Below are 115,343 nucleotides of genomic sequence, written 5' to 3' on the forward strand. Positions count from 1 at the left end.
TGTACAAATTATATTGAGCTAGCCTAATTTAGAAGTTTCTTTTTTTTGATATAGTAGGTTTTGCCTTTTTAGTCTAAGTATTTCGTAAATAATAAAGCTAAAAATTGCAATATACTCAATAGTTAAAATTCCTAAATGCTCTTTAAAGTCCGGATTTGAATATGCCCAATAACTTAAAAAAACAGCGGCAGACCATAAAATAGCATATCTAAACTTGGTAAAAATACTTAATAAAACTAAAAAAATAATGTACCAAGGATGTATGGTTGTAGATATAAAATAATAAATGGTTAAAACCCATAACATACTGGTAAATAAGTTGGTAATGGTTTTGTTGTTTCTTAAAAAAGAGAAAAGTAATACCATAGCAATAGTTACATAAGGAGATATTTTGCCAAATGCTTTTATGGTTTCCCAATCTCTACTACCATTAGCTTCTGCTACCTTTTTAATTATGTTGTAAATGCTAGCGTTAAATTCAAAATTATTAAACCAAAGTCCTATTGTAGTAGCGTAATTATTTATAAATTCTGGTGAATAAAAAGGGAATAAGAGAACTAGAATAGTGGTGCCTATAATTACGTAAAAAGGAACAGCCTTTTTTATGCCTAAATGTCTAATAAATAGAGGTAAAAACATAAGCGGAACCAGTTTTACTGCTATAGATAATGCTAATATTGGAGCTGCAAGCAGGTATTTTTTTTGAGAAAGTAAATACATACTCCAAATAAAAAAGAAAAGCATTACACCTTCAAAATGAAGGTTTCCAGTTAATTCTATAACAACTAAAGGATTTAAAAAATACCAAAAGACTAAGTGTGATGATAAATTAAGGTGTGTTAATAATTTTCTGCCAAAGTATACAACACCAATATCTGCTAGGAGTATAATTATGCGCATTGTAATAATGCCACCAACCATACTTTTGCCAGAGAAAAATGCAGCTAAAGCAAATATAAGCTGATTTAAAGGAGGGTAATTGCTAAAGTTCTTTGCGCTAATTTCTCCCATACTAGCGTATAAGTGAGCAGCATTATTGATACTAATTTTGCCTAGTTCTACAATAGTATCTGGTGTTTGTAGGTATGGGTTTAACCCTTGTAAAACCAATTCTCCGTCCCAAATAAACCTATTAAAATCCTGCGAGAGCATTGGCTCTACACATAAAAAAACAAGTCTAAATAGTATACCAGCAGTAAGTAAAAATTTAAAGTTCCATTTTTCAAACTGTATAAGTTTATAGCATATAAAAAATAGAGCAGTGGCTAAAGTAATAAGCTTAACAAAATCTGTGCGTACCAAATGGTAAGCAAAGGTGTAGTAAAAAAGTATGCTTGCAAGTGCTAATAATATAGGTATTTTGTGTAACCTATAATATGATAAAATTTTTACTTGCATTACAAAAATTATAATTTACATTAACTGCTCTAAAGTACTAAAAATTATACAATTCTTTTTTTCTAATTATTGGTGTTAGAAATATGATGTATAAAAACAATAGTCACAAAAACTAGCGTTTCCTAACAAAAAGTTAGTATAAATGTAAATTGAAAATACAGTGTTAGCTGTGTGCTAATTTATACTTTAGCTGTAAGCGAGTTAAAGAAAACGTATCCAAAGCCTAAAAATAGCATAAAATGGAACGGAAACAATCCAAAATCGTTTAAGGGAATTGCAGAGTACATACCAAACAAGAAATATAACATTAGGCCAAATTCCAGTATCATATTAGGAGATAGCTTTTTAGTAAGGTATTTATTTCCTTTCCAGCTATCAGAAATATTATTTATATTAAATTTTGGAGTACGTACAAATTCACTTCTTTTACCTCTGTGACCTTCTAAAACAGCAAGTGTGTTGTGTAAAGAAAAACCAAGAGCTACAGAAAAGAATGTAAAAAAGAGTCTTACATAGTCTATAAACTTACTAAAACTGCTGCCTTGTATACTTTTAAATGTAAACCAGTAGCAAATAAATAGTATAACTGTACTTAAAATAAAAAAGCTTGTTACTTCAAAAACCCAACCTAAAGATTCGTTTCTGTTTTTAATATAAAGCATTGGTATACTTAAAAGAGCAACCAAAAACACACATAAAAACATTGAGCTGTTTAGCAAGTGCATTACACCGTGAAACTTAGTTTTAAAAGAGATGTTTTTAGCCGTAACAACGCTAACTACAGATTTTCTAAAGTTTTCTGCACCACCTTTGTTCCATCTAAATTGTTGAGAACGAGCAGCAGAAATAACAACAGGTAATTCTGCAGGTGTTTCTACATCTTCTAAGTATTTAAATTTCCAGTTTTTTAACTGCGCACGGTAGCTTAAATCTAAATCTTCAGTTAATGTATCACCTTCCCAGTTACCAGCATCAATAATGCAAGTTTTTCGCCAGATACCAGCCGTACCATTAAAGTTTATAAAGTGTCCTTTTGCATTACGGCCAACTTGTTCTAATGTAAAGTGTGCATCTAAAGCAAAGGCTTGTATTCTTGTTAAAACAGAATAATCTCTGTTAATATGTCCCCATCTGGTTTGTACAACACCTATTTCTTCATCTTTAAAGTAAATAACGGTTTTCTTTAACCAGTCTGAGTCTGGTAGAAAATCGGCATCAAAAATGGCAATAAAATCTCCTTTTGCAGATGTTAACCCTTCTTTTAAAGCACCGGCTTTGTATCCTTGTCTGTTAGTTCTTCTAATGTGTTGTATGTCTAAACCAGTTTCTTGTAAGGCCTTTATTTGTCTTTCTGTTTCTATAACAGAGTCATCTGTAGAGTCATCTAAAACCTGAATTTCTAATTTGTTGCTAGGGTATTCTATTTTAGCAATGTTTTCTAAAAGTCTTTCTACAACATATTCTTCATTGTAAATAGGAAGTTGTATGGTTACATAAGGTACTTCTTTAGCATCTAAAAGATTGTATTTAGGAGCTTCTTTATTTCTTCTTCTGTACCCTAAATAATTAACAAGTAAGTTAAGTTGAGCTAAACTGTAGAAAAATATCAACAATAAAGCTAAACTGTATATACCTATAATTATGTATGTAATTGCAATTTCCATATTTACTTAAAACTGTATTTAAATATCCAACCAAGGATCTTTACACCGGCAAATATAGTACCTTTTACTGTGCCTGAGACCTTTGATACGCCAATTCTTTTTTTATAACGTACAGGAACCTCTAAATATTTTAACTTTTTCTTTAGAATTTTAAGTTGCATTTCAACAGTCCAACCATAGGTTTTGTCTTGCATATCTAGGTTTAGGAGCGTTTTGTACTTAATTGCTCTAAAAGGGCCTAGGTCTGTAAACTTAGCATTAAAAAAAATTTTCATTAATACCGTTGCGAGCCAGTTTCCAAACACCTGTTGGGGCGTCATACTACCTTTTTCTCTTCCTTTTTTTGTTCTGGCACCTACAACAAAGTCTACTTTGTTTTGCATAATTGGCGCAACAATTTTTGTTAATTCCTCTGGATAGTCAGAGTAATCTCCGTCTAGAAATACGATAATATCTGGTTTGTTGGATTTTTTAGAAATGTAATCCATACCTTTTAAACAGGCATAACCATATCCTTTTCTGTTTTCAGTAAGCACAGTAGCTCCTGCTTTTTCTGCATTGCCAACTGTATTATCTGTAGAGTTATTATTTACAACAATAATTTCGGAAACAATTGATGGTATATCTTTTATAACCTTGCCTATAGAATTAGCTTCATTATAAGCCGGAATAATTACGTTTATTTTTGTCATTACCTTAAATCGGATAAATTGTTTTCCTTTTTAAAACCTGCAAAACTAAACCATTCTTTAATTTTTTTGCCATTTTTATATTTTTCAGCAGATGAGAGCTTTTCATTTTTATATTTAAGACAGTAGCCATTTTTTACATCGTGGTCTAATTGGCATTTGTGATTTATTTTTCCATCACTGGTATAAAATAACCACCAACCTGTTTTGCTATTATTTTTATAATGGCCTTCTTTTTCTATTTTGCCATTGGCGCTGTAAATGTACCAATAGTTTTCTTTTTTATTATTGGTATAATGTCCTTGTTTAGCTAAAGTTTTATTCTCATTGTAAAATTTCCAAAAGCCATTTTTACTTCCATTTTTAAGCCAGCCTTCTGCTTTTAAAACACCAGAGGCATAATACTGTTTGCTATATTCTTTAGAGTCTGTATTGTTTGCACTAATAAATAATGCAATAGAAATAAGAAGTAAACGTAAATGCATCATTTATTTTTTATTTACTAATTCCATTAAATCTACATCATTACCCAATAAAACTTCAGTTGGGTTAATACGGCCTTCTTCTGGTCCGTTTTCTAGTTTTAAAACACCACGTGGACAAACAGCAGAACAGACACCACAACCAACACAGCTAGAGCGTACAATATTTTCTCCTTTTTGAGCATATGCGCGTACATCTATACCTTGCTCACAATATGTAGAACAGTTACCACAAGAAATACATTGTCCACCATTAGTTGTAATTCTAAATCTAGATTTAAAACGTTGTACAAAGCCTAAATATGCAGCTAATGGGCAACCAAACCTACACCAAACTCTGTTGCCAAAAATTGGGTAAAAACCAGTGCCAATAACACCGGCAAAAATAGCTCCTATTAAAAGGCTGTATACATTTTGTACACTTTGTGTTTTTATGCCTAAAACAGTACTAGATTCGCTAAAAAAGCTATAAAGAGTCATAAGCGTCATACCAACAGCAAAAACCAATACGCCGTGTATTAACCAGCGCTCTACTTTCCAAGAAAATAAAGATTTACTAGAGTGTTGCCTGTATGGGTCTCCTAATGTTTCTGCTAAACCACCACAACCACATACCCAAGAGCAATACCATCTTTTACCAAAGAAATAAACCATAATAGGTACAATTACTAAGGTTAACACAATACCCCATACAAGAATAAAAATACCAATACCACCGTTAGCAATAAGATCTTTTAAATTCCATTGAAAAAAGAAATCATAATCTAACGGAAATGCATTTTTAAAGTCGTAATAAGGCATTTGCAAGCGCACCATAATTTCTGGTATTAAGAATGCAAATACTATTTGAAAAAATAATACAGATGTTGTGCGGAATATTTGGTACATATTATGTCTGTATTTTATGTACATACGTACAGCCATAACTGTCATAACCACACAATACATAAAACCATACACAAACCAATGTCCTGCAGCATTTCCGCTAAGGGCTTCACTAATAGGGTCTACTAAAAATGTCCAGTTTACTGCGTACTCAGAATAAAAATAAAGTATAATGTAAAAACTTACTAAAAAGAAGAAGACCAACCAAGCAATAAGTCCGCGGTTTGTAGCGCTTTTTAAATAAATACCATCATTTTTTATTCCTTTTTTGCCTAATAAAACTACATTAGGTAGTATAAACATTAGAGCGCCAATAATACCAAGTCCAAAGGTTAAAAACCACATTGTACCTTTGTTTTCTGGTATGAAACCATAGCTAGATGATTTACGAATTGCTGCGGCCATATTGTCTCCGCTTGCGTATACTTTTTTACCCCATTCTTTATTTTTTATGTGCGTGGCATTTGCTTTGTCAATAGCATTGTTAAGTACAGGAGCTAAAAATGTAGCACTAGAAAAATCTTTGTCTATTAATTTGGTGCTAAGATCTTCAATTAATAGTTCACTTTTAATGCGTTGGCTACTAATTAACTCATCAAAACCTTTTTGGTCTAGTTTAAAATTTCCTAAAAACGGAGTTACAGTAAAAATGCCTAATCCTATTAAAAAGATAACAAGGCCTAAATATTTAATTGTTTTCATTTTTTTATAATTTAAGCTATGTTGAAAATTCTTTTTAAACTTTTCTTTTTTGCTGATAAATTTGAGTTGAATTCAGCATTGTACTTTGCTATAATTTCAGCTTCATACTGTTTGTAAAACTCTGGGTCAAAATTGGCATCTTTTAAATGTTGAAGCACAAATTCTATATCCTTTTTTTGAGTAAGCCATTTGTTAAAAACCTCGTGACGCATACGTATGCCAAATGTATTTATACCTAAAAATTCCTTTGTGTCTTTATGGTAGGCAACTGTAATGCAAATATTTTCTGTAGCGTGTCTCCAATGAAAATGCGCTTCATAATCTTGCTTATTACGCTCGCTAAAAACCCAGCCGTATGTTTGGTATTCTACATCTAAAAACTTTGCAGAATTAAACCAGTGTCCGGGTTTGTATTCTATTCTGTTGCCACAAATAGTTTGCGCAAGTGTTTCTCCCATCATTCTTCCGGTATACCACACAGCTTCAATAGGTCTTCTGTTTCCTATGCCCTTGTGCTGTTCTGCACAATCTCCAATGGCATAAATATCTTTAATGTTTGTTTCTAAATAACGATTAACTTTTACACCGCGACCTAATTCTATACCAGATTCTTTTAAAAAATCTACATTAGGAGATACACCTGCTGTTAAACCAACAACAGTACACTCTATAGTTTCTCCTTTGTCTGTAGTAATAGCTTTAGCACGTCCATTTTCATCGGCAATAATTTCTGCTAAATTGGTGTTTAGGCGTAAATCTATATGATGGTCTAAAATATGTTCGTTAATAAGTTCAGATTCTCCTTTTGGTAAAACGCCATTCCAAAAACTAGTTTCTCTAACTAAAAAGGTAACCGGAATTTTACGTGTGCGCAGCATTTCAGCCATTTCTATACCAATTAATCCGCCACCAACTATTACAGCTCTTTTACACGTTTTATTATCCGGAGCATTTTTTTGTAGCTGTTCTAAATCTTGTTTAGAGTATAAACCTTGCACACCTTTTAAGTCTTGTCCTGGCCAACCAAATTTGTTGGGTTTAGAACCGGTTGCAATAATTAACTTATCATAAGAGATAGATGAATTTTCTAAATCTACCTTTTTGTTAGCGTGGTCTACATTGTTAACATATCCGTTTACAAGATCTATTCTGTTTTTTTTCCAAAACCAGTTTTCATAAGGCTGTGTATGTTCAAACTTCATATGACCCATATACACATACATAAGTGCAGTTCTAGAAAAGAAATACTCAGATTCGGCAGAAATGATCGTAATTTTTTTGTCGGATAATTTTCTAATATGCCTTGCAGCAGTTACGCCTGCAATACCATTACCAATAATAACAATGTGTTCCATAGATTTTAAAAATATTAAAGTTTCTGTCGGTGTATAAAAGCTAAACTTAACTGTTGGGTATTTATTTATATGGTTTCTAAATAAGAATAAACTTGATTTTCTTTTGTTATCAAAATGTGATATTTAACAAGTTACTTTGCTTAAAATTAATTTAATAGCGCTGTGTAGGTTTTAATATTAAATGTCGACACACCTATTAAATAACACCAAAAATTATGAAAACTATAACAAAAGCAACCGTAATACTGTTTCTTTTAGGTATTACCACGGTACAGGCACAAGCTACAGAAATCTTTTTTACTAAAGCTAATACTTTTTTTAATTCTTATGTGAGCAACGGTAAGGTAGCTTACCAAGAAATAAAAAAACAACCAAAACATTTAAATGAGCTGGTGGCTTTATTAAAAACAACCAATGTTACCGCAGATAACGTTAAAAACTATCAAGCATTTTGGATTAATGCATACAATATTAGTGTTATAAAAAATGTGGTAGAAAATTATCCGTTAAAAACCCCGTTAGATAAGGCTGGTTTTTTTGATAAAATAAAGCACAATGTAGCCGGTAAGGAACTTACGTTAAATGATATGGAGCATAAAATGTTACGCGCTGTTTTTCCTAAAGAAGCACGTTTCCATTTTGTATTGGTTTGCGCAGGACTTGGTTGCCCACCAATTATTAATAAAGCGTATATGCCAAGTATGTTAGAAGACCAGTTGCAGAAGCAAACTGAGATAGCTATTAATAATCCAAATTTTATAATGGTAAATAAAAATAAAGTTAAGCTTTCTCAAATTTTTGAATGGTATAAGGGAGATTTTACACAGGGCGGTAAATCGTTAATAGACTTTGTGAACCTATACAGAAAGGAAAAGATAAACGCTAAAGCAAAAGTATCTTTTTACCCATACGATTGGACACTAAACAGGCAATAAAAACAAATAAGTAAAACAACAATCAACAACTAAAAATATGAAAAAAATTAAAAAAATAGCCCTAGCATTAGGGTTACTAACAGTATTTGCAGGGTATTCTCAGGAAAATGATGATGTGCAAAAGAGTAATATACAACAATACACACCATCTAAATTAATAGGTAAGGGTAAGTTTGATATTAAATGGTTTAATAATATTTATACAGAAACTAAAAGTACATTTACAAGTGGTGAACAGCCTAGGCAAACCTTTTTTACATCTACCTTAGAAGGATATACAGGGGTAGGAGAAAATAATAGGTGGAATGTAGGTGTAATATTAAAAATACGCTCTAATACAATTGGTGGAACCAAAACTTTAGATGCTTTAAAATTTAAGAATAAAGACGGGGTTGCTAGAGCTGGTTTAACATCATTTGCCCCATCTGTAAAGTTTGTGCCTTTTGAGTCTGTTGGTAATTTTTCTATTCAGAGTTCTTTGTATATACCTTTAGTAGATAACGAAACTGAGAATGGTGTTTTTCTAGATCAAAACGGATTTATTTGGCAAAACAGATTTTTTTATGATTATACTTTTCCAGGAGATAAGTGGCAACTATTTACAGAGTTAAATACAGAGCTTAATTTTGGCGACAAAGAAAAAAGTTTTGCAAATAACAGTTTAGGGTTAACTCCGGGTGTTTTTTTAAGTTATTTTCCTACTAGTAAGTTTACAGTATTGGCATTAGCACAACACTCACAACGTTTAGACTTAGGAAACAATTTTAGTCAGAATTACACAGCATTAGGTGGAGGTACAAAATACCAGCTAACAAATGCGCTAAACTTAGAGTTGTTGTACACAAATTTTGTTGGAGGAGATAATACAGGCTTAGGAGAAACATTTAACTTGGGTTTAAGAGCAATTTTTTAAGTCTAAAATTAAATAGTGTAATTTAGGAGACTTAAAAATATGGTTTGTGAAAAAAATTGGTCTACTATTATTATGTTGTTTGCAGTTTTCTTGCAATAGTCAGGTTTCAAAAAAAATAAACGGAGTAAGTTTTGTGTCTTCTAGAGATAAGGTAACACAAAAAAATATTACTCCTATATTAACTATAAACGCCAATGCGGCATCTGTTATGCCATTTGGTTTTATAAGAGATATTAATGATCCGCAGTTAATTTTTAATTCGGATAGGCAGTGGTTTGGAGAGCGTAAAGATGGTATAAAACATTACACAGATATTCTGCATAAAAACGGAATAGGTGTAATGTTAAAACCGCAAATATGGATTAGGGACGGAAAATTTACTGGTACTTTAGAAATGGATTCTGAAGAACATTGGTTAACGTTAGAAAAATCTTATTTAAACTTTATACTTACCTATGCTACGCTGGCACAAGAGGTTAATGTAGATGTTTTTTGCATTGGTACCGAGCTAGAAAAATTTTTACTACAAAGGCCAGAGTTTTGGAGCAAGCTTATTGTAGAGGTAAAAAAAGTATATAAAGGTAAATTAACCTATGCAGCCAATTGGGATGAGTATCCTAAAGTGCCATTTTGGAGTAAATTAGACTATGTAGGTGTAGATGCATATTTTCCGCTGTCTAAAGAAAAGCATCCAACTGTAGCGCAGTTAAAACAAGGATGGCAGCCACATAAAAAGGCGTTAAAACAAATGTCGAGCTCTGTAAATAAGCCAATTTTATTTACAGAATATGGTTATAGAAGTATGGATTATACAGGCGAAAAACCTTGGCTGGTAGACCGTAACAAAACAAACGTAAACCTAGAGGCACAGTCTAATGCTACTAAAGCTATTTTAGAAATGTTTTGGACAGAAGATTGGTTTGCTGGTGGCTATGTTTGGAAATGGTTTATAGATCATGACAATGTAGGTGGCGAAGATGATAATAGGTTTACACCGCAAAATAAACCAGCGGAATTGGTTTTAAAACAATATTATGGATTTAAGTAAATTAAACTTTTTTCTTCTTTTTTTAATTTTGATAACCTGTGGTTGTTCTAAAGATAAACTAACCAATTTATCTACTTTGCAAACAGTTTTAGATGAAGAAACTGTTGTTATAGATAATGTTATTGCATGCGCAGCCAGTGCAGATAAAGCACATACCGTAAATGTGTTTTTTTATCCTAGAGAGGGTGCTACTAATTTTAGGTATTTTGAGACAGAATCAATTAACGTAGATAAAAATAATTTTGAGTCTTACACAGAAAAAACACCTGAAATATTAGATGTTTTTAATGGTAAAATAAAACGATTTTTAGTCAATCCTATTCAAGAAAAATGGGTGATAGTTAGTTTTGTTGAGGATGGTAAAATGCATATTTGTAATCCAATTTATTTAAAACACATTAGCAAACCAACAGAAAAAATTAACACGTTAACTATAGATAACAGTACATCTACAATGCCAATTTTTTCTTGGAAAGACGGTGTGTATACAGATTCTGCTATTTATTTTCAGGTAGTAACAGACAATGAAAACAATTTTTTGTCGGGCACATATACCTATGACAAAATGTTTAGGTATTATAAACTAGACAATGTAGTGCTAAACATCACAACTAAACAACCACCAACTTTAAATAAATCACTAACCTATGGTTTTACTTTAATGGCAGTTAGCCAAGATAATTGGGTAAACTTACTTACAGAAACCAGCTTTTCACCTTAAAAAACTATGAAAAAACTAGTCTCGTTACTTTGTTTGCTTTTTTGTACTATGGTTTATTCTCAAAATATAACTATAGCAGATGTTAGTTTTATTGGCGCTAAAAAAACTAAAATATCGTTCTTAAAAAAAGTGGTGCCAATTGTTGCTGGCTCTGTTACAGATTCTACAGCAATTTTAGAAACAGTTAATCAGTTAAAAAGGTTGCCATCTATAGCAAATGCTTCATTTAAATTACACAAGAATACAGTAGTTAGTAGTTATAATTTGGTTTATATGGTAGAGGAAAATTTTACCATAATACCATTTGCTAATTTATACACGTCTTCTAATGACGATTTTGCGTTTAGGGTTGGTGTGCAAGAGTTTAATTTTAGAGGACGCAATATTACTATAGGTGGTTTTTATCAGAAAGATATATTTAACTCTTATGGCTTGTTGTTTAGAGCTCCTTATTTATTTAGTGCAAATGCAGGTTTAGCTGTAAGCTATAACAATTTAAAAACACAAGAACCTATTTTTTTTGATGATACAACGGCAGATTATAAGTACCATAATGAAGCTATAGAAGTTTTAGGATTGTATCAATTTAACCAGCGACATAGTGTAGATTTAGGAATTAATTTTTTCACAGAAAAATATAACTACATACGTGGCGCAACTAATGAAAATGTGCCACAGGCATTAGATGTTAACAAATTCTCATACAAGGCTATATATAAATACAGTAATATAAAATACCATTACCAATATTTAGAAGGGTTTAAAAGTACTTTAAACTCTCAGTACGTGCATAGCTCTACAAAAGAGTTAGATAATTTTTTGGTAGCTTTTAATGATTTTGTGTATTACAAAAGAGTAGGTGAGCGTGGCAATTGGGCTAACAGGTTAAGAGTTGGTTTGGCTACAAATGATGAAACACCTTTTGCGCCTTTTTCTGTAGATAATAATATAAACCTAAGAGGTGTTGGTAATATTATTGATAGAGGTACGGGGTCTATAGTTTTAAATACGGAGTATAGGTATACATTAATAGATGAAAATTGGTTTGTATTGCAAGGAAATACATTTGTAGATGCTGGTACATGGCGTAACCCTGGAGGAGAGTTAAAAGACTTTGTAAATTCTGATAATTTAAGGGTGTATCCAGGTTTGGGTGTGCGTTTTATTCATAAAAAGATTTTTAATGCCATTTTTAGGATAGATTATGGTTACGGAGTAACAAAAAATGCTTCAAAAGGGCTGGTTTTTGGAATTGGGCAGTATTTTTGATAATATTTGCTTAAAAGACCATTAAATGATATTGAAAAAAATACTTGTTTTAGTTGTAATGCTAGTTTTTAGTAGTGTTCAGCTATATTCTCAAGATAAAGAAAAAACGGTTGTGGCTCAAAAAGGAGAGGGTATTTATACTTTACTTCGTAAGTTTAATATGAGTCCGTCTAAATATTATTCAGATTTTATTGCTTTAAATAAAGATAATTTAAGAAACGGTAAGCATTTGTATGAGGGCAAAACATATATTATACCAGATAGACTAATAAAAGTAGATGGAAAGGAAGAGTTGCCAGCCATAGTAAACGGGTATCCTATTTTTGGAAAAAAACACGCTACAGTACAACGCAAAAGTAACAAGCTTAAAGGTGCTGTTTATTATTTAATTTCTGGGCACGGTGGGCCAGATCCTGGTGCTGTTACTAAATACGGAAAAAAACTAATTTCTGAAGACGAGTATGCTTATGATATAACATTACGTTTAGGTAGAGAACTAATTTCTCACGGAGCGTTGGTTTATATTATAATTAGAGATGAAAATGATGGTATTAGAGATGGTAAAATACTACCTGTAGATTATGATGAGGTTTGTTACCCAAATAAAACAATACCTTTAAACCAAGTGGCTCGTTTAAAACAACGTGTAGATGCGGTAAATGATTTGTACATAAAAAACAAAGGTAAATACCAAAGGTTAATTGTTACGCATATAGATAGTAGAAGTGTAGGGCAAAATATTGATGTTTTCTTTTACCATCATGAAAAAAGTAGTAACGGAAAAAGGTTGGCAGAGAGCATACATAAAACTTTTGACTCTAAATACAGAGAATACCAGCCAAACAGAGATTATACAGGTACTTTTTTAGATAGGAGCGGATTGTATTTGGTTAAAAACACAATACCTGCAATGGCTTATATAGAAATAGGAAATATTAAAAACAAAAAAGACCAAAAAAGAATATTAGTTGCAGAAAACAGACAAGCACTTGCAAAGTGGATTAGCGAGGGTGTTTTGTTAGATCATTCTAGAAACAACTAATTAGCTATGTTTTTTTTGTAATAATTGTGTAATTCTTGCGGAGTTTTACCTAATATTTTTTTAAGGTGAATAACACCAAAATGATACTGTAATTTTACCATTCCTTTTTGTTGGTATTTACGTGCAGATGTAGTTACCTTGTCTTGTATTACACTAAAATTTGTGGCTTTATATAAACGCTCTATAAACTCGCCATCTTCATAAATAATATATTCTTCATTAAAACCATTTAGTTTAAAAAATAAATCCTTGGTAATAAATAAAGATTGATCACCGCCTCTGCAAATTTTATGGTTAATACGAGTAAACCAAGCAAAAAATTTCAGAAAAAAACTGTCACTGTCAAACTGCATTCTAAAGCTGCCAGCAACGTTGTTTTTGCTAATAGAGTCTAATATTTTACAATCAAAATTATAAGGAGGAATAGTGTCTGCGTGTAAAAAATAAAGAATATCTCCGTTAGCCGCTTTTGCACCAGTATTCATTTGCTTGGCACGCCCTTTGTTTGAAGAAATTACAGTAACATTTAAACTAGTTGCAATAGTGGTAGTATTATCTGTACTACCACCATCTACTACTATTATTTCGTCTATTTGCTTAAATGTGCTACGTGTGTTAATTTCTTTAATTAGTTTAGCAATAGATGCCTCTTCATTTAAAACGGGTATTATAATGCTTAGCTTACTTTGCTTCATTTAAGCTCCAATTATAATCTATATACTTAACCTTGGCACCATCTTTTACTTGTGTTGCAGAGTATTTGTTTATAAAACCAATTAAGGTTGTGTTCTCTGTAAAATCACTCTTAAACCATTTAAAAATTTCAGACAATTCTACTTTATTAGGGGTGATAACATTGCGTTTTTTATCAGCAATAAAATCTATAGCCGCACTTTTTAACTGTGCGTCCATACTATCTGCTAAAAAGGCCTTGTTAACTAATTTAGGGCAAGAGTAAGATGCGCAGTTAATGGCAAAATGTATGCGAGGTTCATTCATTTTACGTAACACTTTGTGTTCTACATATCCTAAAGAATACATTTTGTCGCCAATGGCAACTACCTCTTTATCCCAAGGAGACTTAATGTCTTTAATGCTTTTAACAGGGTAGTTGTCTACTATTAGTTTAACAGTGCCAGCATTATAAAGGTTTATGTAATAAGCAAGCTTATCGTTTTTAGACCAATTTTTGGCAGGAGAATTATCTTGCAATAGTTTAAGATAGGCCTCTAATTCTGCTTTGTTTTTTACAAAAGCTTTGTAATTAACGTCTCCGTTAGTATTTACATTTTTTTGTAATAAAGCATTCCACTTTTGGTGACTAGGAACTTTGTTAAAAGCTTTTTCAGTAATTTTTGGAGTTGAGTCAAAATAAAAGAAACCAACTAGTGTTAAAAGTATTGCTACTGCAGATATTTTATAAGCCATGTTAAAAGGTATTTTTTAATTTGTCTTTTTTAGGTTTTAAAACTTACAACGTTTTAAGTAATTCTCTAAAAAGCTTAATCATTTTAGGCTCAGTTTCACTTGCTATTTTGATGATTTCTTTAATGTCTGCAGTCTCTAAATTATCTGGGTCGCACTCATCTGTTAAGACAGAAACGGCTACTATAGGTAATTTTAAGTGGTTTGCCACAATTACTTCTGGTACTGTACTCATACCTACGGCATCTGCACCAATAATTTTTAACATTCTGTATTCTGCTTTAGTTTCTAGTTGAGGTCCTAGTACAGCTGCGTAAACACCAGAGTGCATAGTTATATTCTCTTTTTTAGCAATGTTTTTTATAGCATTGCTCATTTCAGTGTCATACGGGTTTCCCATATCAACAAAACGCTCACCAAATTGAGAAACACCTTTAAAAGCTAGCGGAGAACCCCCTAAAAGATTTATGTGATCTTCTAATAACATTATGTCTCCTTTTTTAAAGTTTAGGTTAATAGCTCCGGCAGCATTAGAAATAAATAATTTTTTTATACCAAGCTTGTGCATTACGCGTATTGGATAGGTAACATCTTGCAGGTCATAACCCTCATACATATGAAAACGCCCTTGCATAACAACAACTGTTTTACCTTCTAGTGTGCCATAAATTAATTTTCCTGAGTGAAATTCTACAGTTGCTAAAGGAAAAAAAGGAATATGATTGTAATGTGCCTCAATAGGATTTTCTATTTCATTTGCTAAATTTCCTAATCCAGTACCTAAAACTATTCCAATTTCGGGAGCGTTAAAGCCTTTATTTTGTAAATACGCTACAGAATCTTCAATTTCTTGTTTAATCATTTTTTATGTTTTTTAAAAAAGGTTTAAAAGCATCAATGTCTTTTATATCTTCATAATAATCAACATCGTTTTTTGCTTCAAGTAACTTTATTTTTTCGTCTTTTAAGTTATTTAGTGTGTCTTTAAGCACAGTATTGGTTCCCCAATCTTTATTTTTAAAAACCGAACTATTAAGTTTTTTCATTCCTAATAAATAATAACCGCCATCAGTTGCTGGACCTACAACAAAATCATTTTTAAGTAAATGGTCAAAAGCATTTTCTAGATCTGTTGTGGTTATATCAAATAAATCGCTTCCAATAATAATAATATTTTTGTAACCATCTGCAAAACCTTGCTTAAAAGCATTCATCATACGGCTACCAAGATCTTTGCCATTTTGTAATTTTTTATGATAAATATTATTGCTCCAAATGTCATTATCTCTAATAGCTACAGAGTAGTGTACTTGTTTGTCTGCATTTAAATTTTGAGTAATAGCAACAGTGTGGTTCAATAAAAATTTGTAAATATCTAAAGCAATTTTGTCTCCGGTTTTAGCTGCTAAACGTGTTTTGCATTTTCCTAGTTCTGGGTTTCTTGTAAAAATTAACAGTAAGTTTTTATTCAATTTGTTCAAAATATAATTAATAAATTTTCTCGGCATTTGTCACTAATTTAGACCAATACTTACTGTGTGTATGTAATTTATTTGTTAACGAGTTGTTATTGTTGTAAATGGGATTATTGTTGTTTTTCCACATAAAAATGCCTCCGTATAGGTTTTTTACATTGGTATAGCCAGCTGCAATTAGTTTTTCTCCAATATCTTCAGAGCGTATGCCAATAGAGCAATATACTATAATCTCGGTGTCTTTATTTTGTATTTCAGATGTTACTTTGTTGATGTCAAAAAAATCATAGCCAACACAAATTGCATTTTTAATATGACTAATATTAAATTCAATTTCTTCTCTTGTATCTAATAAAACTACATTTTTTTTAGTTAAAAGTGAGTCTACAGAAATGTATGTGACACTCTCTGTATTATTTTTTTTAAGTAGTTTTTTTATTGTTGGTTGTGCAGATCCTAAAAATGACATCAGTAAAAAAAGAACAATGTATAATGTAGGTTTTTTTATCACAAGTAAATGTATTTTAGGTAAAGATAAGTTTTTGTCTTTTGTTATAAAACCATTAAAAAATAAAATAATGCTTGGTTTAAGAAAAAAATAAAGGGGCAGTGTATTTTTTAACCTATTTTTAAGCTTAGAAGTTTCTCCAATATAGAATCTATCAATAGATTTACTGTAAAGAAAATAGATAAAGAGCTGTTGCATAGGGTAAAGAAAAGAAAAAACCCGAACATTTCTGATCGGGTTTTTAAAGTGGTGCCTCCAGGAATCGAACCAGGGACACATGGATTTTCAGTCCATTGCTCTACCAACTGAGCTAAGGCACCATGCCGTTAAGCGGGTGCAAATATAATTTCTATTTTCGTATATCCAAACAAAAATTGAAAAAAAGATTAAACTTTTTTTAATATTTATAATATTTGTAAAATGAATTTAATTGTTGATGCAGGGAATACCTCAGTAAAACTAGCGGTTTACAAAGGAAAACAACTTGTTTTTTCTGATGCCGTAGTGCTTAAAAATTTTTTAGATTTAGTAAAAGAAACTTTTTTGGCCTATCCAGATATTAAAGATGCTATTGTTTCATCTGTTGGTTTTTTAGGTGAAGAAGAGATTACTAAGCTTGCCGTGTACTGTAATGTGCACACTTTAAGTGCGCTAACCAAAATACCTTTTAAAAACTTATATAGTACCCCAAAGACATTAGGAGTAGACCGTATTGCACTTGCTACAGCAGCGTTTTATAATAATGCAAGTGAGAATACTTTGGTTATAGATGCAGGTACTTGTGTTACGTATGATTTTATAGATAAAAACGGCGCTTATTTAGGAGGAGCTATATCACCTGGTGTAGCAATGAGATTTAAAGCTATGCATAATCAAACGGCTAAATTGCCATTATTAGATAAAAATGGTGAAATTGAGTTAATTGGGAATTCTACAACATCTTGCATGAAAAGTGGTGTAATTAATGGAATTTGTTTAGAAATTGATGGTGTAATTAAAGAATATAAGGTTAGATTTGCAGATTTAACAGTTATTTTAACAGGCGGCGACGCTCATTTTTTGTCAAAACGATTAAAAAATACCATATTTGCGCATTCCAATTTTCTCCTTGACGGACTTAATTATTTGCTGGAATACAACAAAGACTAAATGATAAGAAAAATAATTATTGCAATAGTATGCTGTATGGCAGGTACTATTTACGCTCAAAACGGCACAGTTTCTCCATACTCTTATTTTGGAATTGGAGATTTAAGATCTATAGGTTCAGTAGAAAATCAAATGATGGGTGGTATTAGTATGTATGCAGATAGTATACATATAAACCTAAATAACCCAGCGGCTTATGCTAGGTTAAGACAAACTACGTACACTGCTTCTTTATCTAGAAAAGATATAAACTTTAAAGGGCAAAATTTATCAGATAACTCATCAGTAACTAATTTAGATTATTTAGCAATTGGTTTTCCAATTATTGATGACAGGTTGGGTGTAGGTTTTGGTATAAAGCCATTTACTTCTTCTGGTTACGAAATAGAGGAAAGCTTTACAAGCGCAGACAACGGAGAAATTACAAACGTTTTTTCTGGAGATGGCGGTGTAAATTCGGTTTTTTTCTCGGCAGGAGTTAAAGTAATAGAAGATTTTACAGTTGGTGTTACTGCTAATTATTATTTTGGTGTTGTAGACAGTAGAAGAGTGCAAGACGTGGAAGATGTACAATATGGTACTTTTGACTTTAGAAACTCTAGAGTAAACGGAGCAAACTTTAAAATATCTGCTAATTACACTCCAATGCTTACAGATAAAATAAGAATGAATACTTATTTTGGTGTAGAAACACAGAATAACCTATCTTCAGAGAACACAAAAACTATTGGTTCTTTTTCATCTAGTACAGGACAAGAAATAGAAACTATAGAAGTAGACTTAGATAATGCAGGTTTAGCTAACAGAGGTGTTACAATACCAACAACAACTACAGTTGGTTTAGGATTTGGTCAAGATAGAAAATGGTTTATTGGTACAGAATATAGTGCGCAAAACTTAGAAGATTACAGAGCCCCATTTTTTACAGTAAGTAATTTAACGTACAAAAATGCTTCTAAAATTGCTTTTGGTGGTTTTTATATACCAGATTATACTTCTTTTACAAGTTACTATAAAAGAATAACATACAGAGCAGGTGCAAGATTTGAGAACACCGGTATGGTTGTAAATAATGAAGATATTAAAGACTTTGGCATAACTTTTGGATTAGGACTACCATTGAATGCAGTTAACGATCCTTTTTCTAATATTAACATAGGTTTTGAAATAGGAAAAAGAGGAACAACAAATGCAGACCTTATTCAGGAAAACTATTTTAAAGTTAACCTAGGAATATCTCTAAACTCTAAGTGGTTTAGAAAAAGAACAATAAATTAAAAAAGTTTATAACCATTAATAATAAAAACCAATTAAGATGAAAAAGAAACTTTACTTTATAGCGATTGCTTTTATAAGCGTTATGGGTGTAAGCTATGCTCAGGAAACAGCTGCTGCTACAGTTGATAAGTCGGAATGCTCAAATAACTTTCAATTATATGCACAGGATGCAAAAGTTAAAAATTATGATGCTGCATACGGACCTTGGAAAAAAGTTTATGATGTATGTCCAGATTGGCATCAAGCAAATTTTCAGTACGGAGAGCGTATTTTAAAGCATAAAATAAAAAATACTACAGGCGCAGAAAAAACTGAGTTTATAAATATGTTATTAGGCTTGTATGATAATTACATTAAATACTATCCTACAAAAACATCTAAGGCAGAAATAATCATAGACAAGCAATTGTTAAAGTATGATAACAAAATGTCTACTGATGAAGAAGATTATGCTGCGTTAAAAACAGCTTTTACAGAAGATAGAGCTCACTTTAAAAGTGTAAAAGCATTATACTTATATTTTTCTAGCCTTGTAGACCTGCATAAAGCTGGTAAAGAGGAGTTACAAACTGTTTTTGATGTATATGATGATGTAACAGAAAAAATTGAAGAAGATAACAAAGCTTTAACTGCTAAAATTAGTACATTGTTAGCTAAGGAAGATGCGGGTACAATTACTAAAAAAGAAGCTAATAACTTAAGAGTTTACAGTGCAAACTCTGGTAACTATGGTAAAGTATCTGCTAGTATAGACTCTAAATTAGGAGATTTAGCTAATTGTGAAAACTTAATACCATTATATGAGAAAAACTTTGAGGCCAAGCAAAATGACCTTAAATGGGTAAAAAGAGCAGTAGGAAGAATGTATTCTAAAGATTGTTTAGATTCTCCAATGTTTAAAAAATTATTTGAAAAGCAATTGGCAATGGAGCCATCTGCAAGTGCATACTTATACTCAGCTTCTTTAAAATTAAAAGCAGGTGATAGTAAAGGTGCATTAAGTGATTTTACACAAGCTAGTGAGTTAGAGACTGATCCTTACAAAAAGGCAGATATTCTATACAAAATTGCAGCTAGGTATAGCAGAATTAGCAAGTCTACATCTTACAAATATGCTAACAAGTCATTACAAGCAAACCCATCTAACGGAAAAGCTTACTTATTAATGGCGAGCTTAGTGTCTAGTAGTGCTAACGATTGTGGTTCTACTAAGTTTGAAAAATTAGCTGTAAACTGGAAAGCTGCAGAATTAGCAAGAAAAGCAGGTAGAGTAGACCCATCATTAGGTTCTACTGCAAAATCTGCTGCTAGTAGATACTTGCAAAGAGCGCCTACTAAAACAGATATTTTTTCTAACAATATGCAAGGCAAAACAGTTAGCTTTAAATGTTGGGTTGGTGGTAGTGTAAAGGTGCCTAACCTATAAGATGATCACAAGAAAAACATATAAATTTTTAAAGAGCATTGCCATAATTTGTTTTATGGCAATGCTTTTTTCGTGTAAAGATAGCTACAAACGTGTAGGAGTAGAGGCAACTAAATTGGTGTATCCGCAAGGTGTTGCTAATGATTTAGTTTTTACGTACACAGAAACCAAAGACCCTGTTAAAAATAAAGAAGAGGTAACCTCTAAAGTTTTAGCAGTGTTAACAGCACCTGTTAGAGAAGATTTTAATAACTTAACATTTCCTAAAGAGGTATTTCCTAAGGGGCTGCAGGTAGAGTTTTTTGATGATAAAAACCAAAAAAGTATTATAACAGCAGATTATGGTATTAGTTATTCTTCTACAAAATTAATAAGTTTACGAGGTAATGTTGTTATACACACACATGATGGTAAACAGTTTAAAACACCACAGCTGTTTTATGATCAGGTTAATAAATGGATTTTTACACAAGAAAAATTTGAATTTATAAACCCAGAAGATGAATCTGTAATGTATGGTGAGGGTTTTGATTCTGATAAAGATTTAAAACAAGTTAATGCACATAAAACAACAGGCTTAAAAACAATAAAAGACGAGGAAATATGATGAAAATTTTAAGGTATACAGAGGTTTTGTATTTGGTAGTAGCTATACTGGCAACTTATAAAATGTATACACTTTGGAGAGCTAATGAGGACTATTTTTTATTTGCTTTTTTTGCAGTTATTTCTGTTGGTATGTTCTTTTTTAGAAGACACTACCGTAAAAAGTTTGAAAAAAGAAAACAAGATAACAACTCGTAACCTTGGTAACATCAATCATTATTATTGTTGTATCATTATTACTTTCTGCATTTTTTTCAGGAATGGAGATTGCTTTTATATCTGCTAATAGAATACATTTAGAAATAGAAAAAAAACAAGAAGGTTTTTTGCCTACTGTTTTATCTAAATTAACAGCAAAACCATCTAAGTTTATAGCTACAATGCTTATAGGCAACAATATTGCCTTGGTGGTATATGGTATGTATATGGGAGACTTACTTATGAGTTGGTTTGTAAGCATGTTACCTACAAGTAGTAGCTTTTTAGATTTGTTGCTTACAGATTTTGGACTCCTATCACAAACTGTAATTTCTACATTAGTGATCTTAATTACGGCAGAGTTTTTGCCAAAAGTATTTTTTCAAATTTATGCCAATTCATTTTTAAAAGTATTGGCAATACCTGCATATTTTTTCTACGGATTATTCTCTTGGATATCCAATTTTGTAATTAGTGTGTCAGATTTTATCTTAAAAACTTTTTTTAAAACAGATGGTGATCATAGTCAGCTTGCGTTTAGTAAAGTAGAGCTAGGAGATTACATTACAGAGCAGCTAGAGACTGTTAATACTGAAGACGAGGTAGATTCTGAGATTCAAATTTTTCAGAATGCATTAGAATTTGCAGCTGTAAAAGCAAGAGAAGTTATGGTGCCACGTACAGAAATAGTAGCAGTAGAGCTTCATGATACTCCTAAAAATTTAACCAAATTATTTACAGAAACAGGTTTTTCTAAAATAATGGTTTATAAAGAAACTATAGATAATATAATAGGTTACGTGCATTCTTTTGAGCTTTTTAAAAAACCTAAAACCATAAAAAGTATTTTACTGCCTATAGAATTTGTGCCCGAAACTATGTTGGTAAGCGATATTTTAGATTCGCTTACAAAAAAGAGAAAAAGTGTTGCTGTAGTGTTAGATGAGTATGGTGGTACAGCAGGTATAATGACGGTAGAGGATATAGTAGAAGAATTATTTGGAGAAATAGAAGATGAGCATGACTCTACAGATTTGGTAGAAGAGCAGTTGTCTGAAGATACATATAAGTTTTCTGCAAGGCTAGATGTAGATTATATAAATGAAAATTATAAGTTAGAACTTCCAGAGAGTGATGAGTATGAAACTCTAGGAGGTTTAATAGTAAACGAAACAGGAGAAATACCCGAAAAAGATTCGGAAATTAAAATTGAAAACTTCAATTTTAAAATAATAGAAGTGTCAAATACTAAGATAGATTTGGTAACCCTGCATATACTTGAAAAAGAGTAGGTTTTTAGTGTTAAAAATTTGATAAAAATTAAATTTTAAAACCCAAAAAGAAATGGTATTTTTGCCCACTGATTTTAAACATTTTATAAAATGGCGATTTTAGAGAACATAAGAAAGAGAACAACTGTATTAATCCTAATTATAGGTTTAGCCTTATTTGCATTTGTAATCTCTGGTATTTTTAGTGCAGATGGTATGTCTGGTGTAAAAACAGGTACTACCGTTGCAGAAATTAACGGAAAAGATATTTCTATAGACAAATTTAGAAGAGAGGTTGAGGCTGCTTCTAATCGTTTTGGAGCTGGCGCAACTTCTATGCAGGTTGTAAACAGTGTATGGGATCAAGAAGTGAAAAACGCTATTTTAAGTGATGAGTTTGATGATTTAGGGATTTCTATAGAGCAAGACCAAATTATTAACTTTATAGCATCTAACCCAGGATTTTCTCAAAACCCACAGTACCAAAATGAGAACGGTGTTTTTGATGAGTATATTTTTAAAGAGTTTATTTCTACTTTAAAAACAGAAAACCCTGCACAATATGCACTATGGCTTCAGCAAGAGCAAGCTATTATGCAAGCAGCTAAAGAGCAAACTTACTTTAACTTGGTTAAAGCTGGTTTAGGCGCTACATTAAAAGAAGGTGAGTTAGATTATAAATTAGCTAATGATAAAATTGATATTAAGTATGTAAGAGTACCTTATACTTCTATTGCAGATAGTTCTGTAGCGGTAAGTAAAGATGAAATTGCAGCTTATATAAAAGATCACGAAGAAGATTTTAAGCAAGAAAAGGCAAGAGATTTTCAGTTTGTATACTTTGAAGAGAAGCCATCTTTAGAAGATGAAAAAGCTGTTGAAGCTAAAGTAGTTTCTTTACTAAATGATAAAGTAGAGTATAACGATACTATTTTAGGTTTTAGAAATACAAAAAATATTGAAGAGTTTTTAGATCGTAATTCAGATTTAAAGTATGATACTATCTACAAAACTAAAAACGTATTATCTCCAAAATTTGCAGACACTTTAATGGCATTAAATATTGGTGATATCTATGGTCCTTATCGTGATGGTAACTATTTTAAAGTTACTAAAATGATGGATAAGAAAAAAGATGGTAACGTTAAGGCTAGTCATATACTTGTTGCTTGGGAAGGTGCAGAAAGAGCAAACCCTGAGGTAAAAAGAACAAAAGAAGAAGCTAAAAAAAGAGCAGAAGAGTTATTAAAAGATGCTAAAAAAGGAGATGTAGAATTTTCTGTTTTAGCTCGTGATAATTCAGATGGTCCTTCTGCATCAAGAGGTGGAGATTTAGGATATAGTCAACAAGGTAGAATGACTCCTAAGTTTGATGAATTTATGTTTAGTAACAATGTAGGTACTATAGGTATGGTAGAAACAGAATTTGGTTTCCACATTGTTAAAATTGATGATAAGCAAGATTTAGTTCGTGTTGCTACTTTAGCAAGAGCTATAGAGGCGTCTGAAGCTACAATAAACTCTTTGTTTACAGAAGCTACTCAGTTTGAAAGTGACGCAAAAGATTCTGACAAAACATTTTTAGAATTATCTAAAGAGAAAAAATACGTTGCAAGACCAGTAAATAAAATTAAGGCTATGGATGAAAACCTTCCTGGCTTAGCTGCACAAAGAGCAATTGTACAATGGGCTTTTAATGATGATTCTGAAGTAGGAGATATTAAACGTTTTCCTGTAAACAACGGTTACGCTGTAGTACAATTAACAGGTAAGTATAAAGAAGGCTTAATGTCTGTAGAAGATGCTTCATTTATGGTGTTACCTAAATTAAGAAAAGAGAAAAAAGCAGCACAAATTATTGCTGCTAATAAAGGTAAAAGTATAGATGCTATAGCTAAAGATAATAATGTATCTGCTTCTACTGCATCTGCATTAACTATGAAATCACCAACAATACCAGGTGCAGGTAGAGAACCATTTGTTGTAGGTAGTGCTTTTGGACTTAACCAAGGAGACACTTCTGGTTTACTAGAAGGAGAAACAGGAGTATTTATGTTAACTGTAACTAAAAAAGAGGAAGCTCCTAAATTAGATAATTACAGTACTTATGCAAATATGGTGCAAACAACAGCTATGCAAAGAGCAAATTCTGCTGTATTAAATGCATTAAAGAAATCTGCTGAAATTGAAGATAACAGAGCAATGTTCTACTAGTAGAAATTGTTTAATAATCATATTTAAAAAAAGCCTCCAATTTGGAGGCTTTTTTATTTTATTAGATCGGTATATCTAAAAATAGTATTGTACCCTTTTTGCTTAAAGTAGTTGGGAGTAGTTTTATTACCTGTGGCTAATATAAAATCTCCACCCCAAGCACCTAAGCTTTTTATAGCGCCTGTAAAGTCTTTAAATAGTAAGTCTTTAACTGTTTTTGTTTTTAAGGCTGTAGATAGTAGTTCTTCGTGTTTAGTAATAAGTGCTTCAAAAGAAGATAAAGAACTTGTATTAGCTATGTTTTTGCTTATTTCAGTAATGTTTTTAACTAGTTCATCTTTATTAAATGAACATTTTTTATATGCAGCAATAGCTTCTCTACTGTTCTGCTTTTTGTTTAAATGAATAAAGTATAAATTGTCAACAAAAAGAGGATTAAAATTTATGGTAGTAGTGGTGGGTATTTTGTTTATTTTCTGATAAAAAATTGGTGTATTGTTTTGTGCGCAAGCAATATCATACCCACTGCCACCCATTGTATTTTCTAATAACTTAAAAGCATCTACATTTGCCCATTTTGCAATGTTGTTTATTAGAGTAGATGAAGACCCAAGTCCCCAGTCTCTGTTGAAATCTAATTTTGTTTCTACAGCTAAACCTTTCGTGTTTTTTAAAAAGTTAGGATTTAGTAATTGTGCTTCTTTTAAAATTTGTTGTAAAGTTTTTGCTGTATTAATCCAAGCTTCATCGTTTAGTTTATCATTTAAAACAGTAAAAGTATCGCTGTTAAAAGTTGCGTTAAACCAAGTGTTATTAGCTACGTCTATACTGCTCCAAGTAATGCTATTGCTATTAGTTTGTGTTACTCTTAAATTTTGACCATAAATTGTTGGTACTGCTAAGCTAAGTGCGCCATCTAAAACAACATACTCTCCTGTGAGTAGTAATTTTCCGTTGCTGTAAAATTCTTTAGTCATTTTTTAAATTGTTGTATGCAGTAACTACAGCGCTATGCGTAACAGTATTGGTTTTAAAGTGTGCTGTTAGTGTCTTTTTTTCACTATCTGTGGCGCCAAGTTGATTTAAAATGTTTAGTAAGTGCATTTTCATATGTCCTTCTTGTATACCAGTTGTTACCAAAGAGCGTACAGCAGCAAAGTTTTGAGCCAATCCGGTGGCAGCTACAATTTGCATTAATTCTGTTGCAGAAGGTTTTTGTAAAATTTCTAAAGCAGTTTTTACTAGTGGATGTAAGTTTGTTAAGCCGCCTACAGTACCTAAAGCTAAAGGTACATCTAACCAAAACTTAAACACACCATTATCTACGCTAGCATTAGTTAGGCTACTGTATTTTCCGTTTCTACTAGCGTATGCGTGTACACTAGCTTCTATAGCTCTAAAATCATTTCCAGTAGCTAAAATCACAGCGTCTATTCCGTTCATAATTCCTTTATTATGTGTAACAGCTCTGTAAGGTTCTATTTTGGCAATGTTAACGGCCTGTACTATTTTTTCAGCTAAATGTTGTGCATCTTCAGTATTTCCTTCGCTAAGCTCTTCAACTGTACAGCTAACTTCTGCTCTAACAACACAATTAGGTACATAGTTAGATAAAATACTCATTACAACTTCTATATTTTTTTCTTCATCAGAAAAATCAGTATAAGCCAATGCTTCTCTTTTTAGTGTTTTTGCAAATTGCTCTAAGCAAGAGTTTATAAAGTTGGCACCCATTGCATCTAGTGTTTCAAAAGTGCAGTGTAACTGGTAGTAGTGTTCTAAATCTTCAGTTTTATTACGTAGCTCAATATTTGTAATTCCTCCACCACGTTTTTTCATACTGGTGGTAATACTATCAGAATCATTAAAAAGTACAGGTTTAATAGCCGTAAAAAATGATTCTAACTTTTTTTCATCACCCTTAAAAATAAAATGCACCTGTCCTACTTTTTCAGTTCCTAAAATAGTGGTTTTAAATCCGCCACGTGTTAACCAAAATTTAGCAGCCTTACTAGCGGCAGCAACCACAGAGCTTTCTTCTATAGCCATTGGTACAGCATAAAGCTTGTTATTAATTAAAAAGTTTGGAGCAATACCTAAAGGCAGGTAATAATTTGTTATCGTATTTTCTATAAACTCGTCATGCAGTTTTTGCAGTTTAGCATCAGAATTCCAATACACTTTTAATACCTCTTTTGTTTGTTGGGTATTGTGTGTGTAATTGCTAGCAATCCAGTTTATTTTTTCGTCTTTACTTAGTTTAGAAAATCCTTGAATAGGGGTAATCATAGTTGGTTTTTTACAAGTGCCAAAGATAAACATAATGTGGCAACTTTTTTTGACTGATATATCTGTGAGTTTTGCCTTTATAATTGCAATATTTAAGATAAAAAGTTTACTATTTATTAAAATAATTAGTAAACTTGGTCTTTCTTAAAAGCATTTTGTGAATTTAATAATTTAGGGCAAAGTATTCATATTTCTTAATTGATGAAAATATGCTTTAAATCTGTTATTTTTGATGAAATCAAATTTATAAACTAACTAATTATATATGGAATTTAAATACGGAGGATCTGAGACTAATCAGAAAACAGTATTAGGACACCCATCTGGGCTTTTTGTGCTGTTTTTTACTGAAATGTGGGAGCGTTTTAGTTACTATGGAATGCGTGCATTGTTGGTGCTTTTTTTAACATCATCTTTACTAAATGAAGGTTGGGGCTGGGAAAGAGCAGATGCTACAATTTTATATGGTTGGTATATAGGTCTAGTGTATTTAACACCAATTATTGGTGGTTACATTGCAGATAAATTTTTAGGATTTAGAAATGCCGTAATTTTAGGAGCGTTTATTATGACGCTTGGTCACGCATCTATGGCATTAGAAGGTACTACACACTGGTTTTTTTATGCAGGTTTAACATTATTAATTATTGGTAACGGTTTGTTTAAGCCAAATATTTCTTCAATTGTTGGTCAATTATATAAAACACAAGGTGAAGAAAAAGACGCAGGTTATACCATTTTTTATATGGGTATTAATGCGGGTTCTTTTTTAGGTATTCTTTTATGTGGGTATTTAGGTGAAAAAATAGGCTGGCATTATGGTTTTGGTTTAGCAGGTGTTTTTATGTTTATAGGAATGGTACAATTCTATTTAGCGCAAAAAATATTTGGAAAAATAGGATTAAAACCAAATACAAATAAAAGTATAGAGAAAACTATTGAGGATGATGCAGAGAAATTAGAAGATAACGTAGAAGAACTTGTAGAAGGAGTTTCTAAATCTAGAGTAATATCAGATAGAATGATTGTTATTGGTATTTTTGCTTTGTTTACAACATTCTTTTGGTGGGCTTTTGAGCAAGCAGGTGGTTCTATGACTATTTTTGCTGGCGATTATACACAAAGAGTTTTAGAAGGCTCTTCTGCTACTGCTTTTAAAATAATAAATAGTGTTATAGTAATTATTCCTTTAGGTATTATTACATATGTACTAAGCTTGTTATTTAAAAAGACATTTTCTAAATATTCTACAGCTAATATTGTACTAGCATCTAGTTTTGTTATTGTTTGGGCTTTGGTTATTTGGATGTTGCAGAACGATTATAAAACTACTTCTTATGCGGTAGCTTATTCTGATGTGAATAACGTAGAAAAGGTAAAAGAAATTAGAACTAGTGACCCTTTAACAGTAGGCGATGTTATAAATGTAAAAGTGAATAACAAATATGAGTTTTACAACCCTGCAGACAGCTTAAACCTTGCAAATACAGTTAAAGATGGTAACTTGCTTAATGAAGATAAAAATGCTATTGGTTACTTTTTTAACGCTAAAATAACAGATTTAAAAGAAGAGTCTGCAAAAGGGCTATTTTGGAAAGATAATACATATGCTTCTTTAGCTTTTGAAAATCAAAAAAATGAAGTTTTAAAGCAAAAATTAGCATTGTCTAGAGATACTACTTTTACAGCTGGATCTGTAGTACAATTAAAGCTTACACAAAATTTAGGTTATGTTGCTGAAGCGTCTGAGGATACAGTAACAGCTAAAGTAACAGAGGTGAAAAGCTCACAAGTAGAGGTTTCTGCTTCTTGGTTTTCTGTGCTTAACTCTTTATTTATTATAGTGTTTGCCTCTTTGTTTTCTAAAATATGGCAGTCTAAATACAACCCTTCTGGACCTGTTAAGTTTGCTTTAGGTTTAATTTTAGTTGGTGTAGGTTTTGCAGCATTGGCTTATGGCTCTTCTGGTATTCCTGAAGGAGCTAAAACGGCATCTGTAAGTATGGTTTGGCTGGTATTGGCGTATTTATTCCATACATTAGGAGAGCTATGTGTGTCTCCTGTAGGTTTATCTTATGTTAGTAAATTGGCGCCAGTTAAATTTGTAGGTATTATGTTCGGTATTTGGTTTATAGCTAATTTCTTGGCAGGTGTAATTGGTGGTTGGACAGCTAGTTATATAGATCCAATTTCTGAGAAATACGGTTTATCAACCTTCTTTTTAATATTCACATTAATTCCTGCAGGAGCCGGAGTAATTATGCTATTATTAAATGGTAAAATAAAGAAAATGATGCACGGTATAAAATAAAAAGTATACTTGGTAATACATATGAAAAATCCCTTTTTACAATCTGTAAAAAGGGATTTTTAGTTTAAATAACCTTATTTAGTTAGCTTAAAGCAAGCATTAGAAAAGCCGCTAGTGAAGCACCTAAAATAGGGCCTACCACAGGTATCCAAGCATAGCTCCAATCACTTTTAGCTTTATTTTTAATAGGAAGTAAAGCGTGTATAATTCTAGGTCCCAAATCTCTAGCAGGGTTAATAGCATAACCTGTAGTACCGCCTAAAGAGAGCCCAATTGCCCAGACTAAAAATGCTACGGGTATAGCGCCAACCGAGCCTAGTCCAATTATAGTATTAGGTTCTGTTAGTGTAGCATCTGTAAAATAGAAAATAGTAAGTAACAGCACAAAAGTGCCTATGGCCTCACTAAATAAGTTGCTAAATGTATTTTTAATGGCAGGAGCAGTGCAAAAAACAGCCTTTTTAGCATCTTTATCTTCTGTTTCATTAAAATGATGTTTGTATGTAAGCCAAACAAAAGTAGCGCCAACCATAGTACCAATAAATTGCGCAAGTACATACATAGGTACTTTATACCATTCAAATTTGTTTGCAATAGCCAAACCAATACTAACAGCAGGGTTTAGATGAGCACCACTATAAGGCCCAGCTATAACCACACCTACATAAACAGCAAGTGCCCAGCCAGTGGTAATCACAATCCAGCCACTGTTATTACCGTTAGTTTTATTTAATACAACATTTGCAACTACGCCACCACCAAGTAAAATTAGAATGGCACTACCAATAATTTCTGCAATAAAAGGAGTCATTTTTTTAGTTTAAGGTTGTCCAATATTCAAGTGCTTTAATGGCCTTGTACCAACCTTTAATGCCTTCTAAAATTTCTTCATTTTCTATAACTGGTTCAAAACGTTTATCTGTTTGCCAAATTTCTTCAATTTCTTTTGGACTATCCCAGTAGCCTACAGCTAGGCCTGCTAAAAAAGCAGCTCCCATAGCAGTGGTCTCTACCACTTTAGGTCTTATAGTAGTAGTTTGTAAAACATTTGCCTGAAACTGCATTAGTAAATTATTTACAGTAGCTCCACCATCTACTCGTAACTCTTTAATTAAAATGCCAGAATCTGCCTCCATAGCTTTTAAAATATCCATTGTTTGGTATGCAATAGACTCTAAAGCTGCTCTTGCAATATGTGCATCTGTGCTGCCTCTTGTTAATCCAAAAATAGTACCTTGTGCTTGTTGGTTCCAATGAGGAGCCCCCAAACCAGCAAAAGAAGGAACAAAGTAAACCCCTTCTGAGCTTGTAATGCTGTTAGCTAACGTTTCTGCCTCTGAAGATGTTCTAATAATTTTTAAAGAATCTCTAAGCCATTGTACAACAGCTCCTCCTATAAAAATACTGCCTTCTAATGCATAATGAGTTTCTCCGTTAATTTTCCAACCTATAGTGGTGAGTAAGTTATTTTTAGATAATGTTGGTTTTTTACCAATATTCATAAGCATAAAACAACCTGTGCCGTATGTGTTTTTTACCATTCCGGGCTTGGTACACATTTGTCCAAATAATGCAGCTTGCTGATCTCCTGCAATACCAGAAATAGGAATTTTAGAATCATAAAAAACAGATTGTGTATGACCGTAGATCTCGCTAGATTCTTTTACCTCTGGTAACATACTTTTAGGAATGGTAAGTAGCTCTAACAGCTCATCATCCCATTCTAAAGTATTAATGTTAAATAGTAACGTTCTAGACGCATTACTAACATCTGTAACGTGTTTGTTTCCTTTTGTAAAGTTCCAAATAAGCCAAGAGTCTATAGTGCCCATTAATAGATCACCAGCCTCTGCACGTTCTCTAGCGCCTTCTACGTTATCTAAAATCCATTTTATTTTAGTTCCAGAAAAGTAAGAGTCTATTACAAGGCCTGTTTTTTGTTTAATAAGATCTGTGTGTCCTGCTTTTTTTAATTCATCACAATATGCAGCAGTTCTTTTGTCTTGCCAAACAATAGCGTTATAAACAGGTTTACCTGTTTTTTTATCCCAAACAACTACAGTTTCTCTTTGGTTTGTAATGCCAATTGCAGCAATATTTTTTACATCTAGTCCTTTTTTTGTAATAGCTTCTGTAGCAACACCAGCTTGTGTAGACCAAATTTCGTCAGGGTCATGTTCTACCCAGCCTGGTTTGGGAAAGTACTGTGTAAACTCTTTTTGAGCAACAGATATAATGTTTCCCATTTTATTAAATACAATAGCTCTAGAGCTTGTTGTGCCTTGGTCTAATGCTAATATATATTTCTCCATGTTTTGTGTGTAAGGTTGTTTGGTTTTAAGTGAAATCTTAATGTTTTAAAACATAAACTTCAGCAACTTTTGTAAAGTTTTCAATTTGATTTTGTTTCCAGGCATTATCTTTATTTAGTTCCTTAGCTATAATATCTGCAACTAATGGTGCTATTTCTATTGCGGCTTTGGCGTCTAAAAATAATACTCGTACACGCCTAGCTAAAATATCTTCAATGGTTCTTGCCATTTCATTTTTTACTGCCCAAACTACTTCGGCTTTTACAAACTCTAAATTAGGATGCAATTTTTCACCTAAACTTGAGTCATGTTGTACCATTTCTAAAATACTGGCTTCATCAGACCCATAAAAGGATAAATGATTAATTATATCATTGTTGGCAACCGCGCCATGCAATTGAAGATCTTCTGTAACACATTCCTTTTTGGCAAGCTGTCCTACTTCTATAGCTTTGTTTATGGTGTCTTGTGCCATTCTTCTATAGGTTGTCCATTTACCGCCAGTAATTGTAATTAATTTAGAGTTAGAAACTAAAACTTTATGACTTCTAGATATTTCTTTTGTTTTTTCAGATTTATCTTTTGGTGCAGCTAAAGGACGTAATCCAGAGTACATACTTAATACGTCTTTACGACTAACATTTTTGTTTAAATACTCGTTGGCATTTGCTAGTATAAAATCTATTTCTTCTTCTAAAGGTTTAGGCTCTAAACTATGGCTGTCTATAAGGGTGTCTGTTGTTCCTAAAATTACTCTGTTGTGCCAAGGCACTAAAAATAATACCCTACCATCTGTAGTTTTTGGTATCATTATGGCTTCATTACCTGGTAAAAATGACCTGTCTACAACTAAGTGAATACCTTGACTTGGACGTACAAGGTTTTTGGAAGCAGCATCGTCCATTTTTAATATTTCATCAGTAAAAACACCTGTAGCATTTATTATTGTTTTAGCAAAAACAGTATACTCTGTATTTGTTTCTGTATCTAAAACTACCACACCATTGGTATTGCCATTAGTGTCTTTTGTAAGCTTTATAACTTTAAAATAATTTAAAAGTGTTGCGCCTTTTTCAATAGCTGTTTGTGCTATATTAACAGCAAGTCTAGAATCGTCAAACTGACCATCATGGTATAAAACACCACCTTTTAGTCCGTCTGTCTTTATTGTTTTTAATTTCTGAATAGTTTTTTTTCTAGAAAGTGAAAACGATTTTCCAAAACTTAGTCTACCAGATAAAATATCATACACTTTTAAGCCAATGGTGTAAAACGGAGTTCCCCACCATTTGTAATTTGGAATTATAAATGAGAGGTTGCTAACCAAATGTGGTGCATTTTTAGCTAATAATCCTCTTTCATGCAAAGCTTCTCTTACCAAATCTACATTGCCCTGAGCCAAATAACGTACCCCACCGTGTACTAGTTTTGTACTACGGCTACTAGTTCCTTTTGCATAATCTATTTGTTCAAACAATACTGTTTTGTACCCTCTAGTAGCACTATCTAGTGCAGCTCCCAAACCAGAAGCACCACCGCCAATAATTAATACATCCCAGTTTTTTTCCTGTTGTAATTGTGCTATTAATGCTTCTCTGTTAAATATGTTTTTTGTCACTTTCTTTTGATTTTGATCAAAACTAATAAATTTTTAAAACAAAACGAAAGTAAACGAAACTAAATTATGTTATTTTTTTTTCATTTTTTAACTATATTTGATCATTCTATGAAAAGACATCAGATTATATTAGATATTCTTGCAAGAGAAAAACATGTGGAAGTTGTAGATTTATGTGAGCAACTTAATGTTTCTGCGGTAACAATTAGGAAAGATTTACGCCTGCTTGAAGAAAAGGGGTTGCTTTTTAGAACTCACGGCGGAGCATCATTAGAAAATCCGTATATAAATGAAAGAGCAGTTGGCGAAAAAGAAAAAATTTCTGTTGAAGAAAAAAAAGGAATAGCGCAAACCGCATCTACATTAATAGACGAAAATGATTCTATAATGATTGCATCTGGTACTACAGTGCAAGCATTGGCTAAGTTTATAGAACCTAAAAAGAAACTAACCGTAATTACTTCATCTTTACATGTTGTTTTGCATTTAATACATAATAAAGACATACAAATTTTGCAACTTGGAGGGTATGTTAGGCATAGTTCTGCTTCTGTTATTGGTAATTATGCAGTACAAATATTAGATAACATTTCATGTAGTAAGTTTTTTTTGGGAGTAGATGGTATAGATTTAGAGTATGGTTTATCTACCTCTAGCTTAGAAGAAGCTCAGCTTAATAAAAAAATGTTGGGTGCCGCGCAAAAAATAATTGTTTTAGCAGATTCATCTAAGTTTGGTAAAAAAAGCTTTGCTAAAATTTGTAATCTAGATCAAATTGATGAAATTATTACGGATAGCGGAATAGCTCCTAATATGGTAAAAAATCTGGAAAATAAAGGTATAAAAGTTAGTGTTTGTAATTAATGAAAGGTATAATAGCCATTTTCTCCTGTATAGTAAAAAGGAATTTTTCTTTTTAAGCAAGTAGCTTTCCAAAGGGCAACTGTGGTTTTGTAATTGCTACCGTCGGCAATTATTTGTTTTGGATGTATGTCTGTAATTAAACGATCTAAATTTAGCTTAGCAGACTGTGTGAGTAGTACAATGCTGTTTTTATTTTTAGGGTAAACTACTAAACTATCTACAATAATTAGTAGCTTGTTTTTATAACTGTAGTTATTTTTTAGTTTTTGGTTAGATATTGAATTTACACGTTCTGCAATTGCAATATTTTGTATGGATTGCTGATTTATGTGGCTATTATTAGTGTAAACTTTTAATTCTTTTCCTGTTTGGTGGGTTAGTACCGTATGTTTACTTTGGTGTAATATGTGTAATTCTTCTTTTTGTAATGCTTTGTAATTATAGTAAATTATGCATGACTGAAAAACTAGAACACTAGCCAGTAACCAAGCTGTTCTTTTAAAGGTTTTTTTGGTCATATATAAAAGCAATATTAGCAGAATAAGGTAGCTAAGTATTATTTGTACCTTGTTAAATGAAATGGCTTTAATTAAAAAAACTTCCTGTGTAGCAACCCATTTTACAACACTGTTCATACTAAAAATGATACCGTTGTAAAGTGTAACTAAAAAATTTGGTAAAGCATTAAAAAGCGCTAAAATTACAACCACAATACCTACACTTAAAATAACTCCTAAAAACGGAATAATAGCTAAGTTGGTAATAAAAAACAAACTAGGAAACTGATGAAAATAATATAGGCTAATAGGTAAAACTCCAAGTTGCGCAGCTAAACTAACAGTTAATAATTGCCATATTTTATTAGTAAGGTAATATTTAGGTTCCCATAATTTTTTAAAAATAGGATTAAATAGTACAATAGAAAATACAGCGGCATAGCTCATTTGTAAGCCTACGGAAAATAATAAGTTAGGCTTGCATAAGAGTATAAAAAATAACGATAATGCTAAAATGTTAAAAGAACTCGTTGGCCTGTTTAAAAACATAGCATAGGCAACAAATGTAAACATAGTTACTGCTCTTATTAATGAGCTAGATAAGCCTGCAATGAAAGCAAAACTCCAAAGAAATAAGACTATAATAATAAGTTTAATTGTTTTGCCTTTTGGTAAATACTCTAAAGGAGAAAGTAAAAATTGTAAGACCAATAAAAGTATTCCAATATGTAAACCAGAAAGTGCTAAAATGTGTATAGCGCCAGCATTTTTGTATGCGTCTAAGGTTTTTGTTTGTACGGTATTACGTTCCCCCAGTAATAATGCTTTTATAATGCTTAATTCTTCTGGGTTAAAACCCGCACCATTAAGTTTGTTAATAATATTATTTCTAATAATTGCAGCTGTACCAATTAGGGTTTTATTGTTTAATAAAAGTAGTTTGTAATTGTCTTTAGCTTCTATTTTATGGTAAATGCCTAAATCTTTTAAGTATAAAGCATAGTTAAATTGATGCGGGTTTAAAGGGGAGTTAACAGGAGAAAGCTTTGTGTATACAACAAGTTCATCATCAACATTAAAAATTGTTTTAGCACTATTTATTGGTGTCTCTAATAAAAATTTTCCTGTAGCATTTTGGTTGTCCAGAGTAACAAGGGTTGCTACATACTTATGGTTGTAAGTGTTAGATTTTAAAACCTCGTGTATTTTTAAATGCCATAAATGTGTATTGGTGATAGTTTTATTACTGTAGTGTAATGTGTTATTTTTTGGTGTGGCAAAATTTGCAGTAGTTACCCCCAACAATATGCTTGCAAAAGCAGCTACAATGCCAAAAACTAATGCTCTTTTTTTAGATATTTTTAATAGTATACCAAGAATTATTAGTGATGTAATAAGTGCGTATAAACAATAAAAAGGAGAAAAATTAAAAGCAGTTTGTATCAGTATTCCAGTAATTAAACATAGTGTAAGTTTTACTGAAATAAACTGAAACGGTTTCATAAATTACAGTACTCTAGTAGCTTTTACAAAAGCATAATTCCAATAGCCTTCTCTTAAAGAAGAAACAATTACACCTCTAGAGGTGCTAGCGTGTACAAACTTAATTTCGTTATTATCTGTTGCAACTACCAAACCAACATGGTTTATACGTTTTCTTTTTTTTGAGGTTCTAAAAAAAAGTAAATCTCCTTTTTCTACATCTTTAACTCGTATTTCTTTGCCTTCATTAGCCATATTGTAAGACACTCTAGGAAGAGTGATGTTATGTTCAGAAAAAGCAACATAGAGTAGTCCAGAGCAATCCATTCCTCTTTTTGTGGTTCCACCAAACTTATACGGCGTGCCAGAAAAAGCCAAGGCAGAATTTATAATTTTGTCTGCTTTACGCTCAACAGCAATTTCTTTTGCTTTTCTTTTGGCTTTAGAAGAGGTTCCTTTTTTTATGATTACTTTAGATGGTGCTACGCTTACTTTGCGATCTTTGCTGTAGGTGGTTTTCTTTTTAGAGACACAGCTGCCAAGAGAAAGAATTATTAGAAAAAAAGTTACTTTACGGATCATTCCAAGAAAAATTTAGGACACTTGGTTACCAAATTTAGTAAATTTTATTGGTTTTTATGTTTTAGCTTTTGTATTAGAAACAATTAATTCTGCCGCTTTTTTACTAGCACCTACTCCTCCTAGTTTTTTTTCAAGTTGGTAATATTCCTCAAAAACTTTTGTTCTGGTGTCTTTAGATAATATTTTATTCAGTTCTAAAGTAAGGTTGTTTGTATTTAAATCGTCTTGTATTAATTCTTTAATTACTTCTTTGTCCATTATTAAGTTCACTAATGAAATGTATTTAAGAGTAATTATTTTTTTTGCAATGTAGTAAGACAGCCAATGAGCTTTATAGCAAACCACTTGTGGTACTTTAAACAATGCAGTTTCTAATGTTGCTGTACCACTTGTAACCAAAGCAGCAGTAGACAACGCTAATAAACTATATGTTTGGTTGGCTACAAAGCCTACTTGAGGATTTTTTAAATAGGGCTTGTAAAAGTCTAAATCTAAACTTGGTGCACCAGCTATAACAAATTGGTAGTTTGTAAAGGATTTTGTTACAGATAACATTACGTTTAGCATTTTTTGAACCTCTTGCTTTCTACTACCAGGTAATAAAGCAATAATTTGTTTTTTAGGATCTAAATTATTGTTGGTTCTAAAATTTGCCTCATTAGGAAGTGGTTGCTTGTTAATGGCATCTAACAAGGGATGGCCAACAAAATGTACTGGATAATTGTGTTTTTTTTCGTAAAAATCTTTTTCAAACGGAAGAATAACGTGCATAGCATCTATATCTCGTTTAATTTTAGAAATTCTACCTTCTCTTGAGGCCCAAATTTGTGGAGATATATAATAGTTGGTACGGTAATTATTTTCTTTAGCCCATTTTGCAATACGCAAATTAAATCCAGAATAGTCTATAAAAACAATAGCATCTGGTTTAAAAGCATCAATATCTTCTTTACAAAATTTTAAGTTTTTAGATATTTTATTAATATTACTTATAACCTCAATAAAGCCCATAAAAGCCATACTCTTGTAATGTTTTACAAGATCTCCACCAGCTTGTTGCATAAGGTCTCCACCCCAACACCTAATATTTGCGTTAGTGTCTGCAACTTTAATAGCTTTTATAAGGTTAGAGCCGTGTAAGTCTCCAGAAGCTTCACCGGCAATAATGTAATATTTCATGTAGTATGTAACTTATTTAAAAAACCTTGTAATATAAAATAACAAGAGCAGTTAATAATGTAGCTATTAATACACCTCTGGCTCTATAATCTCTTTTAATTTTTAAAAAAAGAAAAAAAGCAATTAAATTTAATATAGCTCCAAGTGCTAGTAGACTGCCAATATGGTCACTTTCTACAGCTGCTTTGTATGTTTCTACAATACTTAAATCAGAAAAAAGTAAAATATATGCTAATGTACCAATAGTATTAGCAATTATACCTACAAGAAATCCAATTATAACTTCTTTTTTAGTGTTCATTTAAATTCCAATTGTTTAGTTGTTGTATGGTGTGGTGCGCTGTTAAGTCAAACTGAGTTGGCACTACAGAAATATAATTATTAGCAAGTGCAAATTCATCTGTGTCCTCGCCTTTATCAAGCAATTCAAATTTACCAGTTAACCAATAATAATCTTTTCCCATTGGGTTGGTTCGTTTATCAAATTTTTCTTTCCAGTTGGCACGTGCCTGCCTACAAATTTTAATCCCTTTTATTTTTTCATTTTCAATAACAGGTATGTTTACATTTAAAACAACTCCTTTAGGGATACCGTTTGCAAGTGCTTGTTTTACAATTTTTTGTACAAAAGGTTTGGCTTCTTCAAAATCTGCATCCCATGAAAAGTCACACAAAGAAAAACCAATAGCAGGTATGCCTTCAATTCCGGCTTCAATAGCAGCACTCATTGTACCAGAGTAAATTACATTTATAGAGGAGTTAGACCCGTGATTAATACCACTAACACATAAGTCTGGTTTTCGGTCTAAAAGCTCCTGAAGTCCCATTTTTACGCAATCTGCCGGTGTTCCGCTACAGCTATACTCTTGTTCTGCACCATCAATATCATCTACAGTTACTAAGTTAGCATGTAAAGTGTTGTTAATAGTAATTGCGTGTCCCATACCAGACTGCGGACTATCTGGTGCTACAACAACAACATCACCTATCTCTTTCATAAATTTTACCAAAGATCTTAATCCCGGAGCTGTAATTCCGTCATCATTGGTAACTAATATTAATGGTTTTTGCATCTAACATATAATTTATACCGTAAAAATACGTTTTTATAATGTTTACAAGAATGCTTTTTAAAAATCTATCTTATAATTATCATAAAAAGGTTAAAAAACTACTGCTAACTTATAATGTGGCATAGTTTTTTCAGTATCTTGGTAAAATAATTAAGATTTACATTGTTTAATGTAATTTTAAGAGTCCAAATTCTACTAAAGTTAAAATAATAATAGATGAAAAAGAATTTAATTGTTATGTTATTGGGGATGCTATTTGCAGTGGCGTCTTGCAGTTTCACAAATAAATCTTTAGACACTGTTAATGACGGTGATAAAGATAAATTACTGATAGAGATAATTGCATATATGTTAGAAAAGGGGCATTATGAACCTAAAGATATTAATGACGATTTTTCAGTGTCAGTTTTTGAAGAGTTTATAGATGTCTTAGATCCAACAAAAAGATATTTTTTAGAAAGTGATATAAAAGAATTTGAAAAGTATAAGTTTCAGATAGATGATCAAATAAAAAATACTGACATTAGTTTTTTTGATTTGGTACACAAAAGATTGATGAAGCGTATGGATGAAGCTTCAGACATTTACAAAGATATTTTAAGTAAGCCTTTTAATTTTGATACTGCAGAGAAAATAGATATCAATTATGAAGATCAGACTTTTGTTTCGTCAAAAAAGGAATTAAGAGAAAGGTGGAGAAAACAATTAAAGTATGCTACAATTAGCACTTTTGATGATAAACTTACAGATAAAGAAAAGCCATTATCTAAAACTGAAGCAGAAAAAGCTGCTAGAGAGTTAACAAAATCTACGTTAGATGACTTTTTTGATTTTGTGAATAATGAGTACGACCGTGAAGATTGGTTTGGACAATACATTAACACAATTGTAGAAGGGTTTGACCCACATACATACTACTTTGCGCCAGAAGACAAAGATAAGTTTGATGTGAGTATGTCTGGTAAATTTGAAGGAATTGGAGCTAGATTACAGAAAAAGAAAGACCAAATAAAAATTGTAGAAGTAATTTCTGGAGGTCCTATTTGGAGAGATCAAACTATTGAAGTTGGTGATGAAATTATAAAAGTTGGTCAAAAACCAGATGAAGAACCTGTAGACGTTACAGGAATGCAATTAAATGACGCAATTAAATTAATGAAAGGTCCTAAGGGAACTAATGTTTATTTAACTGTTAAAAAGGTAGACGGTTCTACACAAGTTGTAAAAATTACTAGAGATTTAGTAGAGATGGAAGAATCTTATGCTAAGTCTGCTACAGTAAAAAAAGAAGATCATACCTACGGAATAATTAACCTACCTAAGTTTTATGTAGATTTTAAAGATTATAGTAACCGTAATGCTGCTTCTGATGTAGCAAAGGAAATTGAAAGATTAAAGCAAGCCGGTATGGAAGGTTTAGTTTTAGACCTTAGAGATAACGGAGGAGGGTCTTTGCGTACCGTTGTAGAAATGGCAGGTTTATTTATTAAAGATGGTCCTGTGGTACAGGTAAAATCTTCAGGCAGTACAGAAGAAAAAGTAGTACATGAAGATAAAGATGAGCGTATACAATGGGATGGTCCTTTAGTGTTATTGGTAAATGAATTGTCTGCTTCTGCTTCAGAAATTTTAGCAGCTGCAATGCAAGATTATAAAAGAGGTGTTGTAATTGGTAGTAAGCAAACTTTTGGTAAAGGAACGGTTCAAAACTTATGGTCTTTATCTGATATTGTCCGTAATAATGAACACGGAGATTTAGGAGCTTTAAAAGTAACTACGCAAAAGTTTTACAGAATTAACGGTGGATCTACTCAGTTAGAAGGTGTTAAGAGTGATGTAGTAGTTCCAGACAAATATAGCTATATAGATTTAGGTGAAAGAGATCAGCAAAATCCATTAGCTTGGGATAAAATTAGTCCTGCAAATTATAAGACTTGGGATGGTTATATAGATTACAAGCAAACTATAGCAAATAGTGCTAAGCGTATGGCAGCAAACTCTCAATTAAAATTAATTGAAGAAAATGCAAAATGGTTAAAAGAGCAGCAAGATGAAAATGTGGTATCTTTAAGCTATAGCGATTATAAAAAAGAAAAGGAAAAGCTTTTAGAAAAATCTAAACACTTTAAAGGTATTTATGATTACAAAACAGGTTTAACTTTTGAGTCGTTAAAGTATGAAAAAGATTTATTTGTAAAAGACACTATTTTAAAAGAAAAAAGAGAAAGATGGCATAAAGATTTAGCTAGAGACGTTTACGTAGAAGAAGCTATTAGTGTGCTTAAAGATTTAAAAATTAATAATATTAAAAATAACAACAAACTAGCCGCAATTAAAGGGTAAGTTTTTGTTACAGTATTTTTTAAGCCTAGTTTTTTAACTAGGCTTTTTTTATGCATTATACTATTGTAAAAATAAACACGTTAAAAAAGTATAATTAACCTAAACCATAATTTATTTTGAAAAAACTATTACTTATTTTATTTGCCGTTGTATTAACAACAAGTTGTTCTAAAAATGAATCTTCTGCCATAGTTGGTACTTGGTCAAGTGATTTTTCTGTTTCTTTTGAGGGGCAAGAAGAACAAAGTTCTAAAGATGAATGGAAATTTGACTCAGATAAAATGGGGACTTTTAAAAAGTTCACAAACGGAGACTTAAAATCTAGCACAACATTTACTTGGTCACAAAGCGGAGAAAAGTATACTGTAGAGTATGTAGAGGGGAGATCTAATGATGTTTTTAAAATTGTAAAAGTAGCAGGTTATACAACCTTAGAAGATTCTAACGGATATACAGCAGCTATTAAAGAGTAGCTATGCTATATAAACAAGAATAGTGAAGCTTTCAGATTTTTTTTCTGGAAGCTTTATTTTTTATTTAAATTGGATGTAAATAATTAGAATTTTAAAAATGACTAAAAAAACAACATACTTAATTTTAATGGTAATTTGTACAGTAGGTTTTTGGCTGTTTAATAATTTTTATACGCCAGATACTTATACAGATGCCAGTGTAGTAAAAGATAATAAGCAAGTTAAATTAGAGAACTATTTGCAACCATCATCTACTACAGGAGTTGTTGTTAAACACAATTATTTTACCTTGTCATATAATGAAAAATATGAGCAAGCAGAGTGGGTTGCTTATCTGTTAAACAAACAACATTTAACTTATGAGGATAGAAAAAGACCTTATTTTATTGAAGACCCAAAAGTTAAAACAAAATCTGCAGATTGGCGTAATTATAAACGCTCTGGTTATGATAGGGGGCATCTTTGTCCTGCCGGTGATCGTAGGTTTGCATTACAAGCGTATAATGAAACATTTTACACAAGTAATATAACCCCTCAAAAAAACGATTTTAATGCTGGTGTATGGAATCGTTTAGAGAAAAAAGTAAGACAATGGGTAAAGACAGATAAAGAGCTGTATGTTGTAACAGGAGGTGTTTTAAAAGGGCATATGGATGAGATAGGAGATGAAGATGTAGCTGTTCCAAATTACTTTTACAAAATTGTAGCTAAAGGAAAAGGAGATAACTTAAATGTAATAGCTTTTTTGTTTCCGCATAAAGAGAGTAAAAAAGAGCTGAGTTCTTTTGTGGTTTCTGTTGATAAGATAGAAAAAGAAACTGGGATAGATTTTTTTGAAGCATTACCAAAACAGACTCAAGATAAGCTAGAGGCTAAAGTAAATGTTACAAATTGGGCTCTTTAGCCCCATTCTTTTAAACGGTTTGCATCTAACTTTAAAAAGATAAAAAGCAACAATGTAAAACCAAGTAAGCCAGAGCCTCCGTAACTCATAAATGGTAACGGAATACCAATTGTGGGTACTAAGCCAATAACCATTCCTATGTTTATTAAATAATGTATAAATAAAATAGATATTACACCGTAGCCATATATTCTACTAAAGGCATTTTTTTGACGCTCTGCTATGTATACCAGTCGTAGTAGTAATACAGAAAATAATAAAACAACAGTGGCGGTTCCTAAAAAGCCCCATTCTTCTCCTACAGTTGTAAAAATGTAATCTGAATGTTGTTCTGGTACAAAGTCACCCTTTGTTCTTGTTCCTTGTAAAAAACCTTTTCCAGTAAAACCACCAGATTCAATTGCTTTTTCAGACTGGTATGTGTTATAACCTATGGTTTTTCTAATGTCTTCTAATTTTTTTGGATCTTTTTCTAGACGCAACCAAAGATTAAATCTGTCTCTATGATGTTGTTTTAAAACCGAATCAAAAACAAACCTTACAGATAAAGAAATGGTTACAGATGCTATAAAGAACAGTATAATTGGTAATGGAGATATTTTTACTCTTTCTTTTTTTGTTAAATAAAATAAAGCAATTAAAATACTAACAGCTATAACTACCCAAATAGTACCAAATTTAAGCGTAGCTACAAAAATAAGAAGCATTACTAAACCAATAGCTAAGTAGTACAATGGCAAACCTTCTCTAAACAAAACAAATGTTAAGGCTAAAAATACAACGCCACTACCAGGATCTGGTTGTAGTACAATTAATATTGCAGGTATTATTAAAATACCAAAAGCATACAACTTATCTTTTTGTTTTTTAAGGTCTGTTTGTATATCACTTAAGTATTTAGCTAAAGCAAGTGTTGTGGCAACCTTTGCTATTTCTGATGGTTGTAAATTAAAAAAACCTAAATTATACCATGATGTTGCTCCGGCAATAGTTTTACCAAACGGAAATAACCCAACTAGTAAAACAATGCTACATGCGTAAATAATGCCAGAAAACCGTTCAAAAAGATTAGCCTCTGTAGCAAAAATAAAAACCACAGTTAATATACTAACTCCAATAAAAAAAGCCTGTTTACCGTAAAAGGTTCCAAAATCTAATATAGATGGGTTACTCTCTGAAAATGTACTAGAATATATGCTTACCCAACCAATAATGGTTAGCGCTAAGTAAATAAAGATACTAAGCCAATCTATTCTTTTTAAAAAAGTGTTTCCAGACATAAAGGAGTTTTTCTTGTTTTTTTGCTTTTTAAAAAGTTACCAAACTCTTTCGTTAATAGGAAAAGGCTCGCCACTATATGGCTTTGCATATTCTTTTTCTAAAGTTTTTTCAAGCATTTTCTTTTCTAAGTCTTTACGAGTAATTTCTCCTTTTAAATATTTTTCAATCATTAACGAAGCTATATGTCCGGCATATCTTCCTCCAAAATAACCGTGCTCTATAAAAATAGCTAAAGCAATTTTTGGGTTTTCTACAGGAGCAAAAGCAACAAAAATAGAGTGGTCTGTAAGTTGTGTTCTAACGCCATTAATTCTGGTAAAGTTTTCTACAGTACCAGTTTTTCCGGCAATGTTAATACCAGGAACTTGTAGCCAATGTGCAGTGCCACCTGGGGTTTTGTACACAGCTTCCATACCTTTAATAACTGGCTCAAAATTTTCTTTATCTATAGTAGTATATTTTCTTTGGGTGTATTTTGGGTCTGTAATTGGTTTGCCTTCTACCTTTTTTAAAATATGTGGGGTATAATAATAGCCTTTGTTAGCAATAGCAGCGGTCATATTAGCTAATTGTATAGGTGTAACAGCAACTTCACCCTGTCCAAATGATATAGAAACAATATAAGACCACGTCCATCTATTATCTCCATAAACCCTGTCGTAATATTCTTTTCCAGGAATTCGTCCTCTGCTTCCAGTAGGTAAATCGGTTCCTAAATATTCTCCAAGTCCAAAACTTTTAACGTGTTTTTGCCACACATCCATAGCTTCATCTGTAGTTTCAAACTTGTCAAAAATTTGTTTAAAAGTCCCAGCAAAATAAGCGTTACATGATTTGTAAATTCCGCTATACATATCTCTTAGACCTCCACCGCAATGGCATCCTCTTTTGGTTCTGTTTTTTCCAACGTAAAAACCATTATAGCAACGTATTTTATCTTCTGGTGTCATAACATCTTCTTGTAAAGCTACAAGTGCGTTAATTACTTTAAAAGGAGAACCTGGAGATTCTTGGGCAAGTAAACTTCTATCCCAAGTTGGTTTGGCAATACTATCATAATACAGTTTGCTGTAATTGGCAGAACGTTTTCTGCCTACCAATAAGGCTGGGTCATAAGTGGGGCCAGAAATTAATGATAATATTTCACCAGAATTAGGATCTAGCGCAACTATACCTCCATGTTTACCAACCATTAATTTTTCTCCGTATTCTTGCAGTTCCTTATCTATGGTTAATTGTATTTCTTTGCCAGGCTCTGGTAAAGTATCTAGTGCGCCGTTTTTATAAGGGCCAATATCTCTGTTAAATCTATCTTTTTGTATATATTTTACGCCCTTTCTTCCTCGTAATATATCTTCATATTGTTTTTCTACTCCGGTTTTTCCTTTTAATTCACCCTGACTGTAATATGGAAACTTTTTTAAGTCGCCAGGTGTTACTTGGCTAATATATCCTAAAGCATTTGCAGCACTTTTGGTATCATAATAACGCTGAGAACGTTTTTGAATATAAAACCCCTCATACTTTCGCATTTTTTCTTGTAGCTTGGCATAATCTTCTTTAGATAATTGTGAAACCATTACGTATGGCAACCTAGGGGAATGTTTGCGTGCATTTTTAAGGTTCTTTATAAATGTACTTTTATCAATGCCAATTAAATTACAAAACTCCAGAGTGTCTAACGGTTTAACCTCTCTTGGTATAACCATAACATCATAAGCAGCTTGGTTAGCCACAAGCAATTTTCCGTTACGGTCATAAATGTAACCGCGTTCAGGAAAATCATACAAAGTTTTTATTGCAGGGTCTTCTAATATTTGATTAGGAGAAAAGCTAAAAATTTGTAAATAGGATAACCTTCCTAAAAAGGATAGTCCTATTAAGATGATGAAAGATGAAAGTAGGAATTTTTTCATTTTTTCTGGGTACTAAACAATGATTTTATTAATAGGCAAAGAAGTAAGGTTGCACTACCAACAATTAAAACTTTCTTTAAAATTAGCAACAAATTACTGAAACTAAAAATTTCTAGCGAAAAGAAAATTAAATGATGAAATAAAATTAATAAAGCTAAAAAAGTAACCTGCTGTAATGTTGTTGTAGAGGTCATTTTAAAGTTTTGAAAATCATAGTTTACGCCAAAACAAAAGCGCATAATGCCAGACCTTAGATATGCAATTGTTAAGCATGCTGCTGTGTGTATTGCCATTGTGTCTGAGAAAAAATCTATTGTTAATCCAAAGAAAAAACTAACAATAAGCAAAATAGATTTATTTTCTTTTACAGGATACCAATAAAAAAATAACACATAAACCATAGGGTTTACAAAACCTAAAAAGTTGATGTTATTAAAAATTAATACTTGTGCAAGAACAAGAAAGAAAAACCTAATAATATGTATTGTAATTTTATTATTTAGCATTATTTAATTTTCTTTTCTAATTCTTTAATCTCTGCAATATCTTTGTTTTTAATAATGTATACATTTTTAATGTTAGCCATATCCTGAAAAAGGCTAATGTTAATGTGGTATACATTTTCAGATTTTTTTAAACTGTAATCTTTTATAACACCAATAGGAATATCTTTTGGGAAAATACTAGAACTTGCACCAGTAACTATAGTATCTCCTATGTTTAATTTAACTAGCCTAGGAATATCTGTTAGCTGTGCAGTGTTAAAATCTTTGGTATCCCATACTAAAGAACCAAAATATTCTTCGTTTTTAAGTTTGGCATTAATTGTAGACTTTGTATTTAGTATACTTTGTACTAGTGAGAAATTGTTAGATGTATGATCTATAATGCCTAAAATACCATTAGACGTTATAACACCCATATCTTCTTTTACGTTTTGATTTTTACCAGCGTTAATAGTAATGTAATTTTTAGATAGTGAATAACTATTTTTAATAACGTTGGCAGTTACTATGTTGTAGGTAGAAGAGGAGTCTGTTTTAATACTATCTGGAGCAACAATGTTTTTATTAAAAAGTAAGTTGCGTAGCCTTTTGTTTTCTTCTACCAGTATATTATTTTCATTTTGTAATGAAAAATAGGTAGATATATTGGTAGATGTTTGGTAAATATTACCAGTAAGCCAACTGGAAGAATTTAAAAATTTAGATTGATGATAAGAGTTTGCTTGTACCGTAAATCCCAACGCAATTAGTAATAAAAAAACATACAATAGCCCGTTTTTGTTTCTTATTAAAAAGTTGATAATTTGTTGCATTCATTTTACATATTTGGCGGTATAAACTTAAGCCTATACTTATGTCATAAAAACATCCTAACTAATTATTTAATTAGGATATTTTTATAACGTTCTAAGTTTTTAAGAGCAATACCTGTTCCTCTAACAACTGCGCGTAGAGGATCTTCTGCTATATATACGGGTAAATCTGTCTTTTGGGATAACCTACGGTCTAATCCTCTTAGCATAGATCCTCCGCCAGCAAGGTAAATACCTGTGTTATAGATGTCTGCAGCTAATTCTGGTGGAGTTTGAGATAAAGTTTCCATCACAGCATCTTCAATTCTTAAGATAGACTTGTCTAAAGCCTTAGCTATTTCTCTATATGAGATAGATACTTGCTTAGGCTTACCTGTTAGTAAATCTCTACCTTGTACAGACATTTCTTCTGGTGGTTCTTGTAAATCTTCTGTAGCAGAACCTATTGTTATTTTTATATTTTCGGCAGTACTTTCACCTACATAAAGGTTGTGTTGTGTACGCATATAGTATATAATATCATTTGTAAATACATCACCTGCAATTTTCACAGACTTATCACAAACAATACCACCTAATGCAATAACAGCAATTTCTGTAGTACCACCACCTATATCTACAATCATATTACCTTTAGGTTGCATAATATCTAAACCAATACCAATAGCTGCTGCCATAGGTTCATGAATTAAATAAACCTCTTTACCGTTTACACGTTCACAAGATTCTTTTACTGCTCGCATTTCTACTTCTGTAATACCTGAAGGAATACAAACAACCATACGCAATGCAGGCGGAAACCATTTCTTTTTTAATGCAGGTATGTTTTTAATAAACATATTTATCATCTTTTCAGATGCATCAAAATCTGCAATTACACCATCTTTAAGAGGTCTAATTGTTTTTATATTTTCATGGGTTTTACCTTGCATCATATTGGCATCTTTACCAACTGCAATTATTTTTCCGCTAATTCTATCTCTTGCAACAATAGAAGGGCTATCTACAACAACTTTGTCTAAATGTATTATTAGCGTATTGGCTGTTCCAAGATCTATAGCTATCTCTTCTGTAAAAAAATCAAAAAATCCCATGTATTATAAATTGGTTTCTGGACTAAAAGTAAGTTTAATCGACGAATGTAACAAAATTAATGTTTAAAATGACGTGTGCCAGTCATTACCATAGAAATTTTGTTTTCGTTGCAATAATCTATGCTTAATTGGTCTTTTATAGATCCGCCAGGTTGTATTACACTTGTAATGCCATTAGTACCTGCTATTTCTACACAGTCTGGGAATGGGAAAAAAGCATCACTAGCCATTACCGCTCCGTTTAAATCAAAATTAAAAGACTTAGCTTTATGTATAGCTTGGTTTAAAGCATCTACTCTAGAGGTTTGTCCTGTTCCGCTAGCACATAATTGTTTTCCTTTAGCAAGTACAATTGTGTTAGATTTTGTGTGTTTGCATAATTTAGAGGCAAATATTAAATCTTCAATTTCTTCTGCTGTAGGTTTTGTGTCTGTAGCATTTTGTAAATCTGCAACAGTATCTGTTTTATGGTCTTTATCTTGTACTAGTACACCATTTAAACAAGTTCTTACCAATGTTTCTGGTAAGGCTACATCATTCTGCACTAAAATAATTCTGTTCTTTTTACCTTTTAATACTTCTAAAGCATCTGCTGCATAGCTAGGAGCTATAACAACCTCACAAAATAATTTGTGTATTTCTTCTGCTGTTGCAAGGTCTATTTCTTTGTTTGCAATTAATACACCACCAAAAGCAGAAACAGGATCGCCAGCTAAGGCATCTACATATGCTTGGTGTAAAGTACTTCTAGAGGCTAAGCCACAAGCATTATTATGTTTTAAAATAGCAAACGTAGGTTCATCATTTTTAAATTCACCCATTAAGTTTACAGCAGCATCTACATCTAGCAAGTTGTTGTAACTTAATTCTTTACCGTGTAATTTGTTAAACATTGCTTCAAAATCTCCAAAGAAGAATCCTTTTTGGTGTGGGTTTTCTCCGTAGCGTAAAACTTTACCATTAGTTTCGCTAATTTTTAAAACAGTTTCTTCTTTTTCTTTATTAAAGTAGTTAAAAATGGCAGTATCGTAATGAGAAGATACATTAAAAGATTTAGCAGCAAAACGCTTACGGTCTTCTAATGTTGTTGTTCCATTACCAGTAGTAATAATATCTAAAACTTCACTGTAATCTTCCATAGAAGAAACACAAAGTACATCTTTAAAATTTTTGGCAGCGGCTCTAATTAAAGAAATACCACCTATATCAATTTTTTCAATAATATCTTGTTCTGGAGCGCCACTTGCAACTGTTTTTTCAAAAGGGTATAAGTCTACAATTACAATATCTAACTGAGGAATATCAAACTCAGCTAACTGTGCTTGGTCGTTCTCGTTTTCTTGTCTGTTTAAAATACCACCAAAAACTTTAGGGTGTAAGGTTTTTACACGTCCTCCTAAAATAGATGGGTAGCTAGTTACATCTTCTACAGGTATAACATCAATTCCTAATTCTTTAATAAATTTTTCTGTGCCTCCAGTAGAGTAAATTGTTATTCCAAGTTCGTTAAACTTTTTTACTAAAGGTTCTAAACCGTCTTTGTGAAAAACAGAAATTAATGCTGATGTAGCTTTTTTTGTGGTACTCATTTTATGTGCTTATTGTTAAAAGATTGAATAAGGACACAAAAGTAATTTTTTTGCGATTAAGAACAGCAATGGTTTATTAACAAAAACACAAAGTTTTAAAGAATTTTAGCAACTTCTGCACATACAAACTCTAAAAAGTCTTCATCTTCTTTAGAAAAAGGGTCAGGAGTGTTAGAGTCTATGTCTATTTGCCCAATGTTTTCTCCATTTACAAAAATAGGAATTACTATTTCTGCTTTTACAGTTATGCTGCAAGCAATGTAATTGTCTTGTGCTTGTACATCTGGTACAACAAAATTTTCATTAGACACTGCAACTTGCCCACATATGCCTTTGCCAAACGGTATAATTACATGATCTGTAGGTTCACCTACATAAGGACCTAATTTTAATTCATTTTTATCACCATTTTTAAAATAAAAACCAACCCAATTATAGTAAGGCACGTTTTCTTCTAATAATTCGCAAATTGCTAAAAGACTTTGGTCTCTATTGCCTTTGTTTTCTTCTATGATGTTTAAAACTGATGATTTTAGATCTTGTAACATTTTTGTAAACTAAAAATTTTATGCAAAAATATGCCTTAATTTTTAATTCTACATTATTATTTTTTTTGAATAAAACCAATTGTTAAATAACAAAACTAGAAGAGCCTACCACATTTAACGTTGGTTTGGCAACCAAATCTGTGTAAATAAGAGTTTTTTATTTACTTTTGTGCTTATAATGAAACAACTACTACATAAAATAACAACTATTGCACTTGCATTGTTAGTGCTGCTTTCTACAGTTTCTTTTGCTGTAGAAAAACATTTTTGTTGTGGAGAGTTAGTTTCAGTTTCTGTATATCCAGAAGATTTTGGCTGCGGAGAAAGCGCTTTTGTGCAAACATCTAACACTTCAGAAGACAATTGTTGTAAAGGTATTCTAGAAGCTGTAAAAGGTCAGGATAGATTAACAGTAGCATCAGACCAAAAAGAAAAAGTAATTACGCAATATGTTGTTACTTCAATTTTAAGCTTAACTGCTAGTGATTTATATGTTTTAGAGCAAAAAACTAGCGAAAAAAAATATGCGCCACCACTTCTGGTGCAAAACTTACAAGTATCCCATCAGGTTTTTATAATTTGATTTTTTTATTGGTTTATGTTTTACAATACAATTTGCTTTAACGGCAACTGTGTTGAGAGTTTATGTTGTGTAAACTTTTAAAAAATAGGTTTCAATAGTTAAAAAATCAATTTAAAAAAATGCAAAAAATAGTTTTTATTCTTCTTGTATTTCCGTTGTTTATATTTTCGCAAGAACGTGTAATGGGTACAATATTTGAAGAAACAGCTAAAGGAGAAACAGTGCCTTTAACAGGTGCAAATGTATATTGGCATAATACCAGTGTAGGTGTTATTACAGATATAGATGGTAGTTTTTCTGTTCCATATAAAAAAGAATATTCTAAACTAATAATTAGTTATGTTGGGTTTAAGACAGATACACTTACCATAACTAAACCAGGAAAAATTACCCATAATTTACAATCTACAAGTACTTTAGATGAAGTTACAATTACTGCAAAAAAAGAAGCTACAACCAAACTGTATTTAAAAGCAGAAAATACAATGGTTGTAAGTAGTGATGAGTTGCTTAAAGCTGCTTGTTGTAATTTGTCTGAAAGTTTTGAAACCAACCCATCTATAGATGTTAACTTTGCAGATGCTGTGTCTGGAACAAGGCAAATAAAAATGTTAGGCTTAACAAGTCCTTATATTTTAATAGCTACAGAGAACATACCATCTGTACGTGGTGCATCACAAGCGTATGGGTTAAGTTTTATACCTGGTACTTGGGTAGAGAGCATACAAATTACCAAAGGTATGGGAAGCGTAATAAATGGATATGAGAGTATAGCGGGGCAAATAAATGCAGAGCTTAAAAAACCTATTTCAGATGATGCTTTATTTGTGAATTTATATGCAGCAAGTAGTGAGCGTTTAGAGCTAAATACCCATTTTAATACTAAGGTAAGTGACAAATGGAGTACAGGCTTGTATATACACGGTAATAAGCATAATAAAAAGCATGATGTTAATAATGATGGCTTTATGGATATGCCAATATACAACCAAATTAATATCATGAACAGGTGGCAGTATATAGATATGGAAAAAGGAATTGGATCCTTTTTTAATATTAGGTATCTAAATGATGATAAACAAACTGGGCAGTTAAATTTTGATCCAGATACAGATAAATTAACAACCAATGCTTGGGGCAGTGAAATTAATACAGAGCGTATAGATTTTTCTGCAAAGTTTGGTTATGTTAATCCAGAATTGCCTTGGCAGGTTTTAGGTGCACAGTTTGCAGTAAGCAACCATAAGCAAGATTCATATTTTGGCTTAAATGTATATGATATAGAGCATAGCAGTGTATACTCAAACATTAATTACAACTCTATAATAGGAGACTCTAGACATAAGGTTAAAACCGGAATTAATTTTACGTATGATAAGTATGATGAATTAGTACTTACAGATAATTATGCGCGTATAGATAACTCTATAGGAGGTTATTTTGAGTATGGTTATGATAATTTAGAGAAGTTAAATATTACAGCAGGTGTACGTGTAGACAACCATAATAGACTTGGCTTTTTTGTAACTCCTAGGTTTCATTTGCGTTATTCTCCATGGGAGAAATCTGCTCTTAGAGCTTCATTTGGTAGAGGTAAACGTACAGCTAATATTTTTGCAGAAAACCAACGTATGTTTGCAAGTGGTAGAGTTATAAATATTGATGATGATGGCGGTAATATTTACGGTTTAGATCCAGAAATTGCTTGGAATTATGGCGTGTCTTATTTGCAAGGATTTAATTTATTTGATAAAAAAGGTGATATCTCTGTAGACTTTTACAGAACAGATTTTGAGAATCAGATAGTTGTAGATTGGGAAAACCCGCAAGAGGTTAGTTTTTATAATTTAGAAGGAGATAGTTATGCAAATAGTTTTCAGACAGAGTTAAACTATAATGTGTTTGGTAATTTTGATTTGCGTGTGGCTTATAAATTATATGATATTAAAACGCAATACAAATCTGCAAAGCTAGAAAGGTCTTTAACGCCTAAACATAGGTTTTTTGCAAATGCATCATACCAAACAAAAGGTCACGGTTTTATTAAAAAATGGAAGTTTGATGCTACCTTTAATTGGTTAGGTACACAACGTTTTTCTTCTACAGAAACTAACCCTGAAGCATATAGGTTGCCAAGTTACACGCCAAATGTAGCAACTGTAAATGCGCAAATTACTAAAGTGTTTTCTCCTAAGTTTGAGGTGTATGTAGGCGGTGAAAATATAACTAATGTTAGGCAAGATATGCCAATTGTAGGAGCAGATGACCCTTTTGGCTCTAATTTTGATACTACTTTTGTATACGGCCCAGTTTTTGGGAGTATGTACTACGCAGGGTTGCGATTTAAAATAAATAAGTTTAAAAAATAAAATATAAAAATTATGAGAAAAATAGCTGTAATAGTAATGATGTTGTTTGCTTATGTTTCTTTTGGGCAAAATAAAAATGCAAAAGCAAGTTTAGAGGTAGACGGGGTTTGCCAAATGTGTAAAGATCGTATAGAAAAAGCTTGTATAAAAACTAAAGGAGTAAAAAGCGCTATTTGGAATGTAAAAACACATGAGCTTAAAGTTATTTTTGATGAGCGAAAAACAAATTTAGACGCTATAGAGAGTAGTGTTGCGGCTGTAGGTCATGATACTAAAAACTTAAAAGCTCCAGATGAGGTTTACAATAGTTTGCATGCATGTTGTTTTTATAGAGATATAGATGTGCAAGAAGACCATAAAGAATAGTATTATAATGACTATAAAAATAAAACGCTCCAATGAAAATTGGAGCGTTTTTTAGTATTCTTATATTTTAAAGATTACATCATACCTGGCATACCACCACCCATTGGAGGTGCAGCAGCAGCTGGTGTATCTTCTTTAATATCTGTTAAAGCACACTCAGTAGTTAAGATCATACCAGAAACAGAAGCAGCGTTTTCTAATGCAACTCTAGTTACTTTTTTAGGATCTATAATACCAGCTTTAAGCATATCTGTATAAGTTTCAGATTTAGCATCATAACCAAAATCTCCTTTACCTTCAATAACTTTAGCAACAACAACAGAACCTTCTCCACCAGCATTTTCTACAATTGTACGCAATGGAGCTTCAATAGCTCTAGCAACAATTTGTAAACCAGTTTCTTCGTCTGCGTTTTCTGCTTTTATTTTAGATAAAACAGCTTTAGCTCTAACTAAAGCAACACCACCACCAGCAACAATACCTTCTTCTACGGCAGCTCTTGTAGCGTGTAATGCATCATCAACTCTGTCTTTCTTCTCTTTCATTTCTACCTCAGAAGCAGCACCAACATAAAGTACGGCAACACCGCCAGCTAATTTAGCTAAACGCTCTTGTAATTTTTCTTTATCGTAGTCAGATGTAGTAGTTTCTATCTGAGATTTAATTTGGTTAACTCTTGTGTCAATGGTAGCTGCATCACCAGAACCATTTACTATTGTAGTGTTATCCTTGTCTATAGATACTTTTTCACAAGTACCAAGCATATCTAAAGTAGCGCTTTCTAAAGAAAAACCTCTTTCTTCAGATATAACAGTACCGCCAGTTAAAATGGCAATATCTTCTAACATTGCTTTACGTCTGTCTCCAAATCCAGGAGCTTTTACAGCAGCAATTTTTAAAGATCCACGTAACTTGTTAACTACTAAAGTAGCTAAAGCTTCACCATCTACATCTTCAGAAATAATTAATAAAGGTTTACCAGATTGAGCTACTGGCTCTAATACAGGTAAAAGATCTTTCATTGCAGATATTTTCTTATCAAACAATAAAATGTATGGGTTTTCTAACTCGGCAACCATCTTTTCAGAATCTGTTACAAAATAAGGAGAAAGGTAACCTCTGTCAAACTGCATACCTTCTACAACATCTACATAAGTATCTGTTCCTTTAGCTTCTTCTACAGTAATAACACCTTCTTTACCAACTTTACCAAAAGCTTGTGCAATTAGTTCGCCAATAGTTTCGTCGTTATTTGCAGAGATAGATGCAACTTGTTTAATTTTATCAGATGAATCACCAACTTTTTTAGATTGTTTAGCAAGGTCTTCTACAATAGCTTCAACAGCTTTGTCTATACCTCTTTTTAAATCCATTGGGTTTGCACCTGCTGCAACGTTTTTAAGACCTTCTTTTACTATAGATTGTGCTAAAACTGTAGCGGTTGTAGTACCGTCACCAGCTAAATCATTAGTTTTAGAAGCAACTTCTTTAACCATTTGTGCTCCCATATTTTCTAAAGGATCAGCAAGCTCTATTTCTTTAGCTACAGATACACCATCTTTAGTTACTGTTGGAGCTCCAAAAGACTTGCTAATAATTACGTTTCTTCCTTTAGGGCCTAATGTTACTTTTACTGCGTTTGCTAAAGCGTCTACACCTCTTTTAAGGCCGTCTCTAGCTTCAATGTCAAATTTAATATCTTTTGCCATCTTTGTTTATGTGTTTTTTAAGTTTAGTCTTTAGTTTTAACTAAAGACATAAGTTTGATTATTAATTTAGAGCTAAAAGCCATAGGCTATTAGCAAATAGCTGTTTTAGATAATAGCTAAAATGTCGCTTTCTCTCATCATTAAATAGTCAGAACCTTCTAACTTTAACTCTGTACCGGCATATTTACCGTAAAGTACAGTGTCACCAATTTTTACAGTTATTTTTTCATCTTTAGTTCCTGGGCCAACAGCAACTACTTTACCTTGTTGAGGTTTTTCTTTAGCAGTGTCTGGAATTATTAATCCAGAAGCTGTTTTAGTTTCTGCTGCCATCGGTTCAATTAGCACTCTATCTGCCAATGGTTTAATGTTAACTTTAGCCATATTTTATGATTTTTAATATTAATTTTTCTGGTGTTACATAGGCAGAAATTGTGCCATAGCGTAAAACTGACAAGTTGTAAAACAAAAAATGCCAGCTTGTCATAAGCTGGCATTTTTGATATATTTTAAAAGGTACGTTTTTACTTAATGCTGTCCATTAAGTTAGTGTCTGTACTTGAAGGAGTAGCTGTATTTGTAGTAGCAGGAGCTTCTGTATTTTTTTCTTGTAATAATTTAGAATCAGAGTTGCTTCCTTTGCCTGGTAATGCAACGTTAGACATTAAAATTAGTATAACTAATAGTGCAGCTAAAGTCCAAGTACTTTTATCTAAAAAATCCCCAGTCTTTTTAACACCGCCAACTACTTGGTTGCCACCACCACCAAAAGAAGAAGATAAACCACCACCTTTTGGGTTTTGTACCATAATTACCAACATTAGTAAAAGTGATACTATAATAATAAGAACTAAAAATATTGTAAACGTACTCATCTGTTATATGTTTTCTTTTTGAATTTTTTCTACCGATTTTATTCGGTTTGCAAAGAAACTACTTTTTTCTGGATATTTCAAACTTAAAATCTTATAAGCTTGAATTGCCTTTTTGTATTTTTTTTGCTCTAAATATACCTTTGCAAGAGTCTCGGTCATTAACTCATCTTTATTGAGTTTTACAGAGCTAGAAATATCTACTTTGGTTTCTATGTTTTTTGTAGGTGTAATTTTAGGATTGGTTTTTATAAACTTATCTATTAAATCAAATTTTTTATTTTTTTTTTGCTTAGGCTTTTTGTTTTCTAAAGTTGTTTTAGTTTCCTCTTCTCGGGTGTTTTCTTCTTTAGTAGTTTCGGCTGTTTCTTTATTAACCTTAGGGTTTGTAAGCTCTAACCATTGAGCAAAAGAGTATTTTTCTTTTTTTGTAAAGTGTAAAGGTTCTCCAATATTTAATTTTTCAGCTTCAGTTTTTTCTTCTTCAAGTTTTTCTGTTGGAATAACCTCTCTAGTTTCTTCTACATTGTTTTTTAACGCTTCTTCTTGGGTTTTAATTTCTAACTCTTGGGTCTCATTAGAAATTTCTAATTCTTTTTCAGTTTCAACAACTTCTTCTTTAATTACCTCTTTGGTTTCAAAAAGAGTGTCGTCTAAAATTTTTTCTGCATCGTCTATGTTTTGTGGTAAAGGTTTGTCTTCACTTTCTTCTAACATATTTGGTGGCGAAGCAACTTCTTCAGAAACTACATTTAATTTTTTTAGATTAGCATTTTCTCTAATCTCCTTTATAGTGGTTGTATTGTTTAAAAATTCTGGAGAAGTAATAAAATCGAATAAAACATCTCTATTAGCAGTATGTGCAGCAGTAACTTTTAGTGCGTTGTTATACTTAAAACTATTGGTATTTTTTAAGCCTTTTAAGTGTATTGCGTGTGCTGCCTGAAAATAAGGGTAGTCTGTAATAATTTCCTCTAGCTGGTTAATTTGCGCTACAGAGCTAATACTTTCTGGCTTTTGTAATAAATGTGTAAAATCTGTTACTTTCATAAAACTACCAGTCTGCTAATGATTTGCTAAAAATATCTTGTGTAATACGCTCAAATAATTCTGTGTGCGCTTCAGATTTTACAGAAGCTAATAAAGAGTTAGCATCATAATCATAGAAGAATGAAAAACGCTGTTCAAAATCTGAATCTTCTTTTGTTTTATTGTAAAAACGTACATTAACCGTCATTGTTAGCCTGTTTTGAGCAGCAGTTTGTGCCGCTGTAGCTGTCATAGGAGAAATGCGGTATTCTACAATTTCACCTTCGTACACTAAATCTCCGTTAGATGGAGTTAGACTAAGGCTAGTTTGACTTCCTAATAAATCTTGTAAGGCATTTGTAAAGTCTCTATCTAAACCTGGTTCTACTGTAGACCCTGGGCTTTGTGAAGCATAATTTTGAAAAAAGTTTACCTGAAAAGATTTTGCGTCTCCAGTGCTACCTCCAGTAAAATTATAGCCAACACTTTTTAGTCCGCAAGCTTGTACAGTGCTAATTATTAGGAGTACAGCAAGTATGTTTTTTATGTTTTTCATCAAATTATAAATCAAACTGTTTTATTTTTCTATATAAAGTACGCTCAGAAATACCTAATTCTGCAGCTGCGGCTTTTCTTTTTCCTCTGTTTCTTTCTAAAGACTTTTTAATAAGCTCTATTTCTTTGTCTTGTAAAGATAGCGTTTCTTCCTCTTCTATTTCTTCTGCAAAGTGGTATTTGTCATCCTGTGGTATTACTGGTGAAATAACTTCTTCTCTTTCTCTTGAAGGATTTGGTAGATGTAATATTTCTGAAGGAGTGCTGTCCGCCTCTTCAAAATCATCATCATCGTGATTGCCGTATATTTTCTGAATCAAATGTTCGTTTTCTTCTTGAACCTTTTCACTATCGTTATTTTTCATTAACTCCAGTGTTAGCTTTTTTAGGTCGTTAAGGTCTGCTTTCATATCAAAAAGAACTTTGTATAAAATTTCTCTTTCATTGCTAAAATCGCTCTCTTTTTTTTCTTGATTTACAACTGCAGGTAGGTTGGTATTACCACCATTTGGTAAGTAAGAGTGTAGCGTAGTGGCAGAAATATGACGTTCTGACTCTAAAACTGAAATTTGTTCTGCAACATTACGTAATTGCCTAATGTTACCAGCCCAACGGTATTTTTGTAATATTTGCACAGCATCATCAGACAAGCGAATAGTTGGCATTTTGTATTTTTGACTAAAATCTGATGCAAATTTTCTAAAAAGTAAATGAATATCTTCTAAGCGTTCTCGTAAAGGAGGGAGGTTTATTTCTACGGTGCTTAATCTGTAATATAAATCTTCTCTAAATCTATTTTTTTTAATAGCCTCAAACATATTTACGTTTGTAGCAGCAACAATACGCACATTGGTTTTTTGTGTTTGTGAAGAGCCAACTTTTAAAAATTCCCCGTTTTCTAATACACGTAGCAAACGTACTTGTGTTGTTAAGGGCAACTCTCCAACTTCATCTAAAAAAATGGTTCCGCCATCTGCAACTTCAAAATATCCTTTACGGGTAGTTGTAGCACCTGTAAAGGCTCCTTTTTCATGGCCAAAAAGTTCACTGTCTATTGTGCCCTCTGGAATTGCACCACAGTTTACAGCAATATATTTTGCGTGTTTTCTGTGAGATAATGAGTGTATTATTTTAGGAATAGACTCTTTACCAACACCACTTTCACCGGTAACTAATACAGAAATATCTGTAGGTGCAACTTGTATCGCTTTTTCTATAGCTCTATTAAGTTGTACATCGTTTCCAATGATCTCAAATCGTTGTTTTATTGCTTGTACAGATTCCATTATATTTATTTTTTTACAATACTACCTAAAAGGGTTCCTGTTGTGCAATCTTCAATTTTTACTTGTACAAATTCTCCAACTTGGCTACCTTCTTCTTTAGGGAATACAACAACAGCATTTTGTGAGTTTCTGCCCATCCAATGTTCTGTAGATCTTTTAGATTCTCCTTCAATTAAAACTTCATCAATTTTACCTAAACGTTGTTGTAGTCTGTAGCCAGAGTGTTGTCTTTGTAATGCTATAATTTCTGCTAATCTTCTTTTTTTGTCTGCTTCAGGTACATCATCTTCTAGTTTACGTGCAGCCATTGTACCTGGTCTTTCAGAATAAGAATACATATAGCCAAAATCGTACTTTACGTATTCTAATAAGGAAAGTGTGTCTTTATGGTCTTCTTCCGTTTCTGTTGGGAAGCCGGCAATCATATCTTGTGAAATAGCACAATCAGGAATAATTTGTCTAATATTATCTATTAATGTAAAATATTCTTCTCTTGTGTGTAAGCGGTTCATAGCTTTTAAAATTCTATCGCTTCCGCTTTGTACTGGTAAATGTATGTGTTTGCAAATGTTATCATATTTGGCCATTGTTTTAACCACATCTAACGTTAAATCTTGTGGGTTAGATGTAGAAAAACGAATTCTCATTTTGGGTTGTGCAATTGCTGTCATCTCTAATAAATTAGCAAAGTTAACAGCCGTAGCTTTTTGCATTTCTGTAGCTTGGTTAAAATCTTTTTTTAAACCGCCACCATACCAAAGGTAGCTATCTACGTTTTGCCCTAAAAGTGTAATTTCTTTGTAACCTCTGTTCCAAAGATCAGTTACTTCTTCTAAAATAGATTGTGGCTCTCTACTACGTTCTCTACCACGTGTAAAAGGAACAACACAAAACGTACACATATTATCACAACCGCGAGTAATAGATACGTAAGCAGAAATTCCGTTTGTGTTTAAACGTACAGGGGCAACATCACCATAAGTCTCTTCTTTAGATAAAATTACGTTTATAGCATTACGGCCTTCATCTACCTCTTTAATTAAGTTAGGTAAGTCTTTGTAGGCATCTGGGCCTACAACCATATCTACAATTTTTTCTTCTTCTAAAAATTGACTTTTTAAACGCTCTGCCATACAGCCTAAAACACCTACTTTTAAGTGTGGTTTGGTTCTTTTAACAGCGTTAAATTTCTCTAACCTTTTGCGTATAGTAAGTTCTGCTTTTTCTCTAATAGAGCAAGTGTTTACTAAAACAAGGTCTGCATCTTCTAAAACCTTTGTAGTGTTAAAACCCTCTTCTGATAAAATAGAAGCAACAATTTCACTGTCAGAAAAATTCATAGCGCAACCATAACTTTCTATGTATAGTTTACGTTTATTGTCTTTTTTGTTCTTTAGTGTTAAAGAATTACCTTGTATTGTTTCGTCTATTACTTTCTCTTCTGCCATATCTAATTCTACTACTAGCTTGTAAAAGCACAAAGATAGTACTAAATATAAAAATGTGACAATTTGACAGTTAAATTTAATAGTTTTTTAGTAGTAAAATCCCAGTTAAGTTTATTTTTGCTTTTTTTTAAACAAATTATAGAGATGAATTTTTACAACGTAGAAGGGAAAATAATTACAAAACCAGCATTAGATTTTGGTGATATTTTTAATAAAAGTATAGAATTGTTTAAAGTGGTTTGGTTGCCAGGGTTTGTTACGGTGCTGTTTAGTGCATTGTTAACATTATTGCTTGTTTTAGTTATGTACACGCCTTTAATAGCACTTGGTATTTTTAATGCAGAAGCATTTGAAAGACAAGACCCACCTATTATTTATACTTTGTTTTCAATGGTTATAATGCCAATTATAATGATGTGTATTTTTGCTGCAAACCTGTTATTAATGGCTGGTTTCTATAGAATATGTAGGGCTAAAGATGCAAAACTAAACACAGATGGTCATTTTTACTACTTTAAAAAACAATATATGATAAAAGCTTTTATTTTGGCTTCAATAACTATTGGTTTAGCTATAGTAGGTATGCTTGCTTGTGGTGTAGGTTTAATTTATTTAGGTGTGCCATTGGCTTTACTTCCTGTGTTTTTAGCTTTTGAAGAAGAATTGTCTGCCCTAGAAATAGTAAAGGCTAGTTTTGCTTTAGGTAATAAAAATTGGTTGGTACTTTTTGGAGTTACCTTTGTAATGGGGTTAATAGCACAACTTGGTGTAATACTATGCGTAGTAGGAGTTTTGTTTACGGTAATGCTAGCAAGAATTCCTATTTACTACGCTTATAAAAATGGAGTTGGTTTTGCAGATGAAACAGAAGATAGATTAAAAGCGCTTGTACCTGATTTTGAGTAACCTACGCAACCTTTGTGTTTTTTGTGTATCTATTTTGTAACAACCAAAAAGATATGAAAATGAAAAAACACTTTAGTATATTGCTGGTACTTATAGCTACACTTTTTAGCTGTACAGACGATGAAAATAGTGATAAGTATGCAGATTTTTTAGTGGCAAAACCATTAAAAATTAGCTCGTCTGAGTTTGAGAATAGTGGAGATATTATTGCGCCAAAACCTATTGAAGAATCTGGTAAAATATATGCATATAACAATTACATTTTTATAAATGATAAATATAAAGGTGTACACGTTATTGATAATAAAAATCCAGAAAGTCCAATAAAAATTGCGTTTATTAAAATTGCGGGTAATGTAGATATTTCTGTAAAAGACAACTACTTGTACGCAGACAGTCTTGGAGATTTATTGGTTTTTAATATTGCTAATAAAGATAATATTAAACTGGTAAATAGATTAAAAAATGTACTTAAAGAAAATATTATTTGGCCTCTAGCCGATATTTATGAGTGGGATAATGCAACTACAGAGGACGAGGTTTTAGTTGGTTGGCAAGTAGTTACAGAACGTAGGTTAAAAGAAGAGGTGCAATTAATGTTTGAAGATGTAGCAGTAAACAATGCAACAGGTGACCGTAGTGTTGGTCAAGGTGGCTCTTTAGCGCGTTTTAAAATTGTAGAGGATTATTTGTACGCAGTAGATAACCACAATATAAATGTGTTTAATATTAAAAATTTAGAAAACCCTGTAGATTTAGAAGATGTATATGCTGGTTTTGATATAGAAACTATTTTTAATAGAGATAATCATTTATTTTTAGGGAGCAAAAGTGGTATGTATATATATGATATAACAAATCCGGAAACACCAACATTTGTGTCAGAGTTTCAGCACGGTACAGCTTGTGATCCTGTTGTTGTAGACGGAGATTATGCATACGTAACTTTACGTGGAGGCAATACCTGTGGGGCAACAGAAAGTGGTTTGTATATAGTAGATATAAGTACTATTGCAGATCCAGTATTGGCTAAACAATATCCTTTAGATGGCCCTTATGGGTTGGGAATAAAAGGTAATACTCTTTTTATATGCGATGGAGAATCTGGTTTAAAAGTTTATGATAAAACAGATGTAAACAACCTAAAAGAAATTAATCATTTTAAAGATATTGTAACTTTTGATGTTATTCCTAGAGAGGATAACCTATTAATGGTTGGTGATAATACATTGTATCAATACAAATATTTAGAAAATAATATAAGCTTGTTAAGTAGCTTAAATCTAGATTAATTTAATACAAAAACAGACAAAAGATCGCTAATTTAAGCGGTCTTTTTTTGTTGGTTTCTACCTTATAACGTATTAAATAAAAAAATTGCTATACTTTTGTACAACCAAAAACCAAAAAATGGCGAAGAATTTAGTAATTGTAGAGTCACCTGCAAAAGCAAAAACAATAGAGAAATTTTTAGGAAAAGATTACAAGGTAGAGTCTAGCTTTGGACACATAGCAGATTTGCCATCTAAAGAGTTAGGAGTAGACGTAGAAAACGATTTTACCCCTAAGTACGTAGTAGATAGCGAAAAGAAAAAACTTGTAAAAAAACTTAGAGATTTAGCAAACAAGGCAGAAGTTATATGGCTTGCAAGTGATGAGGATCGTGAGGGAGAAGCTATTTCATGGCATTTGGCAGAAGAATTAAAATTAGATAAAAGCAAAACAAGAAGAATTGTTTTTAACTCTATTACAAAATCTGCAATACAAAAAGCAATTGAAAACCCAAGAGAAATTAATTATAACTTGGTAAATGCACAACAAGCTCGTAGGGTTTTAGATAGGTTGGTTGGTTATGAATTATCTCCGGTGCTTTGGAAAAAAATTAAACCAGGACTTTCTGCAGGTCGTGTGCAGTCTGTAGCGGTGAGGTTAATAGTAGAAAGAGAAAGAGCAATAGAAGCTTTTACGCCAGAGGCTTCATTTAAAGTAGTTGCAGAGTTTAAAACAGAATCTGGCAGTAGTTTTTCTGCAAAAATTAATAAAACATTTTCTAGTAAAAAGGCAGCTCAAGATTTTTTAAATAAAAATATTGGTGCTAATTTTTCTATAGCTAACTTAGATAAAAAACCAGCTAAAAAATCTCCTGCAGCGCCATTTACAACATCAACCTTACAACAAGAGGCTGCACGTAAATTGTATTTTTCTGTGGGAAGAACAATGCAAGTTGCACAACGTTTATATGAGGCAGGTTTAATAACCTATATGAGAACAGATAGTGTAAACTTGTCTAAAGAAGCTTTAGATGCAGCTAAAGAGGCAATAATACAAAACTACGGTAAGGAATATAGTGAGGTACGTAATTATGTAGGTAAAACCAAAGGTGCACAAGAAGCGCATGAGGCGGTTAGACCAACAGATATGAAAAGGCAATCTCCTTCATTAGAAAGAGACCAAGCAAGACTTTATGAGCTTATTTGGAAACGTACTTTAGCTTCGCAAATGAGTGATGCACAATTAGAGCGTACCAATGTAAAAATAAAAGCAGACAAACATAAAGAAGAATTTACAGCTAACGGAGAGGTTATTAAGTTTGATGGTTTTTTAAAGGTATATTTAGAAGGTCATGATGATGAAGAAACAGAGGAGCAAGAAGGAATGTTACCAGCAATGAAGGTTGGAGAAGCATTACTTAACAACTACATTACAGCAACAGAACGTTTTTCTAGAGCTCCGTACAGGTTTACAGAAGCATCTTTAGTTAAAAAACTAGAAGAATTAGGAATAGGAAGACCATCTACTTACGCGCCAACAATTTCTACAATACAAAACAGAGGTTATGTAGAAAAAGGAACTATAGAAGGTGTAGAGCGTAAGTATACACAATTGGTGTTAGAGGCCAACAATGTAGAAGAAAAGAACTTAACAGAAACAGTTGGTTCTGATAAAGGTAAAATGGTACCTACAGATATAGGGATGATTGTAACTGACTTTTTGGTAAATCATTTTGAAACAATTTTAGATTATAATTTTACGGCTAAAGTAGAAGAAGATTTTGATGAAATTGCAACAGGAGATGAAGACTGGGGTAAAGTAATGAAAGACTTCTACAAAGATTTTCATCCTAAGGTTGAAGATGTAGAGCAAAATGCAGATAGAGCAAGTGGAGAACGTATTTTAGGTACAGACCCAAAAACAGGCAGGCAAGTTTCTGTACGTTTAGGTAGGTTTGGGCCAATGGTGCAAATAGGTACAGCAGAAGAAGAAGAGAAACCACAATTTGCAAGTTTATTACCAGAGCACTCCTTAGGTACTATTACTTTTGATGAGGCAATGGAGCTTTTTAAACTTCCAAAAGATTTAGGTACGTATGAAGGTGAAGAAGTATCTGCAAACGTTGGTAGGTTTGGTCCTTATGTAAAATTTGGTAAAAAGTTTATCTCTATGGAAAAAGGAGAAAGTGCTTTAGATATTACCAAAGAAAGAGCAATAGAGTTAATTAAAGAAAAACAAAAGGCAGATGCACCAATAGCTTCTTATGAAGATATGGAGGTTACTAAAGGTGTAGGGCGTTTTGGTCCGTTTATAAAGTGGAACGGAATGTTTATTAACGTAAATAAAAAATACGATTTTGATACACTTTCTTATGAAGATATTGTAGAACTTATTGAAGCTAAAAAGCAAAAAGAAATAGATAAGCTAATACAAGAATGGCCAGAAGAAGGTATACGTATAGAAAAAGCAAGGTGGGGTAGACACAATGTTCTTAAAGGTAAAATAAAAGTAGAATTGGCTAAAACAGTAGACGCTACTAAAATTACTTTAGAAGAAGCTAAAGCAATGATAGAAAAGAAAACCCCAAAGAAAAAAACCAAAGCAAAAGCAAAACCTAAGGCAAAAGCAAAAGCAAAACCAAAGACTAAGAAGTAAAAATATATGGCGTTCGATTTTTTGACTCCAGTGGCAGATAAAGTAATAGCTCATTGTGAGCTATTACCGTCGCAAGCATTAGGAAAAAAAATATATAAACACACAAAAAAAGAAGGATTGCCAGTTTTGGCAATGGCATCTATAGCTATAATTGGTGTAAACGAAGCCAGAAATGCTTTTGAAAAAAAAGCAGAACCTTTAGATTTATCTGGAGTTAGGCTAGAGCTATACAAACTAATGGTAGGTAATTGGAACTCTACCATTATAGATTTAGGAGATGTAGAGCCAGGCGAAAAAGTTAGTGACACATATTTTGTAGTAAAAGAAGTAATAGCTGGCTTAATAGAAGAAAATATAGTGCCAATAGTAATTGGTCCTACACAAGACCTAACATACCCTTGTTACAGAGCTTTTGACGGACTCCGAAATATGATTAACCTAGTAAATGTAGATAGTAGGTTTGATTTTGGAGATCATGAAGAGCTTATTTCCTCTCATTCCTATATGAGTAAAATTATTACAGATAAGCCCAATAACTTATTTAATTTTTCAAATATTGGCTACCAAAGCTATTTTAACTCTCAAGAAGAAATAGACTTAATGGAGCGTCTTTTTTTTGATGCTTATCGTTTAGGAGAGGTAACATCAGACATTACCTTGGTAGAGCCAATTCTACGAAATGCACATATTGTTAGTTTAGATGCACGAGCTGTGCGCGCAAGCGAAATGGGAATGTTAAATAATTTTTCACCAAACGGATTTACAGGAAGAGAAATTTGTGCCATTGCAAGGTATGCAGGTATAAGTGAAAAATTAGCAGTGTTTGGCGTTTTTGAAAGCGAAAACTCAAACCAATCATTTCAGTTAGTAGCCCAAATAATATGGTACTTTATAGAAGGATACAACTTTAGAGTACAAGAACTACCTTATTTAAATAAAGAAGCATTTACAAAGTATATAGTTCCGTCAGACTTAGAGGAACTAGTTTTTTATAAAAGTAATTTAACAGAAAGATGGTGGGTAGAAGTGCCATCAATTTTAAATTCATATAATAAAAACGAAATGCCTGCGTTATTACCCTGCACCAAGGCGGATTATGTTGAGGCTACCAACCAAAACATTCCAGAAAGGTGGTTTAAGGCATTTAAAAAAGGCCTCAATTAAAAAAATAACAAAATAACGTGTCTTAATACAATATTTCGTTTAAAACGCTGTTTTAATGATTGAATATATATGTTTAAGAACTAAATATCTTAAATCGAAATTTAACCTATAATTATGAAGAAACTATTGTTAATGTCCATGGGATTTGTTCTTTTACTTGGCAGTTGTGGTAAGTCAGGAACAAAAGGAGAATTGGTAGGAGCCCAAGGAAAAAAATGGTATCCGGAGAAACCTTATGGTATGGAATTGATCCCAAGAGGATCTTTTATCATGGGTAAAACAGAAGAAGACCAAGCGCAGGTTTTAAATGCGCCAACTAAAACTGTTACAGTAACTTCTTTTTATATGGATGATACTGAAATAACAAATAGTGAGTATCGTCAGTTTGTAGAATGGGTTAAAGATTCTATCACAAGAACAAAATTGGCAATACTGGCAGACGAGTTAGGCTTAGGTCCAGAAGATGGTGGTATTGGAGATTATGCATTTAAAGATGCAGATACAACTAAAATGTCTGAGTATGATAAGTATATGATGGACAACTACGGAGGTGGTGGCCCATTAGGATATGAAGGTAGAGCTTTAAATAAGGATGAAAAACTTATTTGGGACACGTCTGAATTTCCAGATGAGTACTATGTAGAGGTAATGGATAAATTATACATACCTGAAGAAGAAGCATACAACGGCCAACGTACTATAGATGTAACACAACTTATATACAAGTATAGTTGGATGGATATTGACGCAGCTGCAAGATCTAAAACTGGAAGCAGAAAAGATTTTATTAAGCAGACAGAGTTGCCAATATACCCAGATACAACAGTTTGGATTAAAGATTTTGAATACTCTTATAACGAGCCAATGCATAACGATTATTTTTGGCATGATGCTTATAGTGAGTACCCTGTAGTTGGTGTTACTTGGGACCAAGCAACAGCTTTTTGTAACTGGAGAACAAAATTAAAGAACGACGACCAAAAAAGTAGAGGTAAACAACCAGTAAACAAATTTAGATTGCCTACAGAAGCAGAGTGGGAGTACGCTGCAAGAGGCGGTATTGAAGGTGGTATGTACCCATGGGGTGGTCCTTATGTTATTAGTGACACAGGTTGCTATATGGCAAACTTTAAGCCACAAAGAGGAGATTACGCTGCAGATGCAGCATTATATACAGTAGAGGCTAAATCTTATGAGCCTAACGACTTTAACTTGTATAATATGGCTGGTAACGTGTCTGAATGGACAAGCTCTAGCTACGACCCAAGTACTTATGATTTTGTATCTACAATGAATCCTAACGGAGGAGATAGTGGAAACGCAAGAAGAGTAATACGTGGTGGTTCTTGGAAAGATGTTGCTTACTTCTTACAAGTATCTACAAGAGATTATGAATACAGAGATTCTGCCCGTAGTTATATTGGCTTTAGAACTGTACAAGATTATATGGGAGAAGAAGATTCTACCGACTAAAAAACCGAATAAATTTAACCTTAAATACTTATAATTAATAAACCCAAATTAAAATTAGAAATTATGGCACAATCAAAATCAACAAAGAAATTATTTAATATGGCCTATGGCCTTGGAGCATCTGTAGTAATTATTGGAGCATTGTTTAAAATTCTTCACTGGGAGTTAGGTCCATTAAACGGTGGTGTATTATTAGCAATTGGTCTTATTACAGAGGCACTTATTTTTGCCATTAGTGCATTTGAGCCAATAGAAGACGAGTTAGATTGGTCTTTAGTATACCCAGAGTTAGCAGGTGGTGAAGGATCAGCTAAAAAGAAAAACGAAGCTTTAGAAGTTAAAGAAACAGAAGCATCTTTATCTAAAAAATTAGATGATATGTTAAAAGAAGCTGGTGTTGATGCAGAATTAATGGGAAGCCTTGGTAACAGCATTAAAAACTTTGAAGGTGCTGCTAAAGGAATTGCTCCTACTGTAGACGCAATGGAATCTACTAGAAAGTATTCTGAAGAAATGGTACAGGCTGCTACGCAGATGGAATCATTAAACAGCTTATACAAAGTACAATTAGAGAGTGCTAGCAGACAAGCTTCAATTAATGAAGAAGTAGTACAAAACTCTTCAGCATTAAAAGATCAAATGGAATCTTTAGCTACTAACTTATCTTCTTTAAACGGAGTATACGGTGGTATGTTATCAGCAATGAGTAAAAACTAATTAGTTAATACTTAACCCCAAATCAATTATTAACTAAAATTAGTAGAAAACATGGCAGGAGGAAAACAGTCACCACGTCAGAGAATGGTAAACTTAATGTACTTAGTGTTCATTTGTATGCTGGCGTTAAATATGAGTAAAGAAGTTCTAGCTGCATTCGGCTTAATGAATGTAAAGATGGAAGCTTCTAACAAAAAAACAACAGAAAACAACGTAGCTTTTTTAGAAGGTCTTGGAACAAAGGCTGAAGAAAACGCAGCAAAATATGCTGAGGATTACAAAAAAGCACAAAAAGTACAAGCAATATCTCAAGAGTATTATGACTATTTAGAAGGTCTTAAGAAAGAGATGACTAAGAACGTTGAGGATCCTACAGATTACCAAGTTATGGATAAGTCTGATTATTTAGATCAAAAATTCTTTAGCGGAGAAAATTTAGCTCCAGGTGGTAAAGAGTTCATGAAAAGAATTAAAGACTACCGTGAGCAAGTATCTAGCCTTGTGCCAGATAAAATTAAAGGATCTGTAAAAGCTAGATTTGAAACTGGTGACGCTAATGGTAAAGTAGAGAAGAAAGATAAAACCAAGCAAGATTGGATTAACTATCACTATGAAGGTTTTCCTTTAATAGCTTCTTTAACTAAAATTACAGCTTTACAGTCTGATATTAAAGCAACTGAAGAAGACGCTTTAAAAGCAATGTTAGAAGGTAATTTAACAGACCAAGTTTCTTTAAAGAAATTTAAAACATCACTTTTTGGATCTAAATCAGCATTTTATGCAGGTGAAAAGTATGATGGTAAAATTATAATTAGCAAAACTGATGATACATCTACTCCAGTAAGAGCAGAGTTAACATTAGATGGTAGAAAATTAAAAGAAGGTACAGATTATCAGCTAGAAGCTGGAGGTGTTAAAATGTTAATTGGTGCTGGTAACCCAGGAGATCACGAAGTAGCAGGTACACTTTTCTTTAAGCAAGATGGTGAAGAAGTTCCAGTAGAAGTTAAAAATTCTTTTGCAACTATATCTAAGCCAAGTGCAGCATTAATTGCAGCAGATAAAATGAACGTTGTTTACCGAGGTGTTGCTAACCCAATGACAATTTCTATACCTGGTATACCAAACAATAAAGTAAGAGCTTCTGCTCCTGGTTTAAAGCCTGTAAGTGGTAGCAAGTATGTTATGACTCCTGGTTCTGGTAGAACAGTAACAATTAAAGCTTCTGGTACATTGCCAGATGGCAAACCAGTTAGTTCTTCTTCAGAATTTAGAATTAAAGATATACCAAGTCCAACAGGTTCTATTAGAGGAGAAACTGGTAGCGTTAAAATGCCTCGTAAAAACTTAGAAGTTTCTACAATAGGTGCAATATTAGAAGATTTTGATTTTGATTTAAATATTGGTGTAAGCGGCTTTAGCTTTAAAGTTCCAGGACAACCAACAATAAGAGTTAATGGTAGAAAATTAGACAGTAGAGCTAAGTCTGCATTAAAAAGAGCAAAAAGAGGTGATATGGTTCAGATATTTAATATCCAAGCTTATATTACAAATAACAAGAGTTACAGATTAAAGAAAGTTTCTAGTGTACTTGTAGAAATTACAAACTAGAATAAATGAAACTAAACGGTAAGTTGCTATTGTAAAATGGCAACTTACTTATAGCTTCAAAACAAAATTATTTAAATGATGAATTGGAAAAACATTTTAGTAGTAGGATTTTTAGCAGTGTCTTCAATATCTGCTATGGCGCAATCAAACGTATTGAATGCAAAAAAGCCAGAAGAAATAGGTGTAAAAACTGAGGCACAAATTAAAAAAGATAATGACGGACCTTTAAAGTATGGTTACGTAGACGACAGAGATGTTTTATGGTCTACAACTGTATGGGAAGTTATAGATTTAGATGAGCGTGTAAACTTTCCGTTATACTACCCTATAGATACAATTGATATAGGAAAAAACAGAAGGTCTTTATACCACGTTTTAATGAAAGCTATTAAAAGCGGAGAATTAGAAGTTTATGCAGATTCTTACTTTACAGAAAAAAGAAAGTTAGAAGATTTAAAAGCTTCTATGCAAAAAGTAGATACAACAGATTACGGTTATGACCAGTACAATGCTGGTGAAGAAGTATCTGAAGAATACATTAATAAAAGAGATCTTGTAGCAGCAGATTTAGAAGAATACCTAATTAAAGGAATGTGGTATTTTGATAAAAGACAAGGTGAGTTAAAATACCGTTTATTAGGTATTGCACCAGTTGCACCAGATGTTAACTTTATAGATGATGAATCTGTAGATATAGATGGTAATAAAATTCCTTTATTTTGGGTTTGGTACCCAGATGCCAGAGAAATATTACATAAAGCAAAAGTCTTTAACCAACGTAATTCTGCAAGTCCAATTTCTTTTGATATGTTGCTAAACTCTAGAAGGTTTCATGCAACAATTTACAAAGAAGAAAATGTACACGGAGATCGTAAAATTAAAGATTACATTTCAGACAACGCATTGTTCCAGTTACTAGAAGCTAAAAGAATTAAAGAGGTTATTAGAGACAGAGAACAAGATATGTGGAGCTATTAAAAAAATTGCTTTAGAATTCCAATTCAAATAAAATAAGCAAACTCCTTAGGATATTTATCCTAGGGAGTTTTTTTATGCTTTAAATTAAGCTACTTTATCTACTTTTGTAGTATGGTAAATTATGTAATTGTAGGTCTTGGTTTGGCAGGTATATCTTTTTGTGAGACACTAGAGCAAAACAATAAAACGTTTAAGGTAATTGCAGATAGTTCACAGACATCTTCTGTAGTTGCTGGTGGGTTGTATAATCCTGTAATTTTAAAACGCTTTACGTTAGCTTGGAATGCAAAACACCAATTAGATATTGCTTTGCCATTTTATAAAACACTAGAAAAAAAATTACAAGTACAGTTAGACTATAAAATACCAGTGCTACGTAGGTTTGCATCTGTAGAAGAACAAAATATGTGGTTTGAGGCTATGGATAAACCTAGTCTTAGTTATTTTTTGTCGCCTAAAATTATTCAAAATAAAAATGCTAATATAGATGCTAATTTTGGCTACGGAGAGGTTTTACACACAGGTAGAATAGATACTAAAGAGCTTTTATCTACCTATAAAAATTACCTTATTTCTAAAAATGCTTTGCTGCAAGAAACTTTTAATTTTAATGCACTAACAATTGAAGATGATTGTATAAACTACAAAGGCATAAAAGCAGAAAAAATAATTTTTGCAACTGGTTTTGGGCTAAAAAACAATCCATATTTTAATTATTTGCCTTTAAATGGAACCAAAGGCGAGCTTTTAACTATAAAAGCACCAGATTTAAAGGAAGAAAGAGTTATAAAGTCATCGGTTTTTATTATTCCAATGGGTAATAATTTATACAGAATTGGAGCTACATATAACAGAGATGATAAAACTAACAATACTTCACAAGCAGCTAAAGAAGAGTTGTTAACTAAGCTTCATACATTTTTAAAATGTAATTATGAGGTGGTAGACCACAAAGCAGGCGTAAGACCCACGGTAGCAGACCGTAAACCACTTGTAGGTGAGCACCCCAAACATAAAAACATATTTGTGTTAAACGGTTTTGGCTCTAGAGGAGTAATGGCTGGGCCATATGCAGCACAGCAGTTGTACAATTTTATAGAAAATAATAAGCCACTTGCAGCAGAAATAGACTGTAAACGTTTTGTAAAAAGGTATCTTACTTCTGTTTCTTAAAGTTAGCAACTGCGTTTTTATCGTAATGCATAAACATATTAATCCATATATTACGAGAAAGTCTCATAATTATAGGCATAAAACCAATTAACGTAGCAACAATACAAATAAAACTTACTAGCAGACTTGTTTTAATAAACAAATATGAAATAAAAAATGCAGCAACAGCAAAGGCAATACCAACGCCATAACTAACATACATTGCACCATAAAAAAAAGAAGGTTCCATTTGATATTTGGTACCACAATGAGAACAGCGCTCGTGCATATCGTAAACATTTGATAAATGGTAAGGGTTTTTATCCTTATACATACTCTCAGAATGACATTTAGGACAAGTTCCTGTTAAAATACTGCCAAGTTTGTTTCCTTTTTTTAACATTTGCAAAAAGTTTTTACAAAAATACTATATTCTATAATTTTCATCTGTAACATTAGTCACAATTTATGCTTAATATTCACAATTTATCTGTCTCTTTTGGAGGAGAATTTTTATTCGAAGAAATTTCTTTTAGACTAAATCCTGGAAACCGTGTTGGGTTAATAGGAAAAAATGGAGCAGGTAAATCTACACTGTTAAAACTACTGTCTAAAGAAATGCCAATAGATAGTGGTACAATAGCCGCAGATAAAGATGTAAAAATTGGTTTTTTAAAACAAGATATAGATTTTGTAGAAGGCAGATCTGTTTTAGAAGAGTCTTACCAGGCGTTTGAAGAAATAAAAGCATTAGAGTTAAAGTTAGATGAAATAAACCATCAGCTAGCAGAACGTACAGATTATGAAAGCGAAAGTTATAGTCAGCTTATAATAGACTTAAATGATATTACGCATCATTATGAAATTCTTGGGGGTTATAACTACCAAGGAGAAACAGAAAAAGTGTTACAGGGTTTAGGTTTTAGTAGAGAAGATTTTGATAAAAAAACGGAAACATTTTCTGGTGGTTGGCGTATGCGTATAGAGTTGGCTAAATTACTATTACAAACCAATGATGTATTGTTGTTAGATGAGCCTACCAACCACTTAGATATAGAATCTATTATTTGGTTAGAGCAATTTTTAAAAGGATATTCTGGTGCAGTGGTAATTGTATCGCATGATAAAATGTTTTTAGATAATGTTACCAACAGAACCATAGAAATATCTTTAGGTAGAATATACGATTACAATAAACCTTATTCAGAATACCTAATTCAGCGTAATGAGCTTAAAACACAACAATTAAGTGCGCAAAAAAATCAAGAAAAGCAAATACAGCAAACAGAAAAGCTGATAGAGAAATTTAGAGCAAAAGCATCTAAGGCAACTATGGCACAATCTTTAATTAAAAAATTAGATAAGATTGATAGGATAGAGGTAGATGAGGATGATAATAGTGTTATGAATTTACGTTTTCCGATATCTATAACTCCTGGAAAAATTATTGCTGAGATTGAAAATTTATCTAAAAACTACGGAGAAAAGCAAGTATTAAATAATATAGATTTATTAATAGAACGCGATAGTAAAACTGCATTTGTTGGACAAAACGGACAAGGTAAATCTACTTTGGCTAAAATTATGGTGGGTGAGTTAGATTATACAGGCCATTTAAAACTAGGACACAATGTACAAATAGGGTATTTTGCGCAAAACCAAGCAGAGTATTTAGATGGTACCAAAACCATTTTAGATACTATGATTGATGCTGCTAATGAAACCAACCGAAGCAAAGTTAGAGATATTTTAGGATCATTTTTATTTAGAGGAGATGATGTAGATAAGTATGTAAGAGTATTGTCTGGTGGTGAGCGTAACCGTTTAGCATTAGCTAAAATGCTGTTGCAACCGCTAAATGTTTTGGTAATGGATGAACCTACCAACCACTTAGATATAAAATCTAAAAACGTTTTAAAACAAGCTCTGCAAAATTTTGAGGGCACATTAATACTTGTATCTCATGATAGAGATTTTTTACAAGGCTTAACCAATAAAGTATACGAGTTTAAAGATCAAAAAATACGCGAGTATTTAGGAGATATAGATTATTATTTAGAACAACGTAAAGCAGAAAATTTTAGGGCTATAGAAAAAAAGACCAAGGTAAAGCAAGAAGTAAAAAAAGAGGAGAATAAAAAAGTAGATTATAAAGATCAGAAAAAAATAAAATCATTAAAAAATAAACTTAGTAATGTAGAAAGTGAAATTTCTACCTTAGAAAGTACTATTAAAAAGATAGATGAAAAACTTTTATTGGAGTATGAAGCTACCATTGCTGAGCCAGATTTTTTTGATAAATATGAAGCCAAAAAGAAAAAATTAAAAGAATTAATGGCTACTTGGGAAGATTTAACCCTTAGTCTAGAAGATATGTAAGTAAAATAAGTATTTGTAAGTAGATTTGCTAAACCACAAAAAAAGCGCATTTCACAACAAAAATGAGCTAAGTGCCTGTATTTCATCTAATAATTTTGCCAGTTGTCTATAATTAGTTTCTATTTGTATCACAATACTTGCAAACTAGTATACAAATGAAAAAGAATTTTACTTACACAATTATAGCTTTTGTAGCCATTACGTTACAGGCAGTTACAGCACAAATTTCTTCAAAAGAGAAAGCGGTGTTAATAGATTTGTACAACGCTACAAATGGTAGTGAATGGACAACTAAGTGGGATTTAAATAAACCGGTTTCTACTTGGAAAGGAATTAAAGTAGAAGATAATAAAGTTGTTGGTATAAATTTGTTTAGAAATAATTTAGATGGAACTTTACCAAAAACAATATGTAAGCTAAAAAACTTACAAGATTTAAATTTAGCGTTTAATAAAATAAACGGAGAAATACCAGAAACAATTACTAAGTTAAGGGAGTTAAAAACACTTCATTTAGAAATGAACTTGTTAACTGGTGAGTTACCTACTAAACTGGGAGACTTAGCCAATTTAGAAAATCTAATTTTATTTAATAACCTAATAAAAGGCGAAATTCCTAAAAGCATAGGAAAATTAAAAAAATTGAAAGAGTTGAATGTTTCTAGCAATAAGTTAACAGGTATAATTCCTGATGAGTTAGGAAGTTTAACTAAGTTAGAAAGCCTAGGACTTTTTGAAAATACTTTAGTTGGTTTTGTGCCAAGAGAGTTGGGTAATCTAGTAGAGTTAAAAGAGTTGGTAATTGCCAATAACCAATTAATGGGAGATATACCTCAAGAATTTGGACAATTGGTTAACCTTAAAGTATTACAATTACAAAATAATAAATTTAATAGCTTTAAAAGTTTAGACTTTATGCAGTCTAAAGAGATTTTAGTTTTTGATTTTGACGGAAAAAAACCAAGCTTACAGTTTAGAGACTTAAACACAGCAAAAACTGGTGTTGCAGAAACTGAGTTTGAAGAAGATAAAGAAAATTAATTACTATATTAAGTATTTAGTTGGTTAGTTAAAAAGAGTGCCTTTTAGGCACTCTTTTTTTGTTTTAGTGATAATGCTATTTAATAGCATCATAAATAACTTGCTGTATTTTAGTTCTGGTGTTTAATTTGTAAAGTATTCTGTTTTCTCTAGTAGGAGTTACCCTGTTAGATAAAAAAACAAACAATACATTTTCTTTAGGGTCCATCCATACCATTGTGCCGGTAAACCCAGTATGTCCAAAACTTTCTTTACTTGCGTCTTTGGCAGTGTTACTGTTTTCCCCTTTGTAAATTAAGTATGGTTTGTCAAACCCAATGCCTCTATGGTTATTATTGTCTGGAAATTGTACACTAGTATATTGTTTTAATGTGTTTTTAGAAATAAACTCTTCATTACCATAAGTTCCCATATCTAAATACATTTGCATTAATTTTGCAAGGTCGTTTGCATTAGAAAACAAGCCCGCGTTTGCAGATATACCTCCCATCATAGCGGCTCCTTCATCATGTACTGTTCCGTGTATTGTACTGTGCCTAAACAAAAAATCATTTTCAGTAGGTATAATTTTGCTATGACTAAATTTTTGTTCTGGGTTGTATGTTAGTGTTGTGGCACCTAATTTATCATAAAAATTAGCGTTAATATAGTCTACAAAATTTGTACTTGTTATTTCTTCAACAATAGTAGGTAGCAAGTAAAAGACTAATCCAGAGTATTTGTATTTTTTTACATCACTTACAGGTGATTTTTTAATAGCTTTAAAAACCTTCTTTTTGTAGTTGCGATTTAACCACATATTAGATGTTATTTTTATAGGGAAACGAGCAGATGAATCTCTTTTAATAGTGTGCCATTTGTAACTCCCGTTTTTGCGTAAAGTGTTTTGCCAATACGGGATCCAAGGAGAAAAACCAGCTTGGTGTGTTAGTATTTCTCTAAAAGGAATACCTGCTTTGTTAGAGCCTTTAAAATAAGGTAAATAATCATCAATAGTTTTTTCTGTACTAAACTTGTTAGCATCTTGTAAATGCATTAGCGCAGGCAGGGCAGATGATATTTTGGTAACTGAGGCAATATCATATACATTAGATAATTTAACCTTAGTTGTGTCACTATACGTGTGGGTGCCATAAGCTTTGTGTAAAACAACTTTACCATTTTTTGCAATAAGCACTTGTGCGCCAGGAATTGCTTTGTTAGATATGGCTTGTTGTATTAAAGAGTCTATCCCAGAGTTTAATGTTTTGGAGTTTAAACCAGCATCTTCTGGTAATGTGTATTTAAATCTAATTTTTTTAGCTGTTGTTAATCCTGCTCCTGCTTTAAATTTTGATCCTATACTAACAGGTAGTTTACCGTTTGCAGAGGCACCTCCAAATATAAGTTGGGCAGCAATGTCTTGTGTAGTTTTACTATCTTGGTAGGTTAGTATTAAGCTTTTGGCATTTTCTATATTTTTAATTTTGGCTATTGAATATGGATTTTTAAAGTAAGTAACCACTGTTTTATTAAAGGGTAAGCCTTCAATAAACTTTAATAGTGTATTAGAAAAACTAATTTTATTTTTTGGAAAAGCGCTAGAGTCGTGTATACCTAACAAAATTAGATTATGGTTGTTAATAGCCTTTTTTAATTTGTCTATTGTAGCAGGGTTGATATCATTGCCAATATTAAAATGTTTTACATTGTCATATAAACCTAGAGTTTCTTGAAACTTTGTAGTTAAAGAGTCACCAATTGAAATAGACATAATATTTAAAGTGTCTAATTTTTGTAATGGCACTACGTCGTCGTCATTTTTAAGTACCGTTAAAGAAGCTTCTACCAATTGTCTTTTTAACAATTTAGCATTAGCATTATTTAAGTTATGTACTAAATTTTTGTTAGGAGTGGGTTTGTAGTTATGGAGTCCGGCCCATTGTTTTGCGGCTAATATTTTACGAACTCTATTGTCAATATCGGCTTGTAAAATACTATTGTTTTTAACTGCATTTTCTATCTCTGTAATTGCTTTAGCAACATTTTGTGTAAGTTCTAATACATCATTACCCGCCTGTACTGCTTCTTTATCTACAATACCAGGTTTGTTGTTGTTAGTAACACCTTTCATACGCATTGCATCGGTAATAATTAAACCACTAAAACCTAGTTTGTTTTGTAATAAGTCTGTTACTATTGCTTTAGAAAGAGTAGAAGGTTTTTCAGATGCATCTAGTGCAGGAATATTTAAATGAGCAACCATAACACCATTTAATCCTGCATTTATTAGTTCTTTAAAAGGGTAAAGTTCTAAATTATTTAAGCGTTCTAATGAGTGGTTAATTTGTGGTAATTTGTAATGAGAGTCGGTATTAGTATCTCCGTGTCCAGGAAAGTGTTTAGCTGTAGTTAACAGGCCTGCATTTTGCATACCTTGCATATAAGCAATACTTTTTTGAGCCACTTTGTATTTATCTTCACCAAAAGAGCGGTAGTTAATTACAGGATTATCTGGATTATTGTTAACGTCTGCAACAGGAGCAAAATTTAAATGTAAACCGGTATTTTTTATTTGCCTCGCAACCTCAGTACCAATTTTGTAAATTAAGTTGTTGTTTTGTATAGCGCCAAGAGCCATTTGATAAGGGTAACTAATTGTGCTATCTAAACGCATACCCAAACCCCATTCTGCATCAATAGCTCCTAGTAAAGGAGTTTTAGCTTGTTTTTGGTAGCTATTCATTTGTTTAACTTGAGTAACAGGATCTCCTTGAAAAAATACCAAACCTCCAATATTCCATTTTTGTATTGTTTCTAGAATTTCTTTCTCATGTTCAATTCCCTTGTTAGAGTAGGCAGCAACAAACATTAGTTGACCAATTCTTTCCTTTGGAGTTAAACTTTTCATTACAGAGTCTACCCACTTGCTATTAGTATATTTTAAAAACTCTGGCGAGGTAACTTTTTCTTGTCCTTTTACGGCTATGCCTAAAAGTAGGATAAGTAAAAAAGTGGTTACTATTTTTGTTTTCATTTGTATAGGTGTTTAGTTCAAAGAAGTTTTAGGTTTTATAGTTATTAGCCATAGGCCCAGCATAGTTAAAATTGCATTTACTATTAAAATCTCAAAGCCAAATTTAAAGCCGTTAAACCATTTTTCTGAATTGTAATTTAAAATGATAGATAGTATAGGGGCAATAATGCAAATTAAAGGTACAAGTTTATCTTTTACTTTTTTGCGTGTTATTAAACCAAAAGAATACAAACCTAAAATTGGGCCATAGGTAAAGCCTGCAACCTTAAAAACAGCACTAACAACGCTAGCATCGTTAAAAGAGTTAAATACAATAATTACTAAAAACATTAGCATTGTAAACCCTATGTGTACGTAAAGTCTAGTTTTTTTCTGCACCGTTTTTGTTTTTCTGATGTTTAAAATATCAATACAAAAAGAAGTGGTTAATGCAGTTAAGGCAGAGTCTGCACTAGAAAATGCAGCTGCAATTATCCCAAGTAAAAAAACAATTCCGGCAAGGAGCCCAAAATAGTTTAAAGCAAGTAATGGGTACAAATCATCTGTACGTTCTGGAATTGGAATATTGTTGGTTAAAGCATATTGATAAAGTAATACACCAAGAATTAAAAATAAAAGAGTTGATATTAAAAAGGTAATAGAAAACCATAGGATGTTTTTTTGAGCATCTTTTACGTTTTTGCATGTTAGGTTTTTTTGCATCACATTTTGGTCTAAACCATTCATTGCAATGGTAATAAATATACCAGCAGTAAAGGTTTTAAAAAAATTACGGTCAGATAACCAATCCCACTCAAATAATTTAGATTTAGGACTTGTAGTAACTAATTTAATGGCATCATCAAAAGATAGGTTTAGTTGACTAAGAATTACAATAATGCTAATGGTTACAGCTAAAAGTAAAAAAGTTGTCTGTATAGTATCTGTCCATACAATAGTTTTTATTCCACCTCTAAAAGTGTACAACCATATTAAGGAAATAGTAACTAAGACGGTTACCCAAAACGGAATACCAAAGGAATCAAAAAAAGCAATTTGTAAAACAATAGCAGCTAAAAATAGCCTAAAAGAAGCGCCAATTGTTTGAGAAATTAAAAAGAATGATGCTCCAGTTCTATAAGATTTTAATCCAAAACGGTCTTTTAAATATTCGTAAATTGAAATTAGGTTTAGTTTGTAGAATAAAGGAATTAATACAAATGCTATTATTACGTAACCTACAATATTACCAAGTACAAATTGTAAATAGGTCCAGCCAGTATTAGCCACCTCACCAGGTACAGAAATAAAAGTAACACCAGATAAAGAAGCACCAACCATACCATAGGCAACTAGGTACCAAGGAGATTTTCTGTTTCCTGTAAAAAAAGTGTCATTGTCAGATTTTCTGGAGGTTAAGTAGCTAATAAGCATTAACAATCCAAAATAACCTGTAATTACACTAAAAACTATAATCGGAGTCATATTTTTAATTAATTATAAGTTCAAAAAATTCACTTTGGTTTCCAGTTCTATCTACAGCTGTTAAGCCAATTTTATTTAAGGTATTTGTGTTGTTTTTAAGTGTAAGAGGAATGTTGTAATTTCTATTTCTACGATTTAAAATAGTGTGTTGCCATTTTTTGCCATTTCTTTTAAAATAAAGCACCCATCTAAACACATCTGTAGTATTGTTATGTTCCCAACTAATTTGTACGGTGTTTCCTTTTTTTGTGGTTTTCACTATTGGTTGTAGTGGCGGAGTATTATCTAACCAAGGAGATGGTGGTACTAAGGTTTTGTTTTTGTATGGTTTGGCTAACAATCCCTTAGATAATGTATCATATTTAATTAGCGGACCAATGCTCCAATGTACAGTGCCTTTGCTTTTTGGTAGCATACCTCTAGTAATCATAATCTGATTAAAAACCTCATCTAGGTTTTCTTTAGTACCGCCTAAATCTACTTTTATACCTGGCCATAAGTGCATTTGTTTGCTGTTTTCTGTTTGCCACCAGCCTAATAGTTCAGGAAAACTTTGTCCTATTTTGTTTGTTGTCCAATAAAGTTGAGGTGTAAAATAATCTACCCACCCATTGTTTATCCATAATTTGGCATCTGCATATAGTTTTTCATACTGATCATAACCTACAACAGATTCTGGGTAGCCAGGTCTCCATATTCCAAACGGACTTAAACCAAATTTTACGTGAGGTTTACTTTTTTTAATTTCGGTATATACATTTTTAATAAAAGTATTCACACTTTGTCTTCTCCAGTTAGATTTGCTTAGTTTTCCTCCATTACTAATGTATGCGCTCCAACTTTTGTTATCTGGAAAATCTTTGCCGTTGTTGTAAGAATCGTAAGGATAAAAATAATCATCAAAATGTATTCCGTCTACTTCGTACCTGTTAACAATGTCCATAACAACAGCTAAAGAACGGTCTTGGGTTTCTTGTAAAGAAGGATCCATCCAATACATTCCATTTTCTAAACCAACAACTAATTCTGGATTGGTTTTTACAACAGATGTACTTTTAATATTACCTCCTTGTGTATGGTGTGCTCTGTATGGGTTTAGCCATGCGTGTAGCTCTAAGCCTCTTTCGTGCGCAGCATAAATCCAAAACTTTAAAGGATCATAAAATGGTTCGGGAGCTTTGCCTTGTTCACCTGTTAAGTAATAAGACCAGGGTTCTATACTGCTTTGGTAAAGAGCGTCTGCTTGAGGCCTAACCTGAAAAATTACAGCATTAAAATTATGATCTTTTAAATAATCTAAAAGAGCTAAAGCTTCTTTTTGTTGTTCATAAATAGATAAGCCTGGTTTACTGGGCCAATTAATATTAGCAACAGTAGCAACCCAAGCAGCCCTAAATTCTTCAATATTATAAGGTGTTTTTGGATCCCATTTTGTGGTTTTTTTAGTTTTTCCTAAAGGGGTTTTATTAAAAAATGATAGTTCTTTTGAAGATTTGCAACTAACAAATAGTAACGCTATAGTTGCTATAAAAAAATATCTAAAAGAATAAATTTTCATACGATGTGATTTATGTTTTTTTTTTGAAAAATGCTACTAGGTATTAAAAAAGTCCTTCAGAAATAAACCTGAAGAACTTTTTTTGAAAAACTAAAAAACTATAATTATTTAGTTACCAGCCAGGATTTTGCTCTAGCTCTACACCTTGATCTTTATACAGCGTAATTTGATCTAAAGGAATAGGGCTTAAGTAAACTCTTGGGTTGTCAAAAACACGTAAAGATTCTGCCGCAGAGGCCGGAACTATGTATCCTTCATCTCCATTTGTTAATGTAATTTCATCTAAGTTGTTATCTGGATAATCTGCCTTAACAATATATGCACCTTGGTTAATTTCAGGATTATCAACCATATCTACATACTCAAGTTTTTTCCATCTTTTAAGATCGTCAAGTCTAAAGCCTTCCATCATTAACTCAACTCTTCTTTCTCTTCTAATTTCCCATAATAAAGCTGGTACAGATGCATCTCTATTAGGGTCATCATAAGTTACACCACCAACCGCTGGTAAATCTCCAGCAACTTCTAAATGTGGAATTTCAACACCAGGTCTGTCTCTTAAAACATTGATAGATTTATCTACATCTGCTTGTGTTATAGCAGCACCACCAACAGTTCCTATTTCTGCAGCAGCTTCTGCGTAATTCATTAAAACTTCTCCATACCTAATAATTGGAGCGTCTGTAGGGTTTAAGTTAGAGCTACCTATTGGATCATCTTTTATAGACTCATTTAAAAATTTGTGAGTAGCAAAACCAGATGATGAGTGGTTAGATGCGATGCCGTTTAAACGTAATTCATAAGAAACAAATGTTTCATAAATTCTTGGGTCTCTGTTTGCCATAACATTATCTATGCCTTGGTCTCCTTGGTATTCAGACGAAACTGTTATAGGTAAACCGTCATTGGCTAAATATGCATTAATAGCATTTCTAGAGACACCAACTTGTGGCTCTTTGTTATTATAGCTGTTTAAGGCGTGTGTTATTAGTCCTTCTTGGTATTCTTTGTATAAGATAACCTCAGGATTTCCAGATAAGCTTAAAGAATTAAATACTTCTCTATAATTGCCTAAACTATAGTTGCCAGAACTTATAACTTCATTAGCAGCCCATTTTGCAGCAGTTAAGTACTCTAAAGCTTTTATTGTGTTCCCTTCATGATATTTTTGCCAAGTACCTTCATACAACATAATACGAGACATATAAGCTAGTACAACATATTTATTTACTTCTAAACCATTGTCATCTACAGAAGCTCTAACATTGTCTGCTGCATATTGTAAGTCTTCAAGTACTTTATCCATTACAAAAGTGCGCTCATCTCTTTTTTTGTATAATTGTTCATTATCATTTTCAGATAGCTCAGTGTCAAAATAAGGAACATCTCCAAATCTACTTGTTAAATCGTGGTATTCTAAAGCTCTAAAAAATCTACCAATACCAGTCCAGTGGTTAATAGCTTCTTGCTCCATAGGAACTGTTTGTACACGATTTATAAAAATATTTGCTTTACGTACCCAACTAAAGCCCCATCCGCCACCAGAGGTAGGTACTTGTTGTGTAAATCTAGACGGGTTTGTAGAAGCAAAATCATCATTTAAAGATTGTCCAGAAAAATAATTTCCCCAGCTATAGCTAGATCCGTATCCTCTAAAATATCCATTATAGAAGCCAAAAGCAAAAGCCTTTACATTGCCTTCACTAGTCCAGTATGTTTCATCTGTAAGTAAATCTTGTGGGGGAACATCAAGGTAGTCATCTTCACACCCTACAAATGCAACAATGCAAAGAAAAAGCAGTATTAATTTATTTGTTACTTTCATTTTTTTAGTTTTAAAATTTATAGAGATATTTGAAGTCCAAAAGAATAACTTCTTCTAAAAGGATAAACTCTACCAAATGTAGACGTGTCATTAGTACCAGCGTTTGTGTAGTCTACTTCTGGGTCTACAGGAATTTCTACACCGCTTATTTCAAATAAGTTTTCTCCACTTACATATAGTCTAAATTTGTTTACTTTAAGCTTATTGGTGATAGACTCTGGTAAAGAATAACCAAGAGTTATGTTTTTCATGCGTAAGTAAGACATGTTAAGTAAGTACTTTGTTTGCGGTAAAAAATTCATTTGAGAATTACTTTGTTGTTGGTCATTAGGTCTTGGGTAATATGCATTAGTATTTTCTGGCGTCCAGTAATCTAACTGATGGTCATACCAAGCCTCTGCATAGCGGTAACCAGGGATAAATACAGGTCCGTTTGCCCAAAAATCTCTTTTACCAACACCTTGCATAAACATATTAAGGTCAAAACCTTTCCAATCTGCACCAAGTTGTATGCTGTACTGATATCTTGGTGTGGTGTTACCAATCACTTTCATATCTCCTGAGTCTCCAACAGTGTTAGAGCCATAGTCAATAACACCATCACCATTAATATCTTTGTATTTAATATCTCCAGGACCATATTTAAACCACCCGTTAGTTTCGTACAATTCTTGACTAGGAACACCTGCAGCGTAAGATCCGTCTGCATTAAAATCATCCTCAGTAAAATATCTATCTGTTTCATAACCCCAAATTTCACCAATTACTTTTCCTTCGTAATTAGAGTAAATGCTTTTGGTGTCATTAGCGTACTTTGTAATTTTTTCTTTAAAGTCTGATAAAGTTGCTGTTGCATTAATGCGTAAATCATTATCAAATTGATGATTAAAATCTAAAGCAAGCTCCCAACCATTAGTTTGCATTTCACCAAAGTTTCTTCTTGGAGAAGAGGTGCCAAAAGTGTTAGGTAACGTTACACCAGAGCTATGCATATCACTTACCGTTCTTCTGTACCAATCAAAAGTTAAACCTAGTTTGTTATTTATAAATTTAGCATCTAAACCAAAATCTAAAGTTGTTACAGTCTCCCACGTTAATGAAGAAGGTAGTGCACCAGGTGTACCCACGGTTAATTGGTTTTGTCCGTCAATTAACCAGCTAGATGATGTAGAGGACATGATTCTATAAATACTAGATAAGTACGTGTTTTGGTTACCAACAGAACCGTAAGAACCTCTAAACTTTAAAAATGATAAAGCAGGATCTAAGTTTTTCATAAAATCTTCTTCTGTCATTACATAACCTGCAGATACAGATGGAAAATAGCCCCATTTTTTGTCTGATGATAATCTAGAAGAACCATCATAACGAGCATTAACCTCTAGTAATAATTTGTCTTTATATGAATAGTTAACACGACCAAAGAAACCTAAGGTTGTCCATTTGTTTCTATCTCCTCCTACAAATTGGTCTCCTGTTGCTAAGGCTAGTTCACCCTGGTCTGGGTTTAGTAACTCTCTTCTTTGAGAATAGTGAAACCAATATTCATATTCTTCCATATCACCACCAAAAGTAAATTTGAACTTATGATTGTTAAATTCTTTATCATAATTTAAATAAGCTTTAGCGGTATTTCTTCTGCTCCAGTCCGAGTTGTATTGTACGCGGTCATATGCAGAACTACTATAAGGTACATATGAGAAATCTGCTCCTTGTCCCCAAAAATTATACGCATAAAGAGTGCCTCCCACTTGCTTTTCATGTTCTTCTACTCTGTCATGTGTAAAGTCAAAGTTTATAGCTAAATCTTTAATAGGTGTTAAAGTAGTACCTAAGTTAATTCTAGATAAAGAGTAATTAGTTTCATTCATTTTTGCTTGCTCTACTTCAGAAATATGGTTTCTAAAAGGTTTGCCATCTACAGTTCCGTATGGGTAAAAAGCTGGCCATCTGGTAGTGTAGAACCAAGCATCATAAGTAGCAGAACCAAATTTAAAAGGTTCTGTAGTTTTAGAGTTGCTATGTAAAACTTTGGCTCTAACATCTACCCAGTCGTTAATAGTAGAGTTTACACTTAAATTTACATTGTAACGTTGGTATTTATCAGGATTGGTTTTGTATACACCACCTTGGTCTAAATAACCAAGACCTAAATAATAGTTGGTTTTTTCACTACCACCAGATAAGGAAAAATCGTGTTTTTGTTGTGGAGCCCATTTTTCTACAAATTGTTCTCTAGGATCCCAAGATCTGTAAAAGAACAAGCTACCATCTCTAATTTCATAGTCACGGCCCTCTACCATTTCATTACCTAAGTTTTGGCCTCCGTATAGCTCTTCCCATTCTCTCATTTTTTCAATAGCAAGTTGGTCTATACGCATACCTACAACACCGTAAGATTGTAATGATGGTATTCTGCGGTTAACAGCAGCAAATGCCATTTCTGCACCTTCTGCAGCAGGAGCTACTTTTGGAGTGTTTGTAGGTGTTGCCCAAGAAAAGTTATTGGAGTAACTTATAGAAGGAGCCTGGTTTCTACGCCCTTTTTTAGTAGTAATTAAAATTACACCCCAAGCACCTCTTGCACCATAAATAGAAGTAGATGCAGCATCTTTTAAAACAGATATTTCATCAATATCTTCAGGGTTAATAGATTGTAAACTTGGAATTTCAACATTATCAACCAATATTAAAGGTTGTGCACCGCCACCAGTACCTAATGTGCCAACATTACCTCTAAGCTTAATAGTTGGGTTAGTACCTATTTGTCCGCTTGGAGTAGTAATTGTTAAACCAGGTGTAACCCCTTGTAAACCACGTGCAACATCTGTAATAGGTCTAGATGCAAGTACGTCTGTGTCTACAGAAGCTACAGATCCTGTTACACTTCTCTTCTTTTGGTTACCGTAACCAACCAACACAACTTCATCTAACCCTTGTACGTCAGTTAAAAGTGTAATATTAAAAAAGCTTTGGTTGCCTACCGGTATTTCTTGTTTTGCATATCCTAAATAAGAAAAAACAAGAATTGTGTTTTCACTATCTGATAAATCAATGGTAAATTTTCCATCAAAATCAGTTTCAGTTCCGTTGCTTGTGTTTTTTGCAAAAACACTAACTCCAGGAATGGGCACTCCTTCTGGGTCTTTTACTTCACCCGTAACTGTTTTAGACTGTCCAAACATCTGTAAGGAGCATAAAAACAGAAAAAATAAGATTGATTTTTGAAATCCTTTTTTCATAATTAGAGTTTGTTTTAAATTACTTTTTTGGTTTTAGTTAGTAGGTAAATTCTAGGGTTTAATATTTTACTATGCTTATAAATTAATAGTCTTTAAAAATCTTATGTTAATAGTTTTAAACTTTAAGTTAACTCATTGTTAATCTTTTCAAACTTATGCAAAAAAATGCAAATAATTGCATTGTTGATAATAATTTTTGCAATTTTATGCTGTTTTGTATGTAATATTGTTTTTTCTTTGCAGTTATTAGCAATGTTTTTATTGCATATATTTGCCTAATATGTTAAAAGAAGAAAGACAACAGTTTATTTTAAACGAGGTAAGAGTGCACAATAGAGTGCTCTTAACAGATATGGCAGACCTTTTAAAAGTATCTATGGATACAATTAGAAGAGATATTAAAGAGCTTCATAAAGAGAAAAAGTTAAAAAAAGTGCACGGTGGTGCTATCTCTTTAGGCTTTAATAACTATAGTTTTCAGTTTAATGAAGTATATTCTTTAGAAAAAAAGTCAAAGATTGCAGTAAAATGCATAAACCTTTTGCGTAACGGGCAAGTACTGTTATTAACTGGCGGAACAACCAATATGGAACTGGCAAGAATGCTGCCTACAAATTTATCATTAACCTGTTTTACGCCAAGTTTACCAGTTGCTAATCAATTAATGTCTAAGCCAAATGTAGAGGTAATTTTTATAGGGGGTAAGGTTTCTAAAGATGCACAAATAACAATGGGTTCTGCTGCTGTTAATATGTTAAATAGCATAAAAGTAGACATCTGTTTTTTAGGAACACACTCTATAGATTTAGATGAAGGGTTAACAGAGTTTGACTGGGAGATTGTGCAAATGAAAAAAGCTATGATGCAGTCTTCAAGAAAGGTTATAGCACCTGTTATTTCTGAAAAATTAAATACAAAGCAACGTTACAAAATTTGTGATATTCAACAAATAGATATGCTAGTTACAGAACTAGACTCTACCAATGAAAAACTAGTAGAATTTAAAAATAAAAATATAGAAGTGTTGTAGTTTTTAATGTGTTTTTATGCATTTAATATAATTCTGCAGCCTTATCAACCAAAAAAATAATAATAAGATTTTATGTCAGATTATATTAAAATTACAGAACAGCCATCAAACTATAATGCATTGGAAACAATGAGTAGTAAAGATCTTTTGTTGGGTATTAATAACGAAGATCAAAAAATAGCAGAAGCTGTTAAGTACATAATACCTTCAATAACAAAATTGGTAGATAGTATTGTGGAGCGCTATAAAAAAGGAGGAAGATTATTTTATATAGGTGCAGGTACTAGTGGTAGATTAGGAATTTTAGATGCTTCAGAAATTCCGCCAACATTTGGTGTTATAGACAGGGTAATAGGTATAATTGCTGGTGGCGATAAAGCCATAAGAAATGCGGTAGAAAACGCAGAAGATAATTTACAGCAAGCATGGAGAGATTTAGAAGAATTTAATATTACAAATAATGATGTTGTAGTAGGGATTGCAGCATCTGGCACAACCCCATATGTTATAGGAGGTGTTACTATGGCAAATGAAAAAGGATTGTTAACAGCTTGCATTACTAATAACCCAGGTTCTCCTTTAGCAAAATCTGTTGCTATTCCTTTAGAAATAAATGTAGGACCAGAGTTTGTTACGGGTAGCACAAGAATGAAAAGTGGTACATCACAAAAAATGGTGTTAAATATGATTTCTACAGCTTTAATGATTAAAGCTGGTAGGGTAGAAGGCAACAAAATGGTTAATATGCAGCTAAGCAATATTAAGTTGGTAGACAGAGGTACGCGTTATTTAGTACAAGAATTGCAAATTAATTATAATGAGGCTAAAGCAATACTAGAAAAGTATGGCTCGGTAAAAAAGGCTATAGAAGCATTTAAAAAAAATGTTTAAAAAATACTGCTAAGCATTAGGGTTTGGGTAATTGTCAGACTGGTCTTCTACAGTTTCATCCATACAAACAAAATCTTTTTCTACTAAAATAAAAAGCGTTTTACCTTGTGGTGTAATGTAATTGTTATTAAAACCAACTACAGAGTTAGTAGCCCAGTCTTTGGTGTAACTGTTAGGGACGTAAATAGTTATTGTATTGTTGGCAAAGTCTGTTTGTAGACTGTTTATATTTTTTTTTATTTTTATTTCATAACAGAATAGCGTTGTGTTAAACTCCGTTTTTTGAGCAAAATAACCAGTTTTACAAAATGCTTCTACTTCACTTTTAGTAAGTCTGTACCTAATAGAATTCCCTCTAATTCGTATTTTCATAATATTGGTTTTACGGTTGTTGCTTAGTAGTTTTTTCTGGTTTGTAATTTATAGTTACTCTTGTTCCTTTACCAGGTGTAGAGTTAATAAATAGCCTGCCATTTATATAGTTTATACGTTCTTTCATATAAAATAATCCCATACCACCTTCACTATTATTTTGAGGTGTTTTGTTTAAAATAGAATTATCAAACCCTTTACCATCATCATCAATTAAAACACTTAATGTATTTTGGTTGTAGTTTATACTTAGTAAAATATAATTAGCATCAGCATATTTAATAGCATTGTTTATTGCTTCTTGTGCAACCCTATAAATATTAGTTTCTGCTAAGGAACTAAACCTAATGTTTTTTTCTGTTTTGTTCTCAAAAAGTATGTTTTTTCCGGTGAGTTTAGACAGTTCTACGGTCATTTTTTGCAATGCAGGTAGTATGCCGTGGTCTTTAAGTTCTGGCGGTGTAAGGTTAAAAGTAGCTGTACGCACACCTTTTATTAAGTCTGTGCATAACGATTTTAAGTACGCTATTTTTTCTTCTGTTTTATCTGTGTTTTCAAGGTTAATAGATTCTATGTTAAATTTTAGCGCAGTTAACATTTGTCCAATACCATCATGTATGTCTTTTGCAATACGTTTGCGCTCTTCTTCTTGGCCTTCTACAATTAGGCTAGCTTGTAGTTTTCTTTGTAGTATTTTGTCTTCAAAACTTTGTTTGGTTAGCAGTTCTAGTTTTTGCTGGTTTTCTATACGCTCTGTAATATCAGAACATAAAATTAAAATACTTTGTTGTTTTGAAGATTTATGAAGAGGAATTATGGACATATCTAACCAAATATCTTCCTCTTTTTTTGTTCTTATTTTTATCTCCTCGTTTCTAATATTTTTTCTATTGCTTTTAAAAACTTCTTTTAGATATTGTTGTTGGCCTTCATTTGTTGTGAGTATTTCAGACAATGGCTTGGCTAAATCCTGAGTGTTACAGCCCAATAGTTCTTGAAATTTTTTACTAATAAAAACAACACTTTCGTTATTTTTAATACTCGCAAACAGGGCAGCATTATCTATAACAAAATTCAACTCTTGCAACTCTTGTAAAGAGCGCTCTTTTTCTTGATATAACTGCTCTATTTTTAAAGTGTTTTCTTCAGATTCAATTTTACTTTTTAATAGTTTCGTTATTGTGTTTCTAATCTGTATAGATAAGGGTCTAAAAATAAATAGAATTTCTAATAGAAGAATTACTAATGAGAAAGCAACAAGTATGTGCTCTTTTTGCTTTAATTTTTCAAGTTGAGTTTTACTAATACTATCATATTTGTTTACAATAGCATCCATTGCTTCTAAAAATATTTTCTCATTTTTTAAAATGATATCTATGTTTTTCCTTAAGCTTAAAGAGTCTTCTGCTGTAGCGTTAGTTTTAAGTGTAATAATGCGTTCTGCAGCATTAATCATAGCATTGTGGTGTGGTGTAATTTTTTGTAGTAATGCTAATATATCTTTATTATCTTCTTTGGGTATGCCCATAGAATCATTACCAAATTGTAATGCCTTGTGAGAAATACGCCAAACGTCTAAAGTATTTTTTGTGTTTTTTAAAACCAGATTTTTTTCTTTTTTTAAATTGGTTCTGTCTAGTAATAAAATGTCTTTTACTAATTTTTGACTGTAAGCACGTTGTCTACCAGCAACATTTATTACTCTAGAGTCGTTTAGTTGTGAGTTTAAATGCATTTGTATTAATACCTGAGAAAATACTATAGAAAAAGCAATGGCTAACAAAGCCAATAAGTACCACTTTCTAATTCTTAAAAAGGTGGTGTTGTCTAAAGATTTCTCAAGTTTATTATAACTCATAAATTGGTCTTGTAAAAGGAAAAATAATTAAGATAATGCCTTGCCTACAAGTTCTAAAGACGATTTAGATAGTGGTAATTTTAAAGCAGCATCTTGACCTTCTTTAGACATTTTACGCCACGTTTTTTGTAAAATATCAATAAGTTTTTCTTCTGAGTATTTTTTAGCAAAAGGTTCAAAATAATACTCTAAAAACACTAAGCAGATAACATCTTCTAGTGTCTGTGTTTCTTCATTTTTTTTTAATTGTTTTTTTTCAAGTAAAAAAGCAACTTTTTCAATGGTATTTTGGTCGTATCCAACAGCGGTTAAAATTTCACTTGCTTTTTTAGCGTGATATTTTTTTAGGTCTTGTCTCCATTTCAAATACCCTGTTCTGTTCATTTCATAAGAATCTCTAGGTATTTCCCATCGGCATATATGCTGGCAACGTGCAGTTAATTTTAGTGTTTCTGAAGCATTAGGAGCAAAAGAGTTTAATTTTTTTGTCATACGCATAGCATACAAAACCTCTTTAGCATACGTTTTACCTTGGTATGTTTCTTTATTAGGGTCTTGTTCGTTTGCTTTATCAAAAAGATCAAAAGCTTGTTTTAGTTTATTTACTGTTGCCATATGTGGTAAGGTTTGTTTCAAAGCTATTCAGAAAACCCAATATACACAAAACCATCTTCAATTTTTACAGGATATGTTGCAATAGCATCTAAGGTGCCATTTAAATTTTCTCCGGTTTCTAACGAAAACGTATTTTTATGCAGGGGACAAGCCACTTTAGGTGTGCCCATATCTTCGCCAATCATTCCGCGAGAAAGTACCATTTCCATTTTATGCGGACATAAGTTTTGGCAAGCATACCATTTGTTTTCTCGTGTAAAATTAAAAACAGCAATTTGTTTGTTTTTATATTTTACACAGGCCCCACCGTTTTTTGGAAATTTAGTTATTTCTGCAGCTTTAAACCACGTAGTTACATCGTCTAATGCAGTAGGCGAGTACTCTTTTAAAATTGATGTTATCATCGTTATATATTTTAGTTCTGTTTTTATGGTTACACCCAAGGAGTTGGCATTTTTTGGTCTCTTAGTGCTACAAATTCAATGTTTTCATCCTCTTCTGTAGAGTTTACAAAATGTGTGTATTTGGCTCTTATTTCAGGGGTTTCTATGGCTTCTTTCCATTCGCATTTGTAAGTTTCTACCAAATGTTGCATATCCTTGTCTAACTGGTCTACAATGCCTAGGCAATCATTAATTACTACATCTTTAACATAGTCTATACCACCTTCTAACTTCTCTAACCAGGCGGCAGTACGCATTAGTGGCTGTGCTGTTTGTATGTAGTACATTAAAAACCTGTCTACATATTTAATAGCAGTTTCTTTATCTACTTTTTCTGCCAATAAAACAGCGTGTTTAGGAGTAGCGCCACCGTTACCGCAGATATAAATATTCCATCCGCCTTCAACAGCAATAAAACCAAAATCTTTTCCACGAGCTTCTGCACATTCTCTAATACAGCCAGATACGCCACCTTTAAATTTATGAGGAGAACGTATGCCTTTGTATCTGTTTTCTATTTCAATGGCAAAACTTACACTTTCATCCATACCATATCTGCACCAAGTAGATCCAACACAGCTTTTTACGGTACGTAAAGATTTTCCGTAGGCTTGCCCGGTTTCAAAACCTTCAGCAATTAATTCTTCCCAAATAAGTGGAAGTTCATGTAGTTTTGCTCCAAACATATCTATACGTTGACCGCCTGTAATTTTGGTGTATAAATCATATTTTTGAGCAATTCTGCCCATCGCAATCATTTGTTTTGGAGATATTTCTCCGCCAGCAACACGTGGCACAACAGAGTAGGTTCCGTTACGCTGAATGTTAGCTAAATACCTGTCATTAGAGTCTTGTATGGTGTCTTGTCTATTAGCGGTTTCATTATAAATACTTGCAAATAATGATGCAGCTAAAGGCTTACAAACTTCGCAACCATTGCCTTTTCCGTGGGTGTCTAGTAGCTCATCATAATCTTTAATGTTTTTCATTTTTACAATATCATATAACTCTTGTCTAGAGTAATCAAAATGTTCGCAAATACGTTCTTTTACAACCTTGCCTAAAGATTTTAAAGTTTCGTTTATTAAATCTGTTACCATTGGTTTACAGCCACCACAGCCAGTAGTTGCTTTGGTTGTCTTTGCAATATCTTTTACTGTCTCTTTACCATTATCTCTTACAGCACAACAAACTTCTGCTTTAGTTACGGCTTCACAAGAACAAACAACAGCAGCATCTGGTAAATCTATAACGCTACCAAAAGAAGCTGCACCATCACCAGCAGGTAGTATTAACTGTGATGGATCTGATGGAATAGGCATACCATTTAAATATATTTGATGTAGCATACTATAATCAGTAGCATCGCCAACTAATATTCCGCCAAGTAATTTTTTACCATCAAGACTTACATTAATTCTTTTGTATAAATGTTGTGTTTTGTTTTCAAATATTACAGAATGTCCTTTAGTTGCTGGCATAAAAGGGTTTCCAAAGCTTGCCACATCTACACCAATTAATTTTAATTTGGTAGACATATCTATACTTTCAGACATAATGTTGTTTGCATTGCCTATAATTTGGTCAACGGCAACAGATGCCATTTCATATCCAGGAGCTACCAAACCATATATCATTTGGTTGTAAAGAGCAATTTCTCCAATAGCATAAATATATTCATCAGAGGTTTGCATTTTGTTGTTAACTACAATGCCGCCACGTACACCAATTTCTAACCCACAAGCTTTTCCTAACTCGTCTCTTGGTCTAATACCAGCAGATATTATAAGCATATCTACACCTAAAACATCATCTTCTCCAAACTCCATTCCGGTAATAAATTTATCTCCTAGTATTTGGTTGGTAGCTTTGCTAAGGTGAATGTGTAAGCCTATAGATTCTAATTTTAATTGTAATACTTGGCTGCTTCTACTATCTAATTGTCTTGGCATTAGTTTTGGAGCAAACTCAACTATATGAGGTTCTAAGCCCATATCCATTACGGCTTTACCAGCTTCAAGACCTAATAGTCCGCCTCCTAAAACCGCAGCTTTTGCTTTAGGTTTAGTAGATTTTAATTTAGCTGCATAGGCCAACATACTTTCTAAATCTTCAATAGTACGGTATACAAAAACACCTTCTTTTTCTACCCCTTTTATTGGAGGTACAAAAGCAGAAGAACCAGTTGCTAGTACTAGATAATCATAAGAAAAATTACGATTGTTAGCTGTTGTAATTGTTTTGTTATCTCTGTTAATGTCTGCAACACGCTCATTTATCATTAGTTCAATTCCGTTTTTTGTATACCAATCTTCAGAGGCCATTTCTAACGCTTTTGTATTTTGGTTTTCAAAAAACTCACTTAAATGTACGCGGTCATAAGCAGGTCTTGGTTCATCACCAAAAACTAATAGCTTAAAGTTTCTACATTCTTTTTGGTCTACAAATTTTTCGCAAAATTTATAACCAACCATTCCATTTCCTATTACAATTACGGTTTTCATACGTAGGAGTTTATCAGATTACTCAGCAAACATACGTATTATTACGTATATTTTATCTATTTTTATCAAAATAAATACGTAGTTTTGTTGTGTTATTAATAATTTTTGACTTTAATAATTATATATTATGATGTTAGCAAGTACTCCAAAAGTTAGTTTAGTAGGTGCAGGTCCCGGTAGTGTAGACCTTATTACACGTAGAGGGTTTAAGGTCTTGCAGCAGGCATCTGTAGTTTTGTATGATGCACTGGTAAGTAAAGAATTACTAAATGAAATAGATATAGAAATACCAAAAATATACGTAGGGAAACGATGTGGAGAACATTCTTTTACTCAAAATGATATTAATAAGTTGATTGTTAAAAATGCGTATGCATACGGGCACGTTGTACGTTTAAAAGGCGGAGATCCTTTTGTGTTTGGTAGGGCTAGTGAAGAAATAGAGTATGTAGAGTCTTTTGGTATACCTGTAACTGTTGTGCCAGGTGTAAGCAGTGCTATTTCTGTACCAGCTAGTCAAGGTATACCTGTTACACGCAGAGGAATTAGTAGTAGTTTTTGGGTAATGACAGCTACAAAAAAAGATGGTTCTTTTTCTGGAGATTTAACTTTAGCAGCAAAATCTTCTGCAACATTAGTAATATTAATGGGTATACGTAAGTTTGAAGAAATTGTGCAAGAAGTTGCAAAACAAAGAAATAAAACAACACCTTTTGCTATAATTCAAAACGGAACTTTAGATAAAGAAACCTGTATAACAGGTACTTTATTAAATTATAAAACAGTTAAAAAGGATATTAATACTGCGCTTCCTGGTGTTATAATTATTGGTGATGTTGTTGCAGAACACCCCTCCTTTTTTGAAGAAGAATTGCAAAGAGTACTTCAGTCTGGCTTATAAGTAAAGTCAATTTAAAAAGTAGTTTTCATATTTTATTTAAAAATTTAAACCAAATATTATGTCTGGCAAGTATACATTTTTAGCTACTTCTTGTAAAAACTGTGTTAATACAGAGTGTTTGGTAAAAAGAAGTGTTTTAACAGAACAAGATGATTTTTTTTCTTCATTAAAAACAGAGATTAGTTGTAAAAAAGGACAGCAGTTTATAATAGAAGGAGCGCCAGTAAACGGTCTTTTTTTTATACTAAAAGGCAAAGTAAAAGTTTATAGAACAGGAATAAATGGAAAAGAGCAAATTGTAAGATTTGCTAAAGAAGGAGAAATAATAGGTCACCGTGGTTTTGGAACCGAAGAGTATTATTCTATAGGAGCTATAGCACTAGAAGATACTGTTTTATGCTATTATTCTAAGAATAGTTTACAGCAAAAACTTAAAAGTAATGCAACTTTTACCTATGATATGATGCTATTTTATGCAAACGAACTAAATAGGAGTGAAGCAAAATTAAAAACCATTTCACAAATGACGGTTAGAGAGCGTGTGGTAGATTCGTTACTTTACATACATAGAAAATTTAAAGACTATAATGGTTTTTTAAACTTGCAACTAAGTAGAAGGGAATATGCAGATTATGCAGGTACTACAGAAGAACAAGTAATAAGAGTTTTTTCTGCCCTAAAAAAGGAAAATTTAATTTTTACTAAAGGAAAAAAAATAGGAATAACTAGCATAACCTTACTTAAAAAAGAAATATCTGAACATAATTATTATTTAGATTTATAAATAAATTTAAAATTCACAAAAAACAAAAGCTGCGTATTTATACGTGGCTTTTGTTTTTTATAAAGTGCTTGTTAATAGTTGATTATGCCTTTTTTATGTTTTAAGACAGGTTTTTTAATGGTGTAAAAGGGTGTTTAGTTCTGTGTAATTTCATAAAATTTTACAAAGTATACGTATACTTTTGTTTTATTAAGTATTAATACGTAGAACACACTAAATAATTAACTATGAAAAATACAGTAAACAATGTACTTCTTTATTTAATAGCTCTAGCTTTTCTATCGGCCTGTGGTGAAAAAGATAAAAAAGCAAGTACTACTACAGAAGAAGTAACAGGATCAGCATTTGAAATTGAAAAGCCACAATTAACTTTTGGCTTTATAAAGTTAACAGATATGGCTCCTTTAGCTATTGCAAAGGAAAAAGGTTTTTTTGAAGAAGAAGGGCTTTTTGTTTCTGTTGAGGCACAGTCTAATTGGAAAAATGTTTTAGACCGTGTTATAGATGGCCAGTTAGATGGTTCTCATATGCTAGCAGGACAACCAATAGCAGCAGGAGTAGGGTTTGGTAGACGTGCAAAATTAGTTACTCCGTTTTCAATGGATTTAAATGGAAACGGAATAACAGTATCTAATGATGTTTGGGCAAAAATGAAACCAAATGTGCCTTTAGATGATAACGGAAAAACAATACATCCAATAAAGGCAGATGCTTTAAAACCAGTAGTAGCTGAGTATAAAAACAGCGGAAAACCATTTAAAATGGGAATGGTTTTTCCGGTATCTACCCACAATTATGAAATAAGATATTGGTTAGCAGCAGCAGGCATACACCCAGGGATGTACACAGCAGACAATGTGCAAGGACAAATTGATGCAGAAGTTTTATTATCTGTAACACCACCACCACAAATGCCAGCAACACTAGAGTCGGGCACAATATATGGCTATTGTGTAGGTGAACCATGGAACCAGCAAGCAGTTTTTAAAGGTATAGGTGTACCAGTTGTTACAAATTATGATATCTGGAAAAATAACCCAGAGAAAGTATTTGTAATGACAAAAAAGTTTGTAGATGAAAACCCAAACACAGCAGTAGCGGTTACAAAAGCTTTAATAAGAGCTGGTAAGTGGTTAGATAATCCTAACAACAGAAAAGAGGCCGTTAAAATATTGTCTATGTCACAGTATGTAGGAGCTCCAGAAGAAGTTTTAGCAAATTCTATGACGGGTACTTTTGAGTTTGAAAAAGGTGACAAACGTTCTATGCCAGATTTTAATGTGTTTTACAAATACAATGCTACTTACCCTTTTTATTCTGACGGAATTTGGTTTTTAACACAAATGAGAAGATGGGGGCAAATTTCAGAAGCAAAACCTGCCGCTTGGTACAAGGAAACTATAAAAGAAATTTACCGCCCAGATGTTTGGAGAAAAGCTGCAGACTTATTGGTTGCCGAAGGCAAAATACCAAAGCAAGATATACCAGATACAGATGGTTATAAGCCAGCAACAACAGATTTTATAGACGGTACTCTTTATGATGCAAAAGATCCTATTGGTTATATAAACAGTTTTTCAATAGGTAATAAAGATTAACTACCACTACAACCCAAAAAGAATATACTATGAAACAAGAAATTACATTAAAGAAACAGCACTCTGGTTTTGCTTTTTTTAAGCAAATAGCTTCAATTGTTAAATCTAAATTTGAAAAAGAGGCGGTATCAAAATCACTAAAAAAAACAGCTATAACCATTGTTTCTATCCTTTTATTTTTAGGGTTGTGGCATCTTGGTTCTAAGGCGTTGTATAATAAAGAGGCCGCATACAGAATAGAAAAAGCATTGGTAGAACAAGGCCAAGCTGCTGCAGATGTAGAAAAGGCTTGTATAGCTTCTGGCGAAAGTAGGTGTCAGCCAAATACACTACCATCACCAACACAGGTTTGGGCATCGTTTATGTCTTTAATTGCAGATCATCAATTAATACAGGCTAAAAAAGAGGCTTTTAATTTAAAAATGGAAGCAACTAATACAAAGTTAATTGCACAAGGAAAAAAGGCAATTGTTTACACAGGAAGAGCATCTTTTATAGACATTGTTTTAACTAGTATAAAAACGGTTTTTGCAGGTTTTTTGCTTGCGCTTATTATAGCAGTTCCTATAGGTGTTATTATAGGATTAAGTCCGTCTCTTAGAAGTGCATTTAATTGGTTTATTCAGATATTTAAACCTGTGTCTCCAGTAGTATGGTACTTGTTAGTTTTTATGATTGTAAAAACATTATACATAGGAGCCAGCTCAGATAATGCATTTGTAATTTCTTTTGTTAGTGTTGGTTTGTGTGCAATGTGGGCAACTTTAGTAAACACAGCAATGGGTGTTTCTTCTGTAGATAAAGATTATATAAATGTTGCTAAAGTTTTAAAATTAGGAACTTTTCAAAAAGTATTTAAAGTTATTTTACCCTCTTCTTTACCATTAATATTTACGGGGCTTAGAATTACACTTTCTGTTGCTTGGATGGTTCTTATTGCCATAGAGTTACTGGCTCAAAGTCCAGGTTTAGGATTGTTTGTTTGGGAAGAATTTCAGAATGGAGCAAACGATTCTAATGCCAAAATTATAGTGGCAATGTTTGTTATTGGGATTATAGGCTTTTTGTTAGATAGGTTAATGTTAACCATACAACAAATGGTGTCTTTTAATAAAAACGAGGGCATTTAATTTATAAAAACAAGCACTATGGCATATTTAGAATTAAAGAATGTATGTAAAACATATGGGCAGGGTAACAATAGTACAGAGGTACTTTCTAACATCAATTTAAAAATTGAAGAAGGAGAATTTGTTGCCATTGTAGGTTTTACTGGAAGTGGAAAAACTACACTAGTAAATTTAATTAATGGCTTAATAAAACCAACCAGTGGAGAGGTGCTTTTTAAGGGAGAACCTGTAGTTGGTACAAGTCACAAACGTGGTGTTATTTTTCAAAATTACTCACTACTACCTTGGTTAACAGTATATCAGAATGTTGCAATGGCTGTTAAGGAGGCTTTTCCAAAGGAAAGTAAAACAGAGATTAGGGAAAGGGTTGTTAGTTTTATAAAAATAGTAGGCTTATCTCATGCAATTGATAAAAGGCCAAAAGAATTGTCTGGCGGAATGAGACAGAGAGTTTCTGTAGCTAGGGCATTGGCTATGAAACCAGAGATGATAATTATGGATGAGCCTTTAGGAGCTTTAGATGCATTAACCAGAGGTAATTTACAAGATGAAATATTAAACATTTGGAGTAAAGATAAAAGAACCGCATTGCTAATTACAAATGACGTGGATGAGGGAATTTATATGGCAGATAGGATTATTCCTTTAAAACCAGGACCTAAAGCTACATTGGGCCCAGAATTTACTATTGATATTGAACGTCCAAGGGACAAAACCAAATTAAATGATAATATAAATTATATAGAAACAAGAAATAAAATTATAGCCTATTTAATGGCTATAGGAGAAAACAGAAAGTCCGTTTCTAACACAGAGTATGTATTGCCAGATGTAACACCAAAAAGCTTTGTTGGTCAATTTTAAAACTATAGAAAAATGAATTCTACCATATCAAAAACAGATAATACAAACTTTGAAAACGGAATTTTCTATCCATCAAAAGTTATGTTAGACCTTATTAATTTAAAAAAGGTTTACCCAACACCAAAGGGAGATTATGTGGTTCTTGAGAACCTAAATTTACAAATAATGAAAGAGGAGTTTGTTACAATTATAGGTCACTCTGGTTGTGGAAAAACAACAATGCTCTCTATGATAGCTGGTTTAAATCCTATTTCTGGCGGAAACATATCTGTTTTGGGTAACCCTGTAAAAGGACCAGGTCCAGATAGAGGAGTAATTTTTCAGTCGCCAAGTTTAATGCCTTGGATGACAGCCTTACAAAATGTTCTTTTAGGGGTAAATCAAGTTTTTCCTCATGTACCTAAAAAACAACGTGTAGATATTGCCAAATATTATTTACATAAGGTTGGTTTAGATGGGGCTTTTAATAAAAAAGCAACAGAGCTATCGCAAGGTATGCAACAAAGAGTTGGTATTGCAAGAGCCTTTGCTATTAAACCCAAGGTATTGTTGTTAGATGAGCCTTTTGGAATGTTAGATTCGTTAACAAGAGGAGAGCTTCAGGATATTTTAATAGAAATATGGAACAAAGAGAAAATTACAGCAGTAATGATTACTCATGATGTAGATGAAGCTATTTTTTTAGCAGACAGAGTAGTTATGATGACAAGTGGCCCAAGGGCAAAAATTGGGGACGTATTAACTGTAGATTTTGAAAGACCTAGAACAAGAAAATCTGTTTTAGATCATAAGGATTACTACGCTTGCAGAAAGCATTTAATAGATTTTTTAGAACACTAAAATTAATTAAGAACACTATAACACCACCAAAAAAATAGATTATGAAAAAAAATCAATATATAACAATAGCACTCTTTTTATTTATAACGCAATACTTATCAGCACAGTTTACAATAGATGGCGAGTTTAGGCCAAGAACAGAGTACCGCCATGGCTACGGAAACATAATTTCTGAAGATACAGATGCTGGTTTTGGCATATCTACTAGAGCACGTATAAATTTTGGTTATGCAGACCAATCTTACAAGGTGTATGTAAGCCTGCAAGATGTAATGACATGGGGAGAAAACAGGCAACTTTTACCTGCGGATGCTAATAATTCTTTTGCAGTTTTTGAAGCTTGGGGAGAGCTAAATTTAGGAGAAGGTTTCTCTACAAAAATAGGAAGGCAAACAATAGATTATGACGATCAAAGAATATTGGGTTCTGTAGGTTGGGCACAGCAAGCACGTAACCATGATGCAGCATTGTTAAAATATAAAAAAGACAAATTTTTATTGGATGTAGGTTTGGCATTTAATCAAGATAAGGCAAACTTATCGGGCTTTTCATCTGTTGGTACAGCGTACAGCACTACAGGTTTTTTCTCTTATAAAACAATGCAATATTTGTATCTAAAGCAAAAATGGGACGCTTTTTCTGGTAGCTTTTTACTTTTAAATAATGGTTTTCAGGAGTATGAGGATGATGAAACAACACCAGATGGTACAAGTAGTTTGTTAACACTTGGTACACATTTAGCATACAAAAAAGGAAAACTAGGTGTTAGTAGTAATCTATTTTTACAAACAGGTAAAAGACAAGGAGAAGTAGATGTAAAAGGAGCTTATTTGGCAAGTTTAGATTTTAGCTTAAAAGCATCAGATAAAATTACTTTAGGTGCGGGCTTAGAGCTTATTAGTGGTAATGATGCAGATGCTGGTGAAACAGGCGCCTTTTTTCCACTTTACGGAACCAATCATAAATTTAATGGCTTTATGGATTATTTTTATGTAGGCAACCACGCCAATTCTGTAGGTTTACTAGATGTACACATTAGCGCTAATTTTAAACTAAATGATACCTCTAGCCTTATGGTAAAAGCGTTAAATTTTAGTGCAGAACAAGAGTTAGCTAGTGGTGACAAATCTTTAGGTACAGAGGTAGACCTAGTTTTTTCAAAAAAGTTTAAAGGGTATGGTTTGGCTATAGGATATTCTCAAATGTTTGCAAATGATGGTATGTATGAGCTAAAAGAAACAACTAAAGATGCTTCTGCTGGAGGTCAAAATTGGGCATGGGCAATGTTAACCATCAAACCAAAATTTTTAAATACAACAAAATAATCATCAATTAAATAACTGTTCACTAGTCGCTACAGTATTATGTGGCGACTTTTTTTATAGTATTGCCTAAGTATATTACGTATGTCACTACGTATTTTTAAATTATATTTGTAAAAATATTTTGATGAATGAGTAGCACTATAAGTATTGTATTGGCAGATGATCATTCTTTAGTAAGAGACGGAATACGTTCTTTACTAGAAGAAGAAAAAGATTTGGTTGTAGTAGCAGAGGTGTCTAACGGTAAAGAAGCCATTGATATTGTTGAAGAAAAAAAACCAGACCTTTTAATTATAGATATTAGAATGCCAGTAATGAATGGTATAGATGCTGTTGAGGTTTTAAATAAAAAAGGATCTACAACTAAAACCATTATTTTGTCTATGCATGATTCAGAAGAATATATTCTTAAATCTGTAGATGCAGGTGCAAACGGTTACTTATTAAAAGATACAGGTAAAGTAGAGTTTATAAAAGCAATACACACTGTGCAACAAGGAGGTAAGTATTTTAGCGGAGACATATCTAATGTATTGGTTAATAATTTACTTCATAATAAAACAGCATCAGAAACAGTAAAAACTTCTAAAAATAATAGTAATCCTTTTGATCTTACAAGTAAAGAATTACAGGTGTTAGAATTGGTTTTAACAGGTTTAACTAACAAACAAATTTCAGAAAAACTACAAAATAGTAAACGTACTGTAGAAACGCATAGGTTTAATTTAATGCGTAAAATGGAAGTTAAAAACCTTATAGATTTATCTAAAAAAGCACAACAGTATAATTTAGTTTAAAACTACCAACAGCGTATAACAAGCTGAAACAATAGTTAACCTGCTATTTTTAAGGGGTTTATTTGTAAATTAAATAATTTCATCCCCTTATTATTATCATATCGTTACTACGTATTTATACGTAATTCTGTATCTTTCCATAGTTTAAAAAGATGTTTACACATCTGTTATTTAGAACTATGCAAAAAAATACAACACATAAAACTATTTGCTGTTATTGCGGTGTAGGTTGCGGAATAATTGTAGAAAAAGATGCTAAAAACGTACTAACTGTATCGGGTAATAAAAACTATCCGGTAAACAAAGGTATGTTGTGTTCTAAGGGTAAAAATTTAAACTACGTAGCTCAAGACACCACAGATCGTATTTTGTATCCAGAAATGCGTTGGAGTAAAAACCACCCTTTACAAAGAGTTTCTTGGGATGATGCTTTTAAAAGAGGAGCAGCAGTTTTTAAAAGTATTATAGATAAGTATGGGCCAGATAGTGTAGGTTTTTATGTGTCTGGTCAGTGCTTAACAGAAGAATACTATTTGGCTAATAAATTAATAAAAGGTTTTATTGGTAGTAATAATATAGATACCAACTCACGTTTATGTATGAGTTCTGCTGTTGTTGGTTATAAAAAAACAGTGGGCGAGGACTCTGTACCAATTGCATATGCAGATATAGAGTTGGCAGATTGTTTTTTAATTGCTGGCGCTAACCCTGCTTGGTGTCACCCAATATTATTTAGGCGCTTAGAGAAGCATAAAGAAGAAAATCCTAATGTAAAAATAATAGTAGTAGATCCAAGAAAAACACAGACTTGTGCCTCTGCAGATTTGCACTTACAAATTTTACCAGGTACAGATGTAATTCTCTTTAATGCTATAGCACGTGTGCTTATAGAAAAAAAGAAAATAGACAAGAGTTTTATAAAAAAACATACCATAAATTTTGAAGAATGCAAAGCAAGTGCTTTTCAATTAACGTTAAATGCTGCTGCTAAAAAATGTGGTATAAAAGCAGAAGATATAAAAAAAGCAGCACTATATATTGGTAATGCAAAAGGCTTTATTAGTATGTGGACAATGGGGCTTAACCAAAGTGTAATTGGAGTTTCTAAAAATGTAGCATTGCTAAACATATCACTACTTACAGGTCAAATTGGTAAGCCAGGTTCTGGTCCGTTTTCTTTAACAGGGCAACCAAATGCAATGGGTGGTCGTGAGGTTGGTGGTATGGCAAATTTGTTGGCAGTACACAAAGATTTAAATAATCCTGAACACAGAAAAGAAGTATCGGATTTTTGGGGAGGTAAACAAGTACAAGCAAAACCAGGCTACACCGCAACAGAAATGTTTAATGCTTTAGATAATGGTGATTTAAAAGCTATTTGGATTATTTGTACAAACCCTGTGGTAAGTATGCCTAACGCAACTAAAATTGAGCAAGCACTAAAAAAGGCAAAATTTGTTGTAGTACAAGATGTTTCTCATAATTCTGAGACCACAAAATTTGCAGATTTACTTTTGCCAGCTGCTGGTTGGTTAGAGAAAGAAGGCACAATGACAAATTCTGAAAGACGAATTAGTTACTTGCCAAAAGTTATTAATGCACCAGGCGAAGCATTGCCAGACGCAGAAATATTATGGCGTTTTGCTCAAGAAATGGGATACTCTGGCTTCAATTATAACAATGCAAGTGAGGTGTATGATGAGTACTGTTTACTTACTAAAGGCACAAGTATAGATGTTTCTGGTTTATCATACAATAGGCTAAAAACCGAAGGAAGTTTTCAGTGGCCAGTACCAGATAAAAACCATCCAGGAACACCGCGCCTGTTTACTAATTTTGCTTTTAATACCCAAGATGGCAAAGCACATTTTAATGCGCCATCAGAAACCTATAACCAGTCTGAGGAAACAAGTGTAGATTATCCATTAATTTTAAACACAGGTAGAGTAAGAGACCAATGGCATACCAGAACAAAAACGGGTAAAGTAAAACGTTTGCTTACGCACATACCTATGCCTTATTTAGAAATGAATATGGTAGATGCCTTTTTAAGAAAATTAAAAGAAGGAGATATTGCCGTAGTAAAAAGTAAAAGAGGTAAAGTACAGGTTAAAGTAACTATTAATTTTGATATTAGAGAACAGGTGGTTTTTTTACCAATGCATTGGGGAAAAATATTAAATAACGATTTTGGAAGGGCAAATAATTTAACTAATGATATTGTAGACCCAGTATCTAAAGAGCCCGACTTTAAGTACTGTGCAGTACAAGTAGAAAAATACGTAAAACCCAAACAAAAAGTTATAATTGTTGGCGCGGGTGCTGCAGCATATAGATTTATACAAACTTATAGAGAAAAAAATACGGTAGATGAACTGCATGTTTTTTCTAAAGAGAAAGATCCTTTTTATAACAGAGTATTATTGCCAGAGTATGTTAGTAATGAGCTCTCATGGCAATCTTTAGAAAAACTTAAAAAAGGAGAACTAAAAAAATTAAATATTAAACTACATGCTGGAGTTGGAGTTTCTAAAATAAACGATGACAAAAAACAAGTTACAGATGCTAATGGAGTAACCCACAATTACAATTTACTAATAATGGCAACTGGTAGTAGAGCTTTTGTACCTAGTGATGTGCCAATTAACCTGCCAGGTAGGTTTACTATGAGAGAACGTGGAGATGCAGATAAGTTAAAAAAGTACTTGTATGAAACAGGCTTGCCTAATAATGCACAACACGTGGTTATAGTAGGAGGCGGACTTTTAGGTTTGGAGTTGGCAGCTGCTTTAAAAAAAATTAATGTAAATATTAGTATTATACAAAGAGCTCCAAGGTTAATGGAGCGTCAATTAGATAACGTTGCAAGTAGGTTATTAGCGCAAGATGTTTTAGAAAGAGATATAAATTTATATTTTGATAATGAAGTTAGTACTGTTTTTGATGAAAAAACAACTAGTCATAGTATTTTGGTAAACCTAAAAACAGGAAAAACTATTAAATGTAACGCTATAGTTTATGCTATTGGTACAAGGCCAAATATAGAGTTGGCTAAACAAACAAGGCTAAAAACTAGGCGTGGTGTTGTGGTAAATTCTTATATGCAAACCAGTAATCCATCAATTTTTGCATTGGGTGAAATTGCAGAGTTTAACAACTCACTTTTTGGTATTACATCTGCCGCAGAACAACAGGCAGATATTGCTGCAAATTATATTTTAGGAGATTACAGTAGTATTTATAATGGCTCAGTTTTAATGAATATTTTAAAGTTTGAAAACTTAGATTTATGTAGCATTGGTATGGTAAACTCTCCTGCAGGTGATAACAGTTATGAAGAAATTATTTTAATGGATGTAAGCAAGCGTTTTTATAAAAAATGTATTGTTAAAGATGATACATTAAAAGGAGCCATTTTAATGGGAGATAAAAATGAATTTGCAGAATTTAAACGTTTAATTGAAGAGGAAATAGAACTATCGGAAAAACGAAATGAGCTGCTAAGAGGTGCCTCTAACTCTGTACCTTTAAAAGGTAAATTAGTTTGTTCATGTAGTCAAGTTGGTAAAGGTAATGTTACAGATGCAATTAAAGACGGCTGTACAGATTTTGCCAAGCTGTGTTCACAAACAGGAGCAGGTTTAGGTTGTGGTAGCTGCAAGCCAGAAATTAAAGAAATACTTAATAGTCAGCTTTTACTAGCAAATTAATAGTTTTATTATGAATGATGATTTACATAGAATTTTAATTAAAGGTGGCGTTACTTCTCCAGGAGAATTAAAAGATAGTATAACAATGTTAGAGGCAGCTGGCCTTAAAGAAGTTTATTTTGGTTCTAGGCAAGATTTGTTGTTTCCGTTAGAAAACACCAAAGAAGAACAGTTAGAGCGTATTTCTGAATATAATACAGATATCATTGGTACAAGAGCTTACCAAAATATAGTGTCGTCTTACGTATGTACAGATATTTTTGATATGACCTTTTGGTTAAAAGGATCTACTTTTTTATACATTTTAGAACGTTTTAATTACCTACCAAAATTAAAAATAAATATAACAGACCCTAAACAAAGACTAGTACCTATTTTTAGTGGTAATTTAAATTTTATAGCATCAGAGAGCGAAGATTATTGGTATTTAAATATAAAATTGCCACAGTGGGAAAAAGGAGACTATTACCCAGTATTAGTGTATAGTTGGGATATTAATATTATATCTAAAGCCATAGAAGATATTTATGAAGATGTAGAAAGTGTTGAAGAATTATTTTTTGTACTTAGTAAAAAACTAGACACCAATAATAAAACCATAGAGAAAGACTTAGAAGTTCCTTACCTTACTTTTCCGTATTATGAGGGGATGAACCGTATGGGACTAGACCAATATTGGCTTGGTTTGTATTGGAGAAATAATAAATATGACCTTAATTTTTTAAAAGAATTTTGTGGTTTTTGTTTAGACAATGGTATTGGTAAAATATGCATAACTCCTTGGAAATCTCTTATTGTAAAGGGTATTAAAAAGCAAAGTAGGCCAAGTTTAGAACGCTTTTTAGGGCAAAGAGGTATAAATATTAGGCATTCTCAATTAGAAATGAATTGGCATTTACCGGTTGATGATATAGAGGCTTTGGACTTAAAAAACTTTTTGGTATTAAGTTTAAACCAAAATGATATTAGCACCTACGGTTTAACCTTTGGCTTAAGTAATGAATCTGGTAAAAGATCGCATTTTGCATCTGTAATTATAGAAAAAAATACAACACCAACAATAGCTAAAGATTTTGTAATTAGGCCAACGTATAATGTATTACACTTTAAAAATTTTGACCCAAATACACATATTTATAAAGCTTATGCATTAGATGTAGATAAAATAGAGCTACCAGGTTTGCTAATGGAACTTAGTAAAAAATACTTTAAACAATTAGGACGTACAGATGTTGTTGTCGTAGAGGATAGTAACAAGGCAGAGCAATTAGTAAAAGCGGTACACCAATGTGTTTCTTGTTTTACCGTTTATGATGAAGAGTACGGAGATACTACTTTTGGAATCTCCCCTAATACCGCTTTTACAGACTTACCAGAAAATTATAAATGCTCGGTTTGTGATGCTCCAAAATCTAATTACAAGAGTGTAGAACTGTCAGTTTTGTAAGAACGCCCGTTCACTTTTAGTTCTGTTAATTATGATACAATGCTTATCTTTATAAAGTAAAAGAGGATTTCTTTTTTTAATTCTTTTTTAGTTATTGATAAACAAGTTATTATAAATGAAGGAGAGTAAAAAACCTGATAATGTAGTTTTTAATGTAGAAAACCAAAAGTATGATGCTGCACTTAAGCCATATGCAACATCTGTTGGTGCACCAGTTATTACCACTACAGATAATATAGCCTGGAAAAATAGGAGTATAAATAAAGTAAACCACAAGTTAGAGGCAAGGTATTTAGAGCTTAAAGCTGAGTATGATGCTATGCTAGAGCAATACGAGTATAACAAACTAATTTTTGATGCTAAGTTTACTTTTGAACCTATTGTAGGCCAGACCTATCATTTATACAAGAGAGAGAATAATGAATCCTTCTTATCTATTATAAAGCCTAATGAATGTAATTTTAATTTTATAGGTAGTTTTTATTTAAACGCAGAGCTAATCTGGGAGAAAGTACAATAACAGCGCAGTATGAAGTTATTTGAAGATGAATCTGCCTTTTTTCCAACCACTATTGATGAAATTTACAAGCGAGTAAATCAAATAAATCCTATAGAATATGCTTCTACAAGAAATTATATTAACGGAGCAGTAACCCATTTATCGCCCTATATTTCTAGAGGTGTAATTTCTACTAAATATATATTAAAAGAAGTTTTATCTCAAGGACATAAACCTTTAGAAATTGAAAAATTTATACAGGAATTAGCTTGGAGAGATTATTGGCAGCAGGTTTGGATAGCAAAAGGAGATGAAATTAATGCAGATTTAAAACACACACAAACACCTGTATCTAATATACAAATACCAAAATCAATTGTAGAGGCAAATACAGGAATAATAGCTGTAGATAACGCAATAAGAAAATTAGAACAAACAGGTTATATGCACAACCATTTGCGTATGTATGCAGCATCTTTGGCGTGTAATATAGGGCAAAGCCATTGGTTGTTACCTGCAAAATGGATGTACTATTACTTGTTAGATGCAGATTGGGCAAGTAACGCTTTAAGTTGGCAATGGGTGGCAGGTTCAAATTCTAATAAAAAATATTATGCCAATCAAGAAAATATTAATAAGTACTGTTTTACAGAACAGAATAATACTTTTTTAGATATTCCTTACAGTGCTTTTGAGACCTTAAAAATACCTGAAGAGCTAGAAAAAAATATAGATATAGATTTAATAATTGCACTTCCTAAACCTTTACAAATAGAGTTAAATGAAGAATTACCAACTTGTATTTATAATTTTTACAATCTAGATCCTAATTGGAGAAAAGAAGAAGTTGTAAATAGAGTTTTGTTATTAGAGCCTTCTCACTTTAAAAAGTATCCGGTATCTAAAAAGAGTATAGATTTTATGCTAAAATTAGCAGAAGATAATATAGGTAATGTACAAATTTATGTTGGGGAGTTTGCAGACTTAGTCGCAACTTATAAGCTCAAGAATATTTACTTTAAAGAGCATCCAACAGCAACACACTATAAGGGAGAGCAAGATGCAAGAGATTGGATGTTTACAGTTACCGGTTATTACCCTTCTTTCTTTGCTTTTTGGAAAAAATGTAAAAAAGAGCTGTATGTTTAATAAAGCACTTTTACCTAATTTATAAATATGATATATACTATTGGATTTTTACTGTTAGTAGCCTTTATTATTTATGGTTTTATGTTAACCAGAAAGAAAAAGGCACAAGCTTTTCCTGCCAATTGGCATACTATTTTATTAAAACACGTTCGGTTTTATAAAAACTTATCTGTAGCAGAACAACAACGTTTTCAAGCACGTATAATGCTGTTTTTAAGTGAGGTTAATGTGGAAAGTGTAGGTTTTAAATTAGAAGATGTAGATAGGGTTTTAATTGCATCTAGTGCTGTAATTCCTGTTTTTAATTTTAATGAGTGGTATTACAAAAACTTAAGTACAGTATTGGTTTACCCAGACCATTTTAATGAAGATTTGGGTTTTGCACAAAAAGATAAAAACAGAAATATTGCTGGTATGGTGGGTAGTGGGCAATTTAAAAATCAAATGCTTTTATCTAGAAAAGCACTTCATCAAGGATTTCAGAAAAAAGCACATGTTCATAACACAGGTATTCATGAGTTTGTACATTTAATAGACAAACAAGATGGTGTTATTGATGGTGTGCCAGAACGATTAATACAAGAACCTAATGTTATACCTTGGTTAAAAATTATACATAAAGAAATGGAAGCCATTAATGATAATAAGTCTGATATTAGAAATTATGGAGGAACCAATGAAGCTGAGTTTTTAGCAGTAGCTGCAGAATATTTTTTTGAAAAGCCCAAACTAATGAAGAAAAAACATCCAGACTTATACCAAATGCTTAAGGTTTGTTTTCGTGTAAAAAATTAATTAAAAAAATAGTTGTGTAATGCTACATTACCTAATTGGGTTGTAAAACTACTAATTGGGAAGAAAAAATAATAAAAATGAAAAAACAGCACCTACCACAAAAAATATGTATTGTTTGTGAACGCCCATTTACTTGGCGTAAAAAGTGGGAGAAAAATTGGGAAGAGGTTAAGTATTGTAGTCAACGTTGTAAAAGAAATAAATGAAAAGTATAAGTATTGTTTTTCCGCATCAATTATTTAAAAAATCACCCATATTAGGTAAAGATGAAACCATTTATTTAATAGAAGAATATTTATTTTTTAAACAGTACTCTTTTCATAAACAAAAAATTGCTTTTCATAGAACAACAATGATGAGGTATAAAGATTTTTTAATTGAGAAGTATAAATGTGATGTAACATATATAGAATCAATTAAAAAAAAATCTGATATAAGAGTATTTATACAAGAATTACAAAACAATAATGTTGAGCATATAAATTATATAGACCCAACAGATAATTGGTTAAAAAAACGAATTGAAGAAAGTGCTGAAAAAGCAGGAATAAAAACCACAGTACATACATCGCCTTTATTTATAAATACAGAAGATGATTTAGAATCGTTTTTTACAGCAGACAAAAAAAAATATCATCAAACTACTTTTTACAAAGAGCAGCGTAAAAAATTAAATATTCTTATTGATGAAAACGGAGAGCCAGAAGGTGGTAAATGGACGTATGATGCCGAGAATCGTAAAAAATACCCAGCTAAAAAAACGCCTCCATCAATTCAGTTTCCAGATGTAGATGAGTATTATAAAGAAGCAAAAGAGTATGTAAATAAAAATTTCACAGACAATTTAGGTACATTAACAGAACAATCTCTTTACCCAACTAGTTTTAAGGCAACAGAAGATTGGTTGCAACAATTTTTTGACCAACGATTTATGGAGTTTGGTGTGTATGAAGATGCCATTGTAGCAGAAAACTCTATATTAAACCACAGTGTATTAACGCCTATGTTAAATGTGGGGTTAATTACACCAAAAGAGATTATAGACAAAGCACTAGATTACGCTAAAACTAATAATGTACCCATAAACTCTACAGAAGGTTTTGTACGGCAAATTATAGGTTGGCGAGAATTTATTAGAGGTATGTATATCACTAGAGGTGCAGAGGAGCGCACTACCAACTATTGGAAGTTTACACGTAAAATACCGGCATCTTTTTATAACGGAACAACAGGTATACCACCAATAGACCAAACTATTAAAAAACTACTACAAACAGGCTATTGCCACCATATAGAACGTTTAATGGTGTTAAGTAATTTTATGTTGTTGTGCGAGTTTAATCCAGATGAGGTTTACCAGTGGTTTATGGAACTGTTTATAGATTCTTATGACTGGGTTATGGTACCCAATGTGTATGGTATGAGTCAGTTTGCAGATGGCGGATTAATGGCAACCAAACCCTATATAAGTGGCAGTAATTATGTAGTAAAAATGAGTAACTATAAAAAAGGAGAGTGGCAAAATATATGGGACGGACTCTTTTGGAGATTTATGCATACACACAGAGATTTTTTCTTGTCTAACCCTAGATTAGGAATGTTAGTGCGTATATACGATAAAATGGATGAGGAGAAACAAAATACACACCTGACTAATGCAGAAGAGTATTTAGCTACTTTAAATTAGTACCTTTAATTAGCTGTGAATAAAAAAAGCATTAAAACTATTTTTTTTGAAAGATGCCATACCAATTATTAAAAGATAATTTAAAACAAAACTTAGACCTTTCTAGTAAAGAGCTAGAACAAATATGTTCTTATTTTACAACTAAAGAAATAAAGAAAAAAGAGTTTTTATTAACTCAAGGTAGCATTTGTAAGTTTGAAGGTTTTGTAGTACAAGGTTGCTTTAGAGTGTTTTCATTAGATAAAAATGGTAATGATAATACCTTATATTTTGCGGCAAAAGACTGGTGGTTAATGGATATAGATAGTTTTATGAATCAGTCTCCATCAGAATTAAATATACAAGCTTTAGAAGATAGTAAGGTGTTGTTAATTAGTAAAGAAGACAAGCAGACATTATGCAACTCACTCCCAATTGTAGAAAAGCTTTTCAAAATAATGTTTCAAAAAGCAATTGTATCATGGCAAAGAAGGTTAATACGCAACCATTCCCTAACAGCTAAAGAAAGGTATTTGTATTTTATAAATACATATCCAGATATTTCTTTAAAACTAACAGATAAACAAATAGCAGGTTACCTTGGTATTAGACACGAGTTTTTGAGTAAAATTAAAAAAAGCGAAAAATAATTTTTTTAAAGTTGAACTTGTTCAACTTTTTTTTCATTTTCATTATGGAGATTTGCATTTATTGTAACTGTAATAACCAATAATGATGAATTTTTATAGCCATAAAATCACCTCTAAACCAAAAGAAAAAACTTTAAAACACAGTAGACTTTTATTTGTACTCCTAATTTTTACCTCACCTTTTTTAGTGGCGCAAAACACAACAGATGTTACAGATAAAGATGCTTTAAGTGCTGTTTTGGCAGCAAAAAAGAAAGCAGAGACTATGGGAGTTTTGGTAAATATTGCAGTGGTAGATGCAGGAGCAAATTTAAAAGCCTTTATACGTATGGACGATTCTTTTTTAGGTAGTATAGATGTAGCTATAAAAAAGGCAAAAACCTCTCGTTATTTTAATATCGCTACGGGAGATTTAGGTAAACTTACCCAACCAGGTGGTATTATTTACAATATAGAACTCTCTAATAATGGGTTAGTCAGTTTTCCAGGAGGAGTTCCTATCAAAAACAATAAAGGAAAAATAATAGGAGCCATAGGAGTAAGTGGTGGTACAATAGAGGAGGATCATAAAATAGCGACTTACGGAGCAAAATCTATATTAACAGAGAAAAAAATAAAATAAAATGAATTGGATTAAAAGTATATTATTTGTTATTGTAAGTTGTAATTGCCTGCTTGGTTACGCTCAACTTACAAAAGGTAACCTTACCATTTTAGAACAAACAGATTACAAAACAACTAAGTACAACACAGTAACAGCTACTACTTATAAGAAAAACGGAGTTAATTACGTGTTTTCTGGGGGAGATGGTGCATTTATAAATGTATTTAAATTAAACGCTACCGGAGAATTAATGCCAGTTGGTGCTTATGAGTTGCAGAATAAAAAAGGACCAGCAAGAGGTTTGGTAGCCCATAATATTAAAGGAACAGATTATTTGTTTGTGGGCAATAAAGGAGGCAACAGTGTAGAAGTTTATAGCATAGAGGATAATGGAAGTTTACAAAGGGCATTTGTTTTAAACGATACGCCAGAAACATATTTAGGCACAGTTATTACCCTTAAGGTTATTCATATAAAAAATAATTTTTACCTTTTTGTTGGTGGGTTAGAGAGCACACCTGGTTTAAGTTGTTTTAAAATACATAAGAACGGAAAACTTAGTCATATACAATCGCTTGCAGATGATGATCTTATACATACAGACGGTATAATTGGTATGTATTCTCATAAAATAAATGGCAAAACGTATCTTATTACAGGTGGTTTTCAAGACAATGGCATTAGTAGTTTTGAGGTTTTTAACAATGGTAATTTTAAAAATATAAATAACATTGCAGACAATACCACCAACCGTTACTTAACAGGTACATATCCTGTAAACGGAGTTACTTTAGGAGGTAACCATTATATTGTTGTAGGGCATAGACATCATAAATATTATAAAAGAGGTAATTTTATAAAGAAGAAAGATTTTATTTTTCACGGTGATGGTGTAAGCGTTTTTAAAGTTAATGAGGCAGGAGAGCTTATTCCTCATTCTGTTTTAGTTAATAATGCTGCCACAAAATTAGCAGGACAAACACGTATTGAAATATTAAAAATTGATGATTCTGAAGCATTGGTAGCAATAGGTACACGTGATGATAACAGTATACAATTATGTAAGTTAAACGCAAATGGCGTATTAAAACCTTCTGGCGTGTTAGATACTAACTACCCTATTTATTACGGTTTAACATCAATAAAAATTAAAGAGAATTTCTTTTTTCTATCTGGTTCTGTAGATCCAAAAGTAAAAAAGATGTTTGCGTATAAAGTCAATTTTAAGCCAAAAAATGGCAAAAAACTTAGACATGTTGTAAATTTAAAATATAAAGATGCAGCTACACCAAAAGAGGTAAATAGGGCAGTAGAGAACTTTGTAGCGTTAAAAAATAAAATTCCTGAGATTATAGATTTTGAATGGGGAATTAACAATAGTAAAGAAGGAAAAAGTAAAGGGTTTACCCATAGTTTTATGCTTACTTTTAAAGATGAAAAAGCACTAGAGGTGTATTTAGTTCACAAAGAACATTTAGCACTTATTAACGATATAGGTTCGTTAATAGATGATGTTTTTGTTATGGATTATTATACCACAGAATAAAACAAAATTTCTCATTAATTTTAGAATTAAATAAAAATAATTGAAGATGAAAAAAACAGCATACATAACAGGCGGATCTAAAGGAATTGGATTAGGAATAGCAGAAGCATTGCTAAAAGAAGGAGTTAGTGTAGCTATTACTGCTAGAACACAGAACGATTTAGTTGAGACAGAAAAACACTTAAAAACAATAGGAGATGCAGAGGTTTTAATTATTAAATCTGATGTTAGGAACTTAGCAGATGAAGAAAAAGCTATACAGCAAGTTGTAGACAAATGGGGTGGTTTAGATTTTTGTATTGCAAATGCAGGAGTAGGGAGGTTTTCTCC

The 115,343-nt window shown here is 32.3% G+C and carries 99 protein-coding genes and 1 tRNA gene (1 of these 100 only partly in view); 53 read left to right on the forward strand and 47 right to left on the reverse strand.

Annotation, left to right across the window (positions count from 1 at the left end; all coding sequences use genetic code 11):
- Positions 1-18: 18 nt before the first annotated feature.
- The 6 genes from mptB to JM80_RS06360 form a co-directional block, all read right to left on the reverse strand.
- Positions 19-1,398 (reverse strand): polyprenol phosphomannose-dependent alpha 1,6 mannosyltransferase MptB, encoded by a 1,380-nt coding sequence (gene mptB / locus JM80_RS06335; RefSeq protein ID WP_034646982.1) that lies wholly within the window; start codon positions 1,396-1,398, stop codon positions 19-21.
- 179 nt (positions 1,399-1,577) lie between these two features.
- Entirely contained in the window at positions 1,578-3,062 is a 1,485-nt protein-coding gene (locus JM80_RS06340; protein WP_034646980.1) for a cellulose synthase family protein, read from the reverse strand.
- A gap of 2 nt (positions 3,063-3,064) precedes the next feature.
- Complete coding sequence (locus tag JM80_RS06345; RefSeq protein ID WP_144709512.1) at positions 3,065-3,754, reverse strand: glycosyltransferase family 2 protein; 690 nt, start codon at positions 3,752-3,754, stop codon at positions 3,065-3,067.
- Positions 3,754-4,239, reverse strand: coding sequence for a hypothetical protein (locus tag JM80_RS06350; RefSeq protein WP_317043125.1), 486 nt, complete (start codon positions 4,237-4,239; stop codon positions 3,754-3,756). The genes JM80_RS06345 and JM80_RS06350 overlap by 1 nt, the downstream gene beginning before the upstream one ends.
- Positions 4,240-5,820 carry a 4Fe-4S binding protein gene (locus JM80_RS06355; protein ID WP_038504989.1) on the reverse strand — a complete coding sequence of 527 codons (1,581 nt, stop codon included), beginning with the start codon at positions 5,818-5,820 and terminating at the stop codon, positions 4,240-4,242. It lies immediately after the preceding gene.
- 11 nt (positions 5,821-5,831) lie between these two features.
- Positions 5,832-7,175: an NAD(P)/FAD-dependent oxidoreductase gene (locus tag JM80_RS06360; RefSeq protein WP_144709513.1), complete on the reverse strand. Its 1,344-nt coding sequence runs from the start codon at positions 7,173-7,175 to the stop codon at positions 5,832-5,834.
- 215 nt (positions 7,176-7,390) lie between these two features.
- Between JM80_RS06360 and JM80_RS06365 the strand changes: the two genes are divergently transcribed.
- From JM80_RS06365 to JM80_RS06390, 6 genes are read left to right on the forward strand one after another with little or no spacing between them, the layout of a single operon-like run.
- Positions 7,391-8,110: a DUF547 domain-containing protein gene (locus tag JM80_RS06365; protein WP_144709514.1), complete on the forward strand. Its 720-nt coding sequence runs from the start codon at positions 7,391-7,393 to the stop codon at positions 8,108-8,110.
- A gap of 37 nt (positions 8,111-8,147) precedes the next feature.
- Positions 8,148-9,023: a hypothetical protein gene (locus JM80_RS06370; protein ID WP_144709515.1), complete on the forward strand. Its 876-nt coding sequence runs from the start codon at positions 8,148-8,150 to the stop codon at positions 9,021-9,023.
- A gap of 46 nt (positions 9,024-9,069) precedes the next feature.
- Positions 9,070-10,071, forward strand: coding sequence for a glycoside hydrolase (locus tag JM80_RS06375; protein ID WP_144709516.1), 1,002 nt, complete (start codon positions 9,070-9,072; stop codon positions 10,069-10,071).
- A complete protein-coding gene (locus tag JM80_RS06380; RefSeq protein ID WP_144709517.1) occupies positions 10,058-10,792 on the forward strand; it encodes a hypothetical protein in 735 nt (244 codons plus the stop codon). The genes JM80_RS06375 and JM80_RS06380 overlap by 14 nt, the downstream gene beginning before the upstream one ends.
- A 6-nt stretch (positions 10,793-10,798) precedes the next feature.
- Complete coding sequence (locus JM80_RS06385; protein ID WP_186439758.1) at positions 10,799-12,061, forward strand: outer membrane protein assembly factor; 1,263 nt, start codon at positions 10,799-10,801, stop codon at positions 12,059-12,061.
- Positions 12,062-12,086: 25 nt separating this feature from the next.
- Positions 12,087-13,103, forward strand: coding sequence for an N-acetylmuramoyl-L-alanine amidase (locus JM80_RS06390; protein WP_013620389.1), 1,017 nt, complete (start codon positions 12,087-12,089; stop codon positions 13,101-13,103).
- Here JM80_RS06390 and JM80_RS06395 read toward each other — a convergent pair.
- The 6 genes from JM80_RS06395 to JM80_RS06420 all read right to left on the reverse strand — a co-directional run bounded on the left by JM80_RS06395 (position 13,100) and on the right by JM80_RS06420 (position 16,831).
- A complete protein-coding gene (locus JM80_RS06395) occupies positions 13,100-13,798 on the reverse strand; it encodes a TIGR04283 family arsenosugar biosynthesis glycosyltransferase (RefSeq protein ID WP_038504969.1) in 699 nt (232 codons plus the stop codon). The genes JM80_RS06390 and JM80_RS06395 overlap by 4 nt on opposite strands.
- The gene (locus JM80_RS06400; RefSeq protein WP_144709518.1) at positions 13,785-14,531 is read right to left on the reverse strand and encodes a DUF547 domain-containing protein; all 747 of its coding nucleotides are present in this window, start codon (positions 14,529-14,531) and stop codon (positions 13,785-13,787) included. The genes JM80_RS06395 and JM80_RS06400 overlap by 14 nt, the downstream gene beginning before the upstream one ends.
- A 43-nt stretch (positions 14,532-14,574) precedes the next feature.
- Positions 14,575-15,390 carry a purine-nucleoside phosphorylase gene (locus JM80_RS06405; protein ID WP_013620386.1) on the reverse strand — a complete coding sequence of 272 codons (816 nt, stop codon included), beginning with the start codon at positions 15,388-15,390 and terminating at the stop codon, positions 14,575-14,577.
- Positions 15,383-16,036 (reverse strand): TIGR04282 family arsenosugar biosynthesis glycosyltransferase, encoded by a 654-nt coding sequence (locus tag JM80_RS06410; protein ID WP_144709519.1) that lies wholly within the window; start codon positions 16,034-16,036, stop codon positions 15,383-15,385. The genes JM80_RS06405 and JM80_RS06410 overlap by 8 nt, the downstream gene beginning before the upstream one ends.
- Positions 16,017-16,514, reverse strand: coding sequence for a rhodanese-like domain-containing protein (locus JM80_RS06415; RefSeq protein WP_255436699.1), 498 nt, complete (start codon positions 16,512-16,514; stop codon positions 16,017-16,019). The genes JM80_RS06410 and JM80_RS06415 overlap by 20 nt, the downstream gene beginning before the upstream one ends.
- Positions 16,515-16,758: 244 nt before the next feature.
- A tRNA-Phe gene (locus tag JM80_RS06420) sits at positions 16,759-16,831 on the reverse strand.
- A gap of 100 nt (positions 16,832-16,931) precedes the next feature.
- Between JM80_RS06420 and JM80_RS06425 the strand changes: the two genes are divergently transcribed.
- The 7 genes from JM80_RS06425 (at position 16,932) to JM80_RS06455 (ending at position 24,653) form a co-directional block, all read left to right on the forward strand.
- A complete protein-coding gene (locus tag JM80_RS06425; protein ID WP_144709521.1) occupies positions 16,932-17,660 on the forward strand; it encodes a type III pantothenate kinase in 729 nt (242 codons plus the stop codon).
- Positions 17,661-18,938: a hypothetical protein gene (locus tag JM80_RS06430; RefSeq protein ID WP_034646141.1), complete on the forward strand. Its 1,278-nt coding sequence runs from the start codon at positions 17,661-17,663 to the stop codon at positions 18,936-18,938. It abuts the gene before it with no gap.
- A gap of 37 nt (positions 18,939-18,975) precedes the next feature.
- Complete coding sequence (locus JM80_RS06435) at positions 18,976-20,364, forward strand: hypothetical protein (RefSeq protein WP_144709522.1); 1,389 nt, start codon at positions 18,976-18,978, stop codon at positions 20,362-20,364.
- A gap of 1 nt (position 20,365) precedes the next feature.
- Positions 20,366-20,971, forward strand: a complete 606-nt coding sequence (lptC, locus tag JM80_RS06440) for an LPS export ABC transporter periplasmic protein LptC (protein ID WP_034646145.1) — start codon at positions 20,366-20,368, stop codon at positions 20,969-20,971.
- Positions 20,968-21,168, forward strand: coding sequence for a hypothetical protein (locus tag JM80_RS06445; RefSeq protein ID WP_013620378.1), 201 nt, complete (start codon positions 20,968-20,970; stop codon positions 21,166-21,168). Before lptC ends, JM80_RS06445 begins: the two co-directional genes overlap by 4 nt.
- A 2-nt stretch (positions 21,169-21,170) precedes the next feature.
- On the forward strand, positions 21,171-22,460 hold the full coding sequence (locus tag JM80_RS06450; RefSeq protein ID WP_089118799.1) for a hemolysin family protein: 1,290 nt from the start codon (positions 21,171-21,173) through the stop codon (positions 22,458-22,460).
- 90 nt (positions 22,461-22,550) lie between these two features.
- A complete protein-coding gene (locus tag JM80_RS06455) occupies positions 22,551-24,653 on the forward strand; it encodes a peptidylprolyl isomerase (protein ID WP_013620376.1) in 2,103 nt (700 codons plus the stop codon).
- 53 nt (positions 24,654-24,706) lie between these two features.
- On the opposite strand, the gene JM80_RS06460 is transcribed toward JM80_RS06455, so the two are convergent.
- Entirely contained in the window at positions 24,707-25,630 is a 924-nt protein-coding gene (locus JM80_RS06460; protein WP_144709523.1) for a GYDIA family GHMP kinase, read from the reverse strand.
- Entirely contained in the window at positions 25,623-26,942 is a 1,320-nt protein-coding gene (locus JM80_RS06465) for a hydroxymethylglutaryl-CoA reductase, degradative (protein ID WP_144709524.1), read from the reverse strand. Before JM80_RS06465 ends, JM80_RS06460 begins: the two co-directional genes overlap by 8 nt.
- Positions 26,943-27,207: 265 nt before the next feature.
- Between JM80_RS06465 and JM80_RS06470 the strand changes: the two genes are divergently transcribed.
- The gene (locus JM80_RS06470) at positions 27,208-29,253 is read left to right on the forward strand and encodes a peptide MFS transporter (protein ID WP_144709525.1); all 2,046 of its coding nucleotides are present in this window, start codon (positions 27,208-27,210) and stop codon (positions 29,251-29,253) included.
- An 82-nt stretch (positions 29,254-29,335) separates the two neighbouring features.
- Here the strand turns inward: JM80_RS06470 and JM80_RS06475 are convergent, their stop codons facing one another.
- The 3 genes from JM80_RS06475 to JM80_RS06485 are packed head-to-tail and all read right to left on the reverse strand — an operon-like array spanning position 29,336 to position 33,183.
- Positions 29,336-30,064, reverse strand: coding sequence for an MIP/aquaporin family protein (locus JM80_RS06475; protein WP_013620372.1), 729 nt, complete (start codon positions 30,062-30,064; stop codon positions 29,336-29,338).
- 4 nt (positions 30,065-30,068) lie between these two features.
- Positions 30,069-31,565: a glycerol kinase GlpK gene (gene glpK, locus JM80_RS06480; RefSeq protein ID WP_144709526.1), complete on the reverse strand. Its 1,497-nt coding sequence runs from the start codon at positions 31,563-31,565 to the stop codon at positions 30,069-30,071.
- Between the two features lie 37 nt (positions 31,566-31,602).
- A complete protein-coding gene (locus JM80_RS06485; protein ID WP_144709527.1) occupies positions 31,603-33,183 on the reverse strand; it encodes a glycerol-3-phosphate dehydrogenase/oxidase in 1,581 nt (526 codons plus the stop codon).
- 108 nt (positions 33,184-33,291) lie between these two features.
- Here JM80_RS06485 and JM80_RS06490 point away from each other — a divergent pair, with 108 nt between their 5' ends.
- Complete coding sequence (locus tag JM80_RS06490; protein ID WP_034646232.1) at positions 33,292-34,047, forward strand: DeoR/GlpR family DNA-binding transcription regulator; 756 nt, start codon at positions 33,292-33,294, stop codon at positions 34,045-34,047.
- Here the strand turns inward: JM80_RS06490 and JM80_RS06495 are convergent.
- The 5 genes from JM80_RS06495 to surE are packed head-to-tail and all read right to left on the reverse strand — an operon-like array spanning position 34,044 to position 38,860.
- Positions 34,044-36,047 carry a ComEC/Rec2 family competence protein gene (locus JM80_RS06495; RefSeq protein WP_144709528.1) on the reverse strand — a complete coding sequence of 668 codons (2,004 nt, stop codon included), beginning with the start codon at positions 36,045-36,047 and terminating at the stop codon, positions 34,044-34,046. The genes JM80_RS06490 and JM80_RS06495 overlap by 4 nt on opposite strands.
- Positions 36,048-36,050: 3 nt before the next feature.
- Positions 36,051-36,608: a C40 family peptidase gene (locus JM80_RS06500; protein WP_144709529.1), complete on the reverse strand. Its 558-nt coding sequence runs from the start codon at positions 36,606-36,608 to the stop codon at positions 36,051-36,053.
- 54 nt (positions 36,609-36,662) lie between these two features.
- Positions 36,663-37,787 (reverse strand): lipid-A-disaccharide synthase, encoded by a 1,125-nt coding sequence (gene lpxB, locus JM80_RS06505; RefSeq protein ID WP_144709530.1) that lies wholly within the window; start codon positions 37,785-37,787, stop codon positions 36,663-36,665.
- 16 nt (positions 37,788-37,803) lie between these two features.
- Complete coding sequence (locus JM80_RS06510; protein WP_013620365.1) at positions 37,804-38,088, reverse strand: hypothetical protein; 285 nt, start codon at positions 38,086-38,088, stop codon at positions 37,804-37,806.
- Complete coding sequence (gene surE, locus JM80_RS06515; RefSeq protein WP_013620364.1) at positions 38,078-38,860, reverse strand: 5'/3'-nucleotidase SurE; 783 nt, start codon at positions 38,858-38,860, stop codon at positions 38,078-38,080. Before surE ends, JM80_RS06510 begins: the two co-directional genes overlap by 11 nt.
- Positions 38,861-39,076: 216 nt before the next feature.
- Here surE and JM80_RS06520 point away from each other — a divergent pair, with 216 nt between their 5' ends.
- The 3 genes from JM80_RS06520 (at position 39,077) to JM80_RS06530 (ending at position 42,580) form a co-directional block, all read left to right on the forward strand.
- The gene (locus JM80_RS06520; RefSeq protein ID WP_013620363.1) at positions 39,077-41,203 is read left to right on the forward strand and encodes a carboxy terminal-processing peptidase; all 2,127 of its coding nucleotides are present in this window, start codon (positions 39,077-39,079) and stop codon (positions 41,201-41,203) included.
- Between the two features lie 116 nt (positions 41,204-41,319).
- Positions 41,320-41,676 carry a lipocalin family protein gene (locus JM80_RS06525; protein ID WP_013620362.1) on the forward strand — a complete coding sequence of 119 codons (357 nt, stop codon included), beginning with the start codon at positions 41,320-41,322 and terminating at the stop codon, positions 41,674-41,676.
- A gap of 97 nt (positions 41,677-41,773) precedes the next feature.
- Positions 41,774-42,580: a DNA/RNA non-specific endonuclease gene (locus JM80_RS06530; RefSeq protein WP_144709531.1), complete on the forward strand. Its 807-nt coding sequence runs from the start codon at positions 41,774-41,776 to the stop codon at positions 42,578-42,580.
- On the opposite strand, the gene rodA is transcribed toward JM80_RS06530, so the two are convergent.
- From rodA to JM80_RS06565, 7 genes are all read right to left on the reverse strand, one after another.
- Positions 42,577-43,860 carry a rod shape-determining protein RodA gene (gene rodA / locus JM80_RS06535; protein ID WP_013620360.1) on the reverse strand — a complete coding sequence of 428 codons (1,284 nt, stop codon included), beginning with the start codon at positions 43,858-43,860 and terminating at the stop codon, positions 42,577-42,579. The two genes, JM80_RS06530 and rodA, sit on opposite strands and share 4 nt — an antisense overlap.
- A gap of 36 nt (positions 43,861-43,896) precedes the next feature.
- Entirely contained in the window at positions 43,897-45,777 is a 1,881-nt protein-coding gene (locus JM80_RS06540; RefSeq protein ID WP_013620359.1) for a penicillin-binding protein 2, read from the reverse strand.
- Positions 45,774-46,283: a rod shape-determining protein MreD gene (gene mreD / locus JM80_RS06545; RefSeq protein WP_013620358.1), complete on the reverse strand. Its 510-nt coding sequence runs from the start codon at positions 46,281-46,283 to the stop codon at positions 45,774-45,776. Before mreD ends, JM80_RS06540 begins: the two co-directional genes overlap by 4 nt.
- The gene (mreC, locus tag JM80_RS06550) at positions 46,283-47,095 is read right to left on the reverse strand and encodes a rod shape-determining protein MreC (protein ID WP_013620357.1); all 813 of its coding nucleotides are present in this window, start codon (positions 47,093-47,095) and stop codon (positions 46,283-46,285) included. The genes mreD and mreC overlap by 1 nt, the downstream gene beginning before the upstream one ends.
- Before the next feature lie 65 nt (positions 47,096-47,160).
- Positions 47,161-48,189 carry a rod shape-determining protein gene (locus JM80_RS06555; protein ID WP_013620356.1) on the reverse strand — a complete coding sequence of 343 codons (1,029 nt, stop codon included), beginning with the start codon at positions 48,187-48,189 and terminating at the stop codon, positions 47,161-47,163.
- Between the two features lie 56 nt (positions 48,190-48,245).
- Positions 48,246-49,778, reverse strand: coding sequence for a bifunctional phosphoribosylaminoimidazolecarboxamide formyltransferase/IMP cyclohydrolase (purH, locus tag JM80_RS06560; RefSeq protein WP_144709532.1), 1,533 nt, complete (start codon positions 49,776-49,778; stop codon positions 48,246-48,248).
- Between the two features lie 95 nt (positions 49,779-49,873).
- Positions 49,874-50,326, reverse strand: a complete 453-nt coding sequence (locus JM80_RS06565; RefSeq protein WP_013620354.1) for a GAF domain-containing protein — start codon at positions 50,324-50,326, stop codon at positions 49,874-49,876.
- A 178-nt stretch (positions 50,327-50,504) separates the two neighbouring features.
- Here JM80_RS06565 and JM80_RS06570 point away from each other — a divergent pair, with 178 nt between their 5' ends.
- From JM80_RS06570 to JM80_RS06580, 3 genes are all read left to right on the forward strand, one after another.
- On the forward strand, positions 50,505-50,909 hold the full coding sequence (locus JM80_RS06570) for a hypothetical protein (protein ID WP_051456104.1): 405 nt from the start codon (positions 50,505-50,507) through the stop codon (positions 50,907-50,909).
- 119 nt (positions 50,910-51,028) lie between these two features.
- The gene (locus tag JM80_RS06575) at positions 51,029-53,278 is read left to right on the forward strand and encodes a TonB-dependent siderophore receptor (protein WP_144709533.1); all 2,250 of its coding nucleotides are present in this window, start codon (positions 51,029-51,031) and stop codon (positions 53,276-53,278) included.
- A gap of 12 nt (positions 53,279-53,290) precedes the next feature.
- A complete protein-coding gene (locus JM80_RS06580; protein ID WP_013620351.1) occupies positions 53,291-53,644 on the forward strand; it encodes a heavy-metal-associated domain-containing protein in 354 nt (117 codons plus the stop codon).
- A 74-nt stretch (positions 53,645-53,718) separates the two neighbouring features.
- On the opposite strand, the gene groL is transcribed toward JM80_RS06580, so the two are convergent.
- The 7 genes from groL to miaB form a co-directional block, all read right to left on the reverse strand.
- Entirely contained in the window at positions 53,719-55,353 is a 1,635-nt protein-coding gene (gene groL / locus JM80_RS06585) for a chaperonin GroEL (protein WP_013620350.1), read from the reverse strand.
- Positions 55,354-55,458: 105 nt separating this feature from the next.
- The gene (groES, locus tag JM80_RS06590; protein WP_013620349.1) at positions 55,459-55,737 is read right to left on the reverse strand and encodes a co-chaperone GroES; all 279 of its coding nucleotides are present in this window, start codon (positions 55,735-55,737) and stop codon (positions 55,459-55,461) included.
- A 140-nt stretch (positions 55,738-55,877) separates the two neighbouring features.
- A complete protein-coding gene (gene secG / locus JM80_RS06595; RefSeq protein ID WP_144709534.1) occupies positions 55,878-56,228 on the reverse strand; it encodes a preprotein translocase subunit SecG in 351 nt (116 codons plus the stop codon).
- Between the two features lie 3 nt (positions 56,229-56,231).
- Positions 56,232-57,275 (reverse strand): hypothetical protein, encoded by a 1,044-nt coding sequence (locus JM80_RS06600; protein ID WP_144709535.1) that lies wholly within the window; start codon positions 57,273-57,275, stop codon positions 56,232-56,234.
- 4 nt (positions 57,276-57,279) lie between these two features.
- The gene (locus JM80_RS06605; RefSeq protein ID WP_144709536.1) at positions 57,280-57,810 is read right to left on the reverse strand and encodes an LptE family protein; all 531 of its coding nucleotides are present in this window, start codon (positions 57,808-57,810) and stop codon (positions 57,280-57,282) included.
- Positions 57,811-57,814: 4 nt separating this feature from the next.
- Positions 57,815-59,095, reverse strand: a complete 1,281-nt coding sequence (locus JM80_RS06610; RefSeq protein WP_013620345.1) for a sigma-54-dependent Fis family transcriptional regulator — start codon at positions 59,093-59,095, stop codon at positions 57,815-57,817.
- 5 nt (positions 59,096-59,100) lie between these two features.
- Positions 59,101-60,543: a tRNA (N6-isopentenyl adenosine(37)-C2)-methylthiotransferase MiaB gene (gene miaB, locus JM80_RS06615; RefSeq protein ID WP_144709537.1), complete on the reverse strand. Its 1,443-nt coding sequence runs from the start codon at positions 60,541-60,543 to the stop codon at positions 59,101-59,103.
- 144 nt (positions 60,544-60,687) lie between these two features.
- On the opposite strand from miaB, the gene JM80_RS06620 reads away from it, so the two are divergent.
- The 9 genes from JM80_RS06620 (at position 60,688) to JM80_RS06660 (ending at position 72,492) form a co-directional block, all read left to right on the forward strand.
- On the forward strand, positions 60,688-61,449 hold the full coding sequence (locus JM80_RS06620) for a hypothetical protein (protein WP_144709538.1): 762 nt from the start codon (positions 60,688-60,690) through the stop codon (positions 61,447-61,449).
- Between the two features lie 53 nt (positions 61,450-61,502).
- Entirely contained in the window at positions 61,503-62,741 is a 1,239-nt protein-coding gene (locus JM80_RS06625) for an LVIVD repeat-containing protein (RefSeq protein ID WP_255436701.1), read from the forward strand.
- Positions 62,742-62,859: 118 nt separating this feature from the next.
- Positions 62,860-65,376, forward strand: a complete 2,517-nt coding sequence (gene topA, locus JM80_RS06630; RefSeq protein WP_089118789.1) for a type I DNA topoisomerase — start codon at positions 62,860-62,862, stop codon at positions 65,374-65,376.
- A gap of 6 nt (positions 65,377-65,382) precedes the next feature.
- Positions 65,383-66,540, forward strand: a complete 1,158-nt coding sequence (locus JM80_RS06635; RefSeq protein WP_013620340.1) for a formimidoylglutamase — start codon at positions 65,383-65,385, stop codon at positions 66,538-66,540.
- Between the two features lie 114 nt (positions 66,541-66,654).
- Positions 66,655-68,013: a gliding motility lipoprotein GldK gene (gldK, locus tag JM80_RS06640; RefSeq protein ID WP_038504899.1), complete on the forward strand. Its 1,359-nt coding sequence runs from the start codon at positions 66,655-66,657 to the stop codon at positions 68,011-68,013.
- Between the two features lie 63 nt (positions 68,014-68,076).
- Positions 68,077-68,730, forward strand: a complete 654-nt coding sequence (gene gldL, locus JM80_RS06645) for a gliding motility protein GldL (protein ID WP_013620338.1) — start codon at positions 68,077-68,079, stop codon at positions 68,728-68,730.
- Positions 68,731-68,781: 51 nt separating this feature from the next.
- On the forward strand, positions 68,782-70,341 hold the full coding sequence (gene gldM / locus JM80_RS06650) for a gliding motility protein GldM (protein WP_013620337.1): 1,560 nt from the start codon (positions 68,782-68,784) through the stop codon (positions 70,339-70,341).
- Between the two features lie 78 nt (positions 70,342-70,419).
- Complete coding sequence (gene gldN / locus JM80_RS06655) at positions 70,420-71,319, forward strand: gliding motility protein GldN (RefSeq protein WP_034646186.1); 900 nt, start codon at positions 70,420-70,422, stop codon at positions 71,317-71,319.
- Positions 71,320-71,430: 111 nt separating this feature from the next.
- The gene (locus JM80_RS06660; protein ID WP_038504896.1) at positions 71,431-72,492 is read left to right on the forward strand and encodes an FAD-binding oxidoreductase; all 1,062 of its coding nucleotides are present in this window, start codon (positions 71,431-71,433) and stop codon (positions 72,490-72,492) included.
- Here the strand turns inward: JM80_RS06660 and JM80_RS06665 are convergent.
- Positions 72,476-72,874, reverse strand: coding sequence for a DUF983 domain-containing protein (locus tag JM80_RS06665; protein ID WP_013620334.1), 399 nt, complete (start codon positions 72,872-72,874; stop codon positions 72,476-72,478). The genes JM80_RS06660 and JM80_RS06665 overlap by 17 nt on opposite strands.
- 65 nt (positions 72,875-72,939) lie before the next feature.
- On the opposite strand from JM80_RS06665, the gene JM80_RS06670 reads away from it, so the two are divergent.
- Both JM80_RS06670 and JM80_RS06675 read left to right on the forward strand, forming a co-directional pair.
- Positions 72,940-74,850 carry an ABC-F family ATP-binding cassette domain-containing protein gene (locus JM80_RS06670; protein ID WP_013620333.1) on the forward strand — a complete coding sequence of 637 codons (1,911 nt, stop codon included), beginning with the start codon at positions 72,940-72,942 and terminating at the stop codon, positions 74,848-74,850.
- A gap of 155 nt (positions 74,851-75,005) precedes the next feature.
- Positions 75,006-75,890 (forward strand): hypothetical protein, encoded by an 885-nt coding sequence (locus JM80_RS06675; RefSeq protein WP_144709539.1) that lies wholly within the window; start codon positions 75,006-75,008, stop codon positions 75,888-75,890.
- A 76-nt stretch (positions 75,891-75,966) separates the two neighbouring features.
- Here the strand turns inward: JM80_RS06675 and JM80_RS06680 are convergent, their stop codons facing one another.
- From JM80_RS06680 to JM80_RS06700, 5 genes are all read right to left on the reverse strand, one after another.
- A complete protein-coding gene (locus tag JM80_RS06680) occupies positions 75,967-78,906 on the reverse strand; it encodes a glycoside hydrolase family 3 N-terminal domain-containing protein (RefSeq protein ID WP_144709540.1) in 2,940 nt (979 codons plus the stop codon).
- Between the two features lie 12 nt (positions 78,907-78,918).
- A complete protein-coding gene (locus tag JM80_RS06685; RefSeq protein WP_034646194.1) occupies positions 78,919-80,370 on the reverse strand; it encodes a sodium:solute symporter in 1,452 nt (483 codons plus the stop codon).
- A gap of 4 nt (positions 80,371-80,374) precedes the next feature.
- Entirely contained in the window at positions 80,375-81,928 is a 1,554-nt protein-coding gene (locus JM80_RS06690) for a glycoside hydrolase family 10 protein (RefSeq protein ID WP_144709541.1), read from the reverse strand.
- 112 nt (positions 81,929-82,040) lie between these two features.
- The gene (locus JM80_RS06695) at positions 82,041-83,753 is read right to left on the reverse strand and encodes a RagB/SusD family nutrient uptake outer membrane protein (RefSeq protein WP_144709542.1); all 1,713 of its coding nucleotides are present in this window, start codon (positions 83,751-83,753) and stop codon (positions 82,041-82,043) included.
- 17 nt (positions 83,754-83,770) lie between these two features.
- Positions 83,771-86,995: a TonB-dependent receptor gene (locus tag JM80_RS06700; RefSeq protein ID WP_144709543.1), complete on the reverse strand. Its 3,225-nt coding sequence runs from the start codon at positions 86,993-86,995 to the stop codon at positions 83,771-83,773.
- A 280-nt stretch (positions 86,996-87,275) separates the two neighbouring features.
- Here JM80_RS06700 and JM80_RS06705 point away from each other — a divergent pair, with 280 nt between their 5' ends.
- Entirely contained in the window at positions 87,276-88,025 is a 750-nt protein-coding gene (locus JM80_RS06705) for a DeoR/GlpR family DNA-binding transcription regulator (RefSeq protein WP_013620326.1), read from the forward strand.
- Positions 88,026-88,097: 72 nt separating this feature from the next.
- Complete coding sequence (locus JM80_RS06710) at positions 88,098-88,916, forward strand: N-acetylmuramic acid 6-phosphate etherase (RefSeq protein WP_013620325.1); 819 nt, start codon at positions 88,098-88,100, stop codon at positions 88,914-88,916.
- Between the two features lie 9 nt (positions 88,917-88,925).
- Here the strand turns inward: JM80_RS06710 and JM80_RS06715 are convergent, their stop codons facing one another.
- From JM80_RS06715 to nirB, 5 genes are read right to left on the reverse strand one after another with little or no spacing between them, the layout of a single operon-like run.
- Positions 88,926-89,288: a hypothetical protein gene (locus JM80_RS06715; protein WP_013620324.1), complete on the reverse strand. Its 363-nt coding sequence runs from the start codon at positions 89,286-89,288 to the stop codon at positions 88,926-88,928.
- Between the two features lie 10 nt (positions 89,289-89,298).
- The gene (locus JM80_RS06720; RefSeq protein WP_144709544.1) at positions 89,299-91,146 is read right to left on the reverse strand and encodes a type IV pili methyl-accepting chemotaxis transducer N-terminal domain-containing protein; all 1,848 of its coding nucleotides are present in this window, start codon (positions 91,144-91,146) and stop codon (positions 89,299-89,301) included.
- Between the two features lie 27 nt (positions 91,147-91,173).
- Positions 91,174-91,761, reverse strand: a complete 588-nt coding sequence (locus tag JM80_RS06725) for a DUF4202 domain-containing protein (RefSeq protein ID WP_013620322.1) — start codon at positions 91,759-91,761, stop codon at positions 91,174-91,176.
- Between the two features lie 23 nt (positions 91,762-91,784).
- Entirely contained in the window at positions 91,785-92,165 is a 381-nt protein-coding gene (gene nirD / locus JM80_RS06730) for a nitrite reductase small subunit NirD (RefSeq protein ID WP_174258348.1), read from the reverse strand.
- 29 nt (positions 92,166-92,194) lie between these two features.
- Positions 92,195-94,708 carry a nitrite reductase large subunit NirB gene (gene nirB / locus JM80_RS06735; RefSeq protein ID WP_144709545.1) on the reverse strand — a complete coding sequence of 838 codons (2,514 nt, stop codon included), beginning with the start codon at positions 94,706-94,708 and terminating at the stop codon, positions 92,195-92,197.
- 130 nt (positions 94,709-94,838) lie between these two features.
- On the opposite strand from nirB, the gene cobA reads away from it, so the two are divergent.
- From cobA to JM80_RS06830, 19 genes are all read left to right on the forward strand, one after another.
- A complete protein-coding gene (gene cobA / locus JM80_RS06740; RefSeq protein WP_144711176.1) occupies positions 94,839-95,609 on the forward strand; it encodes a uroporphyrinogen-III C-methyltransferase in 771 nt (256 codons plus the stop codon).
- A gap of 58 nt (positions 95,610-95,667) precedes the next feature.
- Complete coding sequence (locus tag JM80_RS06745) at positions 95,668-96,393, forward strand: Crp/Fnr family transcriptional regulator (RefSeq protein WP_144709546.1); 726 nt, start codon at positions 95,668-95,670, stop codon at positions 96,391-96,393.
- 227 nt (positions 96,394-96,620) lie between these two features.
- Complete coding sequence (locus JM80_RS06750; RefSeq protein WP_144709547.1) at positions 96,621-97,991, forward strand: CmpA/NrtA family ABC transporter substrate-binding protein; 1,371 nt, start codon at positions 96,621-96,623, stop codon at positions 97,989-97,991.
- A gap of 29 nt (positions 97,992-98,020) precedes the next feature.
- Positions 98,021-99,121 (forward strand): ABC transporter permease, encoded by a 1,101-nt coding sequence (locus JM80_RS06755; protein WP_144709548.1) that lies wholly within the window; start codon positions 98,021-98,023, stop codon positions 99,119-99,121.
- A gap of 18 nt (positions 99,122-99,139) precedes the next feature.
- On the forward strand, positions 99,140-99,985 hold the full coding sequence (locus JM80_RS06760) for an ABC transporter ATP-binding protein (RefSeq protein WP_144709549.1): 846 nt from the start codon (positions 99,140-99,142) through the stop codon (positions 99,983-99,985).
- 12 nt (positions 99,986-99,997) lie between these two features.
- Positions 99,998-100,825, forward strand: a complete 828-nt coding sequence (locus JM80_RS06765) for an ABC transporter ATP-binding protein (RefSeq protein ID WP_013620314.1) — start codon at positions 99,998-100,000, stop codon at positions 100,823-100,825.
- A 41-nt stretch (positions 100,826-100,866) separates the two neighbouring features.
- Positions 100,867-102,150, forward strand: coding sequence for an alginate export family protein (locus JM80_RS06770; protein WP_034646215.1), 1,284 nt, complete (start codon positions 100,867-100,869; stop codon positions 102,148-102,150).
- 128 nt (positions 102,151-102,278) lie between these two features.
- The gene (locus JM80_RS06775; RefSeq protein ID WP_038504875.1) at positions 102,279-102,947 is read left to right on the forward strand and encodes a response regulator transcription factor; all 669 of its coding nucleotides are present in this window, start codon (positions 102,279-102,281) and stop codon (positions 102,945-102,947) included.
- 179 nt (positions 102,948-103,126) lie between these two features.
- Positions 103,127-106,657: a nitrate reductase gene (locus JM80_RS06780; RefSeq protein WP_144709550.1), complete on the forward strand. Its 3,531-nt coding sequence runs from the start codon at positions 103,127-103,129 to the stop codon at positions 106,655-106,657.
- 10 nt (positions 106,658-106,667) lie between these two features.
- A complete protein-coding gene (locus JM80_RS06785; protein WP_144709551.1) occupies positions 106,668-108,104 on the forward strand; it encodes a rubredoxin in 1,437 nt (478 codons plus the stop codon).
- 115 nt (positions 108,105-108,219) lie between these two features.
- Entirely contained in the window at positions 108,220-108,624 is a 405-nt protein-coding gene (locus tag JM80_RS06790) for a DUF2452 domain-containing protein (RefSeq protein WP_144709552.1), read from the forward strand.
- A gap of 9 nt (positions 108,625-108,633) precedes the next feature.
- A complete protein-coding gene (locus JM80_RS06795; protein ID WP_144709553.1) occupies positions 108,634-109,752 on the forward strand; it encodes an FAD-binding domain-containing protein in 1,119 nt (372 codons plus the stop codon).
- A 27-nt stretch (positions 109,753-109,779) separates the two neighbouring features.
- A complete protein-coding gene (locus JM80_RS06800) occupies positions 109,780-110,547 on the forward strand; it encodes a zinc-dependent peptidase (protein ID WP_013620307.1) in 768 nt (255 codons plus the stop codon).
- A 77-nt stretch (positions 110,548-110,624) separates the two neighbouring features.
- On the forward strand, positions 110,625-110,753 hold the full coding sequence (locus JM80_RS06805) for a DUF2256 domain-containing protein (RefSeq protein ID WP_013620306.1): 129 nt from the start codon (positions 110,625-110,627) through the stop codon (positions 110,751-110,753).
- The gene (locus tag JM80_RS06810; protein ID WP_144709554.1) at positions 110,750-112,234 is read left to right on the forward strand and encodes a cryptochrome/photolyase family protein; all 1,485 of its coding nucleotides are present in this window, start codon (positions 110,750-110,752) and stop codon (positions 112,232-112,234) included. The genes JM80_RS06805 and JM80_RS06810 overlap by 4 nt, the downstream gene beginning before the upstream one ends.
- A gap of 53 nt (positions 112,235-112,287) precedes the next feature.
- Positions 112,288-112,863 (forward strand): Crp/Fnr family transcriptional regulator, encoded by a 576-nt coding sequence (locus JM80_RS06815; RefSeq protein WP_144709555.1) that lies wholly within the window; start codon positions 112,288-112,290, stop codon positions 112,861-112,863.
- Positions 112,864-112,945: 82 nt separating this feature from the next.
- A complete protein-coding gene (locus JM80_RS06820) occupies positions 112,946-113,485 on the forward strand; it encodes a heme-binding protein (protein ID WP_144709556.1) in 540 nt (179 codons plus the stop codon).
- A gap of 1 nt (position 113,486) precedes the next feature.
- Positions 113,487-115,013: a Dabb family protein gene (locus tag JM80_RS06825; RefSeq protein ID WP_144709557.1), complete on the forward strand. Its 1,527-nt coding sequence runs from the start codon at positions 113,487-113,489 to the stop codon at positions 115,011-115,013.
- Between the two features lie 46 nt (positions 115,014-115,059).
- A protein-coding gene (locus JM80_RS06830) for an SDR family oxidoreductase (RefSeq protein ID WP_013620297.1) crosses the window boundary here: on the forward strand, positions 115,060-115,343 show its 5' portion. Its footprint extends 430 nt past the window's final position; 284 of the gene's 714 nt are visible here — the first part of the coding sequence; it begins with the start codon at positions 115,060-115,062; its stop codon lies beyond the right edge, outside the window.

This window comes from Cellulophaga sp. RHA_52, assembly GCF_007827205.1.
Classification (GTDB): domain Bacteria; phylum Bacteroidota; class Bacteroidia; order Flavobacteriales; family Flavobacteriaceae; genus Cellulophaga; species Cellulophaga lytica.

Excerpts from the sequence above, each read along its gene's own strand:
- mptB (WP_034646982.1), bottom strand. The coding sequence starts at position 1,398 with ATGCAAGTAAAAATTTTATCATATTATAGGTTACACAAAATACCTATA.
- JM80_RS06340 (WP_034646980.1), bottom strand. The coding sequence starts at position 3,062 with ATGGAAATTGCAATTACATACATAATTATAGGTATATACAGTTTAGCT.
- JM80_RS06345 (WP_144709512.1), bottom strand. The coding sequence starts at position 3,754 with ATGACAAAAATAAACGTAATTATTCCGGCTTATAATGAAGCTAATTCT.
- JM80_RS06350 (WP_317043125.1), bottom strand. The coding sequence starts at position 4,239 with ATGATGCATTTACGTTTACTTCTTATTTCTATTGCATTATTTATTAGT.
- JM80_RS06355 (WP_038504989.1), bottom strand. The coding sequence starts at position 5,820 with ATGAAAACAATTAAATATTTAGGCCTTGTTATCTTTTTAATAGGATTA.
- JM80_RS06360 (WP_144709513.1), bottom strand. The coding sequence starts at position 7,175 with ATGGAACACATTGTTATTATTGGTAATGGTATTGCAGGCGTAACTGCT.
- JM80_RS06365 (WP_144709514.1), top strand. The coding sequence starts at position 7,391 with ATGAAAACTATAACAAAAGCAACCGTAATACTGTTTCTTTTAGGTATT.
- JM80_RS06370 (WP_144709515.1), top strand. The coding sequence starts at position 8,148 with ATGAAAAAAATTAAAAAAATAGCCCTAGCATTAGGGTTACTAACAGTA.
- JM80_RS06380 (WP_144709517.1), top strand. The coding sequence starts at position 10,058 with ATGGATTTAAGTAAATTAAACTTTTTTCTTCTTTTTTTAATTTTGATA.
- JM80_RS06385 (WP_186439758.1), top strand. The coding sequence starts at position 10,799 with ATGAAAAAACTAGTCTCGTTACTTTGTTTGCTTTTTTGTACTATGGTT.
- JM80_RS06390 (WP_013620389.1), top strand. The coding sequence starts at position 12,087 with ATGATATTGAAAAAAATACTTGTTTTAGTTGTAATGCTAGTTTTTAGT.
- JM80_RS06395 (WP_038504969.1), bottom strand. The coding sequence starts at position 13,798 with ATGAAGCAAAGTAAGCTAAGCATTATAATACCCGTTTTAAATGAAGAG.
- JM80_RS06400 (WP_144709518.1), bottom strand. The coding sequence starts at position 14,531 with ATGGCTTATAAAATATCTGCAGTAGCAATACTTTTAACACTAGTTGGT.
- JM80_RS06405 (WP_013620386.1), bottom strand. The coding sequence starts at position 15,390 with ATGATTAAACAAGAAATTGAAGATTCTGTAGCGTATTTACAAAATAAA.
- JM80_RS06410 (WP_144709519.1), bottom strand. The coding sequence starts at position 16,036 with ATGCCGAGAAAATTTATTAATTATATTTTGAACAAATTGAATAAAAAC.
- JM80_RS06425 (WP_144709521.1), top strand. The coding sequence starts at position 16,932 with ATGAATTTAATTGTTGATGCAGGGAATACCTCAGTAAAACTAGCGGTT.
- JM80_RS06430 (WP_034646141.1), top strand. The coding sequence starts at position 17,661 with ATGATAAGAAAAATAATTATTGCAATAGTATGCTGTATGGCAGGTACT.
- JM80_RS06435 (WP_144709522.1), top strand. The coding sequence starts at position 18,976 with ATGAAAAAGAAACTTTACTTTATAGCGATTGCTTTTATAAGCGTTATG.
- lptC (WP_034646145.1), top strand. The coding sequence starts at position 20,366 with ATGATCACAAGAAAAACATATAAATTTTTAAAGAGCATTGCCATAATT.
- JM80_RS06445 (WP_013620378.1), top strand. The coding sequence starts at position 20,968 with ATGATGAAAATTTTAAGGTATACAGAGGTTTTGTATTTGGTAGTAGCT.
- JM80_RS06455 (WP_013620376.1), top strand. The coding sequence starts at position 22,551 with ATGGCGATTTTAGAGAACATAAGAAAGAGAACAACTGTATTAATCCTA.
- JM80_RS06460 (WP_144709523.1), bottom strand. The coding sequence starts at position 25,630 with ATGACTAAAGAATTTTACAGCAACGGAAAATTACTACTCACAGGAGAG.
- JM80_RS06465 (WP_144709524.1), bottom strand. The coding sequence starts at position 26,942 with ATGATTACCCCTATTCAAGGATTTTCTAAACTAAGTAAAGACGAAAAA.
- JM80_RS06470 (WP_144709525.1), top strand. The coding sequence starts at position 27,208 with ATGGAATTTAAATACGGAGGATCTGAGACTAATCAGAAAACAGTATTA.
- JM80_RS06475 (WP_013620372.1), bottom strand. The coding sequence starts at position 30,064 with ATGACTCCTTTTATTGCAGAAATTATTGGTAGTGCCATTCTAATTTTA.
- glpK (WP_144709526.1), bottom strand. The coding sequence starts at position 31,565 with ATGGAGAAATATATATTAGCATTAGACCAAGGCACAACAAGCTCTAGA.
- JM80_RS06490 (WP_034646232.1), top strand. The coding sequence starts at position 33,292 with ATGAAAAGACATCAGATTATATTAGATATTCTTGCAAGAGAAAAACAT.
- JM80_RS06495 (WP_144709528.1), bottom strand. The coding sequence starts at position 36,047 with ATGAAACCGTTTCAGTTTATTTCAGTAAAACTTACACTATGTTTAATT.
- JM80_RS06500 (WP_144709529.1), bottom strand. The coding sequence starts at position 36,608 with ATGATCCGTAAAGTAACTTTTTTTCTAATAATTCTTTCTCTTGGCAGC.
- lpxB (WP_144709530.1), bottom strand. The coding sequence starts at position 37,787 with ATGAAATATTACATTATTGCCGGTGAAGCTTCTGGAGACTTACACGGC.
- JM80_RS06510 (WP_013620365.1), bottom strand. The coding sequence starts at position 38,088 with ATGAACACTAAAAAAGAAGTTATAATTGGATTTCTTGTAGGTATAATT.
- surE (WP_013620364.1), bottom strand. The coding sequence starts at position 38,860 with ATGCAAAAACCATTAATATTAGTTACCAATGATGACGGAATTACAGCT.
- JM80_RS06520 (WP_013620363.1), top strand. The coding sequence starts at position 39,077 with ATGAAAAAGAATTTAATTGTTATGTTATTGGGGATGCTATTTGCAGTG.
- JM80_RS06530 (WP_144709531.1), top strand. The coding sequence starts at position 41,774 with ATGACTAAAAAAACAACATACTTAATTTTAATGGTAATTTGTACAGTA.
- rodA (WP_013620360.1), bottom strand. The coding sequence starts at position 43,860 with ATGTCTGGAAACACTTTTTTAAAAAGAATAGATTGGCTTAGTATCTTT.
- JM80_RS06540 (WP_013620359.1), bottom strand. The coding sequence starts at position 45,777 with ATGAAAAAATTCCTACTTTCATCTTTCATCATCTTAATAGGACTATCC.
- mreD (WP_013620358.1), bottom strand. The coding sequence starts at position 46,283 with ATGCTAAATAATAAAATTACAATACATATTATTAGGTTTTTCTTTCTT.
- mreC (WP_013620357.1), bottom strand. The coding sequence starts at position 47,095 with ATGCAACAAATTATCAACTTTTTAATAAGAAACAAAAACGGGCTATTG.
- JM80_RS06555 (WP_013620356.1), bottom strand. The coding sequence starts at position 48,189 with ATGGGATTTTTTGATTTTTTTACAGAAGAGATAGCTATAGATCTTGGA.
- purH (WP_144709532.1), bottom strand. The coding sequence starts at position 49,778 with ATGAGTACCACAAAAAAAGCTACATCAGCATTAATTTCTGTTTTTCAC.
- JM80_RS06565 (WP_013620354.1), bottom strand. The coding sequence starts at position 50,326 with ATGTTACAAGATCTAAAATCATCAGTTTTAAACATCATAGAAGAAAAC.
- JM80_RS06570 (WP_051456104.1), top strand. The coding sequence starts at position 50,505 with ATGAAACAACTACTACATAAAATAACAACTATTGCACTTGCATTGTTA.
- JM80_RS06575 (WP_144709533.1), top strand. The coding sequence starts at position 51,029 with ATGCAAAAAATAGTTTTTATTCTTCTTGTATTTCCGTTGTTTATATTT.
- JM80_RS06580 (WP_013620351.1), top strand. The coding sequence starts at position 53,291 with ATGAGAAAAATAGCTGTAATAGTAATGATGTTGTTTGCTTATGTTTCT.
- groL (WP_013620350.1), bottom strand. The coding sequence starts at position 55,353 with ATGGCAAAAGATATTAAATTTGACATTGAAGCTAGAGACGGCCTTAAA.
- groES (WP_013620349.1), bottom strand. The coding sequence starts at position 55,737 with ATGGCTAAAGTTAACATTAAACCATTGGCAGATAGAGTGCTAATTGAA.
- secG (WP_144709534.1), bottom strand. The coding sequence starts at position 56,228 with ATGAGTACGTTTACAATATTTTTAGTTCTTATTATTATAGTATCACTT.
- JM80_RS06600 (WP_144709535.1), bottom strand. The coding sequence starts at position 57,275 with ATGAAAGTAACAGATTTTACACATTTATTACAAAAGCCAGAAAGTATT.
- JM80_RS06605 (WP_144709536.1), bottom strand. The coding sequence starts at position 57,810 with ATGAAAAACATAAAAAACATACTTGCTGTACTCCTAATAATTAGCACT.
- JM80_RS06610 (WP_013620345.1), bottom strand. The coding sequence starts at position 59,095 with ATGGAATCTGTACAAGCAATAAAACAACGATTTGAGATCATTGGAAAC.
- miaB (WP_144709537.1), bottom strand. The coding sequence starts at position 60,543 with ATGGCAGAAGAGAAAGTAATAGACGAAACAATACAAGGTAATTCTTTA.
- JM80_RS06620 (WP_144709538.1), top strand. The coding sequence starts at position 60,688 with ATGAATTTTTACAACGTAGAAGGGAAAATAATTACAAAACCAGCATTA.
- JM80_RS06625 (WP_255436701.1), top strand. The coding sequence starts at position 61,503 with ATGAAAATGAAAAAACACTTTAGTATATTGCTGGTACTTATAGCTACA.
- topA (WP_089118789.1), top strand. The coding sequence starts at position 62,860 with ATGGCGAAGAATTTAGTAATTGTAGAGTCACCTGCAAAAGCAAAAACA.
- JM80_RS06635 (WP_013620340.1), top strand. The coding sequence starts at position 65,383 with ATGGCGTTCGATTTTTTGACTCCAGTGGCAGATAAAGTAATAGCTCAT.
- gldK (WP_038504899.1), top strand. The coding sequence starts at position 66,655 with ATGAAGAAACTATTGTTAATGTCCATGGGATTTGTTCTTTTACTTGGC.
- gldL (WP_013620338.1), top strand. The coding sequence starts at position 68,077 with ATGGCACAATCAAAATCAACAAAGAAATTATTTAATATGGCCTATGGC.
- gldM (WP_013620337.1), top strand. The coding sequence starts at position 68,782 with ATGGCAGGAGGAAAACAGTCACCACGTCAGAGAATGGTAAACTTAATG.
- gldN (WP_034646186.1), top strand. The coding sequence starts at position 70,420 with ATGAATTGGAAAAACATTTTAGTAGTAGGATTTTTAGCAGTGTCTTCA.
- JM80_RS06660 (WP_038504896.1), top strand. The coding sequence starts at position 71,431 with ATGGTAAATTATGTAATTGTAGGTCTTGGTTTGGCAGGTATATCTTTT.
- JM80_RS06665 (WP_013620334.1), bottom strand. The coding sequence starts at position 72,874 with ATGTTAAAAAAAGGAAACAAACTTGGCAGTATTTTAACAGGAACTTGT.
- JM80_RS06670 (WP_013620333.1), top strand. The coding sequence starts at position 72,940 with ATGCTTAATATTCACAATTTATCTGTCTCTTTTGGAGGAGAATTTTTA.
- JM80_RS06675 (WP_144709539.1), top strand. The coding sequence starts at position 75,006 with ATGAAAAAGAATTTTACTTACACAATTATAGCTTTTGTAGCCATTACG.
- JM80_RS06680 (WP_144709540.1), bottom strand. The coding sequence starts at position 78,906 with ATGAAAACAAAAATAGTAACCACTTTTTTACTTATCCTACTTTTAGGC.
- JM80_RS06685 (WP_034646194.1), bottom strand. The coding sequence starts at position 80,370 with ATGACTCCGATTATAGTTTTTAGTGTAATTACAGGTTATTTTGGATTG.
- JM80_RS06690 (WP_144709541.1), bottom strand. The coding sequence starts at position 81,928 with ATGAAAATTTATTCTTTTAGATATTTTTTTATAGCAACTATAGCGTTA.
- JM80_RS06695 (WP_144709542.1), bottom strand. The coding sequence starts at position 83,753 with ATGAAAGTAACAAATAAATTAATACTGCTTTTTCTTTGCATTGTTGCA.
- JM80_RS06700 (WP_144709543.1), bottom strand. The coding sequence starts at position 86,995 with ATGAAAAAAGGATTTCAAAAATCAATCTTATTTTTTCTGTTTTTATGC.
- JM80_RS06705 (WP_013620326.1), top strand. The coding sequence starts at position 87,276 with ATGTTAAAAGAAGAAAGACAACAGTTTATTTTAAACGAGGTAAGAGTG.
- JM80_RS06710 (WP_013620325.1), top strand. The coding sequence starts at position 88,098 with ATGTCAGATTATATTAAAATTACAGAACAGCCATCAAACTATAATGCA.
- JM80_RS06715 (WP_013620324.1), bottom strand. The coding sequence starts at position 89,288 with ATGAAAATACGAATTAGAGGGAATTCTATTAGGTACAGACTTACTAAA.
- JM80_RS06720 (WP_144709544.1), bottom strand. The coding sequence starts at position 91,146 with ATGAGTTATAATAAACTTGAGAAATCTTTAGACAACACCACCTTTTTA.
- JM80_RS06725 (WP_013620322.1), bottom strand. The coding sequence starts at position 91,761 with ATGGCAACAGTAAATAAACTAAAACAAGCTTTTGATCTTTTTGATAAA.
- nirD (WP_174258348.1), bottom strand. The coding sequence starts at position 92,165 with ATGATAACATCAATTTTAAAAGAGTACTCGCCTACTGCATTAGACGAT.
- nirB (WP_144709545.1), bottom strand. The coding sequence starts at position 94,708 with ATGAAAACCGTAATTGTAATAGGAAATGGAATGGTTGGTTATAAATTT.
- cobA (WP_144711176.1), top strand. The coding sequence starts at position 94,839 with ATGTTAGCAAGTACTCCAAAAGTTAGTTTAGTAGGTGCAGGTCCCGGT.
- JM80_RS06745 (WP_144709546.1), top strand. The coding sequence starts at position 95,668 with ATGTCTGGCAAGTATACATTTTTAGCTACTTCTTGTAAAAACTGTGTT.
- JM80_RS06750 (WP_144709547.1), top strand. The coding sequence starts at position 96,621 with ATGAAAAATACAGTAAACAATGTACTTCTTTATTTAATAGCTCTAGCT.
- JM80_RS06755 (WP_144709548.1), top strand. The coding sequence starts at position 98,021 with ATGAAACAAGAAATTACATTAAAGAAACAGCACTCTGGTTTTGCTTTT.
- JM80_RS06760 (WP_144709549.1), top strand. The coding sequence starts at position 99,140 with ATGGCATATTTAGAATTAAAGAATGTATGTAAAACATATGGGCAGGGT.
- JM80_RS06765 (WP_013620314.1), top strand. The coding sequence starts at position 99,998 with ATGAATTCTACCATATCAAAAACAGATAATACAAACTTTGAAAACGGA.
- JM80_RS06770 (WP_034646215.1), top strand. The coding sequence starts at position 100,867 with ATGAAAAAAAATCAATATATAACAATAGCACTCTTTTTATTTATAACG.
- JM80_RS06775 (WP_038504875.1), top strand. The coding sequence starts at position 102,279 with ATGAGTAGCACTATAAGTATTGTATTGGCAGATGATCATTCTTTAGTA.
- JM80_RS06780 (WP_144709550.1), top strand. The coding sequence starts at position 103,127 with ATGCAAAAAAATACAACACATAAAACTATTTGCTGTTATTGCGGTGTA.
- JM80_RS06785 (WP_144709551.1), top strand. The coding sequence starts at position 106,668 with ATGAATGATGATTTACATAGAATTTTAATTAAAGGTGGCGTTACTTCT.
- JM80_RS06790 (WP_144709552.1), top strand. The coding sequence starts at position 108,220 with ATGAAGGAGAGTAAAAAACCTGATAATGTAGTTTTTAATGTAGAAAAC.
- JM80_RS06795 (WP_144709553.1), top strand. The coding sequence starts at position 108,634 with ATGAAGTTATTTGAAGATGAATCTGCCTTTTTTCCAACCACTATTGAT.
- JM80_RS06800 (WP_013620307.1), top strand. The coding sequence starts at position 109,780 with ATGATATATACTATTGGATTTTTACTGTTAGTAGCCTTTATTATTTAT.
- JM80_RS06805 (WP_013620306.1), top strand. The coding sequence starts at position 110,625 with ATGAAAAAACAGCACCTACCACAAAAAATATGTATTGTTTGTGAACGC.
- JM80_RS06810 (WP_144709554.1), top strand. The coding sequence starts at position 110,750 with ATGAAAAGTATAAGTATTGTTTTTCCGCATCAATTATTTAAAAAATCA.
- JM80_RS06815 (WP_144709555.1), top strand. The coding sequence starts at position 112,288 with ATGCCATACCAATTATTAAAAGATAATTTAAAACAAAACTTAGACCTT.
- JM80_RS06820 (WP_144709556.1), top strand. The coding sequence starts at position 112,946 with ATGATGAATTTTTATAGCCATAAAATCACCTCTAAACCAAAAGAAAAA.
- JM80_RS06825 (WP_144709557.1), top strand. The coding sequence starts at position 113,487 with ATGAATTGGATTAAAAGTATATTATTTGTTATTGTAAGTTGTAATTGC.